Here is a 94,261-nt window from a genome sequence, read left to right as displayed (position 1 = left end):
ATATCGTTAAACGAATTCATTAAACCAGTAAGCCAATGAATAAATATGCTAAAACGGCGGCTCTGTTGCCGCTTGCTGCTCTGTCAGCTTGTATGAACATGGACGACATGAACAACAGCCAGCCTGTCCTGAACATTAACTATCCGGCGGCTTACGTCGTCAATGCCGAGGGGAATAGCCTGTCGGTTATTGACTTATCGGGTCAACAGGTTAAAGAAACCATCTCGTTCGGGGATGCTTCGGGCGGACATGGCAGCATGGGCATGACCGATATGGTCATGTGGCCCCATCACATCTATCTTTCGCCCGATGGCAGCCATTTAGGCATTGGTGTGCCAGGCATGGACCTCAGTGCCGGCCATACGGGCGGAACGATGGGAATGAAAGGCCGCGTCCTGATCGTAAATCCTGTGACAGGTCAAACCACGCAAAACCAGCAGACCCCGGTTATGAATCATAACGCGGTGTTCTCACCCGATGGCTCCGAAATCTGGACTTCCCAGATGGACAAAGTGGGTAAGGTGCTGGTCTACAATGCCAGCACGATGGCGCTGAAAAATACCGTTACCGTTGGCATGGAACCCGCCGAGGTGACCATGTCGGCGAATGGTCAGTATGCCTTTGTGGCCAACGGCATGAGCAATTCGGTGACGGTCATTAAAGTGGCCGACAAGTCGGTCGTCAAGACCATCGCCGTGGGGGAAGACCCGGTTGGAGCCTGGCCCGGCACGGATGGGAAGATGTACGTCGATAATGAAAAGGGGCAGAGCATCAGCGTCATCGATGTGGCCACCCTCTCCGTGGTTGAAACGGTGCCCCTTGGCTTTACGCCGGGTTACGCAGCCTACAACGCCACCCGCAATGAACTTTGGGTGAGTCAGGCGGGGACGGGCAACAAAGTGGTCATTTTTGAGCGAATGAATAACGCCTGGATGAAGATGGGTGAGGTAATAACTGGACTCGATGCCCACGCTATTGCCTTTACAAAAGATGGCGCAACGGCCTTTGTCACCAATCAGGGAGCCGCTACGGTGTCGGTGGTGGACGTAGTCAAGCGTACGAAGCTTAAAGACATTGCCGTTGGCAAGAAGCCCAATGGTATTGTTCTTAAGTACTAATCTAAAACGAACCGATGATACACCCCTTTGTTAGTCGAATGCTGGCGTTTGCCCTGTTGACCATCAGTTTGGTCCGACCGGCACTCGCTCAACTGAGTCTACCCGAACCATCCCCGCCAACGACGATCAAACAAAAGATAGGCTTCACGGACCTGACCATCGCCTATTCGCGCCCGGCGGTTAAAGGACGTACCATCTTTGGCGGGTTAGTGCCCTTCGGCAAAATCTGGCGTACCGGTGCTTCGGATGCCACCATCCTGACCGTCACCGATCCAGTTACGTTAGCGGGTAAACCCCTCCCTGCGGGTAGCTACTCGCTGTTTACAATTCCTAATCGCCATGACTGGACAATCATTCTGAACAAGCACGTTGGCGGACACGGACTTGATGGCTACGACGAGAAAGACGATGTCGTGCGGTTTTCCGCCAAAGCTGATTCGTCAGCCCGGTTCTACGAATCGTTCACCATTGAGGTCCAGGACCTGGTGCGGAACCAGGGGAACATCTATCTAAACTGGGCCAACACATCGGTGCATTTCCCCGTCATAAGCAACGCCGATGAGCGCGTCACGGCGGAGATTATGGACCGGATCAACGTCAAAAAAGAGGAAAAGCCCGGCTTATACTACCAGGCCGCCCTGTATTACTTCGATCAGGAACGGGATACCAAGCAGGCCTTAGCGTGGGCGGCAAAGGCGGTTGAACTCAAACCCGCCTTTAACTACCTGCACCTGCAAGCCAAATTGTTGGCCCGCACCGGCGATTACAAAGGAGCTATCGCGGCTGCCCAAAAGTCAGCGCAGGCAGCTCAGCAGGAAAAGTTTACCGACTACGTAACGCTGAACAACCGGCTCATCGCCGAGTGGGAGAAAAAGCTATAAGGGATGAAGGCGGCCACTGCTCCGTATAAAACAGCCCTGCGCTGGAAGGGACTTACCCCCTTCTACGACCGGGTGATGGCGCTAACCATGCGGGAAAATTACTTCCGGTCGCTGCTGCTGGAACCGATACGGGACCGGAAGCCCCGGTATGTGCTGGACGTCGGTTGCGGCACAGGTACGCTGGCCCTGCTGTTGCATCGGCAATTTCCTGATGCCAGCGTGTTTGGCCTGGACGGCGACGAGAAGGCCCTGGCGATTGCCCGCCAAAAGCATGCCGTCGCGGGATGGCCCATTGTCCTGGAGCAGGGGCTTTCTACGGCATTGCCTTATCCGGATGGCAGCATGGACCTGGTTACCTGTAGCCTGTTGCTGCATCACCTGTCGGATGCCGATAAGCAGCAATCGATCCGGGAGATGCACCGGGTGCTCTCGCCGGGTGGTATGCTGATGCTGGCGGATTGGGGTAAACCCGCCAATAAACTGATGCGGCTGCTATCCTACGGCCTGCAGCTCTTTGATGGCTTTGACACAACGGCAGCGAATATACAGGGGCGCATTCCCAATATGCTCTACCAAGGTGGTTTCAAAGACATAACACAAACCGGCCAGGTGAACACCCTGTTTGGTACGCTGGCTCTTTACCGGACAGACAAATGAGAAAAACGCTTAACGGCCTATTGGCCAGCTTAGTACTTGGGGTTGGCTTGTTAGGTGGCCCGGTAGCTATTATGGCCCAAGGGAATGATAATCCCAATGGAAAACAGCCAGACAGCTCAGTTCATCAGCCACCCCATACCGGGCATCATCCGATGGGCACTCATCAGGCCACCCAAATTGAGTCCCCAGCTTCGATGCCTCCTCCCATTGACGCAATTCCCACGGCGCATTCTGCCGTGGTTCATTTTCCATTGGTGCTGCTGCTGGTAGCAGCCGTCTTCCAGCTCATTGCCCTTTTCCGACCCCGCAAAGGTTTGCACTGGCAGGTTGCCGGATTGGCACTGGGCGGCTTTGTAGGGGCGTATGCCGCCAGTTCGTTGGCCCATCCCCACACGCACGGATTGAGTCAGTCAGCCCTGCACGTGCTGGAACATCATGAGCAATTAGCCCGCTACACCGTCTGGCTGGCGGGTACGGCTTTGCTGCTGAAGATGGTTACGCTATGGCGGCCTTACCGCTGGCTGGAAGCCCTAACAGCACTGGTTCTGGTCGGCTCGGTCTATTTCGTCATGCACGCGAGTCACATGGGCGGAGAGCTGCTGTACCGGTACGGAGTTGGGCCGCGCGGTGCCTACCTCGAACGACACGAAGAAGGCCACGCAGACGGCAACCGCCACGAACACAAACATCCTGAAAAGGCCGACTAACTCGTTATGAACCGTATCTGGCACCTGCGCATTCGTAAAACGCACCGCTATTTAGGGTTGTTTGTCGGCGTCCAATTTTTACTCTGGACGCTGGGTGGCCTGTATTTCAGTTGGTCAAGCCTTGACGACATCCACGGCGACCACCTCAAACGCCCGGCTGTTGGTTTTTCGGCTTCGTTGCCGCTGGCTTCGCCATCGGTTGCCTTCCAGGCATTGAAGCAGAAGGGTATTGACTCCGTGTTTAGTGTGGCCCTCATCGACGTGCTACACCAACCGGTGTACCAACTGACCTACCGGGTGCAACACACCGGCGGATCGCTGATGACGCACGTCCAGTTAGCGGATGCCCGCACGGGTCAACTCCGCGGTGCCTTAACTAAAGCCGAAGCAACGGCCGTAGCCCAACAGCGCTTTGCGGGTTCATCTGCCATAGAGACTGTCGAGTATCTGACGGTTACCAATGACCATCACGAATACCGGGGAAAGCCCCTGCCAGCCTACGCCGTTATATTTCGGCAACCGGCTCATGCAACGGTGTACGTAGCGGCTCAATTAGGTACGCTACAAAGCGTCCGAACGGACCCCTGGCGCGTATTTGATCTGTTATGGATGCTGCACACAATGGATTACCAAGGGCGAGATGACATCAATAACGGACTGCTCCGGGCTTTCTCGGTGCTTGGCCTGCTATCCATCTTGTCGGGTTTTGCCCTCTACGTTGCTTCCTCACCGGGGCTTCGGCGGGGAAGAGCTACTGTTAAACCAAGACAAACGCAACGACAATGAATCGACAGCGCTTCTTAAAGACACTGGGCTTCGGGACGGCGGCTTCGCTGACCGGCTCCTGGCTGCTGACGGGTTGTAACACCCACGATATGTCCAATATGGATATGACGCCGGGTGGAGAAAACATGGGGCCAGCCATTACGGAAGTTCCATTTACGACACCCCTTCGGTTTCCCGAAACGATAACCGCCAGCGGACAGTTGACCGCATCGTCGGTGACAGAAGCCATCTTGCCCGGTAAAAGCGTCCGCATGCTGAGTTATCGCCAGGGTGCGCTGGGGCCAACCATCCGGGTTACCAACGGTTCCGACGTAACGCTTCGCTTCAACAATCAGTTGACCGAAGAATCGAATATTCACTGGCACGGACTGCTCGTTCCCGCCGAAATGGATGGGCACCCCACTCAGCTGGTGCAGGCAGGCGGATCATTCACCTATGCATTCCGGATCAATCAGGCGGCCAACATGGCCTGGTACCACCCGCATCCCCACGAAAAAACGGCTAAACAGGCGTTCATGGGACTGGCCGGCATGATTCTTATAGAAACGCCCGACGAACGCGCGCTCAATCTGCCATCGGGTACGTTTGAACTTCCATTGCTTATCCAGGACAAGCGGCTGGATGGTGCGGGATCACCGGTTTACAATCCAACTATGGACGATGTAATGATTGGCTACATGGGGGAGACCGTTACCGTTAACGGAATTGCGGGGGCCTTTCATCCCGTGTCAACGCGTACCTACCGACTGCGGATTGTTAATGGTTCCAATGGCCGGATTTATAATCTGGCCCTGAGCAACAAGGCGCCGTTCCAGGTTATTGGCACCGATGGTGGCTTGCTGGCGGCTCCGGAAACCGTTACCGCCTTGCTGTTATCACCCGGCGAACGGACTGATTTGCTGGTGGACTTCAGCAAAGTACCCGTCGGGACTGATGTTTACCTGACGAGTGAAACGTTTACAGGGGCATCCTCACAGGGCGGACAGGCCTTTAACATCCTTAAGTTTTCGGTCAACAAGGCGGAAAGCGATCCATTTCGGATGCCAGTTTCGCTATCAACGGTAACCCCACTGTCAACCGCGTCAGCGGTTAAAACCCGTCAGTTTGACATCGGTATTTCGGCCGAAGGGATGGACGGAATGAGCGGAATGAAAGGTATGCACACTATTGGGGGAAAAACATATCTGGCCAGTCGTATCGATGAATCGGTCAAGCTGGGTGATACCGAGATCTGGGAGTTCGACAACAGTAAAGGCGATGAGCCGCACCCCATGCATCTGCACGGTACGTTCTTTCAGGTCATCAGCCGCGTTGGAGGACGTAACACGTTGTATGCGAATGAGAAAGGGCCAAAAGATACCGTGTTAGTCATGCCGGGTGAACGGGTCCGTATTATCGCCCAGTTTAAAACCCCTGGCACGTTCGTGTTCCACTGTCATAACCTGGAGCATGAAGACGACGGAATGATGCTGAACTTCCGGGTAAGTTAATCAATGCGTACTTAATGCAAAAAAACAATCCGTTAATCAACCAATTACAATCATGAAAACCATTCGTTTAGCCGTTGCCACAGTAAGCCTTTCGTTTTTTTCCGTAACTGTCTGGGCACAGAATACGGCTACTGCTTTAACCGCTTATTACAGCGTGAAGGATGCCCTTGTGGCCACGGATGCCGCAAAAGCTAAAACCCAGGCCGCTACACTGACGGCTGCCCTTGGTAAAGTGGATGCCGCAAAATTATCTGCCGCTGACAAAAAGGCGTTGGCAACCGCCAAAACGTACGCAGCCGCCATCAGCAAAACGACCGACGTAGATGACCAGCGCGAACAGTTTGAAAAGCTCTCTACCAGCATGATATCGCTGGCGAAGGCCACAAAACCGGGCAAAGCATACGTGCAGTATTGTCCGATGGCTGCTGAGGGTAAGGGGGCTTCCTGGCTGAGCGACAAGCGGGAAGTTCGTAACCCTTACTACGGCGACAAAATGCTAAAGTGTGGGTCGGTAAAAGAAGAAATTTAACCAAGCAGTCCCTGACCGTCGGCCGACGGTCAGGGACATAAACGCATTGCAATGGCCATTCAGGAACTTCACATTAAAAACATGGTTTGCGACCGCTGCGTGCGGGCCGTCCGTCAGGAACTTGAACGACAGGGATACGTCGTCCGCCACCTTGAATTAGGCCGGGCAACCGTGGAGCGAGACCTGATTGAACTGGCTGCTTTAGAAAAAGGATTGGAAGACTTAGGCTTTGAACTGTTAACGGATCGGAACGCTCGGGTTGTTAATCAAATAAAAACGCTGATTATCGAGCTTATCCAAAGTGGCCAGGTAGCCACCTTACACATCACCTTATCGGACTATATCTCCCGGCAAATGGCTATGGATTACGCCCACCTAAGCCATATATTCTCGACCACTGAGCACCTGACCATTGAACGTTTTTGGATCATGCAACGAGTCGAGCGGGCCAAGGAATTACTAAGTTACCGTGAACTAACCATTAGTGATATTGCCTCTCAGCTGGGCTACAGCAGCTTGTCCTATTTGTCGAATCAATTTAAGCAGATAACGGGCATGACACCGGCTACGTACCGGAATCTGAATGCGCCGGATCGCAACTCGTTGGATTGGATTTAAGCGGCCTTGACCATCTATTGACACAGCGGGACCTGCGGGTCCCGCTGTGTCAATAGATGGTTGAGAATCTTTCTTCATTTTGCCGTGATCCATTTTGCTGTGGTCTATCCCTTTCCTAGGACTGGAGCTACTAGCTTGACCATCCATCTTGGTTGTCTTGCGGTCCGGCTTCTGGGCAGCCTTAGCCTGTTTCATGACGGCTTTAGTTTGAGTTTGGTCTTGCGTAACATTTCGTCAACTAATCACAGTGAAAGCACTTCGGCCATGATTATCGTTTGCCTACTTCTGTCGTTTTGAAAACCCTGTCAGTAACGCCCTGTTGAAATAGCCTTATCGAGGGGATGTTCAAGGACAGGATTGTAAAATTTTTGGATTGGAGCATTTCGCAAAAAACTGTAAAGATGGCTTTGAATTTTGTAGAAAAACTTCCAGTACAGTTCATCATTTTTGTTTCATGAAGGACTGCAAAGAAATGGATGAAGGAAACTCGACCACAGTAGTCGTAAAAGGTCTGACCAGCAACGGATTGATTTATCGTATTCGGCAAGAATTACTGAAAGCCGGTATACAGGTAACCGCTATGGGCCCTGGCTTTATTTCCATAAAGCAGCCGGCGCTGCTATCTCGACTAGATGAAGTCCTCGACGCCTGGGGCATTGATTTATTGGACGAATCGGAAAGCCAGTTGATTCGTCGGACCAAATCAGCCCTGCAGTACTCATTAGAGCAACAGATATTACCGTTGCGGGGGCTGTTGCGGAACTTGAGTGAACATACGGGTTGTCCCTATTATCAACTTAGTAGTTTGTTCCTTGCCGTTGAAGGGGTAACGTTAGGCCGGTACGTTCTTCGGCAACGCTTGGATAAGGCTATTGAGCGACTGACCTATACGAACGGGTCCGTCTCCGAGATAGCTCACCAAACGGGTTACCGGGATGAAACGCATTTAGCCCTGCACGTAGAAGCCGAACGGGGGTTACCCATCGCCCACTTTTTAAAGATCCGAACGGCTCGATTCTCCACCTATCCTAACAGGAGCTATGAGCTATTTGCCCCTTCGGAACTTGCTACAGGTAGCTAAAGAGGGCCTAAATTCCTCCAGCGTGCGGTAGGTCAATCACCTCCTTTTTCTAGCGATTTGTCGGCTGAATTGAACGCTTTGCGCCAAAACGCCTATTGACTAATACAATGCCCGCAACTATCTTCCAGCGGTTAATCAAAGATGGACTTCGCCCTTAACCTACTTCGGTAAGTTGGGTTTGTTACTTATGCCTGGTTTAATTCAGGAAGCGACGCGAATTCGAGCATTAATGACAATACAGGAACTTGGAAGCCACCTTGGGCAGTCAGTACGGGTTTACGATGAAGAACACCCCTGGTTTAACCAGTCAGGTTTGCTAATTGCGTTACGCTCGCACAAGAAAACGTCAATCGGGTTGGTCAGCAGTGAAACGGCTTACGTGTTGATGGGCAATGGGCAGGTAATGAAATTTTCCCCTCAATGTCTTGTACCAGCTTACCAGACAACACTCCATCTGGCTAATGAATAGCGCGTCCTTCGAGGCCTATGAAAGGGGGAGTTGCCGAAACGGTGCGTTGGTTCCAGCAGGTTAGGCTAACACTGGTAAAGTCAATGTCGAACACGTTGTGCGCTTCAGCCATGCGTTATGCCAACGCTGAGGCCGATTGAGTTGCCAGGGGCGGTCGTTTCTAAACGGGTGGAAGATTACTACCGGCCGGTCCTATTTTTCCTAATGTTACAAATTCCTGGGGTAATTATGTAAGTGGAATCGAAGGGTGGCAACTTAATTTTGCTCCGTTAACAAGTAGTAATTAAACCGATAATTCATTAGCTCATGGAAGCCGTAAAGTTCAAAACTAACATTAAATGCGGTGGCTGCGTGGCAAAGGCTACTCCCTTTCTCAACGAAGTTGCCGGAGAGGACAACTGGGAAGTAGATACGGCTACTCCCGAGAAAGTGCTGACTGTTGTGGCCGAGGGTGTTTCTGCCGCTCAAATAAAAAAGGCGGTGGAAGATGCGGGCTATAAAGCTGAACCGCTCAACTGACAAAGTGGTTAAATAAATTGGTTTAGAGGCCATCCTACCGATTGTGTAGGATGGCCTCTTCTTTTAATTCTGCAAGAATAAGCGGCAATTCTATAAAAAGGGCGAGTTGGACAACTCTAATTTTGCCCTCAGTAGAACCCATCATCGATCATGGAAGCACTTATAACCATCACCCATGTCAGTCATCCTACGCCCGACTCAGTAACGCTCTACTTTGAGCGGCCGGATAAACACTTTATCTATTACCCCGGCCAGCACATAGCCATAACTGCCAACGTCAACGGAGAAGTAATTACCCGGACCTACTCCTTCTGTACCGCTCCCTTTGTTGACAAACTACTGGCGATTACGGTGAAGCGAGTGGCTGGCGGTACCATGTCCGCTTATTTGGTAGAACAGGCTAAGCCTGGCCTGCAGCTTCATATCTCAGAGCCGCTGGGTGATTTCTTCACGATGCCTAATGCCTGTACTCGTCGGCATTTGGTGTTGATCGCGGGTGGGAGCGGTATTACGCCCTTTTATTCAATCGCCCGTAGCATTTTACATGGTGAATCCGGTTCAATGGTAACCCTTATCTACGCCAATCGAAGTTGGTCATCCATTATTTTTCGTGATCAACTCGATCAGCTTAAACGTCAGTTCGGCGAGCGGTTGCGATTTTTTTACACCCTTGATGAATATGAAGGGGTACCGGACGAGAACGTATCCTTGATTGCCGTCAAAGGAACGCTCAACAAGTTACTGCTTAAAAAATTGCTGAGCGCAGCACGCGCGGCCATAAATCTGCCGGTGGAGTACTACATCTGCGGCCCCTTTGGTTTAATGGAATTAGCGATGAACACGCTTCACACGATGAACGTGCCCAAGGAAAACGTGTTTATGGAATACTTCTTTGTGCCGGAAACGGGCGTAAGCTCCGCCATTGACTTCGGTCATCTTTCTGAGCAAACAGTAGTCGTTAAGCTTTATGGGATTGATCAGCCGCTGCTTGTCCCGACGGGTCAAAACATCTTAGAAGCCGGCTTACGGGCTGGATTGCCCCTGCCTTATTCCTGCCGGCAGGCCCAGTGCGGTACTTGCCGATCACAGTTGGTATCGGGCCAGGTCGAATTGGCACGGAACCATATACTTACGAATGATGAATTAGCCCGTGGGCAAGTGCTGTTATGTAGTGGCTATCCTTTATCTGCGGACGTAGTAGTACGCCCGTTCACATTTCAGGACGAAACCTAAATTAGATTCAGCCAGGTTAGTTCACTTATTGGACATTGCAAGACGAATTTGACTAGTTGTATGAAGTGGGCAATTCCTATGATTTTGTAAAAAATTAGGGGAAATCTTATAAGTAAGCTCTTGGTCTTTAGCACTACTTTTGCGTATAGTTTGTTTTGATAGAAACGATCATTGGTGCGGACAAGCAAACACATAGGATTAATTACCTGGGTACTCTGGCTAACGGTAGTGCTTTCGGGCTTTCGTCCTGCTCAAACCAAATCCTGCCATGATCGTCAGGCTTTAAGCTGCTCCTGCTGTTGCCCGGTGACATCTGACGCCGAAAAAACCACGGCTTCCGATACCCCGTGCCCGGTGATGCCCTGCTCGTCATCTTCACCTGTAGTTAGCACGGCGTCGGTTCGAGCAGCCGTAGCGCCAATTGACGATCTGGACAACGCATCAACTCCTGCCCTTCGCGTGTATCATCGGTGGCTCCAGCATTATCTTAACGATGCCCACCAAATAGGTAAACGACGCCTGAATACCTATGCGTCTTTACCCTTTGAGCGCGACGTTTTTCTGCGTTTACGCGTCCTCCTTATTTGATTACCCTATCTCTTTTTGATTTAAAACTTGACCAGTGACGGCGTTATCAAGCTGTTTGACTGGTTGATCGGTTCTATACTATACGCGACTAATCAATACTTTATAAAACGTATTCTGATGATTGAGTCTCTCATCAAATTTTCAATTCGAAACCGGTTTCTGGTTCTGATGATTGCCGCTGGCCTCTTCGGTTGGGGTGTTTACTCCGTTCAAACCAGCAAGATCGACGCGATTCCCGACCTGTCGGAGAATCAGGTGATCGTCTTTACCGAGTGGATGGGCCGCTCCCCGCAGCTCATCGAAGACCAGATCACCTACCCGCTGGTGACGAACCTTCAGGGGCTGCCCCAGGTGAAGTACGTACGGGGCACGTCGATGTTCGGCATGAGTTTCGTCTACGTCATCTTCAATGACGACACGGAGGTGTACTGGGCTCGCGAGCGGGTACTGGAGCGATTGAACTACGCAGCCCGGTTGCTGCCGGGTGGCGTATCGCCCACGCTCGGCCCCGACGGAACCGGCGTGGGGCATATTCTCTGGTACACACTCGACGCGCCCGGCATGGATCTCGGTGAGCAGCGGGCCGTGCAGGACTGGTACGTTAAGTTTGGCCTCCAAAACGTACCCGGCGTAGCTGAAATTGCGTCATTCGGCGGGTTTCAAAAGCAGTACCAGGTGACGCTTGACCCCAACAAGCTCACGTATTATGGGCTCTCGGTGCCGCAGGTCATTGGGGCGATCCGCGCCAATAACAACGAAGCCGGGGGGCGCAAGTTCGAACTCAGCGGCATCGGCTACATCATCAAAACAACGGGCTACCTGCAATCCGTCGAGCAGATTCAGAACATTCCGCTGAAGACGTTGAATAGCGTACCCGTGCGCGTGGCCGACGTGGCCACCGTCCAGATGACGGGGGAGACTCGCCTGGGCATCTTTGACCTCAACGGGCAAGGGGAGGCCGTTGGGGGCATTGTCGTCATGCGCTACGGGGAGAACGCCGACGAAGTGATTGGCAACGTCAAAAAGAAAATGGAAGAGGTGGCCAGAGGCCTGCCCGAAGGTATGAAGTTCAACCTTGTTTATGACCGCAGCGGGCTGATTCAGGAGTCGGTGGCGTCCATTCAGCACACGTTGATCGAAGAGATGGTTGTCGTCTCACTGGTGGTGATTATCTTTCTGTTGCATTGGCGTTCAGCCGTCAGCATCATCATTCAGATACCCATTACCATCGCCACGAGCTTCATCCTGCTCAACGCCTTCGACATTTCTTCCAACATCATGTCGCTGACGGGCATTGCCCTGGCCATTGGCGTGATCGTCGATAATGGCATCATCATGGCCGAGAACGCCTACAAGAATCTGGCGGTACGGCAGGCCGAATTAACCGCTCAGACGAGGGGTTCGAGCCATGGAGCCGTAAGCGCTAACGATCAGCAGAACGGTTCTGTAACGGGTGTAAACGGACAAAACGGACAGGCAAAACCTGTTCCACAAACCCGCCTATAATCATGTGGAAAACTAGTAAGGGATGGTTTAACCGCCCTAAAAACTATACCGAAATACCCGAAGAAGAACGGCTGGCCATCATCGAGCGGTCCAGCATTCAGGTCTCGCGGGGGGTGTTTTACTCGACCATCATCATCATCACCTCCTTTTTGCCCGTGTTTCTGCTAACCGGGCAGGAAGGCAAGCTGTTTCACCCGCTGGCCTGGACTAAAACGTTCATTCTGCTGGTCGATGCCCTGCTGGTCGTTACGCTGGCCCCGGTTATGCTGTCCTTGTTCATGAAGGGCCGCTTCAAGGACGACCACGCCAACCCGATCAACCGCGCGTTAGAGCGGGTGTATGAACCAATCATCCGCTGGGTGATGCGCTGGCGCAAGACCACCATCGGCATCAACATCCTGGCCCTGGCGGTGAGCGTACCCATGCTGCTGAGCTTAGGGTCGGAATTTATGCCGCCTTTAGACGAGCAAAGCATCCTATTCATGCCCGTTACGCTCCCCGACGTATCGAACGCCGAAGCCAAGCGGATTTTGCAGGTGCAGGATAAGCTGATTAAGTCGGTGCCGGAAGTGGATAAGGTATTGGGCAAGGCGGGCCGGGCTTCGACCGCAACGGACAACTCGCCCATCAGCATGATTGAAACGATCATTATGCTCAAGCCTAAGTCGGAATGGCGCAAGGGCATCACCAAGAAAGACCTTATCAACGAACTCGACGCCAAACTCCAGATTCCTGGGGTGGTCAACGGCTGGACGCAGCCCATCATTAACCGGATCAACATGTTGGCTACGGGCATCCGTACCGACGTGGGCATCAAGGTACACGGGCAATCGCTCGACAGCATTTACGCTGTCTCGGAGCAGGTCAAGGCGGTGCTCAACGGGGTGCCGGGCGTGAAAGACCTCTACGTCGAGCCGGTCACGGGCGGCAAATACCTGACAGTAGACGTTAACCGCGACGCGCTGGGCCGTTACGGGTTAAGCGTGGACGAGGTGAACGGCGTGGTCGAATCGGCCATCGGCGGCTCGCCCATCGGGCAGACCATCGAAGGGCGTCGACGATTCTCGATCAACGTGCGGCTGGCGCAGGATTATCGGAATAGTATTGAGCGCATTCGGCGCATTCCGATTGCCACGGCGGCTTTCGGTACCATTCCGCTCTCGGCGGTAGCCACCGTCAAGTTTGAGGATGGCCCACCCATGATTACCTCCGACAACGCCCTGTTGCGCGGAGCGGTGATGTTCAACGTGCGCGACCGCGATCTGGGCAGCACCGTGCAGGAAGCCATCGACAAAGTGGGACGTGAACTGAAGCTACCTAACGGCTATTTTCTGGAATGGAGTGGGCAGTACGAAAACCTGATTCGGGGGCAGCAGACGCTGCTGTTGATTGCGCCGATTGTGCTGGTCGTCATCTTTCTGTCGCTCTATCTGGCGTTTGGTTCGGCGCGGGAAGCGTTCCTGAGCCTGATTACCATTCCCTTCGCCCTTATCGGTGGGGCGTACATGGTCTATTTCTACGGGGTAAACCTGTCGGTAGCGGTAGCCGTGGGCTTTATCGCGCTGTTCGGTATTGCGGTCGAAACGGGCGTCGTCATGGTCATCTACCTCAACGATGCCATGAAGCAATTGGTCGCCAAACGAGGTAACTCCCGCGAAACCATTACGCGGGAGGAGTTAAAAGAGTACGTCATCAACGGCGCGGCTAAGCGGCTCCGGCCTAAGATCATGACCGTATCGGTGGCCCTGTTCGGCTTGGTACCGGTACTGTGGGCCAGTGGGGTGGGTAGCGACGTGATGTTGCCCATTGTACTACCTATGATTGGAGGGGTACTAACTTCATCGACCCATATATTGCTAGTGACGCCCCTGATTTTTTTAATGACAAAAGAATATGAACTTAAAAAATTTGGTAAGCTGGATGTCCTGGAGGCCTCGCACTAAGCGGCTGCTGCCCGCGCTCATTTGCCTCACGACTCATATAGGCTTTGGTCAGGGCCTGCCAGACCGGCGGTCCGCCGATGCGGTCACGCCAGACCGGGTCACGCCAGACCGCGTCACGCCAGACCGCGTGTTCCCATTAGATAGCGTACTGGCGCGTATCGACCAGAACAATCCCTTATTAAAACCTTTTGGGAGCCGGGCGGCAGCGGCCCGCGCCTACGCCGAAGGAGCGCGCAGCTGGATGGCTCCGATGGTAGGCGTCGGTACATTCATGGCTCCGTATCCCATGCAGATGGTGATGGATGAGCGAGACCGGGGCTACGGAATGATTTCGGTTGAGCAGGATATACCAAACCCTGCTAAACAGCGGGCCACGCGAATCTTTCAGCAGTCGAAAGCGGATGTGGAACAAGCGGGGCGGGGCGTTACGCTTAACCGGCTCCGCGCCGACGCTAAGCAGTTGTATTTCGATTGGCTGGTGCTGGAAAAACGGCGGGGGGTGCTGGCCGAAAACCGGCGTATTCTGCAACTGATGAAACGGCTGGCCGACATCCGCTACCCTTATCAACAGGGCAGTCTGAGTAACGTGTATAAGGCGGAAGGGCGGTTGTACGAACTCGACAACATGGTCACGATGACCGATGCTGAGATCGCACGTAAACAGATAGGATTGAATACGCTGATGAACCGCCCGACAAACGAAGCATTCCGTATTGATACAACTTATCGACCGGCAGCACCCACTCAGGTCTTACCGACGACCGACGAGATTGGCTCAGTCCGTTCAGATATTCGGCGGATGGACCGGAAAATCTTAAGTATGCAGGCGGGCATTGAAGCGCAGAAAGCCCAGGCCCGTCCCGATTTCCGCCTTCGCTTCGACCACATGCAACCGTTCTCGGGGGTGAAGAGCATGATGCCCACGCAGTTCACCCTGATGGGTATGATTTCCATTCCGATTGTACCCTGGGCCTCGCAGATGTATAAAGCTGAAATCAAGGGTATGCAACTGGATATCGAAGCTATGCGCTACGAGCGGGAAGGCATGCTCGTCGAGACCCAGGGCATGGTGGCCCAGATGCTGACCGACATTAAGACCATGCGAACGCAACTGGACAATTATGAACGGCGGGTAATCCCCACCCTACGTAAGAATTATGATACCCAATTGATTGCTTACGAGCAAAACAAGGGGGAATTACCCATGGTGATTGACGCCTGGGAAACGCTGAACATGACGCAGATGGATTACCTGACGCGACTTGGCGATTATTACCGAATGATTGTTAGCTATGAACGCGAACTGGAGAAATAAAGCAATTGGCGGACTGCTGGCCATTACGCTGCTGATGGGCTGTGACCGGGGCACGGAAAATAAGGAGTCTACAGCACCCGCTAATCCGAACGTAGCGGGCCATGAAGGCCATGGCCACACCACAGCCGAAGCAGCATATACCTGCCCGATGCACCCTCAGATTGTGCAGGACGAACCGGGCTCCTGCCCCATTTGCGGGATGGATCTGGTGAAAAAAGCGTCCATGGGGGGGGACAGTTTAGCCGTTGATGCGGAGTTGAAAGCGCTGCTGAAACCAACCAACGCAGTGGTCGTTGCCAACATTGGCACAGTACAGCCTCAGCAGCGTAGTCAGACCATTCAAACACAGGCGAATGGCATTGTTACCTACGATACCCGACGGCTCTATACCATTCCGGCCCGGTTCGGTGGCCGGGTAGAGAAGCTGTACGTACGGTATCAATATCAATCTATTCGTAAAGGGCAAAAACTGCTTGAACTATACAGCCCCGACATGGTCACGGCCCAGCGCGAACTGTTGTATGTACTGGAAGCTGATGCGGATAATGCCCAGTTGATTACATCGGCCAAACAGAAACTTCGGCTATTGGGGGTTACCGATGAGCAAATTAAGGAGTTGGTGCGGACTCGCAAGCCCAGTTATTCGCTGGCCGTTTACAGTCCCTACGATGGCTACGTCGTCGAAACGTCCGCCGTTGCTCCTGTGGCCCAATCACCGGCGACGGGGGAGATGACCCCAAGTGCCGCTTCTGGCGGGGGTATGAGCGGAGGCATGGGTGGTGGCGGAGCTTCGGCCACCACGGATGAAGTTACGTTCGGGCCGCGTTCGGCTTCCATGCCGACCCCGACCATGGGTGACGGATCGGTCGGCGGTTCACTGCTTTTGCGGGAGGGCCAATACGTTCAGTCGGGGCAAACCCTGTTTCGGATCGTCAATTCCAGCCGGTTGTGGGCTGAATTCCGCTTGTACGCCCGCGACGCGGCCGGGATTAAGCCGGGTGACGCGCTAACCATTTCGTTTGATCAGACTGGCCAGACGCCCCGTTCAGCCCGGGTAAGCTTTGTAGTTCCCTTCATTGAGGGCAATGGCCAATTCGTGACCATACGGGCTTACCTGCCGGGCAGTCGGGACATTCGGGTTGGCCAACTCGTACGCGCCACGCTTCGGCGACCCGGTGTAAACGGCCTTTGGCTACCAGCCTCAGCCGTGCTGGATTTGGGCAATCAGCAGGTAGCCTTGGTGCAGCAGCAAGCCCCTAATACGTTCCTGCCCGTTCGGGTCCAGACCGGAGCCCAGGCCGACGGCTACGTTGTCATCACGGGCGGTTTAAGCCCCGGGCAGACTGTCGCCCGCAATGCACAGTTTTTAATTGATAGTGAAAGTTTCGTCAACGTATCAAACGCGAAGCAACAGCCATGATTAGACGATGGATATCCGGGTGGGCGGTACTCCGCCGGGCCGCGTACGGCTCCTGGGCCCTGCTGGTGCTGCTGAATGCGGCTTGCCAATCGGGAGGGAAGGCCACCACGAAAAAAAAGGATTCAACGCAGGTAGCCGCCCATGACCATGACCATTCGGGCCACAACCACGCCCCTAACGACGAGGGTGGGACGACGTATACCTGCCCGATGCACCCGCAAATCGTTCAGGCCGCACCGGGAACCTGCCCTATTTGCAGCATGGACTTAGTACCGGTGGCTAAGACCGGCGAAAAAGCTACGGAAATCATGCTCAGCCCAAGTCAGATGCAATTAGCCAACGTGATGGTTCAGTCCGTATCAACCGGTAGCATCGGCAACAGCACTGTTTTGAACGCCCGGCTGGCCGCCGATGAGCAGCAGACGGATGTCATCAGCAGCCGCGTAGCCGGCCGTATTGAGCGGTTGTATGTAAAGGAAATCGGTCAGCCGATCCGCAAAGGTCAGGTGCTCTACGAAATGTACAGCGAACCGCTGCTCACCCAGCAGCAGGAGTACTTGCTTGCCCTCCGGCAGGCTGAGGAACTCAAGGAGTCACGTTACGAGCAGTTCCGCCGGGCCGCCGAGCAGAAACTTCGGCTTTACGGCATGACGGCCGAACAGGTCGCTCAGGTAGCCAAAACCCGGCAGGTACAGACGCGCATTCCGTTTGTCGCCCCGGCCGGTGGCACCGTCACCGAAATTACCGCCAGCGAAGGACAGTATGTGGGCGAAGGAGCCTTGCTATATCGGCTCGTCAATCTGAGTCAGCTTTGGGTGGAAGCGGAATTGTACGCGGGCGAAGCCCGGCATGTGAAGGTCGGCGACCGGATTCCTGTCCAGGTGGTGGGCTATGAAGGAGGGCCGAGCCAAACGGCACGGGTTACCTTTATTAATCCCGAATACCGGTCGGGTAGCCAGGTGCTGGTGATGCGAGCCGTGATGCCCAATCCGGGCGGACGCTTTCAGCCCGGCCAGCAAGCCAGGGTATTACTGCGGCACGGGGTACAGCGTGGTCTTACCTTACCGGTCGATGCCGTCGTGCGGGCCGGCGACGGCGCGGTCGTGTTTGTTCAGACGGGTACGGCCACGTTTCAGCCCCGCCGGGTGAAAACTGGAACCGAAACGGATCAACAGGTGACGATCACGGAAGGCTTAAACGGCGACGAGTCCGTTGCCATGTCGGGGGCGTATTTGCTTTATAGTGAGTTGATATTAAAAAAGGGCATCAACCCAATTACGGCGGAGGTTCAAGACGACGGCGTAAAATCAACTCCCGCCATGGAAAGCAATCCTTCCGCACCGGCGAACCGGCCCGTGGCAGATTCCGCACCGAAAAGCTATATCGCCCCGGTTGCTTTTACCAAGCAACTGACGGGCGTCTATGAGGCTTCGCTTACGCTTACTGAAGCGTTTGTGGCCTCAAATCCGGTGGAGACTAAACGGACAGCTCAATCGGTTGAGAAGGCCCTCAATGCTGTGGATATGCGGCTTCTTAAAGGGCCAGCTCACCAGGAATGGATGACCCATCTGCAAACCATGAACCAGGCGTTAAAGACAATTCAAACGTCCGGTGACTTGGAACAGCAGCGAACAGCCCTGGCTCAGTTTGAGGATGGCCTGTACCGCAGCGTGAAAGCGTTTGGGGTTACCGACAAACCGGTGTACCGGCAGTTCTGCCCCATGGCCCAGAACAACAAGGGTGCCTACTGGCTAAGTGATAAGAAGCCTATTCGTAATCCGTACTACGGGGATCAGATGCTGACCTGCGGAGAGACCAAAGAAACGATTCAATAAACAAAAACAGGCGATTAAGCAACCAGCAACGTCGCCTGTTTGTATTCGTTCTAACCCATGTACGCAGTATACTGTTTGGGGCTACTAATAAATTTTGTAAAGGTTGCCTATAATTTTACAAGCCAAACGTTTTTGTATTTTCGATAAAATATATAGTTGTTTATCAATATAGAGCCGACATTAACGCTTAATAAATATTGTTTTATTAATCCTGGATAGGTTTCGTTCTTTCACAGAGTACTGCGAAGAAAAAATAGAAGCAGTGTCAAAGTAGCGTGTATAGAATGTTAGAAAAAACCTGATTTGGTTAAACCAAAACATACGCTATGTAAAATAAAGTAATTATACCAATTACATGAAACTGAATACCAACGCATCCTTGCCGATTGGTGATTCGGTTTAACAGATTGATTCTTGTTTGTGGCGCTTTATCCTATGTTACAAGACTTGATAACCCTGTTTACTGGCCAAGGAAGAGCCTTCCTCTTACGAACAAACAATGAAACATCAATTAACCACACCCCAAGCTATTCAGGAGAGCATTAAACGAGTACTCGGTCCGCGCGTCAAGCAGGCACTTGAAAAATTTGCTTTCAGTGTTCAAAGAAGGGAGCAGACGAACGCTTTCTTAAGCTCTTTTCTGGTCATTGATAAACCGGGGGGTCAGCTTGCCCTGCCAACCGTTACTGATTTAGTTGATGCCCATAAGGTTTTATTTCATCCTAAAGAGGCTCAGTATTCGCCCACGTATGTTTGGTTGTATGAACAGCCGGGCCAGAAAATAGCCCAGCTGCCTTGTGGTAGTATCCGAATTAAGAACACCATTCTATCGGCGGATATAGATCACGATTTTTACCGCCGATTCATTGAGAGACGATTCCGGCAAACCCGCGAAGTCGAAACATTAATTGCGCCCTGGAGTCATTACTTTCACGAAGTAAGGCCCCGCAATCCAGAATACGGGGGTATTCGATACCGGGGTTATTTTGATTATATCATTACTATTGCGGCTAAACTTTGCCGAATCAAAGATGCCGTTGGTGACGCTGTTTTTGCCGAATCAGTAGTTGCCTATCCGCTGTTAGATACTGCCTATGAGCACGATATTTTAGCCCTGTTGGGATTTAAAAATGAACAGATAATCAATAGCCGTTACACCAGCGTTAACAGTAAACGATGTGTAATGGGCAATACTGATAACATTGTTTATCCAAGTAGTCTCGATATTATGGCGTTAAAGAAACACATTCAAGGCCGCGTATCGATTGGAGCTACTAAACAAAGCCGAATTTATATTAGTCGCCAGGGTGGTCGCCGGATTGTCAACGAAGACGAACTTATCCAGATGCTGCAACAATTCGGCTTTGTTACAATCGAGGATAAGCCAAGGTCTATAGTTGAACAGGTATCAATCTATGCCAATGCCTCCTTTATCATAGGGCCGCATGGAGCCTCGTTTACCAACGTGATTTGGTGTCAACCCGGCACGCATTTAGTCGAGTTGTTTTCGGCAAACTACGTACCAGATTACTTCTTGTATTTATGTACCCTGTTGGGCCTTCGCTACTCGGCCTATTGTCAGGGAACTGACGTTAAGGAGGATAGACGGGCTATCCTGGAAGACGTTCTGGTGTCAATCCCGGATCTGGAACGACGTTTGAGAATCCTGCTGGAAGCCAAAACCGAATTGACCAACAGCTAATCCGGGTACACGGTCCAGTTAATCCTTGAGGGAGGTTCCCATAGTTTGCTCAAGAGGCAAATCAGCCATCACCACTCCGCGCACTTCCGGGTAGCGCTCCCGGATCATAGTCAGGGCCTGGTGAATCCAGCCCGTTGATTGCGGACGTCCCGCTACTAGGCCAAAATTGGTCAGTAAGATCGGTTTCTGCCGGATGCTGTATGACCGATGGACCCGCACCGTGTTACGGGGAATCTGATACAATGAGGCAAACGACCAGCCGCCTTCGCCGGGGGCTTTAGCCAAATTATCTACGATGGACAGGCCGAGCCAATCCACATACGCTTCACCCGGGTAATAATCCGTGATGGACGAAGGAGTAGCTGGTTGCCAAAGCCAGGCGACGTTGTCGACTTTCCGTTGCTGACAGAACTGAACGAAGTACTGCCAGGCCCGCCCGTAGAGCAGCAGCGAAGCTTCCTGTTGTACCCCCCAAGGGTGTTCAGGCTGATCAAACTCGGGCACGAAACTCACCAGTACAGGGCGCTTATAGCGTTTTAGAGTCTCGGCAAAACGGCCAAGCACCAAATCATGCTGCCCCTTGAGCATCGCTTGAAAGAAGGCCAGCATGGCCCGCTCCTGGTTAGTCTGAATGGGTGCTGGTTCAAGATATAACAGGGGAATTCGACGGGTTGACTCTTGCTCGTCTAAACGCATTGCCAGCGAGTCAGTGTCCAATGTCCAGGTGATGTGCTGCGGCACTAGTTGAGGGCCGGATGGTGGTAGGAAAGACCAAGCAGTTACTCCTTGGGTGGAGGGCTCGCTGCCCACGTAGAACGGCTGCGTGTTGGCATAGCGAATATGGCGGGGTAGCTCCATAGCGCGTTCCTGGTACGTATAGATGGTCATGGCGGAAGTCAGGAGTAACACTCCACCAAACAACGGAATAGCCGATACGCTTAGCCAGGAGTAGAATCCATAGCGGACCTTCCAGGCGGCAATCCGCACCCCCCAGATCGCCGATCGATGTAGTAACAAACGCCTGGTCAGCTTACTGACTCCCAACAGCAATTTTTCTTGTCCGATCAGCACATTAAGGCCCATGATTACTGCGTTCAGTAAGGCAAAACCAATCATCATGCGGGAGTAAATGTTGCTGTGGGCGAAGCGGCCGTAGATATAGATGCTATAGCCAACCGCGGCAACGGAGGCTAAACCCATCAGCAAATTCGGTAGGATCAAGAGGAAGTTGTTGCGGGGCTGGTCGTCTTTAGGCGTCGGTATGTAAGGGACTTTGACCCGGAGAAGGGTGTAGACAAACCCCAGCCCGTAAATCCACCAGGTGCCACTGGCCAGCAAGCCCCCGACTAAGTGAAAACCGGCTTCATGGCGCTCAATCAACCAGCGCTGGGCGTATTGCCGGATCAGGAAACCCGTGGCCAGCAGAGGCAGGTAGACCAGCGCAAACAAGGGAAGATCCAGATGAAGCGGCAGTTGCATCATGACTAATGATGCGATAGGAATCAGCAGATCGATCAGTTGAACGACGCCCAAGAGGTAATAGAAGGGTAGGGTACCATAATGCAGTCGCTGTCGCCAGGACAGCCCCCTGAATACGTTGGGGAAAGTGGTGAGTAAGAGTTCAAAGGTTCCCCTGGACCACTTGAGCTGCTGTTTGTAATAAGCCGACAGCGTCGCGGGCACCAGCCCGTAGGATAACGGCAAGGGCACATACACCGACTGCCAGCCTTTGGCGTGTAATCGCATTGCCGTGTGCATATCCTCCGACAGTCCATCGGCGTGGCCACCAATTGAGTCCAGCGCAGCGCGTCGAAACGTACAGTTGGCGCCAATGGCCTGCGCGGTGCCGTAAGTACCCATGCCCGTCATCATCGGCCCGTAAAAGCTGTACGTTTGCTCGGTTGCCCCGAAGGCTACTACGCTTTCTTTGCGGTTGTAGTAGCCCTGTACGCACTGGACAAAGCCAACGGCAGGGTCCTCAAAGTAAGGCAGGACCTGATCTAAAAAGTTGGGTACCGGTACGTGGTCCGGGTCGATGATCAAACAAATTTCACCCGTGGCCTGCTCCAGGGCGTTGTTGATGTTGCCGGCTTTGGCCTGTTTCTTCACCGTCCGGGTTACGTGTCGAACGCCCAGCCGGTCGCACTGCTCTTTCAGGTATGGATCATTGGCTTCGTCGCAGAGGTAGGTCGTGTGCGGGTAAGGCATGGCCTGAATAGCGCGAAGGGTATTCAGGACCATGTCGTAAGGCTCCCCCGGGCAATAAGTAGTGAGTACATCCACCGTCCAGCTTCGGGTAACCGCTGGCGGGCTTGGAGCGACCACGTTCCAGTAGTGGTACCATTCGTGAAGTAATCGTGCCAGTTTAAAGACGACCGAGACGGTTAACAGCCCGAACAGCCAGGAATACCCCTGGTTAGCGGGCTGGAGATACACCCCCACAAACGCGGCCATTAATCCTACTCCAATCACAATGAGCACCCGTAAAGGCCACTTATCCGGTGGTGTATTGGCAAAGGTGTAGTGTTCGTTGGGGGCAGGGTCCGTAAAGGTGGGCCACTTCATGGTCATTTCGGTCAGTAAGTAGTGGTTAGTTTGTATTACTGTTTAGCGGTTACCTCAAAGACAAAGTTGGCCGTTGCCACGTGCCGATGCGTATCGTAGGCATGGGCGAACAGTCGGTAAGAGCCTGGCTTTGTGGGCAATCTAAACGTAATGGAAGGACCTGTTGAGCTGGTAATCAAGCCTTCTAATGCGGGTAGCGGTGTGCCGACGTAATCCGCCGAGTTTTTAGCCCGGCGTTTGATCTCCCAGTGATAGGTAAGCGAATCACCTTCGGGGTCCGTTGTCAGTACCTGCGCCCGGTGAAGGCCGGAAGCAGACGAATACGACTGGTAGAGAATGGGCCGCCCATCGACAAGCAGGCGCTGCATAGTCGGAGCCTGATTGGGTGGCTGCTTGCCGGTCCAGAAGTATTGCATCAGATCAGCCAGCGAAGTGGACCGGCCCTCCTGATCATACACGTTGAACCAGGTATGGGTTTCCTCCTGCTTAAAGTCCCAGTAAAACAGATACGAACCGAGGCAGTTCGGGGGCCGGGAGCCGATGTATTGCCGGTAGATTCGATGGACGTACTCGTACTTCTGCTGGCTGGTTGGCTCGATGGGGTCCTGCCAGGGGGTCATTGGCGTTTCCCAGTAGGCCTGGGCTCCGTATTCAGAAATTAGATAAGGTTTGGTCCAGCCTCCATCCTGTAGAAATTGCGACAGCTTTTCGGTTAGAGCGTAGGAGTTAAACGCCAGGACGTCGATGGCTGGACACCGTTTTCGAACCAGCCAGATGGCGCGGGCGTTATCGGGTGAGATGACGGTGGTTACCGGATGGTCAGGGTCCAGTTCATGGATTAGACTGGCAATACGGTTGACCTCATCATACACCCGAAAATTATCCGCTTCCATTGCCCATTCGTTGCCCACGCACCACATTAACAGGGCGGGGTGGTTGCGGTACTTGAGTACGATTTTACGGATCAGCGCGTACTGCTGATCAACAGCTACCTGATTGTGGTAATCAAAGCCTTCCATCTCGCGCTCCACCCAGATGCCAAACAACACCGTTAGGCCTAAGGACTGCGCCTTATCCAAGATGGGACCGGCTTCCAGATCATCCCAGATACGCACCGAGTTACCGCCCCGCGCTTTCAGCTCTTCGAGATAACTCACCCCGCCCGCCCCTTTAATGAAGTAAGGTTTGCCGTAGCGTAGCAATTGGTAGGATTGACCATCATGATAGATTGCCGTTGGCTTCACCTTTGACGGCGTCGCTTGCTGGTTACCTGACGATTCGCTACAGCTCCATAACAGGCAGGTTAGGGTTAACAATAAGAGTAATTGTCTGAATCGCATGAGTGAGAACAATCTACAAAAGTCTATAAATAGAGACTTGCGGGTCGTTTGGGCGTCACTACGATCCAAAAATTCTGTAAAAAGAAGTGGAGAAGTTGTAAACGTTTATTTCTCTTATAACCCAGATAGAATACATTAAACAAATGGCTCATTATCGACAACTCAACCCCGCTATAACATACATTAGTTGACGGACGGCAGCTGCGGGATTAATTTTTTGGGTGTTTTGAGCCGTCTTTATCAATAATTGATCGGTCAGTTTGACGGGCAAACGAACGTTTACCTTGACGGCTCTGCTCAACCGGGTTGGCAACGCTTACAGCGTTGCGAACAACACAGAAGTGGCTAAGGCCAATGCCCAATCGGGACCGATTCCTGCTTATTAGGTCGTAGACGTATTTGCCACACTGCGGATGAACGGCTATTTTCTGAAAGGGGGCATCAATAATCTGACCGACGAACGGTATTTCACCCGGCGGGCGGGCTGCTATTCGGGGCCGGGCATTTTGCCTACCGACGCACGTTATTTTTACGTGACGGCTGGAATCAAGTTGTGAGCTGATTAGAACGAGGCATAAAAAAAAGGTTCGACTACGAACCAATCCCTTTCAATGTATTAAGTGTATCGTATTAGGATTTTACCGCTGTGGCGGACCATCCCAAACTTGACGCTCACCCCTACCCGGTTGATGTCAGTGCGTGGATGAAGCTGAGCCTACGGTTAGACGTGTACGAAACAGGCTTGCTTACTGAATGTACTCCAAGCAACAACTAAGCCTTTTCTGGGTAAGTATGTTTATTCATCGTTATAACGTAAGCTTCGCTTCAGCAACTGCGCGTTCAGGGCCACAATCACCGTGCTTGCGCTCATTAGCACTGCCCCGATGGCCGGGCTGAGGACGAAATTGGGGTACAGCACCCCGGCTGCCAGCGGTATGGCCACTACGTTGTAGCCTGTAGCCCATAACAGGTTCTGAATCATCTTGCGGTAGGTCGCCTTGCCAAACTCGACTAAGTTGGTGATGTCGGTGGGGCGGCTGTTGACTAAGATGATGTCGGCCGTTTCGGCGGCTACGTCCGTGCCGGAGCCTACGGCAATCCCCACGTTTGCCTGCGCCAAAGCAGGGGCGTCGTTTACTCCGTCACCAGTCATGGCGACAAACTGCCCTTGTTGTTGCAGATCCTTCACCACGTTCACCTTCTGGTCGGGCAGCACCTCGGCATAGACGCCGTCTAAACCCAATTCCTTAGCCACCGCGTCAGCCACTTTCTGATTGTCGCCCGTGGCCATGTACACTTTGATGCCCGACTGCTGCAACCGCTCGACAGCTTCCTTCGAGTCAGCCCGAATCTTATCCGCCAGGGCAATATACCCCGTCAGCTTTTCATCGATTAAGACGAACACCACTGTTTCAGCCCCGCTGCCAAAGGCGTCCTGAGGCTGCTCAATACCTTTTTCCTTCAAATATCCCGGACTAACGACTACCACTCGCCGACTGTCGACCGTCGCTGACACGCCCTTACCCGTGATGGATTGAAAGTCGCTAATGGCGGGCATCGCCAACTGGCGGAGCTTAGCCTCCCGGACAATGCCCTGCGCAATGGGATGCTGGGAAGACTGCTCCAGTGCCGCTACCGTTCGTAAGAGCGCCGTTTCGTCCGTATTACGGTCCAGTACCTGCACCCGAGTTACGCCAAACTCGCCTTCGGTTAGCGTGCCGGTTTTGTCGAAAACCATGGCCGTGATTTTGCGGGCTTCTTCAAAAGCCGTTCGGTTCCGAATCAGCAGGCCTTTCTGGGCGGAGATAGCGGTAGAGATGGCCACCACCAACGGAATGGCGACGCCCAAGGCATGCGGACAGGCCGTAACCATCACGGTGACCATACGCTCCACGGCAAACGACACGTCGCGACCACCCACCAGCCAGACGACGAGCGTTAATAGCCCAACGGTTAATGAGAGGAGCGTTAACCACCCCGCAGCCCGGTCGGCCAGCGTTTGGGTTTGTGATTTGGCGTTCTGGGCTTCTTCCACCATCTTGACTACCTTGTTTAGGTAGCTGTCTTCGCCCTTGTGCGTCACCCGAACTTTAAGCGATCCTTCGCCATTGACGGCCCCGGCAATAACCGTGTCGTTGACCGCTTTCTGGACCGGTACACTTTCGCCCGTCAGCATGCTTTCGTTCACAGCACTTTCCCCTTCTATGACCGTCCCATCGGTAGGAATTCGTTCGCCGGGGCGTACCAGAACCACATCGTTTATATTGAGTGCGTTTACCTTCACATCCAAGAGGGTAGTACCGGTCACTTTGTGGGCATCAGCGGGCAGCATCTGCACGATCAGTTCCAGCGACCGTGAGGCCCCGGCGACAGATTTCATTTCTAAGTAATGGCCCAGCAGCATGATGTCGATCAGCGTTGCCAGTTCCCAGAAGAAATCCATGCCACGCAGCCAGCCAACCGAGACAGCCACGCTGTAGGCATAGGCGGCCGTAATAGCAACAGCCACTAAGGTCATCATGCCGGGCTGTCGGGTACGTAATTCCCCGATCATGCCCGTCAAAAACGGCCAGCCCCCGTAGACGTAGATAATGCTGGCCAGCATGACAACCAGCGGTTCCCGGTAGGGAAAATCCAGATGATAGCCGGCCACTTCCTGAAACATCATCGATAGGGCCACAACCGGAACGGATAAGAGCATACACACCCAGAACCGACGCAGAAAGTCGGCGATCATCGCACCGTGATCGTGAACGCCGTGTCCTTCTTTACCATGGCCCATCTTACCGTGATCCATTCCCGCGTGATTCATCCGGCTGTGGTCCGTTGCCCCGTGGTCCATACCAACCCCACCCTGATGGTTGTTGGGGTTCATGGTTCCGCTGTGGCCGTCATGTCCGATATGTTGTAAGGCCTGTTGTTCGGCCGGAGCCTCTTCATCTGTATTCAGTGACGTAACGGACTGTGGATGACTCCCGTGATCCATCGGGTGCATGGGTAAATTGTCTGCGTGGATAGTTCCTGACGGGGTTGGGTGGCTGTGCTGGTGTTCAGGCTCCTGATGACCGGCGTCGGCCGAATGGTTCACTTCCATTACGTGAAATCTGCCCACTTGCGACACAAACCGCTGTAAATCATCTACAGACGGATGTTCATCCACCGTTAATACCACTTCAGGTGGATCAGCCGTTACGTGTACTTCCAGGATAGTTGGCTGTTGATGCAGGGCTTTTTCGACGGCCTGGGCTTGCTCCGCTGTCGTTAGTCCGTGCAGTATGTAACGATGTTGGTGTCTCATCCGTTTTGGAGTTAGAGGTGTTAAACTAACCGTAGAAAGGTAACCATAGTTTGTTACATAGCCCATTGTGGGTCACTTCCAAAAATTCTGTAAGAAATTAGCGGCAATCTTGCAAGAGAAACCGGGCAGGCTCGGATAGCTTTGTTTTGTTTTCGGTTGTTTATTCCTATAGTACAATGCTCCATGGACAAAGCATGACAACGTCAAGCCCAACAGTATCTGCTGATGAAACATCACTCGCGATCCGGGGAATGGTTTGCGCCCGGTGTATCGATGTGGTCCGTCGCGAACTGAAAGGGCTTGGATTGACCGTAACCGACGTACGATTGGGACATGTTCGGGTACGTGAACACCTTTCTATAGACCAAGTAGAGTCGATCAAAGCCGTCTTGGAGAAGCAAGGCTTTTCGTTACTGACGGATGTGAAAGTAGCGCTTGTCAAGCGCATCAAAGCACTTATTGAACAGATGCTGAACCGGACATATCCGGGTGACCAGAAAAGCAAATTTTCTGACTTTCTGTCGGCGGAGTTAAACGCAAATTACGATTCGTTAAGTGCTTTATTTTCTACCAGCGAGGGGCAAACGCTCGAACGATACATCATTGAACGGCGGTTAGATAAAGTCAAGGAACTATTAGTTTATACCGATCTACCCCTCACTGAAATTGCCTATCAGACGGGATTCAGCAGCGTCTCCCATCTGTCCAATCAATTCAAACGCCTGACGGGTTTGTCACCGAGTTACTTTCGCACAATCCGGCACGAAAAGCAGGTGCTTCAGCAACAGAAGGCGTAAACAATTTTACAAGCAAAGCGGGCAATTGTGTAACGGATTCGGCCTCCACTGTGGCGAACTTTGCCTAAAATAAAAAATTATCAGTCATGGTAAATGCAGCGAGTTCCGCCTTAGAAAAGCCTATTCGACCGGGCGGAGCAATAACCCGCCAAACGTTTCCGGTGCTGGAGATGACCTGCGCGGCCTGCGCCGTTAGCGTCGAGTCGATGCTAAACAACACGCCCGGCGTGGCAAAAGCGGCCGTCAATTACGCCAACCAATCCGTTGCGGTTGAGTATGATCCTAAAGCCATTACCCCGCAAGGAATGCAGCAAGTGGTGCAATCCATCGGCTATGATTTAGTGGTGGATGCGGAAGACCCCCAACAGGTTCAACAGGAGGCCCAGCAGCGTCATTACGAAGCCGTTAAGCAACGGACCATCTGGGCGGCCATTCTCTCCCTTCCCGTGGTGATTATCGGTATGTTCTTTATGGACATGCCTTATGGCAACTACATCATGATGGCCCTATCGGCACCAGTCGTTTTCTGGTTGGGCCGGTCTTATTTTATCAACGCGTACAAACAGGCACGACACGGCAAGGCCAACATGGATACGCTGGTGGCTCTATCCACCGGCATTGCCTTTCTGTTCAGTGCCTTCAATACGCTCTATCCCGAATTCTGGCACAGCCGCGGGTTGCATCCGCACGTGTACTTTGAAGCCGCTGCGGTAGTCATTGCCTTTATCTCGCTGGGTAAGCTGCTGGAAGAGCGCGCCAAATCAAACACGTCGTCGGCCCTTAAAAAGTTAATGGGCTTGCAGCCGAAAACGGTCCGGATCGTCGAGGAAGGTGCCGGGCCGCATTCGGTTGAACGTGAATTGCCCATTGCTCAGGTACGCGTTGGTCAGATCATCGTCGTGCGACCGGGTGAGAAAATTCCAGTCGATGGGGTCGTCGAATCGGGTGAGTCGTACGTGGATGAAAGCATGATTTCGGGTGAAGCCATTCCGGTGGCCAAACGGACCGGTGAATCTGTCTTTGCCGGTACGATCAACCAGAAAGGGTCGTTCCGCTTTACGGCTCGGAAAGTCGGCGGTGAAACCGTGCTGGCGCAGATTATTCGCATGGTGCAGGAGGCCCAGGGCAGCAAGGCCCCGGTGCAGAAATTAGTGGACAAGATTGCGGGTATCTTCGTGCCCGTCGTGATTGGCATAGCCATCCTGACGTTTGCGGCCTGGATGCTGTTTGGCGGAGAAAATGCGTTCACGCACGCCTTACTGACTTCGGTAACGGTGCTGGTGATTGCCTGCCCCTGCGCGCTGGGCTTGGCCACGCCTACAGCCATCATGGTCGGTGTTGGCAAAGGAGCCGACAACAACATCCTCATCAAAGACGCCGAAAGTCTGGAGCTGGGCTACAAGGTTAATGCGGTCGTGCTGGACAAAACCGGCACCATTACCGAAGGCAAACCCACCGTGACGGATCTGGCCTGGCAGGTAAGTGATGGGGAGATCCCTAACCTTTCGCCCGTACTCTACGCCCTGGAAGCCCGGTCTGAACACCCGCTGGCTGATGCGGTGGTCGAGCGGCTACGGGCCGACGGTGTTGTCGGCTCGGTTCTCGTGGGATTCGAAAGCCTGACGGGCCGGGGCGTTTCGGGCCGCTACCAGAACAATACCTATGTCGTGGGCAATGCCCGGTTGCTGGCTGAACAAGGACTTAGGATTACCCCTACCGTACAGAAGCTGGCGACCGACTGGCAGGAGGCAGCGAAAACGGTAGTGTATTTCGCCGATCAAACGCGCATTCTGGCGGTGATGGCCATTGCCGATCCGGTGAAACATACCTCCCGTGAAGCCATTCACACGCTGAGAAAGCGAGGCATTGCCGTTTACATGATGACTGGTGATAATCAGCAAACCGCACAAGCTGTGGCGAAAGCGGTTGGTGTCAGTGACTACCGGGCCGAAGCCCTACCCGCTGATAAAGCGGCTTTCGTGCAGGAACTGCAAGCGCAGGGCAAGGTGGTGGCCATGATCGGCGACGGCATCAACGATTCGCAGGCACTGGCGCAGGCTGACGTCAGTATAGCGATGGGCCGCGGTTCTGACATTGCCATGGATGTCGCCAAGATGACGCTCATTACCTCGGATCTAAAGAGCGTACCCAAAGCCTTGCAATTGTCGAGGAAAACGGTGCAGGCCATCCGGCAGAACCTGTTCTGGGCGTTCATCTACAACGTCATTGGCATTCCTATCGCGGCCGGTCTGTTATATCCGGTTAACGGCTTCTTACTGAATCCAATGATTGCCGGAGCGGCCATGGCGCTCAGCTCGGTGTCGGTCGTAACGAATAGTTTGCGGTTGCGTTCGGCGAAACTGTAAGCCATTCCAGTGGTTAATAAGGCAAAGTCACAAAAATAGCAACGCTTATGGAAACGCTCAATTTCAAGACGAACATCCAATGCAGTCGATGTGTGGCGGCCGTGACGCCCTTTCTGAATAACATCCCAAGTGTTGCCCACATTGACGGATGGAATGTAGATACAGACAGTGCCGACAAAATTCTGACTGTCCAGACAACCGATAACCGGATTGGCCAGGAAATTCAGGAAGCGGTAAAGCGAGCGGGCTATCAGGCAGAACCTACTACTCACCTTTGATTGCCAAAAGTTTCGTAAAAATCAATTCAAATCTTATAAGCCGCCCGTTCATCTAATCGGGCGGCTTATTTGTTATAGATATACCTAACAAATCAACGTATGGAAGCTCACAAGCAACACACTGCACACGCACAGCCTAGGCAACAAGGACATTCCATGTCCCACGGACGGCCCTATGGGAGATTGGCTATCATGGTCGTACTGTCCTTTATATCCATGTATATTCTGATGTACTCGATGGTTGACCGGTTTGCCAACGTCATCCCCAACGTCAACCAATTTTACATGGCTGGCCTGATGACCATGCCCATGATTATTATCGAAGTTCTGGTCATGTCGGCCATGTACATGGATAAGCGACGGAATGCCCTGATTATCGCCGTTAGTGCCCTTGCTTTAGTGGGTTTCTTTTTACTCATCCGACGGCAGGGCGCGGTTGGCGACAAAGAATTTGCCAAGTCTATGATTCCGCACCACGCTTCAGCAATCCTGATGGCCAAAGAGGCTAACCTGACCGATCCTGAACTTAAGAAGTTAAAGGAGGATATTATCACCTCACAGGAAAAGGAAATTGAACAGATGAAGGAAAAACTGGCTGAGTTAGATAAACGATAAACCCATTGAAATCATCGGCCAAAAGTTTCGCAACCACTGAGTACAATTTTACAAGCGGCCTTACTATCCTGTGGGGCCGCATTTTAGTTTATTGCTTATAGCTGAGTTAAGATTTTACCAATGAAACATTTCAATATTCTTTCGGTCGTCGTTTCTACGCTCCTGCTGTCAACGGCATACGCCCAGCATCAGCAACACACCCCGGCTGCAACTGACCAGGCTACTGATAAACCGTATGACCCCGATAAGTCGAACTTTTCCGCGGTCAGAACAACCTTACCTGTTTCCCGGCCGCAGGCGTCGGCGAAGGTAAAATTAACCGGTAAACGGATAACCTACGACCTGGTCATTGACGAACAAACGGTTAACATTACCGGCAAGCCAACCAAGGCGATGACCATCAATGGCGGCATTCCAGGCCCAACCATGCGGTTTACCGAAGGGGATGTAGCCGTAATACGCGTTCACAATAAATTAAAGACAGAAACCTCGTTGCACTGGCACGGTCTACTGCTTCCCAATAAACAGGATGGGGTTTCTTACTTAAATACGCCCCCCATTCATGCCGGTGATACCTACACATTCGAGTACCCGCTGGTGCAGTCAGGTACGTATTGGTTCCACTCGCATACCCGCTATCAGGAACAGGTTGGCGTATACGGATCAATCGTTATTCAGCCTCAGCGAATCACCCATAAAGTCGACCATGATCTGGTGCTGTTGCTGTCGGACTGGACCAATGAAAACCCGGCTTACATTTTGAAAAACCTAAAACGGCGCAACGAGTGGTATTCCATTAAAAAAGGTAACGTCCAGTCACTTAACCGCATCATCCGGCACAAAGCCGTAGGGGCTTATCTACGCCAGTCCATGATGAAAATGGCCCCGATGGATATTTCGGACGTCTACTACGAACGGTTTCTGATCAACGGTAAAGACACCACTCGTCACCCGGAGATCAAGCCTGGCCAGACCGTTCGACTGCGGGTCATCAATGCCTCCGCTTCGACCTATTTTCATGTGAACTTTGCGGGCGGTTCCCTCAAATTGATTGCAGCCGACGGGTTGGACGTTCAGCCTGTGGACGTTGACCGTCGGCTGATTGCCATTGCCGAAACGTATGATTTTCTACTTACGGTGCCCCAAGGGGGTGCCTTCGAGATACGGGCAACGGCTCAGGATGGTTCCGGTTATGCATCGGCCCTGCTGGGTAGTGGCCTGGTTCACTACGCCCCGACCATACCCCGCCCTGATCTCTACAAGCTGACGGCGAACATGAGCCGTATGGGAGGCATGGGTATGGGTTCTATGCGTATGGGACGTGCCGACACAACGGCCCAGGCAAACGTAGAGATGAACGGCCCGATGATGCACAATATGACCGGAATGAATCATGTACCCAGCCAACACCCTACGGATGCCCCAAAACCGACCCCGAAAGCAGCAGACATGGGCGCCATGGACCATAGTCAGATGCAGATGGAGCCATCCAAGCCAACCGGGACTAAACCCCAGAAACAGGCGTCAATGGCTGGAATGGACCATAGCCGGATGGATATGGGCGGAAAGCCGGCAGCGAAGAAGCCGACTGCGGCCAAAAACACTACTAAGTCATCAAAATCGGCCGGATCAATGGCGGGCATGGATCATAGTGGTATGAACATGGGCGACATGAATCCAGCCAAAGATGGTAAAATGGACATGACAGGAATGGACCACGGGCAAATGGATCATTCACCCATGCCCGGCATGGATCATAGTAAAATGGCCATTAGTGCGGATTCGATGCCTGCCACGCAAACGGACGGTAAAAAGCCGGATCATATGGTAGGCATGGACCACAGCCAGATGAACAGGACCGAACCCGCATCAGCGGGCCGGTCGAATCGCAGACAGTCCGGGGGTATGGCCGGAATGAAGGGCATGAACCACGGGGATATGGCCGATGCGTCGGCGGACGGGGCGGACCACGGCATGAGCATGATGGACGAACAAAACACCATTGACTACAGCATTCTCAAGTCTCCCGAGCCGATTGTTTTTCCGGCTAATCACCCCATCCGTGAAATTCCGCTCACCCTAACGGGCAACATGTTTCGCTACATCTGGGGCTTCAACGGACAGCCCCTGTCGCGGGCTGACATGATTCAGATTCGGCGCGGTGAAATCGTGCGTATTCGCATGATGAACAACACGATGATGATGCACCCCATTCACCTGCACGGCCATTACTTTCGGGTGCTCAACGGGAAGGGACAGTACTCACCCTTGAAGCATACGGTTAACGTATCGCCCATGGAAAGCGTCACCATTGAGTTCATGGCCGACGATGAAAAGGACTGGTTCTTTCACTGCCACCTGCTGTACCACATGCTCAGCGGCATGGCTCGTGTGGTCAGCTATAGCGACCAACCCGACTCATCCATCGCCCAGATTCAGAAGCTGCACCTGCGTGACATGCGCGATAACCAGCCCTTCGTATGGGGCTACCTACAACCGGGTTACCCCCTCAACTATTTTGCCTTAAACGTCTCCAATAACAAAAACGCGATTGTCGCTGGCGGTGATCACGACTGGCGAACCAATCGGTTCGAGTTCGATCTGGATTACGAACGATACTTCGGCGACTGGTTCCGGGTATTTGCCGGTATTGACGGCGGTAATGAAGAGTTTCTACGTGTGGTACGTCCTGAGGAGGGGGGGCAGCCCATTGGCAGTCGGCGCATTGTTAGGGCTGTAGCTGGTGTCCGATATATGTTGCCGTTCCTAATTCAATCGGAGGTTAAAGTAGATACACGGGGCAACGTCCGGTTTCAACTGAGTGGTCAGCAAAGTCTGTTTCCCAGGCTTGACTTCCAATATCAGGCACAGTGGCTGGTCAATAGTTATCTGCGAGCACACGTGGAACTGCAATACACCCTTACCAAGAATCTGTTTCTTCACACCGACTATGACACGCGTTACAAGACCTTCGGAGGTGGATTAGGATACAATTTCTAGTTCCAACTCGCTTCTTCAGCCATTGGCGAAGTCGGGAAGCGAATTAGCTACACAAAAATTCGCCTGTTGGCATTTCCGGGCTAATCCGTGGCTTTGGTAAACCGACAGAGTGCTAACCATTACAATAAAATAAGCGTAGCGGCTGAGCAGTAAAGAAAGCGGTACAACCTGATCTTAACAGACAAGGCGTACCGCTTTTAAGAATTTGCTATTCATCATCTGACAATGGCTCTGTCGTGTTAGGAATACCGTGCTCATTTACAAACTCAGCCAGTTCAATAATTTCAGCCCCTTGACTGATGATAATGATTTTTCCCTCGTCTAACGGTGCTCTGTCATTCCCGTATTTTAATTGGATGTTAGCCATATCAATGGCCCCTTCATGGTGTTCCAAAAGCTTACGGGCAAAATCGATATCGACATCTGGTGTGTTCGGTACCCGTCGAAACGATCGATTCATCGTTTGCATGGCCGTTCTCATCTCTCTCATGAACTGTTGGTACACATTAGGATCGATCCGCTCCGGTGCTGGGTGTTGCCGAAGGTAAGATTGCAGCCGCTCCCGGCTTTCGGCGTTCCCCCGGTTCGATTCTTCGGCTAATTCCTTGCCTTCGGGATGTTTACCGTACCGCAGTTCGGCATTTCCAACGTCAATGCCTAACTGGTGGTGCATGCTCATCATCATGGCAAAGTCCATGTCCGGATCACCCGTCATGGGCATGTCGTTGACCATCCGCTGCATCTCGCGGAAGATTCGGGTCATTTCCCTGTCGAAGGCTTGATCATTGGGATCATCAGACGATTTCCGGGCTGAGAAGTCAATCTCCGTTTCCTCTCCCGGTGCGACATCCGTCGAATCGATTTTACTACAGCTCGTCAAGGCGAGCGTTGCGGCCAGTGAGAGCACAGCCAGGGTTTTGTTGACAAGAAACATCTGTTTCATAACGCTATTGTTTTGAATTGAAAAAAGAAAAAGAAAGCATTGTTTTCGGTGGCCAAACTCCTCACAACCCTTGGCATTCAGACTGTCTGCTCACCAGCTCTTGGCTTATGACGATTAGTAAGGTGTTTATGATGCTGTATGAAGGCAACTTAAAAGGCCACCGCTAGTAGGGGTGGCCTTTTTTGGATTAGCGAGAAGCTACTTGATTTTCCAGCTTTTTCAACTCGCTGATTTCTTTGGTCTGTTCCCGAATGACCTTCTGGGCCATCGTTTTCATCTTCTCGGTTTTACCGCCCGACGGCCCGGCTTCTTTCAGAAAGGCCTTGGCCATGTCCACGCCCTGCTGATGGTGCTGGGCCATCATGCTGGCAAAGTCGTGATCCACGTTCCCATTCATCGAGTGGCTGCCGCTATGCATGATTTTCATGGCATCCTGCCCCAGCTTTGAAGAGGATGACTGGGGTTTGTGACTGGTGATGAACTGGTTTAGTTCAGTGATTTCTTTTTGATTGGCCGCTTTTATTTTAGTGGCCAGCGCCTTTACCTGGGCGTTTTTGCCCTGCTTGATTTCCAGATCTGCCATCTCAACGGCGGATTGGTGGTGCATTTTGAGCAAGGTGGCGAAATCGTGGTCGGGATCACCGGTCATTTTCATGCTCATCATCTGGTTCATGCCCGACTGCATGGACTTCATCATGGCGTTGCTGGCAGTGCCTCCGGCCTGACTGCTCATGGCATGACCCGCATGCTGATCCTGCTGGGCCATCACAGATTGCGTAAGAAGTAATGCCACACCAAGGCTCACGGCGAGCTTAAGTTTGTATTTCATACGTTGAGTTATATGATTAGACCCCACTATAACTTCGCATAACCTATTGATGTTATTACAATATTTTCTAAGTGGCTTATAGAATTTTTGGTTAAGCTGCCCCACTTTTAATTTGGTGTCCTTTTTTCTTTTATACTGAAAATAACCATCTTTAGCGTTTTCCAATTGCCCTTTGACTATATGTCGTCTTCAATTCCTTTCCTTAGCCAAGTCATTGCTACGTATCAACGAACTCCGGACCTAACATACCAGAGTTGGTTTCTGCATAACGCAGATCGCCTGAAGGCCTTCCGGTCGATCCGTCGGGGTGTTTTACAGGTTGTTAGCGACATTAAGGATGGTAGTTTTCCCAACGATTTTAAGGATAGCTCTTTAGAATTTGTCCTTACCTGCATTACCGAACAGAAGCAGGTATTCGAGGGGGCTTCTCACCCATTCTACTGGAAGCCGAAGCTTCGCATTCCTGACATCTATGAGAACCAAGACCACAAGCGGTATTTTGGTCAGTTTCTGGAGTGTTGCCTGAAGGCAACAAAGCCCGAAACGGTGGTGAGCGAAATCATCCGACTCGATGCCTATAAAATCAAGGGACTTGGACCGGCCGTAGCCAGCATCCTCTACTTTCTGCATCCGACCTGGCTTCCCCCCTTCAATACGGCGATTATCAATGGCTACAATCGGCTCTTCAACGAACGGCGTAAGCTGGGGTCATGGTCGGAGTACCTGGCCATCCGGGAAAGAATGCTGGCGGTGAACGCTGAATACCGGCAACTACTGTCAAACGATCTGGGAGCCTTGTCAGGTTTACTGTATGAGATAGGTGTCGGCAACCTGCTGGTGCCGGGTCTGGCGGATCAGCCCGTCGTTGAGCGCGAAAAACTTGAAAAGCAACTCTCCAAACGCCACAAGTCGGTGGTTGATGAACAACAGGAAGAACAGACGCACAGCGAAATGCAGTATCACCTGCTAACGATTGGACGAGCACTGGGTTACGATGTGGTAGCCGCCCGCAATGACATCTCCCGGCAGTACAACGGCCACTCATTTTCGTTTTTGAGCCTGCAAAACCTGCCCATTTTACCGGTCGCGCCGGAAACGGCTCAAACCATCAGCTTGATTGATGTGGTCTGGTTAGAGAAAGGGTCCGGTCGAATCATCTGCGCCTTCGAGGTAGAAAAAAGCACCTCTATTTATTCGGGCATCCTGCGCCTAACCGATCTGAGCTGTTCGCTGCCCGATCACGCCACGACACTGTATTTGGTCGTACCCGACAGCCGCCGTAAGGAGGTTGAGATGCAGCTAACCCGCCCTTCCATCCGGCAAACCAAGACGCCGATTCGTTACATTCTGATGTCGGAGCTTCGCACCCACTGCGATGCGTTGTGTCGATTCGGGGACAATCACCGGGTGTTGGATAAGATTGCTCAGACGGTTTAGAATAAGGTGATTATATCAGCACAGTATATGCAACAAAAAAGCCTCATTCCCTGAAGTTGAGTGCGGCTTTTTTGGTTACTGATTATTTCAGTACGTTGGCTCTTTTTTAGAAACCTTATCAACTTTTCAGACACAAACGGTCTCGCTCCGGGATACCTGCTGTACTGGTCGGAAATGGGATGACAGCCGGTACCGCAACGGCGGACCGTGCCGGAGCGGGCCAGCCATCTCTTTTTTGTTATGCCCAACAGTCTCAAAAAATCGCTCCGTTATTCGGACGGCTGTTACATTGCTTAAGGCGAATGACCGCACGGCGGACCGTTAATTATCTCCGTTTCGGTAAAAATCCCCACTGTATCGGCAATCAATCTGATTATTATCAAAATCCTGCATAATTCTATTTATCCTGCTGAGGGATCATGCTGTTGATTATTTGGCCGATTGGCCGGTCGCCCTTAATCCGTTTGTCAACTACTGGAGGAACAAAACTAATTTGGGGCTCATGGGTGACAATAGCTGTGGATTTACGGGGCTCTTTCAGTTTATCGAGCCCTAACGATTTAGCCAGGTACTTATTCTTATTTTTAACCTCCGGCCGGCGTTGATTCTCAAATTCTGAATGTAAGCGGAACAAAGTATCCAGAAGACCTGGCTCGGTAATGATATAATCCTTTTGCCAGGGTTTCAGTTGGTACTGCGCCATAACTTGATACCCGAGGATGACGCGCTCACTAGCGGATAGTTGCGCTATTCGTTTTTCGTCATCTTCTACGTTCTCGGCGGCTAATTGCTGAACTGGTTTGAGTTGAAACTCAAGTTCAACGACTTTCTTGCCAATCTTCTTAAAAGGTGACCACTCAAATATAAGTTGTGCTTTATTGCGTAGTTCTCGTTTAGCAACTTCTAGAACATTAACCTGAAAATCCGCATACCGATACGAGCTAGGACAATTCAAGATGTAAAGCATCTCATCAACAGGGAAGGTAAACCGCGTTTTTTTGATATGCTGATGCATGGATACAATCTCGAAAATACGGATGGCGTAAACCGACGATAACGACCAGATTATGTCCAGTTCGTATTTCGTATAGCGCTGGCCTAAGTCCGCAAAATAAGGAACAACATTAGCATAAACGTCAATTTCAATGTAACGCCTGTTGTTCTGCATAACAGACCGAATCATTGGAAACGGCGTTATGAATAAGTACTCCCCCTTCTTTTCATCTTTATAAGCGATCTGTTTTTTGGAGAGCGTTTCAGCGGCAGCACTAACCTGAGCGTAGTGATCTTTTGTTAACTCCGAATAAGGAATTAGAAAAGCTTGGTTTCGGTTCGGTTGCAGTTTGCCCTGAACAGCTAAGTTACCCAGTTGATTAACGACCAGAATGACTATCTTCTTTTCTAGTTCGGTAAACTCTTGACGGGACAGCGTGAAAATATTCGACTGATAATTAGTCGTGTGCCGATTAAACAGGCTAAGTTGGTTTTCTGGTGCCTTCTCCATACGAGTAAAAGATAAATCAAGGTATAAATCAGTTATTTAAAAAACAAACTTGCTCCTGGCAAATTGTTTTTGTGACCAATTTCAAAACCGCTTAAAACTCACTTTTTTCTTATTAACACCGCCTAAACCTCACTTTTCTCTGAAAACACACCGCTTAAACCTCACTTTTCGGCTTATAAAGTCGAGGATTTATTGGATGAACTAGCGATTTTACATGCTGAAAGTGACTGAATCAAGGACATATCGCATAAAATGTGCCTGGCAGGCACATTTATAGACTAAAAATTACCCCGTTAAAGGTCTACCGCCTAAACCTCACTTTTCGACCGCCCAAACCTCATTTTTTGCAGGAGAACCGCCCAAACCTCACTTTTCAACCGCCTAAACCTCACTATTTACATGAAGACCGCCCAAACCTCACTTTCCGACCGCTTAAACCTCACTTTCCGACCGCCCAAACCTCATTTTACAACTGCCGCTTAACCGCTTAAACCTCATTTTTGTACCGCTTAAACCTCACTTTATGATTAGTAAATATCTGTAAATTAACGAGTTGCAAGCCTACTAAATCAATCAAACTATTCATTGATAATGATCAAAAAATCAAAATGCTAATGTTGATCTATTAAAGGGTTAAAAGCGAAATTTATATATACTATTTACCTTACAGGGAAATAGTTATGCTATTTTTGCTAAAAATTCTCTGTATGGCAAAAGCAAAGCAGTCAGATTTAGCGCCACTAGCCGCCATTCGTATAGTACTGAATCAGTGTAAAACGGAGCTAGTACCCGTTGTGCACCAGGTTAGTGATCTACCCAGTGCAAAGGACTTTCCGGATCTGGAGTATTATTTTGTTCCGGCTGAGCATATGGAACTGTATCGCCCTTACCATAGACCTGGCAAACCGTACAAAAATTTCAAACTTGTTAACTTCGAACGACCGGCTATTAAGCTCACGTTTTACTATAAACATAAGTATCACATTGACCGAGGAGTCCGAGTGGAATCGGCATTGACACTCCTCAAAGAGCAACGCGACGAGCTGTTTGCCAAATCCTTCATGAACCAGCTGTCGGCTGCCCAGCAGCAAAAGCTCCAGGACATCGACATCTTGATACGGGCGATTCGGGAAACACCCGAAAAGTTTGAGTTCTGTACGTCCAATTATGAACACTATTATAAGTATTGGTACTGTTCATATCGCTACTTTGAAGACGCCGAGCAAACCAAAACGGGTACAGTTAATGAGCACCTGCTCAAACATGTAGAAGCCCCTGAAGATAAAAGAGCAAATCAATCTTCCATTGAACGACTTAACGTAATTTTCATTGACTCTAAATTTATTACGCGACCTGTCCCGTACGATAACAAGCTTATTGACCGCGTCTTAGAAACGTATCCCAATCGTATCAGTTATGGTAAATCAAGTTTATACATACGATCATTATAGTAACTTAGTGAGGACTATTGTCCCTTTTTTAAGCGGTGGTGTGAAGCGAACTTTGCCAGCTATGGCAAAAACCTCCCCGCTTTCAAGCGCTTTTGGCAAAGCGATTAAACAGATACGAATAACAAAAGGCTGGACGCAGGAAGATTTATCTGACAAAAGTGGGATGGACCGATCATATATTTCGCGTATTGAACGAGGACTAAAAAACCCGAGCTTAAGCGTAGTGTGGGAACTAGCCAATCATCTGGAAGTAAGCCTTTTTGATTTGCTAACGACAACACTTCAGCACCTGCCTGCTGATTTCCAGAAGGATCAGCAGTAAGTTACGCATAATCAAACAAACAGCGCAAATCTTTCACGGCCAAGGCCAGTTCTCAAAGATGAACCGTTTGTGACTTAACTACCATAAATCACAATTCTAATTGGTCAATACTTGCTTCATGTCGTAGTTGAGCCGATAGTTTACTCAGTTCTCGGCGTTGGGTCGTACTGCCGCTGATGGTTTCTTGGAGGACCTGTTCGCCGTCTGCCCTTTGAAGGGCGTTTATCTGAAGGTCCAGATTCTGGTTAATAGTCGATACACAGGCGTGGCCAATTTGTATTATTTAATTAGATCTGTTCAGTGTAACGGAGGATAGTGGGTATAACTAAAAAAAGGGATCAAATTCGTCACGACTTGGCTGTAGCTCCATAAAGTCTATTGCTTGTTCAATTAATCAAGGCTGAGCCGTTCGCGTTGGTAGTGACCCGCTCGTTTATAGAAACACCCACGGCTGAATCAATCCACGCCGTTAGATCAAACAACACCGCCGTCACGTATTCCTCCGAAAAATCGTACTCGCCTTGTAAATTGACATGGTGCCAGGTATGGGTGTTGGTCCGCAGAATGGCCCGTAGCAACTCGTCCCGTTCAACTGGTTGACGGCAATGGTTTAACTTATCGCTCAAATACAGCAAGTTCCAGTAGTTAATGGCGTTCATGATCAGCCGCTTGCAACCTTCGGCGACCAATTGTTCATGGTATGTCGCCCAGCCGAAAGCCTGATTATTGCCAATTACGATGGCTTTGGCAAAGCGGTTGGCGTGTTCGACGCGCGTCAGGATACCCTCGACCGTTCCGCGCAATTCCGGCTCATCAACGTAGCGCAGAATATAGTCTGTCTTGAACAGCCGTCCCAGATCGCGCAGGGCACGGTACAGGGGATGTTGGCGATCGTACGAATTGAGCCGTTTAAACAGTTGGGATGCTTTGGTGTAGCCTAATTTGATGGTGGCCACGAAGCGGAGTGCTTCGTCCCACTGACCAATCAGATTCTCGTAATCGATGCGGGCAGCAGGTGTCAGTTTGTAACCCTGCTCTTTGTAGGTAGAAACCGCATCAATACTATAAAGCTGCTGGCGGTGGATGGTGGCAAAGCGGGGCCGAAATTCGACGTCAATCAGGCCCGTCACACCGAACACGGGCTCGGTGGTGCCGTGCTGGTCGGTCGAATGGGCGTCGGGCGTAATAACTTCGTTGTAGGTAATGGCGTCGAGCATGTAGGGCGATTCTCGGTCAGCCGCACTGAAGGCCGTTGAGTAGATGAGTTGTCCGGCTTCGTCTAAGTGCGAGTAGATGGTGATGCCCTGGCCATTGCCGAAATACTTGAAGGAGGCTGAAGCTCGCAGGGACGGACCCGATACGTCAAACTTCTGACCATCGCTGCCGGTATGGATAAAGCCAGCTTGTCGGCGAAACTGATCCGTGAGCGGAAGCTGACTACTATGGGCCAAGATCAGATCGTTCGCTTTCAGGACGGTTTCCGGCGAGAAGTAGTGGGTAGCCACGGTTTCCAACGCATTTACCGAGATACTTTTGGAGATCAGCCCCATTTTACGGATGCCGATATTTTCGCCATACCCAATGATAGCCGCCAGTAGCAGTCGCTCGTCGGGCCGACTTGGCTTATGGGTAAACCCCTGATGGGTAAAGGCGTTCAGAAAACCAGTTACCTGATGAATCTGGCTCAGTACATCCCGCAAGGCGATGATCCGATTGGTAGGATACAGCATGGGCCCGTCGGAAATGTCTCTCTCTTCATCGGCCCGGTAGCGGTGCAGATGCCAGTCACCAGCCTTGTCAAAATAGACCTGCGGATTAGTTGCTAAGCAGGCGTTGGTCTTCTTGAACTGCGTATTCAGCCGTTCATTGAGAGCAACCAGTGTCGGGGCAGGCCGATCATAGCGGGTTAGGTTGGCTCTGGCTAAGTAGGCGTCGCGGTGAGCCAGCCACTGCGCCCTGGGCAGCATGTACTCTTCAAGCGCCCGGTGTTCATAGGACGACAGCACGTTCAGAGAGCCATCGCGTAAACGATCACGCAGTTTACGAAATAGCAGTACTTTGTAAAGCGAAATCCGGAGCTTGCCCGACTCAGTGTACACCCGTTGACGTTCATCCATATCCAGAAACTCCAGCGGCAGGCCCGCGCTGGCGCTCACCTCGCCCCGGCGCTCCTGAAAGTAACGCAGGGCGGTCAGCGTGTCGGCGATTCGACCGTCGCCGACTGGATTCGTGTCATCGAACACTAATTCCTGCACAATACCGGCGACGCGAACCTGCAACTTAAGCGACTCTTTCTCCAGCATACTGTAGTAGTCGTCCCGGTCGGCAAGGGGCTGGTTAACCGTTTTCAGGTTCTGGAGTCGCTTCCGGTCAGCCTCTAGTTCGTCGGCACTGACGCATTTGTGTCTTAAGAGCTGTCGAATCTGCTCTACTTTCTCACCATCCGTGGCCGTCTGATGATCCACAATAGTTTCGATCTTGCTCAACGCATCAACGTGGGCGTCACTCCGCCGAACCACCTGGCCAACCAGACCGGCTGTGGCTTGGCGGCTTAGGTAAAGCTGCTCTTTGAGCGTCTGTTCGCTCGCATTAAGCATACTGGTAACGGCTTGCCGAAGGGTTAGAATCAGGACATCGCCGACGGTCAGGTACTGATGGACAATGAAGGCAATTAAACGCAGGTAGCGTTCGTGACTACGCTGCGAACTTTGCTTTGACTGCGTATCTAAAACGTACTGAGCATAATAACGAATCGTATCGTCTGACAGATTGAGTTCCTCAATCAAACTCCGGAGTTGACCGAATATCGCTTTCAGTTTAGTAAACAAGCTAACCCGCTGACGAATGGCTTTGGGCTGCATTGATTGGGTAATCCGCTTGAGGCCGGTGAGCCGGTAGCGCAGCAAACCCGCCACCGAATCATCCGAAGGCGTCTGCTTCGCCAGCAGCCTATCGAGCATCGCCCGGTCTGCTGGTTGCAGATGCTGCTCGATGATTAGTTCTAAATGTGTATGATACGCATCTAGCGCCTGGTTAAGCAGCAGCCGTAAGGTATTGTAAGGGGGTATCTCTACCCGTCGTTCGCGCAGATAGTCGGCCAGGGAATCCAACAGCAGGGCTGGCCGGGTTTGCAGGTGAGCCAACCGATTGGCTTCGTCCATTAAGGCAGCCTGGTGAACGGAGCTGTAGGACTCAAAGCCCAAATGATGCAGTATATCCTGTCGATGCCGGTAGCCCGTTCGGGTATGGGTGTACTCGGCGAGATCCACGCCATTTGGGTCCAGCCGCAGCCGTCGGCTCACCCACTCGACAACCTCCCCCTCAAATCGGTCCGGGACGAAAAAGCGGGTTACGACCCTAAAGTAGCCTAACTGCAAGATGAAACCGACTTTGTTGGTCGGTAACTGAATACTCTGTAGGTACGTCTCGGCCCAGAACGGCAGATTTAAAAGAATCAATCGCTGTTCCGGGGTGAGGGTCGGGGGCGTGTCAAATCGGTTACGTTCGTGGGGCGACAGGTAGGAGCGACGGGGCATGTAGAGGTTGCCTTCCTAATATGAGCGATCAAATGCTCGGTAGGCGATTATAGCATTGACCGATCTACTTATCGTGGACCTACTCGACCCTGCTCTTCTTCTGAACTGGTTCGACGCTGAGGAGTCGATTTAAGCCGCTGATCACCTAAATTATAGGTGAAACTTAACCGGACAACGCGACTCTCAAACTGTCCCCGGAAGAGAATCTCAGTGTTGGCGAAATTGTTGTATGACCCAAACCGCATGGTCTTAAAAACATCGCTTAGGTTAAGCCCGGCGTTGGCCCGCTTATTCCAGAGACTTTTCTGCACCCCCACACTTACCTGTCCTCGTCCAACTAATTGCACCGTACCCGACGCTGTCGGTGAGTTGTAAAAACCGGTCACCTCGGCCGTAAATTCGTTGGGAAAGGTGAACGAATGGTTCATCCGCACGTTGGCCGATAGCTGCCGGTTATCTAATGCTTGAGCTAAGTAGACGGTTTGGTATTGATTGAAAAATACATCCACCGATTGACGCACCATCCACCATTTAGTAATCGATACCGGAAAGCCAATACTCACATTAAAGTTGGTCAGTTGATTCAGATTTTCTACCGTTGACTTGATCTGTTGCGTTTGGGTATCCTGAACATTGACCGGAGCAATGACATTCATAGTCCGGTTGTAGCCCAGATTAATCGTCGTTTGCCCCTTGTAGGCATAGCCTAACTGGAACGCGTCGGTGTATTGCGGTTGTAAAAACGGATTGCCCTGATAATAATTAACCGGATCATAGATTTCAATAAACGGATTAAGATCCTGGTAATTGGGGCGATCGATCCGTCGGCTGTAGGTAGATCGAAATTGATGATGCAACCCTACCTTTCGAGAAATAAACAGGCTGGGAAAAAGATTGATGTACCGGCGGTCCATTCGTTTAGCCAGCGTAATCGATTGGCCAACCGAATGCGTGTGTTCCAATCGAATACCCCCCTGAATTGACCACATCGCGCCGGTCCATCCTGTGTTTACGTAAACAGCCTTGATTGTTTCATCGTAGATAAAGTGATTGGTGCGATTTTGATCCAAACGCCAGGTGTCTTCCAGTTGCTGCTCAAAGCGCACATCGTTATCGGACTTCACAAAGCTGAATTTAGCGCCAGTCTCCAGTTTTAATCGATTATTAACTGGATAGACCCAATCCACTTTGCCCGAGCGGATCGTCACCTCAGCGCTGGACCGACTACGTTGTAGCAAGGGCGGAGCGATCGGACGACCCAGTTGATCTAAGGAACGGGTGAACAAATCACTTTCCGGATGGAAGACCACGCGGGCATAGTCCGCATCAACGGTTAATTGCTTGCCTAAGCTATCGAACGTGCGTTTATAATTGAGATTAGTGGCTAACCGGCCAAACACTAACCGAGTGTCGTTGGTCATGGGCTGGTCACTTAAAAATTGGCCTTGGCCATTGTAAAGTCGATTCTGGTTTACGATGAAATCCGTTGCGTTATTGAACGAGCCGTCAAGCATGAGACCAACTACCTGGTTTTTCCCCGGCGAGTAATCGGCTCCTGCCTTGAACAGATGGGTATTGAATTGGGCCGAACGAGCCGCTTGTTTATCGTTGATGACTACATCCGCCCCGTTACCAAACCGACGGTGGCTGATAATGTCGACTAAAAACTTTCCGTAATCATAATTATAGCTACCAAATCCGTTCCAGTTGCCTTGGCGATGGTTCAAACTCAGACCGGACGATGCTTTAGGCAACCGGCCGTAACCACTCCCAATTGTCACGCTACCACTAGTTCCCCGTTTGCGGCTACCTCGCTTGAGCCGGATATCAATAATTCCCGAATTACCAGCCGCATCATATTTGGCGGATGGATTGGTGATCAGTTCAATGCGTTGAATGCTATTACTGGGCGTGTTACGTAACAGCGTAACCACTTGCTCACTCGAGAGGTAGGTTGGTTTACCATCCAGCATGACGAGTACGCCCTCCCGACCTTGTAAACTGATCCGGTTGTTCTGCGCATCAACCATCACGCCCGGTGCCTTCTCCAATACGTCAAGGGCCGTGCCTCCCACGGCAACGAGGCTATTCTCCACGTTAACGATGGTGCGATCCAACACTTGCTCAATGAAGGGCTTTTGGGCCGTTACGTTGATTTCTCCCAGCATTCGCGCATCCTCAGCCAGTTGTAGGGGAGGTATGCTGACGACCAATTGATCCAGTTGGAGCGCCAGTGGAGCCGAGACTCCGGGTCGATAACCCACTGCCTGGACGGCTACCTGGTAGGAGGCTAAGGGTACGTTGTCAAAAACGTACTGACCCAACGTATCGGTGACGCCCCCCTTGACCAAGGTTGAGTCCGTTGTACGTTGCAGTAATACCGTAGCAAACGGTAGGGGTTCGCCTTTTTTGTTTTGAACAACTCCCCGGACGGTCGCTTTAGGAATGGATTGAGCGCTGGTGTACCGGGTAAGCAGTAGACTTATCGTCATCAGCAAGAAGCTTAGATAAAATGCCCTTCGTGACTGAACAAGGGAAATAAACATACGGGAAATGGGGGTTGGGAAACGAATGAGAGGTTGGTTTATGGACGGGGGAAGCGTAGACCGGACTGGTCAACCAGTAGGGCCTGAACGCCCCAGCCGCCAAAGTCTTCAGCAATGGCAATCCACAGTTCATTCCGTCCTTTTCGCAGCCGCACATACAAGGTGTCGTAGTAGCCCATTGAGCCTAAAAAACGGTAATCTCTTGACCTGAATTCGTCGTGTCCCCGGTATAATAGGGTATCATTCAGGTACACCTGTGCCCGGTCACTGAACCCCAATTGTAGCGGCTTGGTCTGCTCACGCTCGGAATCAATCAGCAGCCGGGCAAAGGTTGTCGTAGCCGTTGAAGACCAGACGACGCTCCGGGCCAGGTTGAGCCGCCCTGTCGGTTCTGCCTCCATGGTTTGCCAGGATAATTTGTTTTTTTGGTCAGGAGTCAACTGCACGACGTTGCTAATGGCTGACTCGGCGAATGCATTGGAAACCTGCCAGATTGTGATGGCGCCCGCAGGGACGGCTTGCGGGGGTGGCACGGGGGTAAGCAGCGGCTTTTCCAGAACCGTATAACTGAAATTAGCGTAGTGGGCGGCCCCATCGGATGCCCCCCCCACGCTTATCGTACCGGGCTGTACGGGTCGTTGTAACTGAGGAACCACCAGGACCGGTTGGGCCATATTGTCAATATAGACTTGCAGTTGTTGATCGGCGATCACTAACTTGACGTGCATCCATTGATTGAAGGAAAGTTGTACCGGGGCCGTATACCCTTCGCCGTGGTAGAGTTGCCAGGAAGGCCACCCATTATACACCGGGTTGTACTGGGTAGCGTCTGGATTGCCCGACTGGTGAGGCCGCAGGTAAAAGCTTTCGTAGTTTTTGTCGTTTTGCATACGAAACGAAACCCCGACGAAGCCTCGCCCTGGTGCCAGGGCCAGGTCGTATTCAAGGATCCCATTGGTGAATTGGACCCCGTTCAATAAAGCAGACCCATCGGTAAACCGTACGGAGGGTTTACCCAGGTAAGTTTCTTGGTTGTAGGTACCTTGAAATGTCCACCGGTCTTTGGTAAATTGAACGGCTGTTTGAGCGTTGCTGGTCGAGTAAAGCCAGAGTAAAAAGAACAGGCATGCCGGGGTTGAGCGAAAGGAATTCATACGATAATTTGCGAGGGGAATTGTCGGCCGTAAAAATGATACCCCTCCTTACAATACCCTGATTCAAGGTTATTCAATCCGCGTTCAACTTAGTTCAAATTCTTAACTAATTGATCCACAGACTCATGTTAGCTCAACAAGAAGAAGTTGACTTAGCCCGCTGTCGGCGGCTGATCGAGCGTCAAATTGATTTTGGTAGTCCGGAAGGATGGACGACGGGGGACTTTGACCGGCTGAGCGCTGACATCTTAAGCCGGACCGGCGTATGTCTGAGCGTGACAACCTTGAAGCGGGTATGGGGTAAAGTAAAATACGACTCCTCCCCAACACTGACGACGCTGAACGCGTTGGTGCAGTTTATCGGTTACGCGAACTGGTATGATTTTCAACAACCAACGAGTGGTGAGAATACGGGGAGTCGTTCACTGGTTACCCCAGCGCCCCTGGGTTCTGCCCGGCGTATGCGTCAATTCGTACCGATGCCCTACCTAGTTTTTACCGGTATTGTTGTCACATTAGTAGGCGTACTGTTTGTCTTCTTAAATACCAGACAACCGGTATCGCTTTCGCCCCGTGATTTTTCATTCAGCAGCCAGCCCGTAACGCGGGGTATACCGAACACGATTGTCTTCACCTACGATGCTACCGCTTCGCCCACCGACTCGGTTTTCATTCAGCAGTCCTGGGACCCCAAACGGCGTCAACTTGTTTCCAGGAATAACCACCAACATACGTCGGTGTACTATGATCCCGGCTTTTTTCGGGCAAAGCTCGTTATTGGTCAGCAGATCGTTCGGGAACACCATTTGCTGATTCCTTCCGAGGGGTGGCACGTCTCTGTTTTTCGGGATCCCGTACCCGTCTCGTTTCCGGCCAGCCAACTTGTTTCTAATGGCATCCTGCACCTGCCCGTGAAGGCAATAAAGGAACACAACATCCCCATGCAGCCGGAAGCCCCCATTGTTCGTTACCGCAACATACGAGCGATGCCGGGCCTACGTACGGACAACTTTGTTTTGGAAACCCGGCTCAAAAGCGATTTTGCACAAGGTTCTTCCGTTTGTCAGCAAGCGTTGATCATGATCCACGGCAAGGAAGATATGTTTTTTATCCCGCTCAGCGCTAAAGGTTGCGTTTCGACGCTGAACCTGTATGCTGGAGGTAATGAGGTCAAGGGGACCCAAACGGACTTGTCGGCTTTTGGCACTACTATGCAAGAGTGGGTAGATGTCCGCTGTGAAGTAGCCGATCATCAGGTGACGATATGGATAAACGGCAGGGAGGCCTATCGAGCGAAGCGACAGGGCGTTCCTACTGACATCGTGGGTATTACCTTTCAGTTCGAAGGGACGGGTTCGGTCGATTACTGCCGATTCGCTCAGTCCAACGGTAAAATCATCTTTGCTGATAATTTTGATTGATCCTTTCTGGTAGACTACAGCAAGTTGGTTAGCTCCATCCAGTAAGCTTGCTTGGCTGATACTAAAAAAAGGAAATCATTTTCACCACGACCTCGTCATTGGCTTGGAATTTACATTTCGAGATTCAAGCCATCCCGTCGATGCTTGAGCATAACCCCTGTATTTACTTTAGCTAAACGGCCATAACCCCTCCCTTTAAGATCTATACTGTTCGTTCAGTAGGCCGTAGTACCCCGCTTAAATTCTACATTGAGTAGTTTAGACGAATCGTCAAAATCGCGTATCTGCCTTCAAGAGCAGCTTAGTAATCGACCGAACAATCGGTCCACCGAAGCGGTTCTGACGAATTTGGTCCGTTTTTTTAATTATACCCGATAGTGAACACGGATTAATGAACAGCGATTCAGAACAGTTTTTAATAGAAAAATAAGTGATCAATGCTGTTTGTCAGAAAGGCCCTTATTCTGGACATCCGATTTATACCAGATCAAAAAATTCTCGTTCTGTTATTCTTTATACTATGGTGAGCGTAATTGATCAAAGTAGTATTGACTGATTTAGTCTTCGAACGTACTTAACATTTATTGAACGTGAGTTAGACAAACGTTAAATCGTGCTTTAGCTAAAACTCACGGCTAAGTCTGCCTGCATTCACTTCCTAAGTTGATACACCTGCCTAACTCGATATGGCACGATAAGGGCATTAATGGAACGCTTTTTTGTAGACTGGCTCTATTTCGGGGTTCGGACACCGCCCTTACTTAATCTGTCAGTTAACCTTCAACTTTTTATTAGATTAAGTATTGACTGTTATAAGTGATGTAAAGGTTGTGTTTGTAGCCAATGTTGAGCCATAGCTGCGCACTCGCTTTGATCTAACTTACAGTTCACGTCTAATAACTGCTCAATGTGTTCTTGAGCATCTCGTGGCGTCAGTTTATTCAGTTTAACTAACTCGTCGAGTACCCATAACAGGCCACAAGTGTTCAATCCAACGTGCTGGGCTGCAAGCTTTACAGACTTAATCTCTGTTAACAATAAACCACCGCGTTCCTCCGCCAATGCTAAGCCGGATAGGTCTTGAATTGATAGTGCACGATTAGCGGTAAACTGAGGATTGACGATAGCCAATGATTCCGCTTGGGCGAAGGCCAGACTACCGGCTTCTACATACGAATTGTACAGTGCTTGTTGCGAGTTAGATAAATCATTAAAAATCAGCTTTGTCGTAAGAAAGTCCGCTTCGATAGCGAAGGGTAAGCTGGTAAGTTGGGCTTTAAAAAGGGTAATAAGGATGTTAACGTCATGAATAACAATCTGGGGTCTCATGCCAGGGCTTAAATCTGCGCGTCAATGATATCTCGTAACTCCGCTGCTTTTAAGTCACCTAAGTTAGCGGCTTTGGTTAAGGATACCAATTCTTCCACGGCAATTCGATATACCAACTGTCTGAAGCGGTAGGATTTTTCAACGCCAAGGTATTTGCCCAAACCTTCCTCTTTCTTATTCTTAGCCATCCGTATACAGAATCCTTTGTATATGTAGTCATTGACAATGTTTAAGTCATTAGCCCGGTGCATGATGGCTTGAACAGAAATACCATATTGTTCTTTGATCATAATTAGCTCGGCAAGAGTGATATGGACCCTAACTTTGCCCAACAGTTCATACATGACTGGGCGCGGAATAAGCATAGCACTGGCAAACCGGTGGCAACATTTTTCAACAATCCGATGCTCTGTGTTCTCAGGAAACAATAGAAGCAGATGGGCCAATTCGTGCAATGCCGTAAACCGCTTACGTTCCGAACCATAATTTTTATTAAGCACAATGACGGGAACGCCATTTACGTACGTCGATAAACCGTCAAACTCGTTCGGTGCTTCAATCTCAATTACTTTTATCCCTTTTTCTTCCAGCGTCTCAATGACGTTGGGAATGGGGTTATAGCCCAAATGCCAGCTTTTGAGCAATGCTAAAACCCTATCTTCCACCTCTTCGGGCTTTGTAATAGCGTTCTTCGCTAATGGATTTTGAAAACTGCGTTCAATCTGTAGTATCTCCTCAACCTCAAAGTAGCGTTCTAAATGATCTTTAACAATCTCTTTGATGCTATTAATTTCTTTAACGCCCAGCTTTGCCTTTCGTCGGAACTCCACATTGGTTAGTTCAACGGCAGACGCCTTAAAAAAATAGTCAGGCTTGACCGACAGAGCGTTGGCCAGAGCAACGATGACCGACTCGTCGGGTAACGACTTGGCATCTTCATACTTCTTAATGGCAACGTAGCTGACAGCGTTGTTCATTCGTTCCGCCAGTTCCCGTAACGATAGCTTGGCCAGTAAACGAGCCTGCTTTAATCGAGCAGCGAAGACTTCTTTCATAGTAGTAGTTAACAATCGAGATTTTGAGCTTCACTAATATTAACGGCTGATAGCCAAAAAAGCCGCAAAGGTACTACTTTATACTTACTATACGGCCCTCTGGTGCAAAATTAGATCACACCTGGGTTAACAAACAAATTTTTTAGGTTAACAAAATGATTTAAGAAACCTTTTTTGTTAACCTCTCGTTGGCCCTCTTGTAGCATCCATATAGCCTGCTTCGACCTTTAATTATTCTTTATGAATCAATTCTCGTACCACCGCAACACGCTCCACCGCCGTCTAACGTGTTTCGTAAACTGGATTCGTCCGGAGGATGAAACCATCGATCAGATAGCCGCCCAGGCGGATTTTATCCGCTCTCGAATAAAAGCAAAAGCGATTGAAGATAGCCTGCTCGTGACGGCGACGCCCCATAGTGGTTCATTTGCAAAACGGACAGGCTTACGTCGGCACATGCGAGGACATGCCGAGGTGGAAGGGCAGGACGTCGACATTCCGTTTGTGGTAGCGCCCAAGGATGCCCAAGGGGAAAAGCTTACCGAATTGTTGGACCGATTTGCCCGGTATGCGGATTCGACTTACCCTGATACCGCCAAAGAGCCTACCAAAAGCTCAATCAAACTGAAGTTCAGCAACCGGCTTTTCTTCGATATTGTCCCGATGCTATCGACGGGTCGGGCGGATGAGCAAATCATCATTCGCTCCAATGGGGATCGCCTGAAAACGTCCATTGAAAAACATGTAGCTTTTGTCCGGGCACGAACCAAGTCGAGTGACGCCTTGGCCGGCCGGGTTCAATTCAATGAATGCGTCAGGCTGATGAAATGGTGGCGGGAAAGTCAATCGGTTGATAACTATTATTTCGGCAACGGAAACCTTCCATCGAGCATGCTCATCGACCTGCTCTGCGCCAAAGCCTACGATGAGCTATCCGTCTGCACAACTTACGCGGAAACCTTAGCCCGGTGGTTTAGCTTACTGGCCAGCTTAGTAAAACAACGCAAACCTATCTTCTTCTCCGACGTCAATACCAAACAGCCTGCCGATGAATCGGCGGAGTGGTGCGTATTCGATCCGGTTAATCCCGAAAACAATGTGGTTAAAAAATGGGGCTACGGAGAAGTGAATGAACTAGCCGACTGGCTGGCGAAGGGGCGGGATGAGTGGGCCAGGGCCATCCGCTTCAACGAGGATGGTGAGGACTCCAAATCGATGGACAGCATGGTCCGCATCTTTGGTAACGCGTTTCGTAACCACTGTGACTAAACTATATTATGAGCCAAACATCAACCTTCACGCGGACCAGCACCTACACTGAATCTCGCGCTCGTTACATCCTAGGCAAGGTGTACGAGGATTGTCTATCCATGGTTTTTGCGGACTTAGTCTCCAAAGCAGAGGCCGAGCGTTGGCGCAATGACCTGCTGTTTATGTTGAGTAAAGAAGCTCTCGACAGCTTTGAAATTCAGCTTGTCTCGCCAACGGGTAGCCGTGTAGGCGGTTACCGCTACCAGTTAGACGACGCAGGTAGCATCTATTCCGACGACGACTCCGGCGGCTCAGACTTTTATGGTCTGAACCCAGGTACAAAGGCCAATTTGTTCGTCACGCTACGTACTACCTCGACTCGCTACCGCGAAGTCGTTAATGAGTTGATTACTAACCGAGGCTGGGGTAGCAACGGCGTTTCGCTGCAGGGGGATAGTACGTACGACCGGGGCTATTCCAGCAGTGGTTACGGACTTAATCGCAATAAAATCGGATCATGGTAGAGTTAATCCAAACCCAACATCCAAGTACGGCTGCTCAAAAAGCATTCGACGGACTCGTTGCTATCGAAGAACAGAAACAAGCTTTGCTGACGAACCTGGAACTGCTGTTTGATCAGGATAGACTTACCCGTTGGCAACGGCAGTTTCATCCGTCGGGTCTGACGGTTCTGGAGCACGTGCAAATGAGCAGCCCCCTAATCATCTTATCGGGCGAAGTAGGCTGCGGCAAAACCGCCTTGGCCAATGCAATCGGCACCCCCTTAGTTCAACGACTCGGTGGCAAACGGGTGATTACGTTAGAAACGCCGTCTAATATCCGGGGCAACGGAATGGTTGGCGAATTATCCAGCCGGGTATCGGCTGCTTTCAAGACGGCCAAAGCAAAGGTACCCAAGGATGCCATCGGTCTGCTGATCATCGATGAAGCCGATGATTTAGCCACCAGCCGGGCGCAGAACCAGGCGCATCACGAGGACCGGGCCGGCCTCAATGTACTGATCAAAGAAATTGACCAGTTGGTGAGGGAGAAACATAAACTGGTCGTCTTGCTGATTACCAATCGTATCAACGTGCTTGATCCGGCCGTCCGCCGTCGAACGTCATTGCATCTCAATTTTGAGCGTCCCACGGGCGAGCGGCTGAAACAGGTCTTCGAATACCTGTTCGCCAATATTGAGCACGATTCTGAACAGTTAACGAATTTAATTCGTCGGACCCAGCAACGTAAAGTGCCTTTCAGTTTTTCGGATCTGTTGCAGCGGGCCTTACGGCAAGCCATTTTAGAAGCCATTCAAAACGAGCAGCCCCTGTCGGTACCCATTTATAGCACGGTACTCGAGACGATGGAGCCATCCCCAATGCTGGAAGAAGCAACCATTCACTAACCCAAAGCCGTTCTACTTAAAGCCCTTTATATGAGTGCAACTAATCTGATCTTGATTCGTCAACCGGGTCTGCGGGCCATCAGTGAGGATGAGATATTGTCCGTACTTACAACTGACGAGTTACGGCTAACGCGTTCCAACGTGCTGGTCGACATGCAGCAGTACCCGATTGATGGCGGGGTATGGGATGAGTCGGAGCGTTATGTCATCAACAGCGCGAAAGAGATCCGGCGACTGGCCGATGATAAGCAAGCTGCCCGGCTGCTTTATTTTGGCATTGCCGAAGTGCCCCACATTTTAGCCCTGGGTGCTTACGTGAGCGATCAACGTATGGTAGACGTTTATGATTACCACCGAGACCTGAACACTTGGCGGTGGCAGCAGTCCGAAGCTTCGTTGGCGGTTGAATTAACGAACCTACCCAAAGAGGTAGTTACCCAAGGGGGAGCGGCCGTCATCCGGGTAGCGATTTCCTACCCGATTAACGACGAAGACGTTGATGAAGTCGTCGGCAAAGATCGGTTGGCGGACATCCGTGTTACCCTACCGGACGAGCGTTCACCCGTCGTTGCTTCAACCGTTCGTTCTGCCGCTGACGTTCAGCAAATCCGGCAGACCTTCCGCCAGGCCTTAGCCGAATTGCTCAGGTTTCGCCCCAACGTCAACTTAATTCACTTGTTTGTGTCAGCTCCGGCTCCGGTTTGTTTGGTTATCGGGCAGGAACTGCAACTGCGCAACAACGTTCCCGTCCAAACGTATCGGTACCGACGTATACCCGGTGAGCGGTCCTATAAACCCGCCATTTTATTAACGGCTGAAGAGGCCGAGTCAGCGGCACGGCAGTTAACGGCTGAACAAAAAGAACGGGCCCAGGGCATTCGGGAGAGGATCTGGCCGCAAGCTCTTCAATCCGTGATTGATTACGCTCAGACATTGCGGGATGAAGCACGGGGGCAAACCGGGTCATGGTTTTCGTTCTTGCGTTACCGGGATGAATTAACGGCCGCTTCCCCCTTTGCCCAACTCCCTCCTTTGTGGGACGTTGTGCAGCCGGATGATACGGTTGACCCGGAGCCGTTTGTTGGTGGCGAATACGGTCATACGAATGATAGCAACCGGTGGCGGCTCAGCGACGAATTGTTAATCGGTCTTTCGGAGGCTTGCCGGGATGACGACGAATTAGCCCAACTCATCCGACTCTTTTTATTCCATGAGTACTTACACGCCCATCATTCCCTGACAAAGTATAACGCTGAGGGAGTGGGCCGGTTCGCTAACTGCTTGGAGCGGCTCGACTACATGGCGGATCTGTACGCCTTGCTCCATCAACTTGACTACATGGCCAAGCGGGACCGAAAAGCCGTGATTGGTAACGAACGAGAGGTCTTAGTCGGTCAGCTAGACCTTATCCTGCGGTCCACTTGGGCGTTTGTACCCGGTCAGACAGTTAATCGCTGGCAAGTGCGTTCCGTCCGGCGTTTGCTAAACTGGTACTGGCGCCACGTACAATTGCAACAGAGTCGGTCTTTACCCATTGCTCTTAAGACGCTGGCGGAGCCACCCGCGATTGAATTGATTGGGCCGGCTCTCTCCGTCGGTGGTGGGCGTATCTATATGTCTATGACAGAACTGGACAAGACAGTTGAATTGTCGCTGGGATTAGTGCTGGAAAACGCTAAGTTTCTGCGCATACTCAACGGAATAAATTCCAATCTTCCTAAACTGATGGACGCCTTCCGAACGCGGCAGCATGAAGCCATCAAGATTTTTTTTCTAGGCGTTTTTGAGTCGGCCAAGCAATTAGGCGGGGCCTTACCTATTTAAAAATAGTTGCGCATCACAACTGCTATGAAAGCGAAAAATCGAAAAGAGATTCCTAATTCCGTACTAACCAGGCTTTGGGCCCGGTCAGCCGGGCGATGTGCCTATACAGGATGTAATGAGGTTTTATGGGAGGATATATTAACCCGGCGTAACTATAATCAGGCGTACATCGCTCACATAATTGCCGCAGAGCCTGATGGCCCGCGTGGCGATGATATTTTGTCGCCCAAACTGTGTCAAGATTATGAAAATTTAATGCTACTCTGTGATCGCCATCATCGATTAATTGATAGGGTAGACGTGGCTGGTCACCCGCCTAATAGGCTTTATGAGATGAAGTTAGCTCATGAGGACAGGATGGACCGACTAACCGGTATTCAGGAAAATAAGAAAAGTCAAATCATATTGTATTTAGCGAATGTTGGCCCGCAGACGCCAGCTCTAAGTAACGATATTGCCTGTGAAACAATTACTCCGGCATACTATCCTGCCAGTTCACGTGCAATAGACCTGGCTTATCGGAATAGTGTTAATCGAGACCACGATCCTGCTTACTGGCAAATCGAAGAACATAATTTGATAAACCAATACAAAGAAAAAGTCGCGCCATTATGTAGCGATGGCTCAACGGCTCATTTTTCAATCTTCGCATTCGCTCCTCAACCTTTGTTAATCAAATTGGGCGCTCTACTGGGCGATGCCCATGCGATGGATATATATCAACGGCACCGGCAGCCCCCTTCCTGGAAATGGCAATTACCCACGGAAACTGTAATCTATAGAGTAATCCCTCCTGCAGAAGATCTGCCAACTGTTGCACTCAATATATCCTTAAGCGCACGGATTAATAATGATCGAATTTATAAAACACTAGGGGCTAATTGTTCGATCTGGACGATCACTATCGATTCGCCTAATCTTCATTTTGTTCGCAGTCCAACACAGTTGGCTGCCTTTCGTCAGATAGCTCGATCTGTATATGATGAAGTTAATTTCAAATACGGCCAACCAACGCCATTACATGTCTTTCCGGCAATGCCGAATTCGCTGGCAATTGAGTTTGGCCGGAGTCGACTACCAAAAGTCGATGTGCCCCTAGTGGTCTATGATAACAACAAAGAAACCGATGGATTTTCAAAAGCTTTAACAATCAATTAACCCCCGTAATAACCTTTAAAGTATGGTTACAACCCAATTAACCGAAGCAAGCCGCATCTTAGAGCAACTAGCTCAAGTGTTGGATATTACACCGAGTCAGTATCGTCAGGCTGTTGAAAGATACAAAGCCGTTGGTAGCTACTTAGAGCGAGTGGATTCACCACTGGCTCCTTTTAAACCCACTATTTTTCCGCAAGGATCGTTCAGGTACGGGACGGTGATTAAACCTATAACTGACAGGGACGAGTTTGATGTTGACACGGTTTGTCTTCTACAATTAACTCGTCAACAAACCACTCAGCCCCAGCTAAAGAAAATGGTCGGGGATTGGCTGAAAAAAGACGCAAACTATGCACGTATGTTGGCGGAGGAGAAGCGCCGGTGCTGGCGACTGGATTATGCTGAAGCAACCCGATTCCATCTGGATATTTTGCCGTCCATACCCGATCGGTATCAGTGGTTAATCGATATGGAGGTTCCGCTGGAATTTGCCAGACATGCTCTTTGTATTACGGATAAAGAAACATGGTCAACGGATATCGACTGGCCACGCAGTAACCCGGAAGGATATGCGCTCTGGTTTGAACGCCAAATGCAAATCATTTTAGGCCAGCGACGCCAGTTATTGGCTGAGCAACTGCAACTAGAGGCAAAAGATGTGCCTTTGTATGAAGTGAAAACCCCGTTGCAGCGATCAATTCAACTACTGAAACGACACCGGGATTTTACCCTTGGTGATGATGAAGATAAGCCGATATCGATCATTATAACCACATTAGCTGCCCTTTCCTATAGAGAAGAACCGGATGTTTATTCTGCTTTGCAAAACATACTCCAAAACATGACTCAGTATGTGCTCTGGAAAGATGGCCAATGGGTGATCTGCAACCCCGTGAATCCACTGGAAAACTTCGCGGATCGCTGGAAGGACAGTCCCCGGAAAGCAACGTTATTTTTTAACTGGGTTAACCAAGCCCGATTGGACATTGGCAATATTGTCAAACGACAAGGACTTTTTGAAGTAGCTAGCGCTATGAAGCCTATTTTTGGCGAAACGATGGTAAACCGGGCTGTCAATCAGTTTGGCGAACAATACCGGCAGTTACGGGAAGAAGGTTCATTACGGATGCAGAAGTCTACTGGCATCCTCACAACCGCTTCCGGTATTAAGGTTCCTAATCACACATTTCATGGCCGCTCCTAAACCCAAACCTCTTTCATTAGCGATTCAGGCTGAGCACTTGCGGCAAGTAATGCCAGAATCACGCTATTTGATTGAGTTAAGTGAACTGCGTTGGTGGGGCTCTTTATTACCAAGCCCCCTCAGCCAGTCCTATTGGGTAAAGCTTACATATCGACTTTCTGATAGGCCTAAAGTACATATACTGTCTCCCCAATTAATTATCCCTCCTGACAAAAAGCTACCTCACGTCTGGTCAGAAGATAATTTATGCTTATACTTTCCAGACCAGAAGGAGTGGCATGTCGGTAAAATCCTAGCTCACACGGTATTGCCCTGGGCATCTGAGTGGCTTTTTTTTTACGAGATTTGGCTTGCTACGGGCGAATGGATGGGAGGAGGCACTACTCATTGATTTTGAACTAAATTCAACTATAATTACGTTTAGTTTGTGAAATTACCGTAATTATAGGTCTATGCTTGCTCAAATACGACTAAAGAACTTTATGTCCATTCGTGACGAGCAGATTTTTAGCCTCGTTGCCGTTTCCAGTTTAAAAGAACAGGACAAATCATTAACCGAAAATCTGATAACCGCTTCAGAGGATCTGGGACTTCTTCGTTCAGCGGTCGTATATGGAGCCAATGCCAGTGGTAAAAGTAACTTACTAAGGGCGATTGAATTTTTTATCGATACCATTACCCTTTCTCCTCCAACTGGCTCGGCAGTAGGTTCTTATAGTCCGTTCGTCCTTGATCAGCAGTCGCCTGGTGAACCAACGTTAGTAGAAGCAGTATTTATTATCGATCAGGTAGTGTACCGCTATGGATTTGAAGTGCAGCAACAAACGGTTGTTGCTGAATGGCTCTTTATTCGTCGTAAGCAGGAGACCTATGTTTTTGAACGATCGGGTCATGAACTACGTATCAACAGACCTTATAGAAAACTACTGGAACTTCAGAATAATAAAATGGTATCGCAAACAGCACTCCTACTAAACCTTGGGGCGCTATTTAATGATGAAACCTGTCAAACGGTTCAGAAATGGGCTTCAGATGTCCGCTGTATTCAAGGAACCGAGGATTATCAATTCCAGGACTATACAGTACAGTATTTGGAGCAGCCTGAAAACAAACAACGTATATTAAATCTATTACGGGATGCCGATTTGGGAATTGAAGATATTGAACTAGTTCGGTCTGAAAGTAAGGGGTCGAATGGATCTGTGGTAGCAGTAGTTAATACACCGAAGTATGGTGGTGGAGATTGGGTTCCTTCTAATCCAACCGGAATACAAGAGATTCTTCAAGGCTCTTTTAAGATGAAGACCAGAGTAGCACCAAATGCAACTGTTGGTATAAAATCAACGCGCATATTCTGGGATAATGACACAAGCCAGTTCAAGTCAATATCTATGCCTTTTACTAAGTTCGAATCCCAGGGCACACAAAAATTTTTTAATCTTATTGGACTTATCCTCTGGCATTTAGACCATGGGGGCATCTTGATTGCGGATGAATTAGACACAAAACTGCACCCATTGTTAACGCAACGAATTGTGCAGCTTTTCAACAGTCCAGTAACGAATCCTAAAAATGCTCAATTCATATTTGCAACGCATGACACCAATCTATTAAGTGCTGGCCTGTTCAGGCGAGATCAGATCTGGTTTACCGAAAAAGATAATACAGGCGCTACACAACTTTACGCGCTTACCGATTATAAACCAAGTGGTAAAACGGTTCGTAACGATGAGCAGTTAGAAAAAAATTATATTGCTGGGAAGTATGGAGGCATTCCCTACCTCGGTAACTTTGACGCGTTGTTTGAACCTAAATTAGCGGCCGATGAAGCCATAATGCATGAGTAAACCGTCGCAAAAAGAAAGCCCATTTAGGCGACGATCTGCTTTCCGATCCCTCCGCGAATCATTCTTAATACTCTGCGAAGGAGAGAACACAGAGCCGACTTATTTCAATGCATTTCGTCTTTCAACAGCCCACGTAAGAGCCTTACCAGTCACCTCAGGTGACGCGATGGCGGTCGTTAAAGCAGCCATCAAACGTCGGCAGGCAGAATTAGATAAAGGGAATGAATATGACCATTGCTGGGTGGTGTTTGACAAGGATGCCACTCCTGGCGATCAATTTAACGCGGCTATTGCCTTAGCTGAATCGAAGGGCTTCCAAGTAGCCTATAGTAATCAGGCATTTGAGGTTTGGTTTCTATTACATTTCGATTATGTGTCTGGACCAATGCACCGAAATCAGTATTCAGATCGATTAAAAGTCTTGTTGGGATTTTCGTATACTAAGCATATGGATACGGCTAGACTAATGTTTCGAGTCTTACTTGATCGGCAATCATTAGCCATAGAAAACGCTAAACGACTTTATAACCAATACGATAACGGATCTGGCTATCGAAACCCAGCTGAAGAGGAGTCAAGTACGACCGTTTACCAATTAGTCGAAAAGTTAAGATCATTTATGTAAGAGTGGCTTAGTTGATCTCGATCGTTCAATTAAACCTCAACTCTATCGAAAAAGCTGAACGACTAAACTGAACAGGTTTGTTGAACGCAAAAAAGGCCGTTTCCAGCCCCTTCTCGCCTACTCTGCCATAGTTCAGAAAAACGTCGATTTTCACTTGGGACAAGTCATTGAAATAAATGTTTACATTTAAAGTAAACATTTATTTCCGAAATCGTTTCTTTACTTTAATAAACAGGTCTCGTTTGCCAACGTCAAAGCGGTGCTCGAACTCGTTGAGATACGTTTCGGTACGGGCATGATCATTCGCTGGACGGGGCCGACTGATGCCGGCTACATCCACAAAAATTACATTGTAGCGGAGAAAACGGTCTTCTGGCTCATTCTGCTCATCGTCTTCCTTTATCGATGAAGCAATCAGATGAGTATTCCCGGTCGAATAACCCTGACCATCGGCGTAACGGTAGTTGACATAGGTGTAGTAGTAATACCGGAAATAGTTACTCATGGCCAACTCGTAGGAACCGGGATTGCGGTTTACCTTCATAAGAAGCGCTAAGTTTTGCTGCGCCAGTGCGTCATCAGAATTTTTTTCCAGAGCTTCCTGAAGTTCATAGATTAGTTCAATCAGGTGCTCACGGATAACTTTTGATTGGGGGTTACGGTCAATCTGGTATTTATGACGCGTACTAAACTTGAGGGAAATAGCGGGTTGAGTCGGATTAATTAGTTTAATTTCCCGGCAGTCGAACTGTGTCCGGTTCAGTTTGTCAAATTTGGCTCCATCTTTCCCATCCAGATAGATGATGGGTGCTTGGTTGGTCTCTCCCTTGATGTTGTGTTCTTCAGGCGTAAGTTGTAACCGGTGTTGCTGGTTAACCAGCCGGTGTAACTCTTCGCGCTTTTCCAGATATTCTTGGCGAGGATACGTTCGACGGCGCTTTTGCATAATGTTTACATTTTAAGTAAAAATATTAGCCGTGCGTTTATTGTCCAAATTATGATCTATATAAGGAGGTAGCTAACGTTATCAATGTTGATTCTTTATTTTTACATATTATGTAAACATTTCATAACAAGTTTGTTTTAGCTTAAACTATAAGCTGGTGATTAATGGCAAGGTGTTTTTATTAAAGAGGTAAATTGGCTATTCCGGTTTATTCATCACTGGTGTCCGTAGTATCCGGGTACTGTTCTTTCAAAAGCTGATTGAGCCGATCACGCCAGCCAGTCGCCTGATCGATGTTGCTATAGGCTTCTTCTCCATAGCGTTTCATGGCAAAATCTAACAAAAAAGCCTGGGTCTGATGATCAAACTTATCCGCCCAGGTCGACCAGAATTTTTCGATAGTAACCCCTTCCTCATCACCATTCCAGTAATACGACCAGGCATGATCGAACGAACGATTCTGCCGCAGGTGGACTATGTCATCCTGGCTGTAGTTATGCACCAACAGATTGAGCGCATTGATCGTTGTTAGTTCGAGCCGGTAGGTAGCAATAAGATTGTGTGCGGTCATTAGCGTTTAAGACGTTTTATGGAAAGGATTACCAACTGTGTAGTTTATGCTTATCAATCGGGTTGTTCTGATCGTTTTATCCGATTCCCCGGTTCTTTCATCGTTTCTTCGGTCAGTACATAAAAAGGGGCCTTGCTCGATAAAGAGCTACCAGCCGTAATTTGACTTATTGTTTGAAACGATTTATCCGAACCCTTAGGTTGGGTAACCCATCTATTTCTTGCCTGCTCCGTAGCATAATTAAAATCTGAATTTTGTATTTATCGTACGCCTGTGATCGGGATTACAAAACAATAAAATAGTAACGGCTATTGGCGGATGGACAGCTGCTTATTCCGAAGCCAGGCCCACCCGGCAAAGCACGTAGCCCCCATTAATCCTATTGTTAGTAAACCTGGCCACATAGAAGTCGAGTGGTAGATCATCAAGCTCATCGTTATACTGCCCGTCCAGGTGGGAACCAGGATGAGTCCATCCCGATAAACAACCGGCCGGGTCGCCATATATTTGTAGAGGCCAAAAGCGAGGGCACCACTGATTTCAAAAATCATGACCAAAACGCCTACCGGGTAACCGGCAACGAAGGTATCTTGCCAAAGAGAAATAAATTGTTGAGTCATGGATGTATGATTTCGCAAATAGTTGGGTTTCTCAATTACGCGGCCGTCATTTTTAGCCGTTCGGTATTGAGTTCGTAGAGGACCTGTAACCGCATCCAGTAGCCCGCTGAAATGCCCAACCCCTTCTCTAACTTTAAAGCCAGAGCCGCTGTTACGTTGCGTTTCTGATGAATCAGATCGGATATCACTGAGGGGTAAACGCCAACTTGTAGGGCAAAGGCCGATGGCTTAATAGCCCGTTCGTCGAGTTCTTCGGCCAGCACTACACCGGGATGAGTAGGCTTAGCGGAAAATATTTCCTGACCCTTACGGTCAATGGCTTTGTGCATCATAACCTGGTTAACTATAATGGTTTGATAAATCCTCAATCGTCACAATTTCAATTAGCTCAACCTGGTCGTAACTCAGGCGAAACTCGGTCCGATACTGCCGGTTAATGCGTACCGAATATAACCCTTGTTTATCACCTTTCAGCGCTTCAAAGTGCAAACTCTTCAGCTGCCGCAGTTCACCGGAGTTGTCGGCCGCAATGAACTGATCAATGCGCCGGATAAAAATGTCAACCACGCTCTGATCATAACGGGGCTTACCCGGTACTTTCTGTTTATGGTAGAGTTTTTCCAGGTAGTCATTGTTGAAGGTGACCAGCATGTGGGCGAAAAGTCAGGTTTCGTATGAGAGCTAAGCAATAAGCTAACTCGTATTACTAGCATTTAGTAGTTTAAATATGGTAAAGTTTTTTATTATACACAATATGTATAACATATTTTTATTACTAATTTCTGGAAATTTTTGTTTATTACAAAACCACGACGAGCGTAGAGCTTTTGTAATTTTACCTATTTATCCCTATCTTACACCTGACATTTTTGCAGATTCTCATTTTGTCAGGTTAAATACTTATTGTCGCAAATCATGCGTGATCATTGTCGGTTAACAAATCAGGTTGACTTTAACCCGGCGAATGATGGCATGAATACGTTTGCGTGTTGCCGACTCTCACAAATCAAAAATTAATTATAATGAGCACTATAACACTGCCAATCAACATTGACGAATGTATTGACTACGCCCGCGCTGGAGTAGCTCGTTTTGAAGGTCTGCAATCAATCATAACGGAGAACGATTTTTCAAAATGGAAACACAAATTAGAATCCGTCGATGATGTAGCAGCTTACTTGTGGGGTGATGAAGAAACGGGGGCTGATTACACGTTACTGAGTGCCGCCGTGTTGGTCGGCTACCAAGGTAATCGGATGCTGGCTTTCGGTGAAATCGTGCATGCCGAGCGGCTACTGAATCGCTTAGACGGGTTTATTCGGCGCTTTCCACAACTAACGGTTCCTGGCCGAACAAGCAAACAGTTTGCGGATAAGATCAAGAATTTAGCAGATTTCCATTTGTTGGCTACGCTCAGTGAACTAACGCTAGCTTATTGGTTCGCAAAGCAGGGATTTACAGTTGAGTTTGAAACACCATTTACTCATCCCGTTACGGGTAAACGGAAAGATGCCGATCTGACCATCACTAGTTCGGCGGGTAGCCAAATGCACGTAGAAGTTTACACGCCGAATAAGCGGTTTGAAGCTGATGGTTTTGTCGATCTGGAAGGCGAAGCGAATCGCTATTTAAGAAAAATTGAGTATAAACTTGAGGATAAGTTTGGTTCTGGTGAAATAAGTGAGCTAAACGGCAAAGTATTGCTGGCCGTTAATCAGACTTACTTTGACGCAGCTCGGCTTCAGCAAGTTCTGGCTGATTTAGGCCAGGGCGAATCGTACGAAGGGATAGCTAAACGATTACCCCTGGAGATTGATGGCATACTCATTTTCGAAGATGATTTTAGCCGAACCGATTCGTTTGTGCTGAGAGTGATTCAAGTCAAGCCATGATCCGATGAGTTTTCCGCGTGGGAACAAGAAAAAACCTCTAGTCCACTGGGTGGCTATGTAACGTAGCTTATTTAACATGACACGGATACGAATTGAGAGCGATACAATACAAGAAGTGCGACGAGCCATTGAGTTGTTTACTACGGTCTATGACTGTATAGATTTCTCGGAGCCACAAAAGGGCAAGAACCCCAAGTATGTGCAACGTCCCAAGTTCTTCAGCTACGGCGAGTTGAAAGAACCCACGCAGCAGTGACCTGAACCTGTTTGATGAACAAATGAAAACCACAGAATCGGTGCCTGCTGCGTTTGTCGGCCAGCAGGGAAGGCTCTATATACGGGTTCGAAAAGTGCAGCCTGAGCCGGGCGATGAATACACCAACCGAACGGCCGTATATCCTTCGGTTGAGGCTTATAACACCCGATCAGCCCTTCCAGAGTATGTTGACCTAAATACCGTCATCGACGAGTACACACAGCCCGTTACCATCGACCCACAGACCCTAACAATTCTCAACGAGGAACCTTCATGAATCCATCCTTTGATACAGAATGGGCAACGGGTGCCCGATTAACCTTTGATCGGCTGCCGGTCGACGTGCAGGCAGGCTTTCTAAAGCAACTGCCGGCGCTGGTCGCTAAGTACGCTATCATCTACGAGCAGAAACCGGCTGATTCGGTTTCGGTAGGTACTATATCTCATATGCAGGTACCTGAGTGGAGTATGTGGCTACGGATGGACACGGATTATACAATCGATGAAGCAGGGCCTATTCTCTATATCAACGAACTGGAGGAGTTAACCCAGGCGGAAGTAAATGCATCTATTGCCAACGTCCACCAACGGGGCGGTATAATCAACCCAACGTTAGAATGATACCACAACCACAATATGTCGTATACTACCGGGTCTCCACGAAACGACAGGGGGATAGCGGCTTAGGTTTGGAGGCTCAGAAAGCCTACATTCAGCATTATTATCGGGATAAAGAAATTATTGCTGAATTTACCGATGTACGGTCTGGCAAGGATGTAGCCAGGCGGGTTGAACTACGGCAAGCCCTGACCCTATGCAAGCAGCGCCGGGCGATATTGGTCGTGGCCAAGATTGACCGATTGAGTCGCAATACCGAACAGGCCCTAGAGATTTACCGGGAACTCGACGGCCGCTTAGAGAGTTGCGACATACCGAATTTGGATAAGTTCACCCTAACCCTATTTATGGCAATCGCGGATCGTGAACGGGAACTGATCAGTATCCGAACCACGGGCGCGTTAGTGCAGAAGGTAAAGCGGGATGGCCAGTGGCGCAAACCGAGCGTGGCCTTTCAAAATGGCATGGCCACCCAACTAGCTAACCAGGTAGTACGAGAAAAAGCCCGTCAAAATAGAAATAGTAAACGAGCACTGACCTTAATAAGCCGGTTACGAACGGAGGGGAAAACGTTTAAGCAAATAGCTGACTATTTAAACGAGGCTGCTTTTCATGCACCCAAGGGTGGTTCGTTTCATCCCGTACAGGTGAAACGATTATTGGAACGTCAGGCTTAATACGACAAAGCCTAACCTGGTGCTGATCCGAATAGCCTGACGCTACAAATACGATTTTGACGTCAATAAGAACCGGCCTTCGGAAACACTGTTTTACATGATTACTTATAACTTCGCCTTCTATCTTACAACTGTAAGACAACGCTTGTTTTTGTCTTACAGAATGTATTACCCAACATATTTCAGGTGGTTGTTGCAAATAATAAAACTGATCAGGTACTGGTAGAGCGATTACCATTACGCTTTGTTCAACGGGTGTAAAGTGCAGGTACTTCCTCAGATTGTAAGCCATAGCAGCTATATACATTACCTTATTCGCTGTTTCTCGACTTCTGGTGTTGGTTTGGCGTAGCCCATAGTAGTTGATCAGACTTCTCAAGACCGACTCAATTGTCCCTGAACGTAACCACGCTTACAACAAACGTTCTGTTAAACCAGACTATTTCAAACTGGACACCATTATTAATGATTATGCGGAGCCGGTCGAAACAGATATGCAGACGATAAACATTAAAACCAAAATCAGTAGTAATAATTGACGATCAGTTGGATGTATTTCAATGAAAGCTTATTCTAGGCAACAACCTGTTGACACCATTTACAAACTATGGCTATGACAATTAACGAAAGAATAGAAAGATTGAAAGCTTTAAATCTTAGGGCTAATCCAGAAAAGGAAGTTAGAGAACTGCTTACCAAAATTGGTAAACTCGGGCATGTTATGGTTACTTTTCACAAAGGGAAACCTATCTTGAGAGCTAGACCAAACAACGGCGGAGAGCGGTTTGAGATATTATCAGACTATTCGTTTAAACCTCAGGAGTTCAATACGACATATCAACGCGCAAGTACTCCTTATCGAACGATGTTTTATGGTTGCATCACACCCGAGAACGTCGGACCAGGGGAATTAAATAATTCAAGAATTACTGGTGCTATTGAGGCAATGCCTTGGTTAAGAGACAAAACAACATCTGGTTACAAGAAAATATCATTTGGCAAATGGATTGTAGAAGAGGATATTAATTTATTAGCTCTTGTACATAGTAATGTGTATTATGGAGCTAGTAGCTACACAAAAGAGTTAGCCGATGCGTACGAAAAATTTATGAGTATACAAGACAAGGAGATTTTAGAAAATTCAAAGAAGTTCCAACAGTTTCTTGCAAACGAATTTTCCAAAGAGGTAGGTACTCATTTAGACTATATGATATCAGCAACTTTTACGGATATAGTAACAAAGTATCCGGGTCAGCAAATTGACGGAGTACTATATCCCAGTGTTAGAACCTCGGGGCAAGGTTTCAATATAGCAATCACACCAGAAGCATGTTCTAAATTAGGTTTATACGCAGCAGGTGAATGTTCGATATATAAACTCAAAGATCATACAGTCGTTGGTGTTGATCGTATAGTGGAACTGGATGGAAAAACTGAAAAGTTCAAGTTAATAGAACTTCCTAGTGATCAAAGAGCGTGTCTTGATCAACTAGGGGTTTCTTCCATTGATGATCTAAAGTAAAGTTAGGATCTAATTCTCAAAGCATTGCAACATGCTATAATTAACATTTTTTGTTAAAAGAAATTATCTCATTTATAAGCGTTACCGAAAATAAAACGCAAATTAAAATTTTTAGGAAACGGCTCCCCCTTTTTATCCCTACAATATCTGAGTTTGTCCCTACAAGATAAGGATACGTCCTCAAGGATGACGCTTAGGCATTTTTTTGACCTAACTCACTGGTAGCTATAGGGTATTAATCCCAGTCTAAAATTGCCATATTTGATTAAAAGGGAATATAGTTCCTAATGAATCAACTATGGAAACCAATCATTTTTCGCTTTTATTCAGCCGGGTTACGGCTGATTTGCCCATCCCCGCCGAGCAGCAACAGTCGGCCGTCACGGCCGCTCAAAACACTTTCGAGGAGTCGCGCCGGCAGGGAGCCTCTATTCAAGATGCCCTTGAAAGCGCCGAGTCAACACTACTCGAAACCGTTACGCCTGTCCTGGAAGCCGCCAGTCGACTCAAAGACATTCTGGCCACGGATTTTGAAAGCCATCCTGAGCTAGCCAGCCAGCCGCACTTTCCCCGGCTGTTACAAAAGTTTTTGCCCTTACTGGTCGAGCCCCAAAGCCGGTTGGCGGATACTTATATCACCGGACTCATAATCGAATACACCGAAAAAGACGTCCAGCATGGCTTATAATCACCGCGCACACCTGGCCGCTAACCTGGAAGCTTTGCGCCTGGCATTCGAGATCGATCAGCATACCAAAGCGGGAGGCCCCGTCGAGCTGACACCCGAAGAACGAACCACACTATTCGCTTACAGCGGCTTTGGTGCGCTAAAGTCAGTGCTTATTCCTGTTCAGGATGATAAACTCTGGACTACGACCTTGGATAACCAGCTGCGACCGGGCGTTCAGCAACTGCACGAGTTGTTAACGCAAGCAGCTGGTGACCGAGCGGAGGAATTTCTATCGGGTATCCGAAACAACGTCCTATCCGGCTTTTACACGCCCCCCCAACTGGTTGAATACGTGGGTAAAGAGCTGGCCGGCGTTATGGGAACTTCTCCCATTCAATACTTAGATCCCTCGGCTGGCACCGGTATTTTCCCAAAAGGCTTTGATGAGGGCGGGTTGGTGATCGGCGCTGCGCAATTAATCGAAAAAGATCCCGCTACGGCACTGGTTCTAAAAGCACTGTATCCGCAGTACACCGTCGAGAACAAAGCTTTTGAAGAAAGCGGCCGGAAACTTAACGATCGCTTCGATTTGGTGGCCAGCAACATCCCCTTCGGCAACGTGGCCATCTGGGACGAAGCGTTGGCCAACAGTAAGGACAAACAGCGCCGGTCGGCCTGCGCTCGGCTGCATACCTATTTTAGCGTTAAAAGCATCGACTGTCTTCGGGAAGGCGGTGTCGCGGCTATCCTGACTACGGACGCCCTGCTGAATTCCCCTGCCAATGAACCAGTACGGCAGTATCTAATGAAAACCTGTGACCTGGTATCGGCCGTTCGGTTGCCCCACAATCTGTTTACGGATTATGCCGGCACGAGCGTCGGTAGCGACCTGGTGGTACTTCAAAAACGAAGCGGCAAAACAACCCTTACGGATCAGGAGAAGAAGTTCATCAAATCATCGGTGAGTCCGGCCAAAACGGTCATCAATGAACTCTTTATCAAAGGCGAAAACGTGGTGGCTACCGATCAAAAAATTGATACTGACCCCTACGGCAAACCCGCCCTGATATACGAACATAAAGGCGGTTCGGAAGAAATTGCCCGCCAGGTTGGTCGTTTATTGGGGGAAGACCTGGCCAGAAGTTTCCGTCAGCAAAACTTTGAGCGGGATCGTATTCAAACCATCCCGCAGCGTATCCAAACCAGTCGGGTCGCAAACCGCTCGCCGACTTACGTACAGGGGGACTTGTTTGCCCAGTTTGAGCCCGCTCCCCGGCCTCCTCGCCCGCTGGTCCTCCTCCTCGAGCCGTTTCACCAGTCCGGAAGTTTACTCTACCAGCAAGGCGAAGTAGGCCGGTTGGCACCGGATTTGAAAACGCTCGAAACCCTTCCGGGCCAGGTTGACCACGCCCGGCTGGGCGCTTTGCTCCAGATCCGGGATGCCTACGAACGCTTATATCGCCGGGAAACCGAATCCCAGCAACCCCAAGCCGAACTACGCTTTGACCTTAACACAGCGTACGGCGCTTTTTTCACTCGGTACGGCGCAATTAACGAAGGCAAGAATGCAGGCCTGGCCTTACTCGATCCCGATGGACGCAGCCTCTTGGCCCTTGAGGTGGCGGACGCTAACAAACAGTTTGTCAGAGCCGACATCTTTACCCAGCCCGTTAGCATCCAGCAGGCCAAAGTAGAGCAGTTCACCGCGCAAGATGCCCTAACCGCCTGCCTGAGTAAGCTAGGGCGGGTCGATCTGGATTACTTACAAGAGTTGACCAAGCTTTCGCAACCGCAGTTGGTCAAGGAGCTGGAGGGGCAGATCTTATACAACCCCGTTGAGCGTCAGTACCAGACGCCGACAATGCTGGTGAGTGGTAACGTGGTTGAAAAGCTGGAAGCGATGCAAGCCTATGCCGCTGATCCGCAGGCCGGACCTGCTCTCCGGGCACTTATGGAGGGTCAGCCCACGCCCATTACGTTTGACGAACTGGATTTTAACTTCGGCGAACGGTGGATTCCCACGGAGGTGTATGACCGATTTGCCAAAGACCTCTTCGGCAGTAGCGTAACCATTACCTACCTGCCCTCTACTGACGAATTTAGCGTCGATATTCCCGCCTGGAGTTTTAAAAACGCGGCCATCACCCAGCAATATGCCGTGCAGGGACAGTTCCGCATGTACGACGGATTAACCCTGATGGAATACGCTTTGTACAATACAACGCCCAACATCAATAAGGAGGGGCCTGACGGCGAAAAGGTACTCGACAGTGAAGCGACCCAGCTGGCCGCGACCAAGATTGAACAGATCCGTACCGCCTTTGTCGACTGGCTACCGACCCAATCCCCGCAGCTCAAGCAGGATTTGGCTGACCGCTACAACCGTTTATACAACTGCTACGTGAAGCCCCAGCACGACGGTACCCACCAGCAGTTCCCTGATTTGAACCTAACCGGGCTGGGCATTCCAGGGTTGTACAAATCGCAAAAAGACGTAACCTGGATGCTATTGCAGAACGGGGGGGGCATTGCCGATCACGAAGTGGGTACGGGTAAAACGCTCATCATGACTGTTGCCTCCTACGAAATGAAACGGCTGGGTCTGGTCAACAAGCCGATGATCCTGGCTATGAAAGCCAACGTCAATCAGATTGCCGAAACGTACCGAACGGCCTATCCCCACGCCAAGCTGCTTTATCCGGGTCAGGACGACTTTACCCCTGCCAACCGGGAGCGGTTTCTAAATTCAATTAAAAACGGGGCCTGGGACTGTATCATCCTGACGCATGATCAATTTGCCCGAATCCCCCAGGCTCCTGACGTACAAAACAAAGTGATGCGGGAGGAGCTGCGCAATCTGGAAAAGGACCTGAAGACGTTGGAGAAAACCGGAGGAACCATATCTAAGTCTTTACTGAAAGGATTGGAAACCCGTAAGGCGAACCTAACCGCTAAACTGCTCAAACTGCAAAATGAACTGGACAAAAAAACGGATTCGGTGCCCCATTTCGGCAACATGGGCGTCGATCACCTGTTTGTCGATGAATCGCATCAGTTCAAAAATCTGCAGTTTACCACCCGCCACAACCGCGTAGCCGGCCTGGGTAATCCGGAAGGCAGCCAACGGGCGACCAATCTGTTACACGCGGTTCGTAGCATTCAGGAGCGGACCGGTAAAGACCTGGGCGCTACGTTTCTGTCAGGGACGACCATTACCAACTCGCTGACGGAAATGTATTTGCTGTTTAAGTACTTACGGCCTAAAGAACTAGCCCGACAGAAAATTGAAAACTTCGACGCCTGGGCAGCGGTCTACGCCAAGAAAACGTCGGACTACGAATACAGCGTGACCAACCAGCTCCTGGTTAAAGAACGATTCCGGCACTTTATCAAGGTGCCCGAACTGGCCCAGTTTTACAGCCAGATCACTGACTATCGCACGGCGTCGATGGTGGGTCTAGACCGGCCTAAAGCCGTAGATGTGTTAATTAGCCTACCCCCTACCCCGGACCAGGCCGTCTTTAACAAGAAACTGATTGACTTTGCCAAGACCGGTGACGGAACGATTCTCGACCGCGCGCCCCTGTCGGAAAAAGAACAAACGGCGAAGATGTTGATCGCGACCAACTACGCCAAAAAAGCCGCGTTGGACATGCGCCTGATCGACCCAACCCTGGAAGATCACCCCGGCAGTAAATTGTCCCGCTGCGCGGCACTGATCGCCAGCCACTATCAGGAAAGCGCCCCTTACAAAGGTACGCAAATGGTCTTCTGTGATACGGGTACCTATAAGCCGGGCGGGGAATGGAATGCCTACAGTGCCTTGAGAGATAAATTAGTGCGCGAGTATGACATTCCGGCTCATCAAATTCGGTTCGCCCAGGAATGTAAAAACGACAAAGAGCGGAATGCGTTGTGGGACAAGGCGAATACCGGCGAGGTTCGGGTGCTGATCGGCTCGACGGGTACAATGGGCACAGGGGTTAACGCCCAGAAGCGGGTGGTGGCCATGTATCACCTGGATATACCCTGGAAACCGTCCGAACTCGACCAGCGCGTCGGACGTGGTTCGCGGACGGGTAACGAGGTCGCCCGCGATCACTTCAATAACGAGGTGAAGAACTACGTATTTGCGACTGAGCAGTCCTTGGACAATTACAAATTCAATCTGTTGCACACGAAAGCCAACTTTATCGCCCAGATCAAGAGCGGCTCGATGACCGGTCGGCGAATGGATGAGGGGGCGTTTGATGAGGCTACGGGGATGAATTTTTCGGAGTACGTGGCCATCCTATCGGGTAACCAGGATCTGCTGCAAAAAGCCCGGCTCGAAAAGCAGATCACCGCCTTGGAAAGCGAACTTCGGTTATTTCAAAAAGAAGGCCATAAAGCAGGCTCAATGCTAAAGGACGTAGATAAGTCACTGGAAAAAGCCGAGACCACGTTCGCCCAGCTCAAAGCTGATTTTTCTAAACTGACGGCCGTTACTCAGTTTGATCAGGAAGGTAACTTGCCCAATGCGGTTCAAATCGCCCTGACCGATAAACCAATCACCAAAGTAAAGGAGCTGGGAGAGTACATCAATCAAATCAACCAACAAATGGATACCAAAGGGGCACTCAAGAAACTAGGTTCTCTGCACGGCTTTGGCGTCTACGTACGGACGGACGCTGGGTACAGCGTTGACGGAAAGGTAGTGAAAGAAAACGCCTTTGTTGTCAAAGGCGATCAGTTAACCTATTCGTATAACAATGGCTATTTAGCGGGTCATAGCCCTGAAGTAGCCGCCCGACAATTTGTGCGCGCCCTCGAAAAGCTGCCGGCACTACTGGAAAACCAACGGGAAAAGATCGGCAATTTGACCCAGCAACAGAAGCTACTGACCGACATTGTGGCCAAGCCCTGGAGTAAAAGTGAAAAACTTCAGGAGCTGAAGGCAGAACTGCGCCAGGTTGAAACGCGCCTGCAGTCGGGAGGACTGGATAAAGAACCACAGCAGGCAAAGAAGCCCGAAAAGACGACTTCCAAACAAAAGGATCAAGACATTAGTCTGGCTTAAATTAAACAGATCGGTAAAAACAGCCTTATCCAGTGGCCAGCCTTTTACCGATCTGTTTCTATTTTCACCTTTTACCAGCATCTTGTAATTAATCAGCTTGTACGGGATGCCAAAGGGTTGGCAGAAGAACGCAGACGCCATACGCAACAATGAGCATACAACGGATAAGTAACAGATAATCCGCTTCGACGTGCTGAATAGCGACTGTCATGAGGTACATAAGAAGACCACTCGTTACCGTACAACTAAAAAGTTGGGGAGACAGCAGCCGGTTCGGCGGACTCATCCTGGCTAATAGATAAAAACCGTACCAGAAACCCCAAAGCCAACCTCCGTAACGAACCGTCTCAACCACGATAAAGGCGTAATAACGAACCGTGTGATCAGCCGGTTCGCCTAGAAAACCGTTCCAAAACGAACAGATAATATTAATGAACTGCACCAGCAGGGCCGATGCAATGAATAGACACCAGAAATAGCGCGCCGGTATTGCCGGTAGCATTCGGTAGATTAAAGGAGCAATCCACTTAAAATAATTGGTTTTATTAAAGGGTTTCATAGCGTTAAACGGTAAGAAGGTTGATTGTAAGTATAGCCAAAGACTAAGTATCCATAAAAAATAAGGGCACTAGTACTGGTAAATCGTAGGCCACATCAAGGGTGTTGTTGAAACGTTTCAGGGCTGGACTCGCGGTTGAGTTGCTCAAAATAGATCCTCTGCCAGAAATTGCGGTGCCTGGCTACCGCTGTTTGAGGATCAGCCGTCTTATTCTTATAAAAGTATCTTACCTCATTCACTGATTTATCCGACTTACAAATCGGACAGTAATATGTTTTTGTCTTATCGGAATGGGCACGTTTTGCTACGCTGACACACCCGCAAGACTGACACGCTAAACGTGTGGTGGTTGGTAGGCTATGTAATAGTGCGTCATCACTCAGCTCAAGGATGTTTTCACGAATTTGTGCGGCAGTCATTAGCGTATAGAAAAGTAGTTTGGAATAATATCGGACCTCATAAGGGAACAGAAATAAGCAATCAAGAAAGTCTCGTTTATCTGTATTGGAACTCGTTGCGTAGTTGCTGGAAGTCAACGCTGACTATAAGCGGGCTCAGCCATTGATACAGCACAAAAAGAAGCAAATAGCCCAGGAGCAACAGCAACCATTCCGCGTAGGGAGCCGCGTTGTTGCTTTTTTTCTGGACAGAAACGCGATATTCTGACCGCTGAGGGGCCTTACTTAATGTTTCCATTTGACCGAATTGCCGTAATGGTAAAGGTGGTGTCTCTGGCTTGGCCCATTGAATCAAAGACCCGTACTCTAATTTCATGAGCACCAGAGTCGGTCGGCACGTAGGTAAGCGTATCACTCAGCACCCGGTTCAAACTGGCCGTAACAGCGGTTTTCGCTCCGGGAGCGACAGCTTTGTTGTTCAGCAGAAGTACCCCCCGGACTGGAGCGGCTACCTGCCAGGAAAATGTATACACGTTATTCGAAGTGATATACGTGGGCTTAACCCCGAAGCCCACCGAGGTTGGTTTTTGCCAGGGGATCGACGCCGGAAACGGATCGATAGTCAGTTGAAACGGAAAGGAACGCTGTATGTCAAGCGATTCAGTTTGGCAGGCAATGCCAGTTAAGAGAAGGCCACAGGCCAGTAATAGTGTGTTTTTCATTGAAAGAAGCAGTAACGGATACCTACGTATCCAATGGTACGAAACTTGGCTAGATCAGAAAAAGGGACAAACCGTTCAGTAACCCCGGCTAAGATGGCCACCGATGGGCCGACGTATGCCTCAGCTTCCAAACCGAGTTGAGGACCCACCAACGCCGTTGATTTATTCTGAATAATGCCTTCCGATAAATTCGACTGGTTCCGATTGATGGACTCGTAGCCAACGTATAACCCCGCTGTTGGGGCGAGGTAAAGCCAGCGCCGGGTCGTATAAATTCCCCGTGGTACATAGTCTATTGCCAAGCAGTACTGCTCAACTCTGGGGCGAGGAGAGCTTTGGGAAGTGAAATTCTTACGCAGGTACGAAAACGAAGCTTTCCAATACCGCTCGTTCTGGCGATACCATACATAATCGACGCTACCCATGTACCCGTTACCCTGTTGTCCTGAAAATTTAGGCAGGTTATCCACCACACCCCCAACTAAACTAACCGCCGTCTGCCCCTTTATATGGCGCTGGGCGTAGCCCGTACGGGCAAAGAACGCGCTCACTAGAATCAAAGCGATGTGTAGGGTTTTCATAGCGTGTCTGCGTTTAAGATGTCTTGATTACCCATCGTGAATGAAATCGTACGTCCGCCATTTTTTTCCCCTAGAATGACCTGAACAACCTTGTCATCGGGGATCGTGAATTTTTGGAAAGCAAACACTTTTTCAACGGTGTTTTGACCAGGAATTACAACTAACGGTTGGTTATATACGTAAAGGGGGACAACCTCTAATTCCTGATGCGAAGTCTCCTTGGCTACCGTTTTATCGACGATGAAAAAACGGATATAGTCGAGGTCATAATTGAGATTAGATTTGTTTTTGATCGCAATCTTGTAGTAGAGTACATTGTCTTTGTAGTACAACCCCCGCAGGTTGGCTTCAACATCGTACTTATTAATTCCCACGTGCTTGATGCGCCGGCGCTGGTCGATGATGTAGGCGCAATTCTGGACAATCTCCTGTTGGGAGGTGTTTACGCCCGCAAAACTGACTACCGTGCCTTTCTGATTAATGGAGCGTGCTTTATGCTGAACGACACCATCATCGTTTACCGATAGATCCAGGGCCAGCATGGTTGGGTATTCATTATAGTTGACAACAAAGCTGTAAAACTGACCGTCGGCCGTCATCACGCTGAAATTGGTTTCATTAAAACCAATCAACGAGGCTTTCACCCGTAACACATTGTCAACCGCATTGGCTTTATCGGCGATTATGTCCTTTGACCCTAAATCAACCGACCGGATCGGCGACTTAAAGATCACGCAGGTCGTTTTGTTATAGGCCAATTCGATATAATAAGAACGTACGACGTTCCGATCCTGAATTGGTATTGAGCCGTATGAAAAAACCGCTGTTGGGCTTGGTACGTCACCGGCTGAGCTCACACCAGCATTTTCTGGTATAGGGCTACTCGCCGGCGGTGGGATGTTGGGGTTAGTAACCCGTTTCTTCAACGAGTCGAGCCGTAGCATTTGCGCACTGGTTTTGTTGGTTATCGCCGGTTTGGTTGTTTCCGGGGCCTGCTGCGCAAAAGCGGCCAGGTTCACAGCGACGGATAACGTGGTGATGTGTATGACATTTTTCATGAGAGAAGCTTATTTAAGGAGGACGTAATAATTGTTTTTAAGCGTAGCCTTTTGGACCGCTACCTTCCGGGATAGAAAACTACGCCCGCCCTGGAGACCAGCTTGTAACGCAGAAGCGGCTGCGAGTGCCGGCACATTTGATGAAACAACAGGAGCGGTTACGTTGAAGCCTTGACCTGCCTGCGCGACAGCCTGACGACCCTGCCGGACTGCCAGTACGTTGGGTACGTAGATGCCAGCCAAACCGTCCATGTCATAGACGGTCAGCTTCATGGGCAATATGCGGCCTTCGTATTGGATCTGATTGATGCCAATATTGACCCGTTGACCCCCAAAATTGGCCACACCGTACAAACGGGTTCCTTCGGGAATCATACGCCCCCGCAGCGTAATGTTTTCCAACAAGCGAAGGGTAACGCGACCACCCGAAACAATGGTTTGATCCGAAAATACCATCGCTTTCACCGTGACCGACAGCGAATCCTCCCGCTCGTCCATCTGCTGCTTACGCATGTCGGACTGAAGGCCATAAAAACTATTCTTAGCGGTGGGACCATTCAGCGAGGAAACCGTAACCGCTTCGTACATTTCAGGCTTTAGGGCCCGAGTTTGTAGTTCCTGCTGTCGTTTCATCTTGTCTGCCTTATACTCTTGAAGCAGCGCCAAAAGCTTCTTATTCTTTTCGAGCTCAGCTTTTTTAGCTCGATCGTCGTCCTCATCGTCCTCGTCTTCGTTATCGGTTGGAGCCGTAATCTCAGAGCGTACCAGGGAGCGTTTCGATGACTTACGACTCCGGGCAACCAGGCGAGGTGGTAAGGTCGTGGTATCGGGTTCCTGGTAGATTTCTTTAGGAACCTCCGGGCCGTAAATGTAGGCGCTCGCTTCGGGATGAGGGGGACCGTCCGGCCGACCTGTACCAGGAACTTCCGAGTTGAGCCCTTTCACGGGGCGCTGATCAGGCATCGCCAGGGGTTGGGCATCCGCTGCCAGCTCCAGTTTGGACCGGGACGGCAAGCCCGTTGAATCGCCCGCATTAGGCAGGTCCGCATTCAGGCTTACATTCGTTTTTGGCGTCTCCTGCTCCTTGGGCTTGGTGTGATGAATGAAATAATACACAATGATGATCAGGCAGACGCCCGCTCCGGTCAGGAACGTTACAAAGCGTTTATCCAGAAACAAGGCTTTAATTCGAGTTCCGTCGAAGCGGTCCGACATTTGGGTCGTGTTCATAATGCGTTTGTTTTATGCGAATAAAAAAATGGCCAGTTGCGGTGAAGTAAACACTGACGGAGCCTAGTAAAAGCAGCCCGATTAACCCTGCAATCAATTGCAGTTTACGGCGTTGAACGGGTTGGGTTTCCCACCGTCGAACGCTTCGTTGGAGCCAGGCAATCACCTGTTGACAAGCGGCCTGGTAGGCAAGGGCCATCCGAGCGGAGGGTAGTTTATCCCTTCGTTTAAACCAATTCCTGAACATGAGAAGCGGGACTAATCAATTACCGGTAGGCTTCGTATTGATCACGGTTGATTGTTTCAATGTCGCTGTTGTCGGTTACCCGAAACCGTTCAATGAGGAAGCCATGCGGGTTATTGTCCGTTCGGGTGGCATCGATCAAATGGCAGTCAGCGACTAACTTCCGAAAGGTGATGTTCGAGGTCCGGACCAGCATCACCCGCCCGAAGATGTTGCACGAATACGGGGATCGGCTCATATTGATACTCAGGGAATCAATCATAATTTTCTGGGTGGCATTGCCCTGAATGAGCTTGGTATAAAACCCCTTTTCCCGCAGGTCGTAATAATGCCGGGTAACTGACTCATCTCCCAAGTAGGCAGCTTGGTCCATGTTGGCGGCAATGGCTTTCTCATCCGGCTCCTGGTTGAAAAAAAGCTTTAGAAACGTCTTGACGTGATCTTTAGCTTCGGCAAGCCGGTTTGCGTTCTGATCCTGTGCCAGGGCCAGCATAATGGATTTGCCCCCATTGTCCAGAACGTAAATTTTTTGACGCGATTCGCGATCGGTTTTATGACTTAAGTAAGCCATGTAGGCGGCAAAGCCAAACGATCCAACAATCACGGCAAAGACAATAATGCGAATTAAACGAAACGACGATTCTATGTTTCGCAGGTAGCGAAAATTAAAGTTTGCATTCATACGGACATTGGTTTAGAAAATTAGTAAGAACTGGCCGCTGAGATTACCCGGCCACTGACTTGTCCCGAAGCCGCGCCCGCTACCGCGCCGGCCGTACGTAGCGGGGCTGACAGCGCCCGTAATCCATCTGACACACCAGTTGAATCCAGAACCCAGGTAGCCAGCTTTGGAACCAGCAGGTAGCCAAAGATGCCCACCGCGTAAAAGAGTAAATTGGCCACTGAGGAGCTTGGCATACCGGGATTACCCTGGAGCTGCTGGAACTCGACGTTCAAACTAGACAGGTGGAAACTATCCAGTATAAACCCGTAAATGTTGGCAATGGGAATCCATAAAAGGGTATGTAGTACGCGTCCCACCCAAGCGGCAATGGACGAATAAAACCAGTCAAAACAACCCAGTCCAATGGTTAGGGGGCCAAAAATGCCTAGGATGATAAGAAAATAGGTAGAGATAATCTTCAGGCCAATAATGACAATAAAGTACAGCAGCCGAAACAAGGCCATCAGGACGTAATTGACTGTGGTATCAATAACAAAGTTTACCGCATCCGCAGCAGCTGACGAAACGGAATTGGCCATCCCCATCACCGAATCCGTCACCAATTGAAACCAGGACCGTTTATCTTCCGCAGCCGCTACCGGAGGTGGGTTATTCGAGTTTCCCATGTTCTGAATGCGCGTCTTGGCATTAATGATCACCTGCTGTTCGACTTCATTGCGACGAGTGGCCCCCAGTTCCTGGGTAGCGTCGTTCAGCGTACGTCCCAGAAATGCCAAACCTGAATACAATCCCGGATACGCCAATAAAATCATGGATATGACCAGAGGTCGAAGCAAGGGATAGATGTCAATGGCTTCATTGCGGGCCTGGTGCGCCCATAACCGGTAAAACACGTAAAAAAATGCGCCGATCAGGCCAATGGCCTGCCCGATGGCCACGAAGGAGGTAAACTCGGGCAGCATCGTATCAAACAGGGCATCTGCTGCTTCTTCAATGCTGGTTATTGCACCACTGGCAGGCGAGTTATTCCAGCCGGTCCCGGGAGCTTGAAGTAAAATCATGGTTGATAACGGAAAGTGGTAACCTTAGATAACAGTACTTGACTGGCATTGAACCCACCTGGGCCTCGGCAACTGGAAGCCAGCGACGGGGAGTTTACCTGGAGCTGACCCGTTGCGGTTACCCGCAATACATCAAATCCATAGCCTTGGCCAACGCCATGATTGGCCTGAACTACTTGCAGCGAGTCATCCCACCAAACGGGCATCTGGGTAACAATAGGACCACAGAGGTACTTTTTCTTGGTGGTCGTATCGACGATCTGAGAAAAATAGGTCCAAAGCAAGGAGTCTCCCGATGGTTCGATGGAAACTCCCGCCTGAAAAACTTGACTACCGGTACCAGGCAAAACCGCTTCCCAATGACCTACGTACCCATTCGAGAAGGCGGATGCTTCACGGATAAAGCGTTCGCGCTTAACTTGACAAGCCGCTACCAGCAAGAAAAGGACAAAGAGAACTTGTTTCATTACTTTGCGTAGCGAGCCAGATACGGATCAGAAATCGTTTTGCTTAGCATCGACCGGGTTGCCCGCTCGGATTCCGCCAGGCGGTAGTAGTTCATGGACGCGGCAACCTGACGGCCGTAATTAACCAGATCCGCATGGCGCTGCTTAGCTTCTTCCAGTGATTTCTGCTGGAGTTTAAGCCGCTCATACGGGGACAGAAAAACGGGCTTCCCTTTTGAGGTTCCAAATTTGTTACGTGCCTTAATTAAATCAGTTGATCCTAGCGAGCTATTGATAACTACCAAATTATAATAGCCTAAATCCTCCTGCCCCTTGTCTAAGTATTTTTTGATCATCTGAGACGTGGGGCCACCATTATCATACGTTTGATTGATGGCCATGACCTGGGTGCCCCATATGTCTTTTGTCATCTCACTTTCCAACCCTTTAATAATGGACTGCTTAATCGCGTTGTTCTCTTCGTTATGTTGGCGTGCCCACTCGTAGCGAAGCTTAAAATCCTGGTAGTTCAGTTTATTCAACCGCTCTTGCCCGTCTTTCCACACGTCCCGTAGTGAAGCCAACTTCTTGACCAGGCGTTTATCCTTCGTCTTCTGATAAGCCGACATAATCTTTTCGGCCACTGGTGCGAGTACGGAAGCATCTGCTATTCCCTTTATTAGTTCATCAAGTGCTTTGTTGATCACCAAATTGGCTATATCAACCCCAGGATCTTTAATGCCTTGTTTAATTCGTCTTTCTGATATCCCAAGGACCTTATCAATTTCGTCCTGCAGACCCGGGTCAGTAGGCATACCGCCCTCCACTTCCACCGGTATATTCACTTCTTCTTGGGCCTGACTCAAACTAGGTGTACAGAGCAGAGCGCTCCAAAGCGCCAGTAGGCTCATTAAACGCGCGCATTTAGTTGGTATAGACATGGTTCAGGCCTGATTTAGTTTGAAAACTTCGTTGTTTGAATTCATCCGATTGCTGCTTGGCAATGCGGTATACGTAGATCCGGCGCAGCTCGTCGCGTAGCCCCCCAATATCTTCCAGCCGCTTTTTAATTGCCGTAGCGGACTGGTCGAGTACGTCCATACGTTCACCCTGAGCCATCCAGGAGACGGTTACCCCCCGCCCGTTAGCCCCTAGGTTGCAGACAATGTTTACCGCCGAGGCTAAGTCTTTTGTATCACCCAGTGATTTGACCAAACTCTGATACCCTTGCCGTTCTTGAGCGGTAAAAACCGGTGAAGACAAAAGCTTATTGAGGTCCTGTACATGAAATTTGACCGCATCGAATAACCCTTTAATATTTAACTCCTTGTAGTAGGAGCAAAACTCAGGGGAAAGACTCGTATGCGACTTCTTCCAGGCGTAGTCAACCTTGAGCGTTTGGTAGGTAATCTTCTGCTGGGCGGAGTAACCATCCGCCACCATCTTCTTTAACCGTTCCACTTCCCCGGCCGGTGTAGTGCCCACATCGGCGATCTGAGAAGCTAGCTGGGCGATTTTGTCGCTAATGCCCGACATAATCTGGTTTTCCGCTTCGCCAATCAGGTTGCTTACTTCATCGGATAACTCATCCCGAATGCCCGTGTAAACCCCCGTTATGTCACTCACGATGCTACCCAGTACATTGTCCGGAGAAAGCTGATTCGCTATGCCTTCCACGTAGTCGGAAAGGACATCCCCTAAATCGTCCCGATCAACTTTTTGGGTTCGTCCGTCTGGCCAGGTGATGGTTGCTTTGCCGAGGACAGGTATTTTTACTTTCGGCACATATGGCCCCAAATCCGGCGGGGTGGCTGTCGAATCTGTATCAGCCGACTGAGCCGAACTGCCAGCTGCGCTTAGGGCTATGAACAGGCACCCAAGCATCCAGCGTTTAATAGAGTTGAATTGATTCATACAGCTTACGCATTTAGATCTTCGGTAACGACTTCCTTCAGGGCTAAGTCATAATTACCCCCGTTCGACTTAACTTTGCGGGTAACCCGTAGCTTCTCTTTTTGCTCCGTGGTAAAGGCGTAATATTCCGGGCGGGAAACCTCCAGGCCGTACACGCGATACTGCTGTCCCCCCCAGCTCACGAAAAATTCTTTGTAGCGGCGATTGGGATCATTCGCGCGATTCATCGACAGCACCAAATCTTTCTCCTTATCGGTTAGACCCAGTAGCTCCTTGACAAAGGCGAACTTGTTTTCGTACTTGCGCTGGTCCATCAGTATCTTGCAATCAGCATTATTGACGATGGAATCCTGGACAATTGGGTTGTTGATAATGTCCTGAATTTCCTGGGTAACAATCCAGGCTTCACCGTCAAACTTGCGGACTGTTTTGTAGAGGTACTTGATGTAGCCGGCCATATTAGGCGTCATGATTGCCTTCCAAGCCTCTTCAATCAAAATGATTTTCCGTACGCCTTCCAACCGTCTCATCTTTGAGATGAAAGTATCCATGACGATGATCGTCACGATTGGAAACAGAATCGGGTGATCCTTTACGTTATCGAGCTCGAAGACGATAAAGGGTTCATGCAGCAGATCCAGGTTTTCCACTGAGTTAAGTAGAAAATCATATTCCCCACCTGAATAGTAAGGCTTCAGGTTGAACATGAAGTTGTCAAAATCAAAGAAATCATCTTTAACTCCTTCCCGCTTCAGATAATCCTTAAAGTCCTCCTGCATGAATTCGTAGAAGGTATTGAAACAGGCTACAATGCTGGGGTTTTCCCGAAGCTTGACGAAATAGCCCACAACGGCCGCTGACAGCGCATTGTATTCGGAGCGGTTCGTTTTTTCTTCGACCGATTTCCACAGCGTTAATAGCAGATTTTTTAACGACTCCGCCTTTTCCGTGTCTGGCATCAATCGACCTTCAATGTGAAATGGATTGAAGTGAATCGGTTTTTCCATCGTATAGGTGATGTACTTACCACCCAACATTGCGCACAAACCCCGGTAGGAGTCGCCAACGTCCACAATCACCGCATGGGCACCATGTGTATGATAAGACCGAAGCAAATGGTTAGTTAAAAAGCTCTTGCCTGATCCACTGGGGCCGATGATGAACTTATTGCGGTTAGTGACCCAGTTCTTTTGCATCGGCTCATCCGAGAAATCAACCCACAGGGGCCGACCCGATAACCGATCTACGACACGCACACTGTTTCTGGCTGATTCCGACGAGTAATAGTTTGTCTCGTGGTTGAACAAACAAGCCGCCTGGGGTGCGAATTGTGTAAACGTATCTTCCCTAGGCAGATCCGGCGAATTTCCAGGGATTCCGGCCCAAAACAAAAATGCGGCATCCTTGGTGTTTTCGCGTGGCTTTAGATTCATTTTGGCAATAGCCGCCGTTGTCTTGTTCCGTAGCTCAGGTAATTTCAGCTTATCATCCGTCCAAACCTGTACGTTGGAATGAATGCGGACTGGGCTCCACGACTTTTCGGCAGCCAGGGTCAAAAAGTTACTGACCATCACGGCATTGACCGCGTTGGCCCGGTCAAAGTTGGATAAGGCCATCATGTTGCCTGCTTTCTTTTCCAGCTCGGCCGTAATCAACGTTTTGTCATCGATAAACACGTACTGATTGTAGATATGATTACAATCCAGCATGAGACCAATTGGCGTTGCATAGCCCACTGACAGGTTTGAATTCTCGGTAGAAAGGGCTCCGATCCGGACGTTGGTATTTATGGCGTCCGGCATGTCATCCACTTGTGAAATGGTGAAAAATTTAGAGTACTTCCCGCCGATCCGTAGCTCGTCCTCCGAGGTAAAGTCCATATCCATCAAGGGAACAATTTCATCCTTAAGGGATAGGGTCATGTACCGTTCGATCAAGCCAGCCTGACCAACTGGAGCGTGGCGATCCGGTTGCAACTCGTCATTCCCCAAACGTCGGCATGAGATGAGTCGAGACGACTCCAAGATTGACGTCAACTGGAGCACGGCCACCATAAATTTTTCAATCTCATTCTTGTTCAGGGCTCGTCTCTGGACTAGCCCTGGCCTTAGCAGCGATGTTACCCCGGCCTTGGTGCGGGTTCGCTCACCTTGCGAAAACGTCAGATTTAAGTAGCATTCATGGTGCAAAAAAGGGCGTTCGTTAAAGTGCAGTTCCGATGCCCGATCTAAATAGCTTTCCGGTAATTCTTTAGCGTTGGTGCGGTACTTTTCTTCGACAAACCAGTCTTGTTTGTGAAGAATGGTTCCAGGCGGTAGTACGCCAATTGCTTTAGACCAGGTATCTACCAATTCCCGATAATCCCCCATTTCAACGCCGTTTTCAACGCGGGCGTTTAACGTGAAGATTTCCGGAAGAGTAAGCTGAAAGGAAATCGTTATATCACCCCATTTTGAGAAGATGCAATTTTCTTCGACTGCACCGAGCGGAAACACTTTCGCCAAATCTTTTACAGAATATGCCATTGTTGCGCAGGTTTGAGATATATACTATTTGCGCAGGTTGCGGTAGATCGAGTCCTGTCGGACCGTCACAATACCGGGTAATTTCTTACGAGCCTGGGCCCGCTCATACCCTCCCGCACCCTGATTGGCTGAGCGTCTAACCAGGTTCATATAAACCATGTAAATGCCCAGGCCACAAGCGATAAAAATCATCCATCCCGGAAGCGGTACAAAGACTGCTGACACCCCCCCCGTCAGCACGATGCCAATAATCCATTTGACGAGTAGACCTAGGTAATCCATGCCTACTACACCTCGTACTTGGGGGGGGCGGTCAGCGCCTTTATTAATCTCGTACGCCATTGACTAAGCGAAAGCCGCATTTAGGACCAACCCGACAACGCCGGCAAAGACAATCGCTGCTCCCCAGTTGATGACGCTTTTCTTGAAGTCAGGGTCGTTGTTGAAAAATTTGGATGCGCAGGTAATACCACCAACGAATCCCATGATCAAACACAGGGGCAACATCAGATCGCCTACGCTTTTACCAACGTCTTGTAATTCCGATGTCGCTTTGTCGACGCCTTTTGAAATGGCCCCTGATGGTAGCCCGCTTTGGGCATACAAATTGATTGATGACAAAACAAAGCTCAGTACAAACGAGAGTGCTGAGAAGTAAATGATTCGAACGTTTTTCATTGTGTTAATTATTAGTTGGTTATTGAGAAAATTGAGTAAAACGCAAAGGGAGTTATTGCTGGATGCTGGTTTTGGAAAGTTTACGGGACCACCGAAGCAGTTCTAGAAACCAAACCGTGAGTGGTAAAGGACAACAAGCTGATCTTAGATAATCATAAATAATTACTGGGTACTGAGAGAGGTGAGTTTCGCTTGGGTATTCTAGGATTAATCCTAAACTTGGCCCCACTGGGATTGCCGCTGTAAATGCACTCCGTGCCAATCTGATTAATGGTTGTTTTTTCATGTGATAACAATTGAACTTTTTGGTGAATTGATAAGAAAAATACTCGTACTAAATCCGTTTAATCAACCTTGTATAAACTATTATGCAACTAACCTATCATCCTATTCATGGAAATACAAATACTTTACCTATTCAATGTTGATACATTGATCCCCTAAAATGTGCCTGTGGGACACATTCGTCCCCAAAAAAAAGGGGTTCGTCCCCGGTAATATAATGTTTGTCCACATAAAAAAAATACAGTTTATTTCGTGAATGAAAACCTACTTGCCGACATGTTGTGAAAACATCTCCGCGAATGAGATTCGGTTGGGTTCACTGTCTTCATTGGATATTTCCTTTGAAGCGGCCACGTAACTGGATTGAACTACACTCTTTAGATTCGCATCCCCAGGCGTTTTATCGATCAGCGAACGGATAATTGTTAGTAACATTGCCTGGTGCCGTTCCTGTTGTTCTCTCAGCTGCTTGTCAAACACATCCAGGCGCGTAACTAGCACTTCTTTCGTTAGTTGAGCGAACTGATTCATTCGCGCTTGGTAAACATCTAATGCTTCACCATCTTCCAGCTGATTGTCGAGCAGCCGCTGGTTCATGCGTTCTTCTTCGGGAAGCGGTAACTGATTTGTGTTTGGGGAAAACTGTCCGTCGAAGCCCTCAGACAAATCAAACAGACTTTGTTCCCGTTCATAATCGGTTTCTCGTTCCCTTTCACGCTCTCTTCGATACGCTTCCTGCAAGGCGAAAATTTTCTGCCAAGCTTCCGATACCTCCGGCTCAGCGGAGGAAATGTCATTTTTATCCTTCTCCCCTATTCGGCCTGCTCCGGGTGTACTCATTGCAGGATCAGTCTGCAGAATCGGCTTGGAGGCCGACTCACTGCCCCTTTCTAATTCAGCCAAACGGGCCAACACCTTTTGATGCTCTTCTAGAGTAACATAGGTAACTGGTTCGGCCGCGTTGTTAGAGGTTTGTTCGGGTTCGCCTTTATCAATCTGGTCCTTCTTGGTTAATGCCGAGGGAGTATTGATCAAATACCCCCTCAATACCCATACTGAGATACTAAACCCTATTATACCAATAATCAGAAGTATCGTATCCATCATTCAAAACGTTTACGAGTCTTCCAGTTGGCAATTAACGCATCCACTTCGGGTTTATGCACCGCCCGGTGATCCGCTAACAAATTGTCAATGAAATCACCCACATTCAATTTATGTCCCTGCCGACGCGCTTCGCTTACTATAATTGACAGCAGCAAGTGCGAGTCTTCCGAAATTCGGACTGGTTTAACTTCACCTGGTGAGCTTTCTGACTTTACCGGCTTTTTAAAGAACGTTTCCGAATACGATCCGGCCTTGCTACCCTCTCCTACTTTACTCTTTGCTTTTCGTTGAACCGGTGCCAACGGTGCATTCGGAGCAACTTCAGTAGCGGGAACGACCGTTTCCTCTACACTGGCAATCTCCGGTTTACCCGTCGCCTGAGCCGGCTCGACAGTTGGCTCATCGGTTTTTTCTAACACAACACTTGGTTGCTCGGGGGCTGGGACCGGTGCATGATCTAGTTCCTTACCAGGATCTGAATCTTTCTTCGGTTGCGTTTGCGAATCTACCGACTGACTGCCAGCGGTATCGTTTTGGTCTAACCAAGCTCTCATGCCACCGCTGGGTGGATTGATCGTTACTGGCTGATTATTTTTTGACTTGGCCATAAAATTATACGGTTGCTGTATTAGATGCAAATATTTTATTCAATTCTTGAATTAGCGGTTTAATGACCGAACTTGGAAACAAGGTTGACCGGGTGTCTTTTATGGCAACAGTTTCCGGAACTCGGTACTCAATGAACTGCACATTAAGGGGCGTAGAACGACCAACGTTCAGACTATTTAAGTAGTCGATTGCCGCCAGTTCCAGGCTTGAGTAGCGATCCTTCCGTTCCCGACTGTCGAATTTGTTCCAGAGTAAGTAAGTGGGAATCATTCCACCGGTTTTGTTGGAGAACTTTGCCATTGCTAACACGGTATGCATCGTTGATTCGAACGACAGCGGATCGGCCTCCAGTAACAGTACAGCAGCATCCAGTCGCTGGATCATGGCCGGCATCCCTTCAACGTTTAACGTACCCGGAAGGTCAATCAGCACCAGTTCGTTCTTGTTAGCGTACGCATCCAGCTTAGGCAGCGTGTTCGATAGTGAATCCGCGTAGATCGGATAAGGTATTTGTCCGAGTTTTTCTGCCTTTCTGAGATATGTCTCGTCGGACTTAAGCCGGGCAATCTCCGAGGTTCGAATCGACTGCAGACTATGCTGGGGAAAATCACAGTCGAAAACAGTAACCGGTATCCGCTCAACCTGATAGTAGTAGGTTGCGACATGTGTTGTTATACTGGTCTTTCCTACCCCACCCTTCTGAGAACAGAATGATATAAATTTAGCCATTGTACAAATGATTAATTGTGTGAATGTTGCAATTTATCATTGTGGAAATATAAAGGTTGGGCATAAGTACAATACTGTAATGTACTATTAGCCCTTTATTACAATGTCCAAATGTATAAACTATAAATTTATTAATCCAAACATTGTAAGGATTATTCTTTGTAAAAATGTAAAAAACTTATTTTTGCTACTTTCTTACATTTTATTTTTACAACATATTATAAAAGTAATTAAATATTAAAGTAAAAATGTAAAAACTTAACTTTCAGGCATTTATAAAATTAAACATTTGTACAATATAGCATATTATTAATGTTACAATGTAACATTGTACAAAACTATCATTGTTCCTCTACTTGAATGTAAAATAAGCCAGTTGTACAAAGTGCACATTGGAAATTTGCACTACTGTCAAATTATTACATTGTATGAATGTTACATTCTACCAGTCAATCAACAGGTAGTCTACTGCGCTACATGTAGCATTGTAACAAAGAAACATTGCTACTTTTTGACGCTTAGGCTTCTCCTTACTGACTACTGTGGCAAGTATTCAAACATGTATAATTGAATCATTGTATAAATGCGCCAATTGTACATTAAACGATACTGCGATATCCGTTTGATCGCCTTTGCGCTGGTTGTTTGTTCTCTAAACAATGTAACAAGTTTACAATGTCACATTAATACATACTATATCCGTATGCTAGCTGTTTGCAAAAAAAATTGACCTGATCTGTAGCGATTCCGTATTTTAGTGTAGCTTTGTTTGCAACAAAGAGCAAGATGTGTTTTGCGTGCCGCAAAACCTGCCCTTGCGCTAACGCGACTACGGGCAACATCTTGCCCCTACGAGGGGCTCTTCTTTGCTACGCAGTCTGAATTATCATAGGGTTATGGATGAGCAGGCAGAAAATAAGAACTTAAATCCTGGGGGACGCCCGAATCTGGCGGGTGAAGAAGTGCTAGCTTACCGGCTGATTACACGAGTTAATGAGCGGGATAATGAAGCCATACAACGGGATTTTAAGGTATGGCAAAGTGGCCGATCTGGACGAATGGCGGACTATCTTCGTGAAATACTATTAAACCGGAATAAACCAAAAGTAATCGCTCAAAACGGAGTACTAACTGGCGATCAGGTCATTGAGTTGACCCAAACGTTACATAACATACGTCAGCATTTAAAGCACTTGGATACCAATTACAATCAGATAGCAAGACGCATAAACAGCATTGAACATACTGGGAAACTCTACTATGAAGTGCAGGCAAGTAAAGCAACAATTGATAAAATTGAACCATTAATCACCCAGATTGACAGTCTGGTTAAGGCGCAAACGGAGGCTTTTTTTAAGAAATAGGATGGTGATACGGCTAACCGTTGGGGCACAAATTGGCGGAGCGTTGCGCTACAATGAACAAAAAGTTGTTCAGAAGCAGGCGCATGTTCTCAGTGCGACCGGTTTTGCCAACAATGATTTAGCTGAAAAAAATAGGGCCTACGCTACCAGTGTTCTCGAATGTCAAGCTCGAAAAAATGCGAATATCAAAAAACCAACGCTTCATTTCTCGCTTAGTTTACATCCAAGTGAGCAAGTAAGTGATGAAAAATTCAAGGTGATGGCCCACCAGTTTATGGCGGAAATGGGCTACCAGAATCAGCCCTATGTTGTTTATCGCCACCATGATACCGCTCATCCGCACATTCATATAGTAACCACTTGTGTGAATGAGACAGGTAATAAGATCAATGATTCGCACATTAAGCGTCGCACAAATTCCGTACGTCAGAAGTTAGAACTGCGCTTTGGTCTCATCAAAGCCCAGGGCCGGGGCAAAAAGAAAATTGCGCAGCAAGCCCAGACCATAGCACAACAGCAGGCCCAGACACTGAACCCTGAGCGGCTCCAAAAAACCGGAGGCTTCGAGAAAAAAGATCAGCTGGAGGCAATCCTCCGGCAGACTTTTCAGCAGGCAACATTTAATAGTCTTGATGAGTACCGAGCACTTCTAAAGAAGCAGCACGTTCGTACGGTTCTACACCAAAGTACAGTGGCTGGGAAAACGATTCGCGGGATCAGTTACCAATTCACCGACGAAACGGGTAAGCCAGAAACTCCCCGAATCAAGGCTAGCGAAATCGGGGCTTGGGCCACCTGGAAAGAGATCGAAAAACAATTTGGTCAGTCTGGGCAGCCAAAGGAGCAAAGTCAACCAAACCAGCTTAATGCGGAGCAGTACAAAGCCCTGGCCTCTATCTTATCAGAACTAGTAAGGGAGTATAAAAAAGAGCAGCGTATTTATTACGAAAGCGCGCTAATCGAGGGCTTTCCAACGTCGGTCATGCGAGACCGTCTTTGGGTTCTTACCAAGGAAAGCTTAATCGAGCAACAAGTCAGCGAAGCCGTAAAACGATTTGAAGAGTATAAACGCGCTCAGTTAGCGGAAATCATCAGGAAAGAACAAGTTTCGTTTATCCGCACGATGGAAACCTACGCTAAGATCGCCGGTGAAATACAAGGAAGTTCTCAAGATAAACATAACTTCTTTACGGCCCTGAGTGTAACCTTAACGGCCGATGGCTTACTCTCCAGCCCAACAAATCGTCATCTGGTTTATCAGATCGAGCCGGCACTGTACGACCGGATAAAAACCGATGAGGGAGCTGACTTAAAAATACCTAAGATTTATTCTCGGGGTGAACGTGCGGTCATGCTACTGAGTGAATCTGGAAAGGCTTTTCGCGAAAGCTATTATGATGTACGGTCGGAACACCTTGAAGGCATTTTGACATCGGACCGCATGAGTGCTATACATGCACAGTTGAACGCCAACTATGTAGCTCGTCTGGCAATAGATGGCCCGGTTACCGGTGTCGATCTGATTCGCTATTATTATCAACGTGGTATTTTGATCGATGCTCAACCAACGGTAACGGACAAAGCTGAGAAAACCTCCGCTTACAGAATTCGCTATAAAGACGCGCCGGCTCAGGCGGCTGTGGAGCCCTCAAGATCGTTCGAAAAACAGATTCAACATCTTAATTTAACACATTGGCATAATGGGCTTTCTACGGAAGCGGGTCGATACATGGTCGCTTTGGCGCAATTGATTGACCAGACCAGGGATACCAATGGTATATCAACCGACCTTACATACTTGCGGGAGCGGATACAACAACGAGATCCAGCATTGGCTAAACTATCCTATGACGATCTCGTCAGCGAATTAGAAAAGCGAAGTCTGAACGGAAATGGCTGGATCAAGCAGCTCGATCAGGAAACAAAGCAGGAGCCAGGCGCGTACATGAACGAGTCCGCAATCAACGCTCAATTAGTAGACATTCGAGCTGCTGACGTATTGGGTTATGAACAAACGGGTAAGTTTAAACATGTCGGACGAGGCATTAAAAAACGGAGCAAAGGCCGTGAGCTATAAGCTAGTAAAGTATATTTGTATAGAGCGTAAAGGGGGGCTTAAATCAATAAAATAAAAGCACAGAGGCTTATGAGGACAAACAAAATCATAGTGGGGACGAACCCCTTTTTTTTGGGGACGAATGTGTCCCACAGGCACATTTTAAAGTGGCAGACAAGCCAAATAAACCGAAATCTTTTCAAAAGCTGAATGCAGTAACAGACAATAATCACTTTGACAGTAATAACAATGGGCAATCAAAACGAACAACAGCAAATTGACTGGGTACACAGGGGGGTGCTTACGATCAGTTTCGTGATTTTAATGACACATGTCTACTATTTCTGTTTTGATAGTTTTGACGCACGGGGGTATACCTGGCATATTATCGACAGGTTCTTAATCAAGTTTAACCAGCAGAGTCACCTTTTCAGCAATACCATCTATACAAAGCTGATCTGTCTGGGTCTGCTGGGACTTTACGGCTGGGCGAATCGACCCAAAAAAGACCTAACGACTACCTGGGCAACAGTATGGTCCAACGCTATTCCAGGGTTCATACTTTTTGTGGGAAACTTTTTTCTACTACGGATGTCGTCGGTAAACGTAGACATCCGCAACGGACTCTACATTGCCACGACGGTATCCGGTTTCATATTGTTATTGAGCGCGGTAAGCTTGGCCAGGCGCATCATAGGCTTCACCTTACGGGAAGATCCCTACAATGAAGAGAATGAACAATTTCTGCACCAGGAAGAAAAACTAGAGAATCCGGATTCGGTAAACATTCCCATAAACTACATCTATTGCAAGCAGCAACGTCAGGGGTGGGTTAATATCATAAACCCCTACCGCGCGACGATGATCGTGGGTACACCCGGTTCAGGTAAGTCGTTTGCGGTACTCAATAATTTCATTCGTCAACATATTGAAAAAGGGTTTTCAATGATGGTGTATGATATTAAGTACCCGTCCCTTACCCGAATTGCTTACACGTACTACTTAAAGAATAAGGATAACTATCCTGACTTGAATATAGGTCAGGACGGCAAGAAAGGGGCCTTACCAACCTTTTGTAACGTAAACTTTGATAAGCCTCGGGAGTCTCTGCGCGTGAATCCATTACTGCCTACCAAGATGACTGACATACAGGATGCCATTGACGCGGCCAAGATTGTCATGTTCAACATCAACCGGGATTGGATTACCAAATCGGGCGATTTCTTTGTGGACTCGCCAATAAACCTTTTGGCTTCGGTGATATGGTACCTTAAAAAATATGACGATCGGATGCTCGGTGAGGCCGCGCAAACGGGTAGCCAACATGACGGACGGTTTATGTGCACCTTACCCCACGCCATTGAACTGATTTCGGTCGTAAAAGAAAAATTGTTTCCCATCCTGCAATCCGAAGAAGATATTGAGTTATTGCTCAGCCCGTTTGCTTCAGCTTTACTACGGGGAGCGAACAACCAGTTGGAAGGCCAGGTTGCTTCAGCTCAAATTGCGCTGGGGCGTATCGCTAGTCCGGCCCTCTATTGGGTGCTAACCGGAAATGACTTTAGTCTGGACATAAATAATCCGGCTGAACCCAAAATACTTTGCCTGGGTAACAACCAGGAACGAAAAGATACACAGGGCATTGTCATTGGCCTTATCAATTCACGAATGATCAAACT

The 94,261-nt window shown here is 49.5% G+C and carries 81 protein-coding genes (1 of these 81 running past the window's edge); 47 read left to right on the top strand and 34 right to left on the bottom strand.

Features of this window, described 5'->3' with window-relative positions:
• The first annotated feature begins 35 nt into the window (after positions 1 to 35).
• The 17 genes from BN8_RS31300 to BN8_RS31210 all read left to right on the top strand — a co-directional run bounded on the left by BN8_RS31300 (position 36) and on the right by BN8_RS31210 (position 20,397).
• A complete protein-coding gene (locus BN8_RS31300) occupies positions 36 to 1,118 on the top strand; it encodes a YncE family protein (protein ID WP_015057007.1) in 1,083 nt (360 codons plus the stop codon).
• Between the two features lie 14 nt (positions 1,119 to 1,132).
• Positions 1,133 to 1,999, top strand: coding sequence for a DUF2911 domain-containing protein (locus tag BN8_RS31295; RefSeq protein WP_015057006.1), 867 nt, complete (start codon positions 1,133 to 1,135; stop codon positions 1,997 to 1,999).
• Positions 2,000 to 2,002: 3 nt separating this feature from the next.
• Positions 2,003 to 2,656, top strand: coding sequence for a class I SAM-dependent methyltransferase (locus tag BN8_RS31290; protein ID WP_015057005.1), 654 nt, complete (start codon positions 2,003 to 2,005; stop codon positions 2,654 to 2,656).
• The gene (locus BN8_RS31285; protein ID WP_015057004.1) at positions 2,653 to 3,363 is read left to right on the top strand and encodes a DUF2231 domain-containing protein; all 711 of its coding nucleotides are present in this window, start codon (positions 2,653 to 2,655) and stop codon (positions 3,361 to 3,363) included. The genes BN8_RS31290 and BN8_RS31285 overlap by 4 nt, the downstream gene beginning before the upstream one ends.
• Before the next feature lie 6 nt (positions 3,364 to 3,369).
• Positions 3,370 to 4,149, top strand: a complete 780-nt coding sequence (locus BN8_RS31280; protein WP_015057003.1) for a hypothetical protein — start codon at positions 3,370 to 3,372, stop codon at positions 4,147 to 4,149.
• The gene (locus tag BN8_RS31275; RefSeq protein WP_015057002.1) at positions 4,146 to 5,639 is read left to right on the top strand and encodes a multicopper oxidase family protein; all 1,494 of its coding nucleotides are present in this window, start codon (positions 4,146 to 4,148) and stop codon (positions 5,637 to 5,639) included. Before BN8_RS31280 ends, BN8_RS31275 begins: the two co-directional genes overlap by 4 nt.
• Positions 5,640 to 5,691: 52 nt before the next feature.
• Entirely contained in the window at positions 5,692 to 6,168 is a 477-nt protein-coding gene (locus BN8_RS31270) for a DUF3347 domain-containing protein (protein ID WP_015057001.1), read from the top strand.
• A 51-nt stretch (positions 6,169 to 6,219) separates the two neighbouring features.
• Positions 6,220 to 6,786, top strand: coding sequence for a helix-turn-helix domain-containing protein (locus tag BN8_RS31265; protein ID WP_015057000.1), 567 nt, complete (start codon positions 6,220 to 6,222; stop codon positions 6,784 to 6,786).
• A 454-nt stretch (positions 6,787 to 7,240) separates the two neighbouring features.
• On the top strand, positions 7,241 to 7,867 hold the full coding sequence (locus BN8_RS31260) for a helix-turn-helix domain-containing protein (RefSeq protein WP_040007259.1): 627 nt from the start codon (positions 7,241 to 7,243) through the stop codon (positions 7,865 to 7,867).
• A gap of 775 nt (positions 7,868 to 8,642) precedes the next feature.
• On the top strand, positions 8,643 to 8,855 hold the full coding sequence (locus BN8_RS31250; protein ID WP_015056996.1) for a heavy-metal-associated domain-containing protein: 213 nt from the start codon (positions 8,643 to 8,645) through the stop codon (positions 8,853 to 8,855).
• Between the two features lie 150 nt (positions 8,856 to 9,005).
• Positions 9,006 to 10,088, top strand: a complete 1,083-nt coding sequence (locus tag BN8_RS31245; protein ID WP_040007257.1) for a ferredoxin--NADP reductase — start codon at positions 9,006 to 9,008, stop codon at positions 10,086 to 10,088.
• Positions 10,089 to 10,793: 705 nt separating this feature from the next.
• Positions 10,794 to 12,182, top strand: coding sequence for an efflux RND transporter permease subunit (locus tag BN8_RS31235; protein ID WP_051041183.1), 1,389 nt, complete (start codon positions 10,794 to 10,796; stop codon positions 12,180 to 12,182).
• 2 nt (positions 12,183 to 12,184) lie between these two features.
• Positions 12,185 to 14,125, top strand: coding sequence for an efflux RND transporter permease subunit (locus tag BN8_RS31230; protein WP_015056992.1), 1,941 nt, complete (start codon positions 12,185 to 12,187; stop codon positions 14,123 to 14,125).
• Positions 14,103 to 15,440 (top strand): TolC family protein, encoded by a 1,338-nt coding sequence (locus BN8_RS31225; RefSeq protein WP_083882562.1) that lies wholly within the window; start codon positions 14,103 to 14,105, stop codon positions 15,438 to 15,440. Before BN8_RS31230 ends, BN8_RS31225 begins: the two co-directional genes overlap by 23 nt.
• Positions 15,418 to 16,860 carry a heavy metal-binding domain-containing protein gene (locus BN8_RS31220; protein ID WP_015056990.1) on the top strand — a complete coding sequence of 481 codons (1,443 nt, stop codon included), beginning with the start codon at positions 15,418 to 15,420 and terminating at the stop codon, positions 16,858 to 16,860. Before BN8_RS31225 ends, BN8_RS31220 begins: the two co-directional genes overlap by 23 nt.
• Positions 16,857 to 18,695: an efflux RND transporter periplasmic adaptor subunit gene (locus tag BN8_RS31215; RefSeq protein WP_015056989.1), complete on the top strand. Its 1,839-nt coding sequence runs from the start codon at positions 16,857 to 16,859 to the stop codon at positions 18,693 to 18,695. The genes BN8_RS31220 and BN8_RS31215 overlap by 4 nt, the downstream gene beginning before the upstream one ends.
• 499 nt (positions 18,696 to 19,194) lie before the next feature.
• Entirely contained in the window at positions 19,195 to 20,397 is a 1,203-nt protein-coding gene (locus BN8_RS31210) for a glycosyltransferase family 61 protein (RefSeq protein WP_015056988.1), read from the top strand.
• Positions 20,398 to 20,415: 18 nt separating this feature from the next.
• Here BN8_RS31210 and BN8_RS31205 read toward each other — a convergent pair whose 3' ends face one another.
• A complete protein-coding gene (locus BN8_RS31205) occupies positions 20,416 to 22,962 on the bottom strand; it encodes a glycosyltransferase family 2 protein (protein ID WP_051041182.1) in 2,547 nt (848 codons plus the stop codon).
• Positions 22,963 to 22,997: 35 nt separating this feature from the next.
• Entirely contained in the window at positions 22,998 to 24,206 is a 1,209-nt protein-coding gene (locus tag BN8_RS31200) for a glycoside hydrolase family 2 TIM barrel-domain containing protein (RefSeq protein WP_229368500.1), read from the bottom strand.
• 509 nt (positions 24,207 to 24,715) lie between these two features.
• On the opposite strand from BN8_RS31200, the gene BN8_RS33475 reads away from it, so the two are divergent.
• Positions 24,716 to 24,859, top strand: coding sequence for an iron complex outermembrane receptor protein (locus BN8_RS33475; RefSeq protein ID WP_015056983.1), 144 nt, complete (start codon positions 24,716 to 24,718; stop codon positions 24,857 to 24,859).
• Between the two features lie 239 nt (positions 24,860 to 25,098).
• Here the strand turns inward: BN8_RS33475 and BN8_RS31195 are convergent, their stop codons facing one another.
• A complete protein-coding gene (locus BN8_RS31195) occupies positions 25,099 to 27,288 on the bottom strand; it encodes a heavy metal translocating P-type ATPase (protein WP_040007293.1) in 2,190 nt (729 codons plus the stop codon).
• A gap of 506 nt (positions 27,289 to 27,794) precedes the next feature.
• On the opposite strand from BN8_RS31195, the gene BN8_RS31190 reads away from it, so the two are divergent.
• From BN8_RS31190 to BN8_RS31170, 5 genes are all read left to right on the top strand, one after another.
• The gene (locus tag BN8_RS31190) at positions 27,795 to 28,397 is read left to right on the top strand and encodes a helix-turn-helix domain-containing protein (RefSeq protein ID WP_051041179.1); all 603 of its coding nucleotides are present in this window, start codon (positions 27,795 to 27,797) and stop codon (positions 28,395 to 28,397) included.
• Between the two features lie 86 nt (positions 28,398 to 28,483).
• A complete protein-coding gene (locus BN8_RS31185; protein ID WP_015056980.1) occupies positions 28,484 to 30,763 on the top strand; it encodes a heavy metal translocating P-type ATPase in 2,280 nt (759 codons plus the stop codon).
• A gap of 47 nt (positions 30,764 to 30,810) precedes the next feature.
• A complete protein-coding gene (locus tag BN8_RS31180) occupies positions 30,811 to 31,041 on the top strand; it encodes a heavy-metal-associated domain-containing protein (RefSeq protein WP_015056979.1) in 231 nt (76 codons plus the stop codon).
• A 99-nt stretch (positions 31,042 to 31,140) separates the two neighbouring features.
• Positions 31,141 to 31,656, top strand: coding sequence for a DUF305 domain-containing protein (locus tag BN8_RS31175; RefSeq protein WP_083882561.1), 516 nt, complete (start codon positions 31,141 to 31,143; stop codon positions 31,654 to 31,656).
• 120 nt (positions 31,657 to 31,776) lie between these two features.
• On the top strand, positions 31,777 to 34,656 hold the full coding sequence (locus tag BN8_RS31170) for a multicopper oxidase domain-containing protein (RefSeq protein WP_015056977.1): 2,880 nt from the start codon (positions 31,777 to 31,779) through the stop codon (positions 34,654 to 34,656).
• 208 nt (positions 34,657 to 34,864) lie between these two features.
• Here BN8_RS31170 and BN8_RS31165 read toward each other — a convergent pair whose 3' ends face one another.
• Together BN8_RS31165 and BN8_RS31160 are read right to left on the bottom strand one after the other, a co-directional pair.
• Positions 34,865 to 35,599: a DUF305 domain-containing protein gene (locus BN8_RS31165; protein WP_015056976.1), complete on the bottom strand. Its 735-nt coding sequence runs from the start codon at positions 35,597 to 35,599 to the stop codon at positions 34,865 to 34,867.
• A 187-nt stretch (positions 35,600 to 35,786) separates the two neighbouring features.
• Positions 35,787 to 36,428 carry a DUF305 domain-containing protein gene (locus tag BN8_RS31160; RefSeq protein WP_015056975.1) on the bottom strand — a complete coding sequence of 214 codons (642 nt, stop codon included), beginning with the start codon at positions 36,426 to 36,428 and terminating at the stop codon, positions 35,787 to 35,789.
• Positions 36,429 to 36,608: 180 nt separating this feature from the next.
• On the opposite strand from BN8_RS31160, the gene BN8_RS31155 reads away from it, so the two are divergent.
• Positions 36,609 to 37,865, top strand: a complete 1,257-nt coding sequence (locus BN8_RS31155; protein WP_015056974.1) for a type II restriction enzyme NmeDI-related protein — start codon at positions 36,609 to 36,611, stop codon at positions 37,863 to 37,865.
• A 397-nt stretch (positions 37,866 to 38,262) separates the two neighbouring features.
• Here the strand turns inward: BN8_RS31155 and BN8_RS31150 are convergent, their stop codons facing one another.
• On the bottom strand, positions 38,263 to 39,369 hold the full coding sequence (locus BN8_RS31150) for a replication initiation protein (RefSeq protein ID WP_015056973.1): 1,107 nt from the start codon (positions 39,367 to 39,369) through the stop codon (positions 38,263 to 38,265).
• A 680-nt stretch (positions 39,370 to 40,049) separates the two neighbouring features.
• Here BN8_RS31150 and BN8_RS31145 point away from each other — a divergent pair.
• Together BN8_RS31145 and BN8_RS31140 are read left to right on the top strand one after the other, a co-directional pair.
• Positions 40,050 to 40,820 carry a hypothetical protein gene (locus BN8_RS31145; RefSeq protein WP_015056972.1) on the top strand — a complete coding sequence of 257 codons (771 nt, stop codon included), beginning with the start codon at positions 40,050 to 40,052 and terminating at the stop codon, positions 40,818 to 40,820.
• A 61-nt stretch (positions 40,821 to 40,881) separates the two neighbouring features.
• Positions 40,882 to 41,142, top strand: coding sequence for a helix-turn-helix domain-containing protein (locus BN8_RS31140; RefSeq protein WP_040007252.1), 261 nt, complete (start codon positions 40,882 to 40,884; stop codon positions 41,140 to 41,142).
• Positions 41,143 to 41,230: 88 nt separating this feature from the next.
• On the opposite strand, the gene BN8_RS32710 is transcribed toward BN8_RS31140, so the two are convergent.
• The 4 genes from BN8_RS32710 to BN8_RS31125 form a co-directional block, all read right to left on the bottom strand.
• Complete coding sequence (locus BN8_RS32710) at positions 41,231 to 41,416, bottom strand: recombinase family protein (protein WP_262493865.1); 186 nt, start codon at positions 41,414 to 41,416, stop codon at positions 41,231 to 41,233.
• A gap of 112 nt (positions 41,417 to 41,528) precedes the next feature.
• A complete protein-coding gene (locus tag BN8_RS31135; RefSeq protein WP_015056971.1) occupies positions 41,529 to 44,678 on the bottom strand; it encodes a Tn3 family transposase in 3,150 nt (1,049 codons plus the stop codon).
• A gap of 68 nt (positions 44,679 to 44,746) precedes the next feature.
• Positions 44,747 to 47,170, bottom strand: coding sequence for an outer membrane beta-barrel protein (locus BN8_RS31130; RefSeq protein WP_040007250.1), 2,424 nt, complete (start codon positions 47,168 to 47,170; stop codon positions 44,747 to 44,749).
• Positions 47,171 to 47,262: 92 nt separating this feature from the next.
• The gene (locus tag BN8_RS31125; RefSeq protein WP_040007249.1) at positions 47,263 to 48,378 is read right to left on the bottom strand and encodes a hypothetical protein; all 1,116 of its coding nucleotides are present in this window, start codon (positions 48,376 to 48,378) and stop codon (positions 47,263 to 47,265) included.
• Between the two features lie 125 nt (positions 48,379 to 48,503).
• Here BN8_RS31125 and BN8_RS31120 point away from each other — a divergent pair, with 125 nt between their 5' ends.
• Positions 48,504 to 49,799, top strand: coding sequence for a hypothetical protein (locus tag BN8_RS31120; protein WP_015056968.1), 1,296 nt, complete (start codon positions 48,504 to 48,506; stop codon positions 49,797 to 49,799).
• Between the two features lie 810 nt (positions 49,800 to 50,609).
• On the opposite strand, the gene BN8_RS31115 is transcribed toward BN8_RS31120, so the two are convergent.
• Positions 50,610 to 51,128: a PIN domain-containing protein gene (locus BN8_RS31115; protein WP_015056966.1), complete on the bottom strand. Its 519-nt coding sequence runs from the start codon at positions 51,126 to 51,128 to the stop codon at positions 50,610 to 50,612.
• 8 nt (positions 51,129 to 51,136) lie between these two features.
• Positions 51,137 to 52,183: a helix-turn-helix domain-containing protein gene (locus tag BN8_RS31110; protein ID WP_015056965.1), complete on the bottom strand. Its 1,047-nt coding sequence runs from the start codon at positions 52,181 to 52,183 to the stop codon at positions 51,137 to 51,139.
• 240 nt (positions 52,184 to 52,423) lie between these two features.
• On the opposite strand from BN8_RS31110, the gene BN8_RS31105 reads away from it, so the two are divergent.
• The 9 genes from BN8_RS31105 (at position 52,424) to BN8_RS31065 (ending at position 61,500) form a co-directional block, all read left to right on the top strand.
• Entirely contained in the window at positions 52,424 to 53,452 is a 1,029-nt protein-coding gene (locus BN8_RS31105; RefSeq protein WP_015056964.1) for a CBASS oligonucleotide cyclase, read from the top strand.
• Positions 53,453 to 53,460: 8 nt separating this feature from the next.
• The gene (locus tag BN8_RS31100; protein WP_015056963.1) at positions 53,461 to 53,958 is read left to right on the top strand and encodes an HORMA-1 domain-containing protein; all 498 of its coding nucleotides are present in this window, start codon (positions 53,461 to 53,463) and stop codon (positions 53,956 to 53,958) included.
• On the top strand, positions 53,952 to 54,842 hold the full coding sequence (locus tag BN8_RS31095; protein WP_015056962.1) for an AAA family ATPase: 891 nt from the start codon (positions 53,952 to 53,954) through the stop codon (positions 54,840 to 54,842). Before BN8_RS31100 ends, BN8_RS31095 begins: the two co-directional genes overlap by 7 nt.
• A 30-nt stretch (positions 54,843 to 54,872) precedes the next feature.
• Complete coding sequence (locus tag BN8_RS31090) at positions 54,873 to 56,666, top strand: SAVED domain-containing protein (RefSeq protein WP_015056961.1); 1,794 nt, start codon at positions 54,873 to 54,875, stop codon at positions 56,664 to 56,666.
• A gap of 24 nt (positions 56,667 to 56,690) precedes the next feature.
• Positions 56,691 to 57,824 (top strand): SAVED domain-containing protein, encoded by a 1,134-nt coding sequence (locus BN8_RS31085; protein ID WP_040007245.1) that lies wholly within the window; start codon positions 56,691 to 56,693, stop codon positions 57,822 to 57,824.
• A gap of 22 nt (positions 57,825 to 57,846) precedes the next feature.
• Entirely contained in the window at positions 57,847 to 59,028 is a 1,182-nt protein-coding gene (locus BN8_RS31080; protein ID WP_015056959.1) for a nucleotidyltransferase domain-containing protein, read from the top strand.
• Positions 59,015 to 59,419 carry a type II CBASS E2 protein gene (locus tag BN8_RS33470; RefSeq protein ID WP_040007244.1) on the top strand — a complete coding sequence of 135 codons (405 nt, stop codon included), beginning with the start codon at positions 59,015 to 59,017 and terminating at the stop codon, positions 59,417 to 59,419. The genes BN8_RS31080 and BN8_RS33470 overlap by 14 nt, the downstream gene beginning before the upstream one ends.
• Positions 59,420 to 59,510: 91 nt before the next feature.
• Complete coding sequence (locus BN8_RS32135; RefSeq protein WP_192579114.1) at positions 59,511 to 60,875, top strand: AAA family ATPase; 1,365 nt, start codon at positions 59,511 to 59,513, stop codon at positions 60,873 to 60,875.
• Complete coding sequence (locus BN8_RS31065) at positions 60,868 to 61,500, top strand: RloB family protein (RefSeq protein ID WP_015056957.1); 633 nt, start codon at positions 60,868 to 60,870, stop codon at positions 61,498 to 61,500. The genes BN8_RS32135 and BN8_RS31065 overlap by 8 nt, the downstream gene beginning before the upstream one ends.
• 199 nt (positions 61,501 to 61,699) lie before the next feature.
• On the opposite strand, the gene BN8_RS31060 is transcribed toward BN8_RS31065, so the two are convergent.
• The 5 genes from BN8_RS31060 to BN8_RS31040 all read right to left on the bottom strand — a co-directional run bounded on the left by BN8_RS31060 (position 61,700) and on the right by BN8_RS31040 (position 64,288).
• Positions 61,700 to 62,446 carry a hypothetical protein gene (locus BN8_RS31060; protein WP_015056955.1) on the bottom strand — a complete coding sequence of 249 codons (747 nt, stop codon included), beginning with the start codon at positions 62,444 to 62,446 and terminating at the stop codon, positions 61,700 to 61,702.
• Between the two features lie 208 nt (positions 62,447 to 62,654).
• Positions 62,655 to 63,017 (bottom strand): hypothetical protein, encoded by a 363-nt coding sequence (locus BN8_RS31055; protein WP_015056954.1) that lies wholly within the window; start codon positions 63,015 to 63,017, stop codon positions 62,655 to 62,657.
• Positions 63,018 to 63,325: 308 nt separating this feature from the next.
• A complete protein-coding gene (locus BN8_RS31050; RefSeq protein WP_040007242.1) occupies positions 63,326 to 63,637 on the bottom strand; it encodes a hypothetical protein in 312 nt (103 codons plus the stop codon).
• 35 nt (positions 63,638 to 63,672) lie between these two features.
• Positions 63,673 to 63,969 carry a HigA family addiction module antitoxin gene (locus BN8_RS31045; RefSeq protein WP_051041178.1) on the bottom strand — a complete coding sequence of 99 codons (297 nt, stop codon included), beginning with the start codon at positions 63,967 to 63,969 and terminating at the stop codon, positions 63,673 to 63,675.
• Between the two features lie 7 nt (positions 63,970 to 63,976).
• On the bottom strand, positions 63,977 to 64,288 hold the full coding sequence (locus tag BN8_RS31040; protein ID WP_015056951.1) for a type II toxin-antitoxin system RelE/ParE family toxin: 312 nt from the start codon (positions 64,286 to 64,288) through the stop codon (positions 63,977 to 63,979).
• 338 nt (positions 64,289 to 64,626) lie between these two features.
• Between BN8_RS31040 and BN8_RS31035 the strand changes: the two genes are divergently transcribed.
• From BN8_RS31035 to BN8_RS31000, 8 genes are all read left to right on the top strand, one after another.
• Complete coding sequence (locus BN8_RS31035) at positions 64,627 to 65,529, top strand: hypothetical protein (RefSeq protein WP_192579113.1); 903 nt, start codon at positions 64,627 to 64,629, stop codon at positions 65,527 to 65,529.
• Positions 65,530 to 65,605: 76 nt separating this feature from the next.
• Positions 65,606 to 65,785 (top strand): DUF3970 family protein, encoded by a 180-nt coding sequence (locus BN8_RS31030; RefSeq protein WP_015056949.1) that lies wholly within the window; start codon positions 65,606 to 65,608, stop codon positions 65,783 to 65,785.
• 22 nt (positions 65,786 to 65,807) lie between these two features.
• The gene (locus tag BN8_RS31025; RefSeq protein ID WP_015056948.1) at positions 65,808 to 66,062 is read left to right on the top strand and encodes a hypothetical protein; all 255 of its coding nucleotides are present in this window, start codon (positions 65,808 to 65,810) and stop codon (positions 66,060 to 66,062) included.
• Positions 66,059 to 66,406, top strand: coding sequence for a hypothetical protein (locus BN8_RS31020; RefSeq protein ID WP_015056947.1), 348 nt, complete (start codon positions 66,059 to 66,061; stop codon positions 66,404 to 66,406). The genes BN8_RS31025 and BN8_RS31020 overlap by 4 nt, the downstream gene beginning before the upstream one ends.
• Positions 66,403 to 67,080: a recombinase family protein gene (locus tag BN8_RS31015; RefSeq protein ID WP_015056946.1), complete on the top strand. Its 678-nt coding sequence runs from the start codon at positions 66,403 to 66,405 to the stop codon at positions 67,078 to 67,080. The genes BN8_RS31020 and BN8_RS31015 overlap by 4 nt, the downstream gene beginning before the upstream one ends.
• Before the next feature lie 613 nt (positions 67,081 to 67,693).
• On the top strand, positions 67,694 to 68,602 hold the full coding sequence (locus BN8_RS31010; protein WP_144051875.1) for a hypothetical protein: 909 nt from the start codon (positions 67,694 to 67,696) through the stop codon (positions 68,600 to 68,602).
• A gap of 298 nt (positions 68,603 to 68,900) precedes the next feature.
• Complete coding sequence (locus BN8_RS31005; RefSeq protein ID WP_015056943.1) at positions 68,901 to 69,290, top strand: hypothetical protein; 390 nt, start codon at positions 68,901 to 68,903, stop codon at positions 69,288 to 69,290.
• On the top strand, positions 69,280 to 74,331 hold the full coding sequence (locus BN8_RS31000; RefSeq protein WP_015056942.1) for a helicase-like domain-containing protein: 5,052 nt from the start codon (positions 69,280 to 69,282) through the stop codon (positions 74,329 to 74,331). The genes BN8_RS31005 and BN8_RS31000 overlap by 11 nt, the downstream gene beginning before the upstream one ends.
• An 88-nt stretch (positions 74,332 to 74,419) precedes the next feature.
• Here the strand turns inward: BN8_RS31000 and BN8_RS30995 are convergent, their stop codons facing one another.
• From BN8_RS30995 to BN8_RS30915, 17 genes are all read right to left on the bottom strand, one after another.
• Entirely contained in the window at positions 74,420 to 74,890 is a 471-nt protein-coding gene (locus BN8_RS30995) for a hypothetical protein (protein WP_015056941.1), read from the bottom strand.
• Positions 74,891 to 75,385: 495 nt separating this feature from the next.
• Complete coding sequence (locus BN8_RS33465) at positions 75,386 to 75,586, bottom strand: hypothetical protein (RefSeq protein WP_040007241.1); 201 nt, start codon at positions 75,584 to 75,586, stop codon at positions 75,386 to 75,388.
• The gene (locus tag BN8_RS30985) at positions 75,570 to 76,010 is read right to left on the bottom strand and encodes a DUF3872 domain-containing protein (RefSeq protein WP_015056940.1); all 441 of its coding nucleotides are present in this window, start codon (positions 76,008 to 76,010) and stop codon (positions 75,570 to 75,572) included. The genes BN8_RS33465 and BN8_RS30985 overlap by 17 nt, the downstream gene beginning before the upstream one ends.
• Positions 76,007 to 76,591: a conjugal transfer protein TraO gene (locus BN8_RS30980; RefSeq protein ID WP_040007239.1), complete on the bottom strand. Its 585-nt coding sequence runs from the start codon at positions 76,589 to 76,591 to the stop codon at positions 76,007 to 76,009. The genes BN8_RS30985 and BN8_RS30980 overlap by 4 nt, the downstream gene beginning before the upstream one ends.
• A complete protein-coding gene (traN, locus tag BN8_RS30975) occupies positions 76,588 to 77,649 on the bottom strand; it encodes a conjugative transposon protein TraN (RefSeq protein WP_015056938.1) in 1,062 nt (353 codons plus the stop codon). Before traN ends, BN8_RS30980 begins: the two co-directional genes overlap by 4 nt.
• Before the next feature lie 9 nt (positions 77,650 to 77,658).
• Positions 77,659 to 78,879: a conjugative transposon protein TraM gene (gene traM / locus BN8_RS30970; protein ID WP_015056937.1), complete on the bottom strand. Its 1,221-nt coding sequence runs from the start codon at positions 78,877 to 78,879 to the stop codon at positions 77,659 to 77,661.
• Positions 78,880 to 79,145: 266 nt separating this feature from the next.
• Positions 79,146 to 79,805 carry a conjugative transposon protein TraK gene (gene traK / locus BN8_RS30965; RefSeq protein ID WP_015056935.1) on the bottom strand — a complete coding sequence of 220 codons (660 nt, stop codon included), beginning with the start codon at positions 79,803 to 79,805 and terminating at the stop codon, positions 79,146 to 79,148.
• A gap of 20 nt (positions 79,806 to 79,825) precedes the next feature.
• Positions 79,826 to 80,869, bottom strand: coding sequence for a TraJ family protein (locus BN8_RS30960; RefSeq protein ID WP_015056934.1), 1,044 nt, complete (start codon positions 80,867 to 80,869; stop codon positions 79,826 to 79,828).
• Entirely contained in the window at positions 80,866 to 81,336 is a 471-nt protein-coding gene (locus BN8_RS33065; protein ID WP_015056933.1) for a hypothetical protein, read from the bottom strand. Before BN8_RS33065 ends, BN8_RS30960 begins: the two co-directional genes overlap by 4 nt.
• Complete coding sequence (locus BN8_RS30950; protein ID WP_015056932.1) at positions 81,336 to 82,256, bottom strand: hypothetical protein; 921 nt, start codon at positions 82,254 to 82,256, stop codon at positions 81,336 to 81,338. The genes BN8_RS33065 and BN8_RS30950 overlap by 1 nt, the downstream gene beginning before the upstream one ends.
• Positions 82,240 to 83,229 (bottom strand): hypothetical protein, encoded by a 990-nt coding sequence (locus BN8_RS30945; protein ID WP_040007232.1) that lies wholly within the window; start codon positions 83,227 to 83,229, stop codon positions 82,240 to 82,242. Before BN8_RS30945 ends, BN8_RS30950 begins: the two co-directional genes overlap by 17 nt.
• 5 nt (positions 83,230 to 83,234) lie before the next feature.
• Positions 83,235 to 85,754, bottom strand: coding sequence for a TraG family conjugative transposon ATPase (locus BN8_RS30940; protein ID WP_015056930.1), 2,520 nt, complete (start codon positions 85,752 to 85,754; stop codon positions 83,235 to 83,237).
• 24 nt (positions 85,755 to 85,778) lie between these two features.
• A complete protein-coding gene (locus BN8_RS30935) occupies positions 85,779 to 86,036 on the bottom strand; it encodes a hypothetical protein (protein ID WP_015056929.1) in 258 nt (85 codons plus the stop codon).
• 63 nt (positions 86,037 to 86,099) lie between these two features.
• Entirely contained in the window at positions 86,100 to 86,432 is a 333-nt protein-coding gene (locus BN8_RS30930; protein ID WP_015056928.1) for a DUF4134 family protein, read from the bottom strand.
• Positions 86,433 to 86,981: 549 nt separating this feature from the next.
• A complete protein-coding gene (locus BN8_RS30925; RefSeq protein ID WP_015056927.1) occupies positions 86,982 to 87,824 on the bottom strand; it encodes a hypothetical protein in 843 nt (280 codons plus the stop codon).
• A complete protein-coding gene (locus BN8_RS30920) occupies positions 87,821 to 88,432 on the bottom strand; it encodes a DUF3408 domain-containing protein (protein ID WP_015056926.1) in 612 nt (203 codons plus the stop codon). Before BN8_RS30920 ends, BN8_RS30925 begins: the two co-directional genes overlap by 4 nt.
• 4 nt (positions 88,433 to 88,436) lie before the next feature.
• A complete protein-coding gene (locus tag BN8_RS30915; RefSeq protein WP_015056925.1) occupies positions 88,437 to 89,162 on the bottom strand; it encodes a ParA family protein in 726 nt (241 codons plus the stop codon).
• 896 nt (positions 89,163 to 90,058) lie between these two features.
• Between BN8_RS30915 and BN8_RS30910 the strand changes: the two genes are divergently transcribed.
• From BN8_RS30910 to BN8_RS30900, 3 genes are all read left to right on the top strand, one after another.
• Complete coding sequence (locus tag BN8_RS30910; RefSeq protein ID WP_015056924.1) at positions 90,059 to 90,526, top strand: hypothetical protein; 468 nt, start codon at positions 90,059 to 90,061, stop codon at positions 90,524 to 90,526.
• Position 90,527: 1 nt separating this feature from the next.
• Positions 90,528 to 92,603 carry a relaxase/mobilization nuclease domain-containing protein gene (locus tag BN8_RS30905; RefSeq protein ID WP_015056923.1) on the top strand — a complete coding sequence of 692 codons (2,076 nt, stop codon included), beginning with the start codon at positions 90,528 to 90,530 and terminating at the stop codon, positions 92,601 to 92,603.
• Between the two features lie 228 nt (positions 92,604 to 92,831).
• Positions 92,832 to 94,261: the 5' portion of a YWFCY domain-containing protein gene (locus tag BN8_RS30900; RefSeq protein ID WP_040007230.1), read on the top strand. Its footprint extends 670 nt past the window's final position; the window shows 1,430 of its 2,100 coding nt (coding positions 1–1,430); the start codon lies at positions 92,832 to 92,834; its stop codon lies beyond the right edge, outside the window.

This window comes from Fibrisoma limi BUZ 3, from assembly GCF_000296815.2.
Lineage (GTDB): Bacteria > Bacteroidota > Bacteroidia > Cytophagales > Spirosomataceae > Fibrisoma > Fibrisoma limi.
This window is presented reverse-complemented; position numbering and strand designations above follow the sequence as displayed.

Bases quoted from the DNA above. Each gene is read 5' to 3' on its own strand.
- BN8_RS31085 (WP_040007245.1), top strand. From the start codon at position 56,691: ATGAAAGCGAAAAATCGAAAAGAGATTCCTAATTCCGTACTAACCAGG.
- BN8_RS31160 (WP_015056975.1), bottom strand. From the start codon at position 36,428: ATGAAATACAAACTTAAGCTCGCCGTGAGCCTTGGTGTGGCATTACTT.
- BN8_RS31010 (WP_144051875.1), top strand. From the start codon at position 67,694: ATGACAATTAACGAAAGAATAGAAAGATTGAAAGCTTTAAATCTTAGG.
- BN8_RS31090 (WP_015056961.1), top strand. From the start codon at position 54,873: ATGAGTGCAACTAATCTGATCTTGATTCGTCAACCGGGTCTGCGGGCC.
- BN8_RS31285 (WP_015057004.1), top strand. From the start codon at position 2,653: ATGAGAAAAACGCTTAACGGCCTATTGGCCAGCTTAGTACTTGGGGTT.
- BN8_RS31225 (WP_083882562.1), top strand. From the start codon at position 14,103: ATGTCCTGGAGGCCTCGCACTAAGCGGCTGCTGCCCGCGCTCATTTGC.
- BN8_RS30950 (WP_015056932.1), bottom strand. From the start codon at position 82,256: ATGTCTATACCAACTAAATGCGCGCGTTTAATGAGCCTACTGGCGCTT.
- BN8_RS31215 (WP_015056989.1), top strand. From the start codon at position 16,857: ATGATTAGACGATGGATATCCGGGTGGGCGGTACTCCGCCGGGCCGCG.
- BN8_RS31280 (WP_015057003.1), top strand. From the start codon at position 3,370: ATGAACCGTATCTGGCACCTGCGCATTCGTAAAACGCACCGCTATTTA.
- BN8_RS31020 (WP_015056947.1), top strand. From the start codon at position 66,059: ATGAATCCATCCTTTGATACAGAATGGGCAACGGGTGCCCGATTAACC.
- BN8_RS31100 (WP_015056963.1), top strand. From the start codon at position 53,461: ATGAGCCAAACATCAACCTTCACGCGGACCAGCACCTACACTGAATCT.
- BN8_RS31190 (WP_051041179.1), top strand. From the start codon at position 27,795: ATGACAACGTCAAGCCCAACAGTATCTGCTGATGAAACATCACTCGCG.
- BN8_RS31250 (WP_015056996.1), top strand. From the start codon at position 8,643: ATGGAAGCCGTAAAGTTCAAAACTAACATTAAATGCGGTGGCTGCGTG.
- BN8_RS30920 (WP_015056926.1), bottom strand. From the start codon at position 88,432: ATGGCCAAGTCAAAAAATAATCAGCCAGTAACGATCAATCCACCCAGC.
- BN8_RS31140 (WP_040007252.1), top strand. From the start codon at position 40,882: ATGGCAAAAACCTCCCCGCTTTCAAGCGCTTTTGGCAAAGCGATTAAA.
- BN8_RS30995 (WP_015056941.1), bottom strand. From the start codon at position 74,890: ATGAAACCCTTTAATAAAACCAATTATTTTAAGTGGATTGCTCCTTTA.
- BN8_RS31065 (WP_015056957.1), top strand. From the start codon at position 60,868: ATGAGTAAACCGTCGCAAAAAGAAAGCCCATTTAGGCGACGATCTGCT.
- BN8_RS31015 (WP_015056946.1), top strand. From the start codon at position 66,403: ATGATACCACAACCACAATATGTCGTATACTACCGGGTCTCCACGAAA.
- BN8_RS31210 (WP_015056988.1), top strand. From the start codon at position 19,195: ATGAAACATCAATTAACCACACCCCAAGCTATTCAGGAGAGCATTAAA.
- BN8_RS31180 (WP_015056979.1), top strand. From the start codon at position 30,811: ATGGAAACGCTCAATTTCAAGACGAACATCCAATGCAGTCGATGTGTG.
- BN8_RS31130 (WP_040007250.1), bottom strand. From the start codon at position 47,170: ATGACGATAAGTCTACTGCTTACCCGGTACACCAGCGCTCAATCCATT.
- BN8_RS31080 (WP_015056959.1), top strand. From the start codon at position 57,847: ATGGTTACAACCCAATTAACCGAAGCAAGCCGCATCTTAGAGCAACTA.
- BN8_RS31170 (WP_015056977.1), top strand. From the start codon at position 31,777: ATGAAACATTTCAATATTCTTTCGGTCGTCGTTTCTACGCTCCTGCTG.
- BN8_RS31155 (WP_015056974.1), top strand. From the start codon at position 36,609: ATGTCGTCTTCAATTCCTTTCCTTAGCCAAGTCATTGCTACGTATCAA.
- BN8_RS31165 (WP_015056976.1), bottom strand. From the start codon at position 35,599: ATGAAACAGATGTTTCTTGTCAACAAAACCCTGGCTGTGCTCTCACTG.
- BN8_RS30925 (WP_015056927.1), bottom strand. From the start codon at position 87,824: ATGATGGATACGATACTTCTGATTATTGGTATAATAGGGTTTAGTATC.
- BN8_RS31050 (WP_040007242.1), bottom strand. From the start codon at position 63,637: ATGACTCAACAATTTATTTCTCTTTGGCAAGATACCTTCGTTGCCGGT.
- BN8_RS31000 (WP_015056942.1), top strand. From the start codon at position 69,280: ATGGCTTATAATCACCGCGCACACCTGGCCGCTAACCTGGAAGCTTTG.
- BN8_RS31045 (WP_051041178.1), bottom strand. From the start codon at position 63,969: ATGATGCACAAAGCCATTGACCGTAAGGGTCAGGAAATATTTTCCGCT.
- BN8_RS30915 (WP_015056925.1), bottom strand. From the start codon at position 89,162: ATGGCTAAATTTATATCATTCTGTTCTCAGAAGGGTGGGGTAGGAAAG.
- BN8_RS31060 (WP_015056955.1), bottom strand. From the start codon at position 62,446: ATGCAAAAGCGCCGTCGAACGTATCCTCGCCAAGAATATCTGGAAAAG.
- BN8_RS31005 (WP_015056943.1), top strand. From the start codon at position 68,901: ATGGAAACCAATCATTTTTCGCTTTTATTCAGCCGGGTTACGGCTGAT.
- BN8_RS30985 (WP_015056940.1), bottom strand. From the start codon at position 76,010: ATGAAAAACACACTATTACTGGCCTGTGGCCTTCTCTTAACTGGCATT.
- BN8_RS31025 (WP_015056948.1), top strand. From the start codon at position 65,808: ATGAAAACCACAGAATCGGTGCCTGCTGCGTTTGTCGGCCAGCAGGGA.
- BN8_RS31205 (WP_051041182.1), bottom strand. From the start codon at position 22,962: ATGAAGTGGCCCACCTTTACGGACCCTGCCCCCAACGAACACTACACC.
- BN8_RS31270 (WP_015057001.1), top strand. From the start codon at position 5,692: ATGAAAACCATTCGTTTAGCCGTTGCCACAGTAAGCCTTTCGTTTTTT.
- BN8_RS33475 (WP_015056983.1), top strand. From the start codon at position 24,716: ATGAACGGCTATTTTCTGAAAGGGGGCATCAATAATCTGACCGACGAA.
- BN8_RS30910 (WP_015056924.1), top strand. From the start codon at position 90,059: ATGGATGAGCAGGCAGAAAATAAGAACTTAAATCCTGGGGGACGCCCG.
- BN8_RS31095 (WP_015056962.1), top strand. From the start codon at position 53,952: ATGGTAGAGTTAATCCAAACCCAACATCCAAGTACGGCTGCTCAAAAA.
- BN8_RS31040 (WP_015056951.1), bottom strand. From the start codon at position 64,288: ATGCTGGTCACCTTCAACAATGACTACCTGGAAAAACTCTACCATAAA.
- BN8_RS30930 (WP_015056928.1), bottom strand. From the start codon at position 86,432: ATGAAAAACGTTCGAATCATTTACTTCTCAGCACTCTCGTTTGTACTG.
- BN8_RS31175 (WP_083882561.1), top strand. From the start codon at position 31,141: ATGGAAGCTCACAAGCAACACACTGCACACGCACAGCCTAGGCAACAA.
- BN8_RS31195 (WP_040007293.1), bottom strand. From the start codon at position 27,288: ATGGATCACGGGAGTCATCCACAGTCCGTTACGTCACTGAATACAGAT.
- BN8_RS31135 (WP_015056971.1), bottom strand. From the start codon at position 44,678: ATGCCCCGTCGCTCCTACCTGTCGCCCCACGAACGTAACCGATTTGAC.
- BN8_RS31055 (WP_015056954.1), bottom strand. From the start codon at position 63,017: ATGACCGCACACAATCTTATTGCTACCTACCGGCTCGAACTAACAACG.
- BN8_RS31125 (WP_040007249.1), bottom strand. From the start codon at position 48,378: ATGAATTCCTTTCGCTCAACCCCGGCATGCCTGTTCTTTTTACTCTGG.
- BN8_RS31300 (WP_015057007.1), top strand. From the start codon at position 36: ATGAATAAATATGCTAAAACGGCGGCTCTGTTGCCGCTTGCTGCTCTG.
- BN8_RS31120 (WP_015056968.1), top strand. From the start codon at position 48,504: ATGTTAGCTCAACAAGAAGAAGTTGACTTAGCCCGCTGTCGGCGGCTG.
- BN8_RS31260 (WP_040007259.1), top strand. From the start codon at position 7,241: ATGAAGGACTGCAAAGAAATGGATGAAGGAAACTCGACCACAGTAGTC.
- BN8_RS30935 (WP_015056929.1), bottom strand. From the start codon at position 86,036: ATGGATTACCTAGGTCTACTCGTCAAATGGATTATTGGCATCGTGCTG.
- traN (WP_015056938.1), bottom strand. From the start codon at position 77,649: ATGAAAAATGTCATACACATCACCACGTTATCCGTCGCTGTGAACCTG.
- BN8_RS31185 (WP_015056980.1), top strand. From the start codon at position 28,484: ATGGTAAATGCAGCGAGTTCCGCCTTAGAAAAGCCTATTCGACCGGGC.
- BN8_RS31110 (WP_015056965.1), bottom strand. From the start codon at position 52,183: ATGAAAGAAGTCTTCGCTGCTCGATTAAAGCAGGCTCGTTTACTGGCC.
- BN8_RS30945 (WP_040007232.1), bottom strand. From the start codon at position 83,229: ATGAATCAATTCAACTCTATTAAACGCTGGATGCTTGGGTGCCTGTTC.
- BN8_RS31115 (WP_015056966.1), bottom strand. From the start codon at position 51,128: ATGAGACCCCAGATTGTTATTCATGACGTTAACATCCTTATTACCCTT.
- BN8_RS30960 (WP_015056934.1), bottom strand. From the start codon at position 80,869: ATGATTTTACTTCAAGCTCCCGGGACCGGCTGGAATAACTCGCCTGCC.
- BN8_RS31245 (WP_040007257.1), top strand. From the start codon at position 9,006: ATGGAAGCACTTATAACCATCACCCATGTCAGTCATCCTACGCCCGAC.
- BN8_RS30905 (WP_015056923.1), top strand. From the start codon at position 90,528: ATGGTGATACGGCTAACCGTTGGGGCACAAATTGGCGGAGCGTTGCGC.
- BN8_RS32135 (WP_192579114.1), top strand. From the start codon at position 59,511: ATGTCCATTCGTGACGAGCAGATTTTTAGCCTCGTTGCCGTTTCCAGT.
- BN8_RS31220 (WP_015056990.1), top strand. From the start codon at position 15,418: ATGAACGCGAACTGGAGAAATAAAGCAATTGGCGGACTGCTGGCCATT.
- BN8_RS31150 (WP_015056973.1), bottom strand. From the start codon at position 39,369: ATGGAGAAGGCACCAGAAAACCAACTTAGCCTGTTTAATCGGCACACG.
- BN8_RS31290 (WP_015057005.1), top strand. From the start codon at position 2,003: ATGAAGGCGGCCACTGCTCCGTATAAAACAGCCCTGCGCTGGAAGGGA.
- traM (WP_015056937.1), bottom strand. From the start codon at position 78,879: ATGAACACGACCCAAATGTCGGACCGCTTCGACGGAACTCGAATTAAA.
- BN8_RS31145 (WP_015056972.1), top strand. From the start codon at position 40,050: ATGCTATTTTTGCTAAAAATTCTCTGTATGGCAAAAGCAAAGCAGTCA.
- BN8_RS33470 (WP_040007244.1), top strand. From the start codon at position 59,015: ATGGCCGCTCCTAAACCCAAACCTCTTTCATTAGCGATTCAGGCTGAG.
- BN8_RS31295 (WP_015057006.1), top strand. From the start codon at position 1,133: ATGATACACCCCTTTGTTAGTCGAATGCTGGCGTTTGCCCTGTTGACC.
- BN8_RS30980 (WP_040007239.1), bottom strand. From the start codon at position 76,591: ATGAAAACCCTACACATCGCTTTGATTCTAGTGAGCGCGTTCTTTGCC.
- BN8_RS31230 (WP_015056992.1), top strand. From the start codon at position 12,185: ATGTGGAAAACTAGTAAGGGATGGTTTAACCGCCCTAAAAACTATACC.
- BN8_RS31275 (WP_015057002.1), top strand. From the start codon at position 4,146: ATGAATCGACAGCGCTTCTTAAAGACACTGGGCTTCGGGACGGCGGCT.
- BN8_RS31235 (WP_051041183.1), top strand. From the start codon at position 10,794: ATGATTGAGTCTCTCATCAAATTTTCAATTCGAAACCGGTTTCTGGTT.
- BN8_RS31105 (WP_015056964.1), top strand. From the start codon at position 52,424: ATGAATCAATTCTCGTACCACCGCAACACGCTCCACCGCCGTCTAACG.
- BN8_RS33465 (WP_040007241.1), bottom strand. From the start codon at position 75,586: ATGGAAACATTAAGTAAGGCCCCTCAGCGGTCAGAATATCGCGTTTCT.
- traK (WP_015056935.1), bottom strand. From the start codon at position 79,805: ATGAATGCAAACTTTAATTTTCGCTACCTGCGAAACATAGAATCGTCG.
- BN8_RS31030 (WP_015056949.1), top strand. From the start codon at position 65,606: ATGACACGGATACGAATTGAGAGCGATACAATACAAGAAGTGCGACGA.
- BN8_RS31265 (WP_015057000.1), top strand. From the start codon at position 6,220: ATGGCCATTCAGGAACTTCACATTAAAAACATGGTTTGCGACCGCTGC.
- BN8_RS33065 (WP_015056933.1), bottom strand. From the start codon at position 81,336: ATGAAACAAGTTCTCTTTGTCCTTTTCTTGCTGGTAGCGGCTTGTCAA.
- BN8_RS30940 (WP_015056930.1), bottom strand. From the start codon at position 85,754: ATGGCATATTCTGTAAAAGATTTGGCGAAAGTGTTTCCGCTCGGTGCA.